Source organism: Nocardia bovistercoris, assembly GCF_015674855.1.
Taxonomy (GTDB): Bacteria; Actinomycetota; Actinomycetes; order Mycobacteriales; family Mycobacteriaceae; genus Nocardia; species Nocardia bovistercoris.
Map to the genome: position 1 here is coordinate 1 of NZ_JADMLG010000017.1, position 113,800 is coordinate 113,800.

General features: G+C 68.4%; 111 protein-coding genes, 2 pseudogenes and 1 riboswitch (1 of these 114 cut by a window edge). Of the genes and pseudogenes, 60 read left to right on the plus strand and 53 right to left on the minus strand.

What is annotated here, in order from left to right:
* The first annotated feature begins 191 nt into the window (after positions 1–191).
* On the plus strand, positions 192–338 hold the full coding sequence (locus tag IT779_RS30685) for a hypothetical protein (RefSeq protein ID WP_196152964.1): 147 nt from the start codon (positions 192–194) through the stop codon (positions 336–338).
* 470 nt (positions 339–808) lie between these two features.
* Here IT779_RS30685 and IT779_RS30690 read toward each other — a convergent pair whose 3' ends face one another.
* The 9 genes from IT779_RS30690 to IT779_RS30730 all read right to left on the minus strand — a co-directional run bounded on the left by IT779_RS30690 (position 809) and on the right by IT779_RS30730 (position 8,741).
* On the minus strand, positions 809–1,765 hold the full coding sequence (locus tag IT779_RS30690) for an MlaD family protein (protein ID WP_196152965.1): 957 nt from the start codon (positions 1,763–1,765) through the stop codon (positions 809–811).
* 163 nt (positions 1,766–1,928) lie between these two features.
* On the minus strand, positions 1,929–2,384 hold the full coding sequence (locus tag IT779_RS30695) for a hypothetical protein (RefSeq protein ID WP_196152966.1): 456 nt from the start codon (positions 2,382–2,384) through the stop codon (positions 1,929–1,931).
* Positions 2,329–2,844, minus strand: coding sequence for an MlaD family protein (locus IT779_RS30700; protein ID WP_196152967.1), 516 nt, complete (start codon positions 2,842–2,844; stop codon positions 2,329–2,331). Before IT779_RS30700 ends, IT779_RS30695 begins: the two co-directional genes overlap by 56 nt.
* Positions 2,841–3,932, minus strand: a complete 1,092-nt coding sequence (locus IT779_RS30705) for an MlaD family protein (protein WP_196152968.1) — start codon at positions 3,930–3,932, stop codon at positions 2,841–2,843. Before IT779_RS30705 ends, IT779_RS30700 begins: the two co-directional genes overlap by 4 nt.
* Positions 3,932–4,969: an MlaD family protein gene (locus IT779_RS30710; protein ID WP_196152969.1), complete on the minus strand. Its 1,038-nt coding sequence runs from the start codon at positions 4,967–4,969 to the stop codon at positions 3,932–3,934. Before IT779_RS30710 ends, IT779_RS30705 begins: the two co-directional genes overlap by 1 nt.
* Positions 4,957–5,961, minus strand: coding sequence for an MlaD family protein (locus tag IT779_RS30715; RefSeq protein WP_196152970.1), 1,005 nt, complete (start codon positions 5,959–5,961; stop codon positions 4,957–4,959). The genes IT779_RS30710 and IT779_RS30715 overlap by 13 nt, the downstream gene beginning before the upstream one ends.
* Entirely contained in the window at positions 5,961–7,019 is a 1,059-nt protein-coding gene (locus IT779_RS30720; RefSeq protein WP_196152971.1) for an MlaD family protein, read from the minus strand. The genes IT779_RS30715 and IT779_RS30720 overlap by 1 nt, the downstream gene beginning before the upstream one ends.
* Before the next feature lie 4 nt (positions 7,020–7,023).
* Entirely contained in the window at positions 7,024–7,887 is an 864-nt protein-coding gene (locus tag IT779_RS30725) for an MlaE family ABC transporter permease (protein ID WP_196152972.1), read from the minus strand.
* Complete coding sequence (locus tag IT779_RS30730) at positions 7,887–8,741, minus strand: MlaE family ABC transporter permease (RefSeq protein ID WP_332839045.1); 855 nt, start codon at positions 8,739–8,741, stop codon at positions 7,887–7,889. The genes IT779_RS30725 and IT779_RS30730 overlap by 1 nt, the downstream gene beginning before the upstream one ends.
* A gap of 219 nt (positions 8,742–8,960) precedes the next feature.
* On the opposite strand from IT779_RS30730, the gene IT779_RS38245 reads away from it, so the two are divergent.
* The 11 genes and pseudogenes from IT779_RS38245 to IT779_RS30775 all read left to right on the plus strand — a co-directional run bounded on the left by IT779_RS38245 (position 8,961) and on the right by IT779_RS30775 (position 19,113).
* Positions 8,961–9,467, plus strand: a complete 507-nt coding sequence (locus IT779_RS38245) for a MarR family winged helix-turn-helix transcriptional regulator (RefSeq protein WP_196152973.1) — start codon at positions 8,961–8,963, stop codon at positions 9,465–9,467.
* A gap of 401 nt (positions 9,468–9,868) precedes the next feature.
* Positions 9,869–10,090, plus strand: a pseudogene (locus IT779_RS39135) (SDR family oxidoreductase); the annotation flags it as partial.
* A gap of 38 nt (positions 10,091–10,128) precedes the next feature.
* Entirely contained in the window at positions 10,129–10,374 is a 246-nt protein-coding gene (locus IT779_RS38925; RefSeq protein WP_332839053.1) for an SDR family oxidoreductase, read from the plus strand.
* Positions 10,375–10,403: 29 nt separating this feature from the next.
* Entirely contained in the window at positions 10,404–11,315 is a 912-nt protein-coding gene (locus IT779_RS30745) for a hypothetical protein (RefSeq protein ID WP_232542276.1), read from the plus strand.
* Between the two features lie 127 nt (positions 11,316–11,442).
* Positions 11,443–12,615, plus strand: coding sequence for a GMC family oxidoreductase (locus tag IT779_RS30750; RefSeq protein WP_232542277.1), 1,173 nt, complete (start codon positions 11,443–11,445; stop codon positions 12,613–12,615).
* A 14-nt stretch (positions 12,616–12,629) separates the two neighbouring features.
* Positions 12,630–13,067 (plus strand): GMC family oxidoreductase, encoded by a 438-nt coding sequence (locus IT779_RS38250; protein ID WP_232542278.1) that lies wholly within the window; start codon positions 12,630–12,632, stop codon positions 13,065–13,067.
* 202 nt (positions 13,068–13,269) lie between these two features.
* Positions 13,270–15,306: a CocE/NonD family hydrolase gene (locus IT779_RS30755; protein WP_196152974.1), complete on the plus strand. Its 2,037-nt coding sequence runs from the start codon at positions 13,270–13,272 to the stop codon at positions 15,304–15,306.
* A 190-nt stretch (positions 15,307–15,496) separates the two neighbouring features.
* Complete coding sequence (locus IT779_RS30760) at positions 15,497–15,757, plus strand: hypothetical protein (RefSeq protein ID WP_196152975.1); 261 nt, start codon at positions 15,497–15,499, stop codon at positions 15,755–15,757.
* 280 nt (positions 15,758–16,037) lie between these two features.
* Positions 16,038–16,175: a hypothetical protein gene (locus tag IT779_RS30765; protein ID WP_196152976.1), complete on the plus strand. Its 138-nt coding sequence runs from the start codon at positions 16,038–16,040 to the stop codon at positions 16,173–16,175.
* 317 nt (positions 16,176–16,492) lie between these two features.
* Entirely contained in the window at positions 16,493–17,866 is a 1,374-nt protein-coding gene (locus IT779_RS30770) for an FAD-dependent oxidoreductase (protein ID WP_196152977.1), read from the plus strand.
* Positions 17,867–17,922: 56 nt separating this feature from the next.
* A complete protein-coding gene (locus tag IT779_RS30775; protein WP_196152978.1) occupies positions 17,923–19,113 on the plus strand; it encodes an AI-2E family transporter in 1,191 nt (396 codons plus the stop codon).
* Between the two features lie 4 nt (positions 19,114–19,117).
* On the opposite strand, the gene IT779_RS30780 is transcribed toward IT779_RS30775, so the two are convergent.
* Positions 19,118–20,476 (minus strand): purine-cytosine permease family protein, encoded by a 1,359-nt coding sequence (locus IT779_RS30780; RefSeq protein ID WP_196152979.1) that lies wholly within the window; start codon positions 20,474–20,476, stop codon positions 19,118–19,120.
* Positions 20,472–20,585: riboswitch (TPP riboswitch) on the minus strand. (Overlaps the previous gene by 5 nt.)
* A 190-nt stretch (positions 20,586–20,775) precedes the next feature.
* Here IT779_RS30780 and IT779_RS30785 point away from each other — a divergent pair.
* Together IT779_RS30785 and IT779_RS30790 are read left to right on the plus strand one after the other, a co-directional pair.
* On the plus strand, positions 20,776–21,774 hold the full coding sequence (locus IT779_RS30785) for an acyl-CoA dehydrogenase family protein (protein ID WP_196152980.1): 999 nt from the start codon (positions 20,776–20,778) through the stop codon (positions 21,772–21,774).
* Complete coding sequence (locus IT779_RS30790) at positions 21,758–22,933, plus strand: acyl-CoA dehydrogenase family protein (RefSeq protein WP_196152981.1); 1,176 nt, start codon at positions 21,758–21,760, stop codon at positions 22,931–22,933. The genes IT779_RS30785 and IT779_RS30790 overlap by 17 nt, the downstream gene beginning before the upstream one ends.
* A gap of 151 nt (positions 22,934–23,084) precedes the next feature.
* On the opposite strand, the gene IT779_RS30795 is transcribed toward IT779_RS30790, so the two are convergent.
* The 5 genes from IT779_RS30795 to IT779_RS30815 are packed head-to-tail and all read right to left on the minus strand — an operon-like array spanning position 23,085 to position 28,102.
* A complete protein-coding gene (locus tag IT779_RS30795) occupies positions 23,085–23,621 on the minus strand; it encodes a carboxymuconolactone decarboxylase family protein (protein WP_196152982.1) in 537 nt (178 codons plus the stop codon).
* 32 nt (positions 23,622–23,653) lie between these two features.
* Positions 23,654–24,334 (minus strand): SRPBCC family protein, encoded by a 681-nt coding sequence (locus IT779_RS30800; RefSeq protein ID WP_196152983.1) that lies wholly within the window; start codon positions 24,332–24,334, stop codon positions 23,654–23,656.
* Positions 24,335–24,358: 24 nt separating this feature from the next.
* A complete protein-coding gene (locus IT779_RS30805) occupies positions 24,359–24,889 on the minus strand; it encodes a (2Fe-2S)-binding protein (protein ID WP_196152984.1) in 531 nt (176 codons plus the stop codon).
* Positions 24,882–25,754, minus strand: a complete 873-nt coding sequence (locus tag IT779_RS30810; protein ID WP_196152985.1) for an FAD binding domain-containing protein — start codon at positions 25,752–25,754, stop codon at positions 24,882–24,884. The genes IT779_RS30805 and IT779_RS30810 overlap by 8 nt, the downstream gene beginning before the upstream one ends.
* Entirely contained in the window at positions 25,751–28,102 is a 2,352-nt protein-coding gene (locus IT779_RS30815; RefSeq protein WP_196152986.1) for a xanthine dehydrogenase family protein molybdopterin-binding subunit, read from the minus strand. Before IT779_RS30815 ends, IT779_RS30810 begins: the two co-directional genes overlap by 4 nt.
* Positions 28,103–28,376: 274 nt before the next feature.
* On the opposite strand from IT779_RS30815, the gene IT779_RS30820 reads away from it, so the two are divergent.
* Entirely contained in the window at positions 28,377–29,480 is a 1,104-nt protein-coding gene (locus IT779_RS30820) for an XdhC family protein (protein ID WP_196152987.1), read from the plus strand.
* A 196-nt stretch (positions 29,481–29,676) separates the two neighbouring features.
* Here IT779_RS30820 and IT779_RS30825 read toward each other — a convergent pair whose 3' ends face one another.
* Positions 29,677–30,510 (minus strand): SDR family oxidoreductase, encoded by an 834-nt coding sequence (locus IT779_RS30825; protein ID WP_196152988.1) that lies wholly within the window; start codon positions 30,508–30,510, stop codon positions 29,677–29,679.
* Between the two features lie 89 nt (positions 30,511–30,599).
* Between IT779_RS30825 and IT779_RS30830 the strand changes: the two genes are divergently transcribed.
* The 4 genes from IT779_RS30830 to IT779_RS30845 are packed head-to-tail and all read left to right on the plus strand — an operon-like array spanning position 30,600 to position 34,611.
* Positions 30,600–32,177 carry a methylmalonyl-CoA mutase family protein gene (locus IT779_RS30830; protein ID WP_196152989.1) on the plus strand — a complete coding sequence of 526 codons (1,578 nt, stop codon included), beginning with the start codon at positions 30,600–30,602 and terminating at the stop codon, positions 32,175–32,177.
* Entirely contained in the window at positions 32,177–32,575 is a 399-nt protein-coding gene (locus tag IT779_RS30835; protein ID WP_196152990.1) for a cobalamin B12-binding domain-containing protein, read from the plus strand. The genes IT779_RS30830 and IT779_RS30835 overlap by 1 nt, the downstream gene beginning before the upstream one ends.
* Before the next feature lie 36 nt (positions 32,576–32,611).
* Positions 32,612–33,568 carry an LLM class F420-dependent oxidoreductase gene (locus tag IT779_RS30840; RefSeq protein ID WP_332839054.1) on the plus strand — a complete coding sequence of 319 codons (957 nt, stop codon included), beginning with the start codon at positions 32,612–32,614 and terminating at the stop codon, positions 33,566–33,568.
* Positions 33,565–34,611 (plus strand): CaiB/BaiF CoA transferase family protein, encoded by a 1,047-nt coding sequence (locus IT779_RS30845; protein ID WP_196152991.1) that lies wholly within the window; start codon positions 33,565–33,567, stop codon positions 34,609–34,611. The genes IT779_RS30840 and IT779_RS30845 overlap by 4 nt, the downstream gene beginning before the upstream one ends.
* A 150-nt stretch (positions 34,612–34,761) precedes the next feature.
* On the opposite strand, the gene IT779_RS30850 is transcribed toward IT779_RS30845, so the two are convergent.
* The 7 genes from IT779_RS30850 to IT779_RS30880 form a co-directional block, all read right to left on the minus strand.
* Complete coding sequence (locus IT779_RS30850; protein ID WP_196152992.1) at positions 34,762–35,961, minus strand: lipid-transfer protein; 1,200 nt, start codon at positions 35,959–35,961, stop codon at positions 34,762–34,764.
* Positions 35,948–36,400: a Zn-ribbon domain-containing OB-fold protein gene (locus tag IT779_RS30855; protein ID WP_408637810.1), complete on the minus strand. Its 453-nt coding sequence runs from the start codon at positions 36,398–36,400 to the stop codon at positions 35,948–35,950. The genes IT779_RS30850 and IT779_RS30855 overlap by 14 nt, the downstream gene beginning before the upstream one ends.
* A 25-nt stretch (positions 36,401–36,425) precedes the next feature.
* Entirely contained in the window at positions 36,426–36,893 is a 468-nt protein-coding gene (locus IT779_RS30860) for a DUF1036 domain-containing protein (protein ID WP_196152993.1), read from the minus strand.
* Between the two features lie 25 nt (positions 36,894–36,918).
* On the minus strand, positions 36,919–37,098 hold the full coding sequence (locus tag IT779_RS30865) for a hypothetical protein (protein ID WP_196152994.1): 180 nt from the start codon (positions 37,096–37,098) through the stop codon (positions 36,919–36,921).
* The gene (locus tag IT779_RS30870) at positions 37,095–37,427 is read right to left on the minus strand and encodes a protealysin inhibitor emfourin (RefSeq protein ID WP_196152995.1); all 333 of its coding nucleotides are present in this window, start codon (positions 37,425–37,427) and stop codon (positions 37,095–37,097) included. The genes IT779_RS30865 and IT779_RS30870 overlap by 4 nt, the downstream gene beginning before the upstream one ends.
* An 80-nt stretch (positions 37,428–37,507) precedes the next feature.
* Positions 37,508–38,683, minus strand: coding sequence for a M4 family metallopeptidase (locus tag IT779_RS30875; RefSeq protein ID WP_196152996.1), 1,176 nt, complete (start codon positions 38,681–38,683; stop codon positions 37,508–37,510).
* A gap of 563 nt (positions 38,684–39,246) precedes the next feature.
* Positions 39,247–40,161: a D-alanyl-D-alanine carboxypeptidase family protein gene (locus tag IT779_RS30880; protein WP_196152997.1), complete on the minus strand. Its 915-nt coding sequence runs from the start codon at positions 40,159–40,161 to the stop codon at positions 39,247–39,249.
* Positions 40,162–40,361: 200 nt separating this feature from the next.
* Between IT779_RS30880 and IT779_RS30885 the strand changes: the two genes are divergently transcribed.
* Together IT779_RS30885 and IT779_RS30890 are read left to right on the plus strand one after the other, a co-directional pair.
* Positions 40,362–40,952 (plus strand): VanZ family protein, encoded by a 591-nt coding sequence (locus tag IT779_RS30885; protein WP_196152998.1) that lies wholly within the window; start codon positions 40,362–40,364, stop codon positions 40,950–40,952.
* Between the two features lie 57 nt (positions 40,953–41,009).
* Positions 41,010–42,332 carry a HupE/UreJ family protein gene (locus IT779_RS30890; protein ID WP_232542286.1) on the plus strand — a complete coding sequence of 441 codons (1,323 nt, stop codon included), beginning with the start codon at positions 41,010–41,012 and terminating at the stop codon, positions 42,330–42,332.
* Here IT779_RS30890 and IT779_RS30895 read toward each other — a convergent pair.
* Positions 42,327–42,875, minus strand: a complete 549-nt coding sequence (locus IT779_RS30895) for a VOC family protein (RefSeq protein ID WP_198429137.1) — start codon at positions 42,873–42,875, stop codon at positions 42,327–42,329. The two genes, IT779_RS30890 and IT779_RS30895, sit on opposite strands and share 6 nt — an antisense overlap.
* A gap of 116 nt (positions 42,876–42,991) precedes the next feature.
* On the opposite strand from IT779_RS30895, the gene IT779_RS30900 reads away from it, so the two are divergent.
* On the plus strand, positions 42,992–43,903 hold the full coding sequence (locus IT779_RS30900) for an AraC family transcriptional regulator (RefSeq protein WP_198429138.1): 912 nt from the start codon (positions 42,992–42,994) through the stop codon (positions 43,901–43,903).
* 27 nt (positions 43,904–43,930) lie between these two features.
* On the opposite strand, the gene IT779_RS30905 is transcribed toward IT779_RS30900, so the two are convergent.
* Positions 43,931–44,791: an alpha/beta fold hydrolase gene (locus IT779_RS30905; RefSeq protein WP_196153001.1), complete on the minus strand. Its 861-nt coding sequence runs from the start codon at positions 44,789–44,791 to the stop codon at positions 43,931–43,933.
* A 559-nt stretch (positions 44,792–45,350) separates the two neighbouring features.
* Here IT779_RS30905 and IT779_RS30910 point away from each other — a divergent pair.
* A complete protein-coding gene (locus tag IT779_RS30910) occupies positions 45,351–46,652 on the plus strand; it encodes a patatin-like phospholipase family protein (RefSeq protein ID WP_196153002.1) in 1,302 nt (433 codons plus the stop codon).
* A gap of 9 nt (positions 46,653–46,661) precedes the next feature.
* Here IT779_RS30910 and IT779_RS30915 read toward each other — a convergent pair whose 3' ends face one another.
* Positions 46,662–47,681, minus strand: coding sequence for an NAD-dependent epimerase/dehydratase family protein (locus IT779_RS30915; RefSeq protein ID WP_196153003.1), 1,020 nt, complete (start codon positions 47,679–47,681; stop codon positions 46,662–46,664).
* 95 nt (positions 47,682–47,776) lie between these two features.
* Here IT779_RS30915 and IT779_RS30920 point away from each other — a divergent pair, with 95 nt between their 5' ends.
* On the plus strand, positions 47,777–48,328 hold the full coding sequence (locus IT779_RS30920; protein ID WP_196153004.1) for a TetR/AcrR family transcriptional regulator: 552 nt from the start codon (positions 47,777–47,779) through the stop codon (positions 48,326–48,328).
* Positions 48,329–48,357: 29 nt separating this feature from the next.
* Here IT779_RS30920 and aat read toward each other — a convergent pair whose 3' ends face one another.
* On the minus strand, positions 48,358–49,095 hold the full coding sequence (gene aat, locus IT779_RS30925) for a leucyl/phenylalanyl-tRNA--protein transferase (protein ID WP_332839046.1): 738 nt from the start codon (positions 49,093–49,095) through the stop codon (positions 48,358–48,360).
* Positions 49,096–49,600: 505 nt separating this feature from the next.
* Between aat and IT779_RS30930 the strand changes: the two genes are divergently transcribed.
* Both IT779_RS30930 and IT779_RS30935 read left to right on the plus strand, forming a co-directional pair.
* Entirely contained in the window at positions 49,601–50,146 is a 546-nt protein-coding gene (locus IT779_RS30930; RefSeq protein ID WP_196153005.1) for a hypothetical protein, read from the plus strand.
* A 242-nt stretch (positions 50,147–50,388) separates the two neighbouring features.
* A complete protein-coding gene (locus IT779_RS30935; protein ID WP_196153006.1) occupies positions 50,389–51,585 on the plus strand; it encodes a cytochrome P450 in 1,197 nt (398 codons plus the stop codon).
* 78 nt (positions 51,586–51,663) lie between these two features.
* On the opposite strand, the gene IT779_RS30940 is transcribed toward IT779_RS30935, so the two are convergent.
* A complete protein-coding gene (locus tag IT779_RS30940; RefSeq protein ID WP_196153086.1) occupies positions 51,664–51,975 on the minus strand; it encodes a DUF222 domain-containing protein in 312 nt (103 codons plus the stop codon).
* 381 nt (positions 51,976–52,356) lie between these two features.
* On the opposite strand from IT779_RS30940, the gene IT779_RS30945 reads away from it, so the two are divergent.
* A complete protein-coding gene (locus IT779_RS30945) occupies positions 52,357–52,794 on the plus strand; it encodes a hypothetical protein (protein ID WP_196153007.1) in 438 nt (145 codons plus the stop codon).
* Between the two features lie 181 nt (positions 52,795–52,975).
* Here IT779_RS30945 and IT779_RS30950 read toward each other — a convergent pair whose 3' ends face one another.
* On the minus strand, positions 52,976–53,776 hold the full coding sequence (locus IT779_RS30950; RefSeq protein ID WP_196153008.1) for an LLM class flavin-dependent oxidoreductase: 801 nt from the start codon (positions 53,774–53,776) through the stop codon (positions 52,976–52,978).
* A 147-nt stretch (positions 53,777–53,923) separates the two neighbouring features.
* Positions 53,924–54,703, minus strand: a complete 780-nt coding sequence (locus tag IT779_RS30955; protein ID WP_196153009.1) for an alpha/beta fold hydrolase — start codon at positions 54,701–54,703, stop codon at positions 53,924–53,926.
* 59 nt (positions 54,704–54,762) lie between these two features.
* Between IT779_RS30955 and IT779_RS30960 the strand changes: the two genes are divergently transcribed.
* Positions 54,763–56,529 carry a GNAT family N-acetyltransferase gene (locus IT779_RS30960; protein WP_196153010.1) on the plus strand — a complete coding sequence of 589 codons (1,767 nt, stop codon included), beginning with the start codon at positions 54,763–54,765 and terminating at the stop codon, positions 56,527–56,529.
* 213 nt (positions 56,530–56,742) lie between these two features.
* Positions 56,743–58,332, plus strand: coding sequence for an HD domain-containing phosphohydrolase (locus IT779_RS30965; RefSeq protein WP_196153011.1), 1,590 nt, complete (start codon positions 56,743–56,745; stop codon positions 58,330–58,332).
* A 15-nt stretch (positions 58,333–58,347) separates the two neighbouring features.
* Here IT779_RS30965 and IT779_RS30970 read toward each other — a convergent pair whose 3' ends face one another.
* The gene (locus tag IT779_RS30970) at positions 58,348–60,045 is read right to left on the minus strand and encodes an ATP-binding cassette domain-containing protein (RefSeq protein WP_196153012.1); all 1,698 of its coding nucleotides are present in this window, start codon (positions 60,043–60,045) and stop codon (positions 58,348–58,350) included.
* 199 nt (positions 60,046–60,244) lie between these two features.
* Between IT779_RS30970 and IT779_RS30975 the strand changes: the two genes are divergently transcribed.
* The gene (locus tag IT779_RS30975) at positions 60,245–60,778 is read left to right on the plus strand and encodes a DM13 domain-containing protein (protein WP_196153013.1); all 534 of its coding nucleotides are present in this window, start codon (positions 60,245–60,247) and stop codon (positions 60,776–60,778) included.
* Positions 60,779–60,785: 7 nt separating this feature from the next.
* Here the strand turns inward: IT779_RS30975 and IT779_RS30980 are convergent, their stop codons facing one another.
* Both IT779_RS30980 and IT779_RS30985 read right to left on the minus strand, forming a co-directional pair.
* On the minus strand, positions 60,786–62,039 hold the full coding sequence (locus IT779_RS30980; protein WP_196153087.1) for an RNA polymerase sigma factor: 1,254 nt from the start codon (positions 62,037–62,039) through the stop codon (positions 60,786–60,788).
* A 31-nt stretch (positions 62,040–62,070) separates the two neighbouring features.
* Positions 62,071–62,445, minus strand: a complete 375-nt coding sequence (locus IT779_RS30985) for a YciI family protein (RefSeq protein ID WP_196153014.1) — start codon at positions 62,443–62,445, stop codon at positions 62,071–62,073.
* A 257-nt stretch (positions 62,446–62,702) separates the two neighbouring features.
* Here IT779_RS30985 and IT779_RS30990 point away from each other — a divergent pair, with 257 nt between their 5' ends.
* Positions 62,703–63,737: a hypothetical protein gene (locus IT779_RS30990; RefSeq protein WP_196153015.1), complete on the plus strand. Its 1,035-nt coding sequence runs from the start codon at positions 62,703–62,705 to the stop codon at positions 63,735–63,737.
* A 219-nt stretch (positions 63,738–63,956) separates the two neighbouring features.
* Here IT779_RS30990 and IT779_RS30995 read toward each other — a convergent pair whose 3' ends face one another.
* On the minus strand, positions 63,957–64,991 hold the full coding sequence (locus IT779_RS30995) for a ferredoxin--NADP reductase (RefSeq protein WP_196153016.1): 1,035 nt from the start codon (positions 64,989–64,991) through the stop codon (positions 63,957–63,959).
* 74 nt (positions 64,992–65,065) lie between these two features.
* On the opposite strand from IT779_RS30995, the gene IT779_RS31000 reads away from it, so the two are divergent.
* From IT779_RS31000 to IT779_RS31015, 4 genes are read left to right on the plus strand one after another with little or no spacing between them, the layout of a single operon-like run.
* Complete coding sequence (locus tag IT779_RS31000) at positions 65,066–66,478, plus strand: class I adenylate-forming enzyme family protein (RefSeq protein ID WP_196153017.1); 1,413 nt, start codon at positions 65,066–65,068, stop codon at positions 66,476–66,478.
* On the plus strand, positions 66,456–67,361 hold the full coding sequence (locus IT779_RS31005; RefSeq protein WP_196153018.1) for an acyl-CoA dehydrogenase family protein: 906 nt from the start codon (positions 66,456–66,458) through the stop codon (positions 67,359–67,361). The genes IT779_RS31000 and IT779_RS31005 overlap by 23 nt, the downstream gene beginning before the upstream one ends.
* Positions 67,348–68,436, plus strand: coding sequence for an acyl-CoA dehydrogenase family protein (locus tag IT779_RS31010; RefSeq protein WP_196153019.1), 1,089 nt, complete (start codon positions 67,348–67,350; stop codon positions 68,434–68,436). The genes IT779_RS31005 and IT779_RS31010 overlap by 14 nt, the downstream gene beginning before the upstream one ends.
* A 2-nt stretch (positions 68,437–68,438) precedes the next feature.
* Positions 68,439–69,206, plus strand: coding sequence for an enoyl-CoA hydratase/isomerase family protein (locus IT779_RS31015; RefSeq protein WP_196153020.1), 768 nt, complete (start codon positions 68,439–68,441; stop codon positions 69,204–69,206).
* 93 nt (positions 69,207–69,299) lie between these two features.
* Here IT779_RS31015 and IT779_RS31020 read toward each other — a convergent pair whose 3' ends face one another.
* A complete protein-coding gene (locus tag IT779_RS31020) occupies positions 69,300–70,064 on the minus strand; it encodes an SDR family NAD(P)-dependent oxidoreductase (protein ID WP_196153021.1) in 765 nt (254 codons plus the stop codon).
* Between the two features lie 85 nt (positions 70,065–70,149).
* On the opposite strand from IT779_RS31020, the gene IT779_RS31025 reads away from it, so the two are divergent.
* Entirely contained in the window at positions 70,150–71,295 is a 1,146-nt protein-coding gene (locus IT779_RS31025; protein ID WP_196153022.1) for a thiolase family protein, read from the plus strand.
* Complete coding sequence (gene meaB, locus IT779_RS31030; RefSeq protein ID WP_196153023.1) at positions 71,292–72,203, plus strand: methylmalonyl Co-A mutase-associated GTPase MeaB; 912 nt, start codon at positions 71,292–71,294, stop codon at positions 72,201–72,203. Before IT779_RS31025 ends, meaB begins: the two co-directional genes overlap by 4 nt.
* Positions 72,204–72,240: 37 nt before the next feature.
* On the opposite strand, the gene IT779_RS31035 is transcribed toward meaB, so the two are convergent.
* Complete coding sequence (locus IT779_RS31035; protein ID WP_196153024.1) at positions 72,241–72,894, minus strand: TetR/AcrR family transcriptional regulator; 654 nt, start codon at positions 72,892–72,894, stop codon at positions 72,241–72,243.
* 189 nt (positions 72,895–73,083) lie between these two features.
* Between IT779_RS31035 and IT779_RS31040 the strand changes: the two genes are divergently transcribed.
* Both IT779_RS31040 and IT779_RS31045 read left to right on the plus strand, forming a co-directional pair.
* Complete coding sequence (locus tag IT779_RS31040) at positions 73,084–73,869, plus strand: enoyl-CoA hydratase (RefSeq protein WP_196153025.1); 786 nt, start codon at positions 73,084–73,086, stop codon at positions 73,867–73,869.
* A gap of 217 nt (positions 73,870–74,086) precedes the next feature.
* Complete coding sequence (locus IT779_RS31045; protein ID WP_196153026.1) at positions 74,087–74,596, plus strand: hypothetical protein; 510 nt, start codon at positions 74,087–74,089, stop codon at positions 74,594–74,596.
* Positions 74,597–74,682: 86 nt separating this feature from the next.
* Here the strand turns inward: IT779_RS31045 and IT779_RS31050 are convergent, their stop codons facing one another.
* The 6 genes from IT779_RS31050 to IT779_RS31075 are packed head-to-tail and all read right to left on the minus strand — an operon-like array spanning position 74,683 to position 79,821.
* The gene (locus IT779_RS31050; RefSeq protein ID WP_408637811.1) at positions 74,683–75,495 is read right to left on the minus strand and encodes an acyl-CoA dehydrogenase family protein; all 813 of its coding nucleotides are present in this window, start codon (positions 75,493–75,495) and stop codon (positions 74,683–74,685) included.
* Positions 75,492–76,595 (minus strand): acyl-CoA dehydrogenase family protein, encoded by a 1,104-nt coding sequence (locus IT779_RS31055; protein WP_196153027.1) that lies wholly within the window; start codon positions 76,593–76,595, stop codon positions 75,492–75,494. Before IT779_RS31055 ends, IT779_RS31050 begins: the two co-directional genes overlap by 4 nt.
* Positions 76,592–77,008, minus strand: a complete 417-nt coding sequence (locus tag IT779_RS31060) for a nuclear transport factor 2 family protein (RefSeq protein ID WP_196153028.1) — start codon at positions 77,006–77,008, stop codon at positions 76,592–76,594. The genes IT779_RS31055 and IT779_RS31060 overlap by 4 nt, the downstream gene beginning before the upstream one ends.
* Entirely contained in the window at positions 76,995–78,212 is a 1,218-nt protein-coding gene (locus IT779_RS31065) for a metal-dependent hydrolase family protein (RefSeq protein WP_196153029.1), read from the minus strand. Before IT779_RS31065 ends, IT779_RS31060 begins: the two co-directional genes overlap by 14 nt.
* A gap of 3 nt (positions 78,213–78,215) precedes the next feature.
* Positions 78,216–78,569 carry a hypothetical protein gene (locus IT779_RS31070; protein ID WP_196153030.1) on the minus strand — a complete coding sequence of 118 codons (354 nt, stop codon included), beginning with the start codon at positions 78,567–78,569 and terminating at the stop codon, positions 78,216–78,218.
* Positions 78,553–79,821, minus strand: coding sequence for an aromatic ring-hydroxylating oxygenase subunit alpha (locus IT779_RS31075; protein ID WP_196153031.1), 1,269 nt, complete (start codon positions 79,819–79,821; stop codon positions 78,553–78,555). The genes IT779_RS31070 and IT779_RS31075 overlap by 17 nt, the downstream gene beginning before the upstream one ends.
* A 390-nt stretch (positions 79,822–80,211) precedes the next feature.
* On the opposite strand from IT779_RS31075, the gene IT779_RS31080 reads away from it, so the two are divergent.
* The 11 genes from IT779_RS31080 to IT779_RS31130 all read left to right on the plus strand — a co-directional run bounded on the left by IT779_RS31080 (position 80,212) and on the right by IT779_RS31130 (position 92,292).
* Positions 80,212–81,597, plus strand: a complete 1,386-nt coding sequence (locus IT779_RS31080; RefSeq protein WP_332839047.1) for an ABC transporter substrate-binding protein — start codon at positions 80,212–80,214, stop codon at positions 81,595–81,597.
* 28 nt (positions 81,598–81,625) lie between these two features.
* Positions 81,626–83,749, plus strand: a complete 2,124-nt coding sequence (locus IT779_RS31085) for a branched-chain amino acid ABC transporter permease (RefSeq protein WP_196153033.1) — start codon at positions 81,626–81,628, stop codon at positions 83,747–83,749.
* Entirely contained in the window at positions 83,727–84,440 is a 714-nt protein-coding gene (locus IT779_RS31090; RefSeq protein WP_196153034.1) for an ABC transporter ATP-binding protein, read from the plus strand. The genes IT779_RS31085 and IT779_RS31090 overlap by 23 nt, the downstream gene beginning before the upstream one ends.
* Positions 84,437–85,189 (plus strand): ABC transporter ATP-binding protein, encoded by a 753-nt coding sequence (locus tag IT779_RS31095; RefSeq protein WP_196153035.1) that lies wholly within the window; start codon positions 84,437–84,439, stop codon positions 85,187–85,189. Before IT779_RS31090 ends, IT779_RS31095 begins: the two co-directional genes overlap by 4 nt.
* Positions 85,186–85,578, plus strand: coding sequence for a hypothetical protein (locus IT779_RS31100; RefSeq protein ID WP_198429141.1), 393 nt, complete (start codon positions 85,186–85,188; stop codon positions 85,576–85,578). The genes IT779_RS31095 and IT779_RS31100 overlap by 4 nt, the downstream gene beginning before the upstream one ends.
* A gap of 277 nt (positions 85,579–85,855) precedes the next feature.
* The gene (locus tag IT779_RS31105; RefSeq protein WP_232542279.1) at positions 85,856–87,049 is read left to right on the plus strand and encodes an acyl-CoA dehydrogenase family protein; all 1,194 of its coding nucleotides are present in this window, start codon (positions 85,856–85,858) and stop codon (positions 87,047–87,049) included.
* The gene (locus tag IT779_RS31110; protein WP_196153036.1) at positions 87,049–87,822 is read left to right on the plus strand and encodes an SDR family NAD(P)-dependent oxidoreductase; all 774 of its coding nucleotides are present in this window, start codon (positions 87,049–87,051) and stop codon (positions 87,820–87,822) included. The genes IT779_RS31105 and IT779_RS31110 overlap by 1 nt, the downstream gene beginning before the upstream one ends.
* Complete coding sequence (locus tag IT779_RS31115) at positions 87,822–89,066, plus strand: CaiB/BaiF CoA transferase family protein (RefSeq protein WP_196153037.1); 1,245 nt, start codon at positions 87,822–87,824, stop codon at positions 89,064–89,066. The genes IT779_RS31110 and IT779_RS31115 overlap by 1 nt, the downstream gene beginning before the upstream one ends.
* On the plus strand, positions 89,063–89,971 hold the full coding sequence (locus tag IT779_RS31120; protein ID WP_332839048.1) for an enoyl-CoA hydratase/isomerase family protein: 909 nt from the start codon (positions 89,063–89,065) through the stop codon (positions 89,969–89,971). Before IT779_RS31115 ends, IT779_RS31120 begins: the two co-directional genes overlap by 4 nt.
* Positions 89,972–89,975: 4 nt before the next feature.
* Entirely contained in the window at positions 89,976–91,121 is a 1,146-nt protein-coding gene (locus IT779_RS31125) for a thiolase family protein (protein WP_196153038.1), read from the plus strand.
* Positions 91,122–91,140: 19 nt separating this feature from the next.
* Positions 91,141–92,292, plus strand: coding sequence for an acyl-CoA dehydrogenase family protein (locus tag IT779_RS31130; RefSeq protein WP_196153039.1), 1,152 nt, complete (start codon positions 91,141–91,143; stop codon positions 92,290–92,292).
* Here IT779_RS31130 and IT779_RS31135 read toward each other — a convergent pair whose 3' ends face one another.
* Positions 92,293–93,039: an SDR family oxidoreductase gene (locus tag IT779_RS31135; protein WP_232542280.1), complete on the minus strand. Its 747-nt coding sequence runs from the start codon at positions 93,037–93,039 to the stop codon at positions 92,293–92,295.
* A 69-nt stretch (positions 93,040–93,108) separates the two neighbouring features.
* Here IT779_RS31135 and IT779_RS31140 point away from each other — a divergent pair, with 69 nt between their 5' ends.
* Positions 93,109–93,537 carry a MarR family winged helix-turn-helix transcriptional regulator gene (locus tag IT779_RS31140; RefSeq protein ID WP_196153040.1) on the plus strand — a complete coding sequence of 143 codons (429 nt, stop codon included), beginning with the start codon at positions 93,109–93,111 and terminating at the stop codon, positions 93,535–93,537.
* A gap of 8 nt (positions 93,538–93,545) precedes the next feature.
* On the opposite strand, the gene IT779_RS31145 is transcribed toward IT779_RS31140, so the two are convergent.
* Positions 93,546–94,115, minus strand: coding sequence for a 3'-5' exonuclease (locus tag IT779_RS31145; protein WP_196153092.1), 570 nt, complete (start codon positions 94,113–94,115; stop codon positions 93,546–93,548).
* A 246-nt stretch (positions 94,116–94,361) separates the two neighbouring features.
* Here IT779_RS31145 and IT779_RS39140 point away from each other — a divergent pair.
* The 3 genes and pseudogenes from IT779_RS39140 to IT779_RS31155 all read left to right on the plus strand — a co-directional run.
* A pseudogene (locus IT779_RS39140) lies at positions 94,362–94,631 on the plus strand (AAA family ATPase); the annotation flags it as partial.
* Between the two features lie 252 nt (positions 94,632–94,883).
* A complete protein-coding gene (locus tag IT779_RS38255; protein ID WP_232542281.1) occupies positions 94,884–95,696 on the plus strand; it encodes an AAA family ATPase in 813 nt (270 codons plus the stop codon).
* Positions 95,693–96,397 carry an HNH endonuclease family protein gene (locus IT779_RS31155; RefSeq protein WP_196153042.1) on the plus strand — a complete coding sequence of 235 codons (705 nt, stop codon included), beginning with the start codon at positions 95,693–95,695 and terminating at the stop codon, positions 96,395–96,397. Before IT779_RS38255 ends, IT779_RS31155 begins: the two co-directional genes overlap by 4 nt.
* A gap of 112 nt (positions 96,398–96,509) precedes the next feature.
* On the opposite strand, the gene IT779_RS31160 is transcribed toward IT779_RS31155, so the two are convergent.
* Positions 96,510–97,112 carry a TetR/AcrR family transcriptional regulator gene (locus IT779_RS31160; RefSeq protein ID WP_196153043.1) on the minus strand — a complete coding sequence of 201 codons (603 nt, stop codon included), beginning with the start codon at positions 97,110–97,112 and terminating at the stop codon, positions 96,510–96,512.
* A 77-nt stretch (positions 97,113–97,189) separates the two neighbouring features.
* On the opposite strand from IT779_RS31160, the gene IT779_RS31165 reads away from it, so the two are divergent.
* On the plus strand, positions 97,190–97,861 hold the full coding sequence (locus tag IT779_RS31165; RefSeq protein WP_196153044.1) for an MspA family porin: 672 nt from the start codon (positions 97,190–97,192) through the stop codon (positions 97,859–97,861).
* 231 nt (positions 97,862–98,092) lie between these two features.
* On the opposite strand, the gene IT779_RS31170 is transcribed toward IT779_RS31165, so the two are convergent.
* The 8 genes from IT779_RS31170 to IT779_RS31205 form a co-directional block, all read right to left on the minus strand.
* On the minus strand, positions 98,093–99,523 hold the full coding sequence (locus IT779_RS31170) for an aldehyde dehydrogenase family protein (RefSeq protein WP_196153045.1): 1,431 nt from the start codon (positions 99,521–99,523) through the stop codon (positions 98,093–98,095).
* Between the two features lie 2 nt (positions 99,524–99,525).
* Positions 99,526–101,232, minus strand: a complete 1,707-nt coding sequence (locus tag IT779_RS31175) for a thiamine pyrophosphate-binding protein (protein WP_196153046.1) — start codon at positions 101,230–101,232, stop codon at positions 99,526–99,528.
* Complete coding sequence (locus IT779_RS31180; protein WP_196153047.1) at positions 101,222–102,154, minus strand: SDR family NAD(P)-dependent oxidoreductase; 933 nt, start codon at positions 102,152–102,154, stop codon at positions 101,222–101,224. The genes IT779_RS31175 and IT779_RS31180 overlap by 11 nt, the downstream gene beginning before the upstream one ends.
* Positions 102,155–102,177: 23 nt before the next feature.
* Entirely contained in the window at positions 102,178–104,001 is a 1,824-nt protein-coding gene (locus tag IT779_RS31185; RefSeq protein ID WP_196153048.1) for a flavin-containing monooxygenase, read from the minus strand.
* 27 nt (positions 104,002–104,028) lie between these two features.
* Positions 104,029–105,411 (minus strand): aromatic ring-hydroxylating oxygenase subunit alpha, encoded by a 1,383-nt coding sequence (locus tag IT779_RS31190; RefSeq protein ID WP_196153049.1) that lies wholly within the window; start codon positions 105,409–105,411, stop codon positions 104,029–104,031.
* 28 nt (positions 105,412–105,439) lie between these two features.
* A complete protein-coding gene (locus IT779_RS31195; RefSeq protein ID WP_196153050.1) occupies positions 105,440–106,285 on the minus strand; it encodes an SDR family NAD(P)-dependent oxidoreductase in 846 nt (281 codons plus the stop codon).
* Positions 106,282–107,880: an SMP-30/gluconolactonase/LRE family protein gene (locus IT779_RS31200; RefSeq protein WP_332839049.1), complete on the minus strand. Its 1,599-nt coding sequence runs from the start codon at positions 107,878–107,880 to the stop codon at positions 106,282–106,284. The genes IT779_RS31195 and IT779_RS31200 overlap by 4 nt, the downstream gene beginning before the upstream one ends.
* A 451-nt stretch (positions 107,881–108,331) precedes the next feature.
* Positions 108,332–109,159 (minus strand): FadR/GntR family transcriptional regulator, encoded by an 828-nt coding sequence (locus tag IT779_RS31205; protein ID WP_196153052.1) that lies wholly within the window; start codon positions 109,157–109,159, stop codon positions 108,332–108,334.
* 96 nt (positions 109,160–109,255) lie between these two features.
* Between IT779_RS31205 and IT779_RS31210 the strand changes: the two genes are divergently transcribed.
* The 5 genes in view from IT779_RS31210 to IT779_RS31230 are tightly spaced (at most 26 nt apart) and all read left to right on the plus strand, a layout consistent with a single transcriptional unit that may run on beyond the window.
* The gene (locus tag IT779_RS31210) at positions 109,256–110,425 is read left to right on the plus strand and encodes an acyl-CoA dehydrogenase family protein (protein WP_196153053.1); all 1,170 of its coding nucleotides are present in this window, start codon (positions 109,256–109,258) and stop codon (positions 110,423–110,425) included.
* Positions 110,426–110,451: 26 nt separating this feature from the next.
* Entirely contained in the window at positions 110,452–111,399 is a 948-nt protein-coding gene (locus tag IT779_RS31215) for an acyl-CoA dehydrogenase family protein (protein ID WP_196153093.1), read from the plus strand.
* The gene (locus IT779_RS31220) at positions 111,396–112,175 is read left to right on the plus strand and encodes an enoyl-CoA hydratase/isomerase family protein (protein WP_196153054.1); all 780 of its coding nucleotides are present in this window, start codon (positions 111,396–111,398) and stop codon (positions 112,173–112,175) included. Before IT779_RS31215 ends, IT779_RS31220 begins: the two co-directional genes overlap by 4 nt.
* Entirely contained in the window at positions 112,172–113,365 is a 1,194-nt protein-coding gene (locus IT779_RS31225) for an acyl-CoA dehydrogenase family protein (RefSeq protein WP_196153055.1), read from the plus strand. Before IT779_RS31220 ends, IT779_RS31225 begins: the two co-directional genes overlap by 4 nt.
* A protein-coding gene (locus IT779_RS31230) for an acyl-CoA dehydrogenase family protein (RefSeq protein WP_196153056.1) crosses the window boundary here: on the plus strand, positions 113,362–113,800 show its start. Its footprint extends 638 nt past the window's final position; 439 of the gene's 1,077 nt are visible here — the first part of the coding sequence; the start codon lies at positions 113,362–113,364; the stop codon falls past the right edge of the window. The genes IT779_RS31225 and IT779_RS31230 overlap by 4 nt, the downstream gene beginning before the upstream one ends.

The window sequence follows — 113,800 nt, forward strand, 5'->3', positions numbered from 1 at the left end:
GTGAAACTTCCTTCTCATGACTTGGTAGGTCTTCTGAAGGATCACGCGGTGACCACCCTCTTCCCGGCTACGACACGCTCAGACATTTGCTGGCGTCCGGTCGTACACCATCCTGCTGGACTCAACCGATTCCCCGGCAACGATTTCGGGAGATGGTGTGCGAGTCGGGAAAATCTGGGAACCCCGGAACCATGACTCTTCCTTTCGATGACCCCAACGAGTTCCCCTTGTTTCCACCTACTGACGCCGACGACACGATCGAAGCGCTCACCGAGGCGATCATCGTGGGCGACGACCACTGGTTCCGAATGCTCGCCATCACCGAGGCCACCGACTGACCAGCGATGGAGCTCTCGGTGTCCGGGCCGGTGAGGAAGCGGACGCGGTCAATCCCGCTTTCCTGTAGGGGGTGAGCAAACTGGCGGCCGAGCAGTTGTGTCTTGGCGCACGCGCGGCACCGCGAGACCGCCCTGACTGTTGTCGCGTTGCGGTACTTCACTGCGTCGACATCACGGCCGGATCGGCCGACGAACTGTTCGCTCGAGCGTGCCGGGCGTTGCTGCGGACCGGCGCCGAGGGGAGTCCGCGGTCGGGTGTCCACGGTCGAGGCGATGGGTGCGCACCTGCACTCGCGCCGAGCGGTGAATCCAGCTCTACGATCCCGAACGCGACACCCGCGGTCGCCGGGATGTGCCGTGTACGTTGAATCAGCGAGGCGTGGGAACGAGATCCCCAGCGTCACGTTGTGGGAGAAGGCGGGGGCCGAGTTCGTGCCGTTCCTGGCCGTGGAGTTAGGCTGCCGCGCTGGTTATTTGAGGGTGATGCGGAAACGTGGTGTGCCGTCGGGGTTGATGCTGTCGAGGGCTTGGTCGAGCAGGGTGTTGATGTCGATGGTGGGTGTGTGGGTGAGGGTTTGGTCGAGCAGGGGTTGCAGGGCGGGCAGGACGGGGGCGATGTCGGGGCCGATCTTGTGCAGGTAGGTGGTGAGGTTGTCGAGGAAGGAGACGATGCCGTCGCCGGTGAAGTAGTCGGAGGTGGGGCGGGCCTCGATGAAGACGGAGGCGGATTCGATGACCGCGGACAGGGCTTGGCCGAAGCGGGCGAATTGGGGTCCGGCGTCGGTGAGTGCGGGGCCGAGCCAGGAGATGTCGGCGCCCATGTGTTGCAGGTCGGTCAGGAGTTGGCGCAGGGTGTCGCGGCGGGTGAGGATGACCGCGGCGAGCAGGGTGGTGGATCGTTGCAGGGTCGCGATGGCGGTGTCGGTGCCTGCGAGTGTGCGGTGGAAGGTGTCGAGGAGTCGGGCGACGGTGTCGGGGTCGATCTGGTCGAGGAGTTCGACCATGCGTGCCGAGAGGGTGGGGATGGTCATGGGTGCTTGGACGCGGCTGGTGGGGACTTGTTGGCCGTCTTGGAGGTAGGGGCCGTCGTCGTTGTCGGGGTCGAATTCGATGTAGGGTTCGCCGAGGGCGGAGAGTTGTTCGATGCGGATGCCGCTGGCGGCGGGGATGCGGTGGCGGCGGTCGATGCGTAGCCGTACCGAGACCGCGCCGGGTGTTCGGTGCACGGTCTCGACGTGCCCGGTTTCGACGCCGTTGACCAGGACGGGTGCGTTGGGTCCGAGTCCGGCGGAGTCGGACAGGCGCAGGTCGAGGGTGATGGTCTCGCGGCGTGGGTCCATTTCGAGCACACCCAGGCTCATGTAAGCGATGCCGAGGGCGAGCACGAGTGCGATCGAGGCGAGTGAGGCGGCGGCGCGCGGGTTCATCGCAGGAGCCCGATCATGCGCAGGGTGTCGATGATGCGCGCGGTCTGCTCGGCGGCGGGTAGGCCCGGTTGTGCTCCGGTGTCGGTGATGTCGGTGATGTCGATCTTCGGGCCGTGTTCGGCGAAGGGGATGAGCTGGTATTGGATGAGGTCGGCCAGGGTGGTCAGGTTGGAGCGGGACGCGGTGTCGAAGGGGTGCGGCCGAACAGCATCGGGACCACGGCGCGGGTGGTCCGGTCCGCCGATACGAGCAGGGGCGCGGTCCAGATGGCGTTGTCGGCTATCGGTTCGAGGGCGGTGAGCAGGTAGATGACGCCGATGGCGGCGTTGACGCCGTCGGTGGTGTGTTGGACACCGTAGGGGGTGAGCAGTTGGTCGAAGGCGGTCATGTTCGTCAGGATCGCGTCTCGGGTCAGGGTGTCCAGGCCCTCGAGGAGGGTGTCGACCGAGTGCAGGTGCGCGCCGAGGTCGGTGAGGTCGGCGCCGAGATCGGCGGCGACGCGGGAGGTTTCGCGGGTGTCGGCGGGCAGGATCGTGTTGAACTGGCGCACGATGTCCTGGATGTCACCGACCGCGCCGCCACTGACGAACCCGGCCAGTCCGGCGAAGATGTCTTCCATCGCGGTCGCGGGGTCGGTGTCGGCCAGCGGAATTGTGGCCTCGGGCGACAGGCATCCCGGTGGCGGCGGGAGGGGTTCGGTGAGGGCGATGTAGACATCGCCGAGGGGGGGTGTCCTGGCGCAGCGCGGCGCGGGTGCCGGTGGCCAGGCGGACGCTGGATTCGATGGCGACTTCGGCCAGGATGTGGCCGGGGCGGGCGGGCCGGTCGGGGGTGGCGGGGGTGGGGTCGGCGGCGGTGAGGTTGGTGAGTCGTCCGATCTGGACGCCGTTGGCGATGACTTTCGCGCCGCGGGGGAGGTTGAGGACGTCGGCGAATTCGATGCGCAGCCGGTAGGTCTCGCCGCTGACGCCGGTGCCGGGCACGGGCAGGGCGGCGGGGTCGAACGCGCAGCCGGTGAGCAGGGCCAGTGTGGTCAGGGCGATCAGTGCCCAGTCGCGCGGCCGTGGGTGAGTCGTCATCGGGTGCTCACCGCCGCGAGGAGAAGGGGCAGGGCGGCGACGTCGAGGGTGCCGTGCTCGGCGGGCTCGCAGGCGCGTGAGCTGACGGTGGCCAGGGCCTGGCACAGGGCGCTGGCGCTGTCGTGCGGGATTCGGAGCGCGGGTGGTGCGTAGTCGATCGAGATCGCGCCGGTGGCCGGGTCGGTGACGGTGGTGAAGGCGGTGAGGATCGCCGGTGTCATGCGCAGTATCTCGGCCAGGGAGCCGATCCTGGCGGCGAACAGGCGTGCGAGGTCGGTGGACTGGTCGAGAGCGCGCAGGCCGGGTGAGCCGAACATCATGATCACGTCGTTGGTTTGTGGGAGGACTTCGGCGAGGTTGTCGACGAGTTGGCGGATCGGGGGGATGGTGTCGTCGTTGATGTCGATGAAGGCTTGCGGGAGCCCGGAGACGGTGGATTCGATCGCGGCCCAGTCGCGGGTAGCCTTGTGCGCCAACTCGGCCAGGGTGTCCAGGAGTGCGCCGAGGTGGGCGACGGCGGCGTCGGGGGCGGCCAGGGCCTGGCTCAGCTGCCAGATGACGGTGTTGAGTTTCTCGGCGGTGCCGTCGGTGGCACGCGCGAGTGCTTCCAGCGCGCCGGGTCCGGTGCGCTGGTCGTCGGCGCGCAGGTGTGCGGCGAGGCTGCCGAGGGCGTCGAAGGTCTGCGAAAGACTCTGGGGTGTCAGTGTTTTGGTGATGCAGCGGTCGGTGTTCCAGCCGGGACCGGGCGGTTGGTTGCCGACGAGCGCGAGTTTGCGGTCGGCGATGAGGGTGTCGCTGAGGGTGACCGCACCGACATCGGCGGGCAGGCGGCGCTCGGCCGGGATGGTGAAGCGCACGTGCGCGGTGGCGCCGGTGGAGCGGATCTCGGTCACTTCGCCGACCGGAACACCCAGGACGGTGACGGCGCTGCCGACGTAGAGGCCGATGCTGTCGGGCATCTCGGCGCAGTAGCCGCGCATCGCCGGGTGCGGGCGGGCGAGCCGGAAGCCGATGACGGTGGCCACGATGAGGGTGAGCACGACCAGCACCGACATGAATCCGCGGGAGGCGAGCAGGCGGCGGGCCATCAGCAGGCTCCGGCCGGGATCGGGATGCAGATGCCGGGGGTACGGATCGCGGTGGCGGACTGGTCGATGGCGATGCCGCCTTCGGGTGCGGCCAGGGGCAGCAGGCGTCGCTGGAAGGATTGTGTGGCGTCGAGCAGTTCACCCAGACGGGTGTCGAGGTCTTGTAGTTGCGGGATGGCCTCGGCCAGGGGGCCTGCCTGTTGTTTCCAGGTGGAGTCCCACGTGCGGCCCAGTGGGGTGAGGTCTGCGACGATGGTGGCGAGATCGCGCAGGGCTTGGCCGACTTGGGCTTTGCTGGTGCGCACGATCGCTTCCAGGGTCGCGAAGGTGTCGAGCAGGTGTCCCAGGATCTCGGAGTTGGCGGCCAGGGCGGTCAGGTATTCGTCGGCGGTGGCCAGTGTGCGGGAGATGTCGGTGTTCTGGGTGTCGAGGATGCCGACCAGTGCGTGCACGGCGTCGACGAGGGCGTCGACCGAGGTCGGGCTGGTGTTGACCGCGGTGGCGAGTGCGTCGAGGTTGGCGCGCACCGCGCCCGCGTCGATCCGGCGGACCGGTTGCACGGCTTCGGCGAAGACGCGGGTGAGGTTGTAGGGCAACTGGACTCGGTCGACGGCAATGGGTTTCGAGCCGAGAGGTTTCGTACCGGCGGGGATCACGGCGAGGTAGTAGCCGCCGACCACGGTGAGCATCCGCACCGACAGTGTGGTCTGCTCGCCGAGGAACACGTCCTGCGCGACACTGAACTCGACGCGGACGCGGTCGTCGCCCAGGTGCAGGGCGGTGATCTTCCCGACGGGGATTCCGGCGATGCGGACGTCGTCGCCGCGGCGCACGAATCCGGCCTCCGACATCTCGGCGGTGTAGGTGTGCTCGCCGGTGCCCGCGCTCGTGCCGATCACGGCGACCGCGGCCAGCAGCGCTACCACGCAGCACAGGCCGATCACACCGCGACGCAGGTCCCGCGCGGCCTCGGGACGAGGACCACGGGCGTGACGGGTTCTGCTTCGCCGCAGTGGGTTTCGGTTCAGGAGTGGCATACGGTGATCCTGTTTCCGGCGATGAACACCTGGAGAGCGGCCGGGACCTCGACGGTGCCGTGCGAGCAGCCGAGATCGGCGCCGGGGCCGGTCGTGGGCAGGGCCGCGGTGGCGGCTTGGAGCATGCCGGGCAGCCGGGACATGATCTCGGCGCCCTGTTGCGGGGAGGGAAACGCGGTGCGCAGCAGGGCGTCGAGGTCGCGGTCGCGTTGCCCGGTGAGGCCGAGGGTGTCGAGCATGTCGCGTAGCGGTGTGAGCACCGGCGGGATGGTGTTGGCGAAGGCGACCAGGCCGGTGAGTTTGTCGGTCAGGGTCACGAACAGCGCGGTCATGTTGGCCAGCAAGGCCACGGCGTTGCCGGAATTTCCGCCGAGGTGTCGCGAGATCTCACCGAGGTTGCCCACCAGCGCCGAGATCAGCCCTTGCCGGTCGGTCACGTGGTGGCTGAGTTTCTCGATCGCCGACAGCGCGGGCCTGAACCCGGTGCCCTCGCCCTGGATGACCGCGAGCATGTTGGTGGCGAACTGGTTGACCTCGCCTGGGGACAGTTGGGCGAGCACGGGCTGGAGCCCGTTGAACAGGGTGGTGATGTCGAAGGCCGGGATCGTCTGCGCGGCCGGGATGAGCACGCCCGGGTCGCGGCGGGCTTGCGGCTGGTCGGGTTGACCGACGGCCAGGTAGCGGAATCCGGTGAGGTCCTGGTAGCGGATGGCCAGGGTGCTGTTGGTGAACAGCGGCCGGTCGCGGGTGAGGGTGAAACGCACCCGCGCCAGCCCCTCGTCGAGGGTGACCGCGTCGATGGTCCCGACCCGTAGCCCGTACATGCGCACGTCGTCTCCGGCGTGCAGGCCGTTGGCGTCGGTGAACTGCGCGGTGTAGGTGGCGGTGTCACCGCCGAGGGGTTGGTCGATCAGCCGGAAGACCCCGGTCAATGCCACGACCGTGAGGCACAGGGCCGCGGCGAGGCGCCACAGCAGCGACGGGGTCGACATCAGCGGCCTGCCTCGGGGTGGGTGCGGTCGAGCAGGGCCGCCAACGGCCCGGCCAGGCCGGGGACGGTATCGAGTTCCACGTGCGTGGCCAGCGTCGGCCCGTTCGGTGTGTCACGGAACGCGGCGCGCAGGCGGTCGAGCAGTTCGGCGAGCTGGTCGTGGGCGCGCTCGGGGTCGGCGACCGAGGCGCTGATCCGGTCCAGTGCCAGGGTGATCACCGGCAGCGAGTCGGCGAAGTACTGCCGGGAGGCGCGCAGGGTGCGGGTGACTGCGGGCAGGAGTTGGTCCTGGATGTCGGACCAGATGCGGCTGTAGCGGGTGATGTGCTCGGGGTCGGCGAAGTAGTCGTTGGTGTAGATGGAATACAGCACGCCCATGCCGCCGGTGATCATCGGCGCCGATCCGGCCAGCGCCGATCCGAACTGTTCGAGCAGTACCGAGGACGGCAGTCGCCGGGTGTCGGTCACCGCGCGGGCGGTGGCGGCGATCGCTTGCAACAGCGGGGTGAACCCGCGCAGATCGCGGGCGGCCATGTCGAGCAATTCGGTCAGTGTCGGGGTCAGGACCTCGTCGGTGAGCACGCCGGTGGAGCGCAGCAGCGAGGACAGCGTGACATCGCGCACCCGCTCGCTCGCGCGACCGGTCAGGTCGATCACCGAACCGTCGGTCAGCGGGCGGCCCGCGGGGGCGGAATGCAGTTGCAGGGCACTGATTCCGAACAGATTCGACGGCGCGTAGTCCACGCTCATGGCATCGGTCAGATCGAACAGTTCGGATCGGGCCACCGTGAAGTCCAGGCGCTGGCGTCCGGGCGCGTCGGTGGTGATGGCGGTGACGGTCCCGACCCGTACCCCGTCCACGCGGACGTCGGTGCCGGTGGTGATGCCCGCCCCGACCTGCTCGGTGATCATCGCGAGCCGGAACTGCTCGGCGCGGCCGCTGTCGGGAAGCAGTCGTGTCGTGGCGGTGAGCGCGACGGCCACCAGAACCGCTGTCGCGCCGATGATCCGGGCGCGGCGTGGTCCGGTTTCGCTGCCGGGCAGAGCGTAGGTCGGCACTGTTTCACCCTGTGAATGTGATCGGGGAACGCAGTCCCCAGAGGACGACGGTGGCGAGCATGTCCAGGGCGATGATCGACACGAAGCTGGCGCGGATGGCGCGACCGGAGCCCACCCCCACGCCCTCGGGACCCCCGTGCACGAAATAGCCTTGGTAGCAATGGATCAGGACCACTGCGACCGCGAAGACAGTGACCTTGACCGTCGCGGCGATCACGTCGAAGCCGACGACGAACTGGTCGAAGTAGTGCCCGTAGGTGCCCGCGGGGGTGTCGTGAACGGTGGTCACGATCACCGCGCACGACAGGTAGCCCAGGATCAGGGCAACGACGAAGGCCGGGGCGACCGCGACGATGCCCGCGATCATCCGCGTGGTCACGACGAACGGAACCGAGCGCAGACCCAGCGATTCCAGGGCGTCGATCTCCTCGGAGATCCGCATCGAGCCGATCTCGGCGGTCATACGACATCCGGCCTGGGCGGCGAACCCGATGCCCGCGGCGATGGGAGCCAGCTCACGAGTGACAGCGATCGCCGAGATCAAGCCGCTGAGCTGCCCCAGCGCCATGAGGTTCAGCGTGGCGTAGGCTTCGATGCCGATCGAGGCGCCGATGGTCGCGCCCAACAGCAACATCAACGGCACCACCCCGCCGCCGACGACGATCGAGCCACGACCCCAGGTCATATCGATGATCGCGGTCAGGGTCTGGCGGCGATAGTGCACAAGGGTGTAGGGCAGCGATGCCAGGACCTGCCAGCAGAAACCCAGCACGAATCCGATCGACTCGACCGCGGCCAACGGCGCGATCCGACCCCGGAAGCGACCCAGGCGGCGCAGCCCTGAGGGCACATGTTTCGAGGCGACCATCAGGCGAGCCTGACCGGGATGAACATCGTGACCACCTGCGTGATCGCGGTGTTGACCACCGCCACCGCGGCCACCGACAGCACCACCGCGGCGTTGACGCCGTCGGCGACCCCGCGCGGACCACCGCGCGCTTCCAGGCCGCGTTGGCAGGCGATGACCACGACCAGCACCCCGAACAGCACCGACTTCACCACCGAGACCCAGATGTCGGTGGCGGTGGTGAACGATCCGAACGACTGCCAGTAGCTGCCGGGCGTCACATCCAGCGCGGCGACGGCCACACCGTAGCCCGAGGCGATACCGACCACGATGGTCAGCACGTTGAGCATCGGCGCGACCAGCATCATCGCCGCGATCCGCGGAACCACCAGCCGCTGTATCGGATCCACGCCCATCACGCGCATCGCGTCGACCTCCTCGCGGATCGTGCGTGCGCCCAGATCCGCCGCGATCGCGGCCGCGCCCGCACCGCCCAGCAGCAGCGCCGTGGCCATCGGCGCACCCTGCTTGACCACACCCAACCCGCCCGCGGCCCCGATCATCGAGTCCGCGCCGAGCTGGGAGACGATATTGCCGACCTGGGTGGAGACGATCACACCGAACGGGATCGCCATCAAGACGCTGGGAACCGCGGTCACCTTGATCAGAAACCATGCCTGGGTGAGGGTTTCGCGCACCGGGAAACGCACGCCGACGATATCGGTGACGCCGATACGCACCGCGCGCAGCACGATGTCGAGCAGCCGACCGAACGTTTGCACGCTCGACACGACCGTGCCGGTGAAATTGTCTCGCAAGATCGCCGTCAGCGCGGGATCGTGTTCATCCGCGGAAGTCAGTTGCGTCGTCGACACCGAACCTCCTTGTTCGACGTGATTCCCGCCGCGCCGGTGGGCCACGCGCAACGGTGAGATCCGGCCTCCGAGGACCGGATTCGAGAAAACGGGGTTTTGTTCATCGAGGGTGCGGGGTTCCCGAACTGTGGTAGCCAGTCCGATGCTGCGCCGGTTAAGTATCTTAATCCAGAAGGTACACTCGACGGCGAGATCCTGTCAACGAATAGCGGAGAGGTCGTGGTGGACTCAGAGGCCGACAGTGTGTCCGGCAGTGACGAGGAGATCGCGTCGCAGGCCACCGAGACCTTGCTGCGGGTGATCAACAAGTTGCAGCAGGGACGACGGATACCGCGCGACTTCGGCGCCGGTCCGCCGATGACGCTGCTCGAGGCAGAGATGTGCCTACTGATCTCGCGGCACGACGGTATCGCGGGCAGCGAATTGTCCGACATGCTCAGCGTGACCCGCGCGGCGATGTCACAGACCATCTCCAAGCTCAAGAAGAAAGGGTTCGTGCGCGATGCCCCCGACAGCGTCAACTACAAACGCAAGACCCTGCACGTGACCCCGCTCGGCAAGCGGGCCGCCGAGGTCGCCGAGGCGTATGCCCGCACGATGACCAGCGAACTGTTCGACATCCCGCGCGAGGAACTGATCGCCAATCTGCGGTTCATCACCAAACTCGAGACCTTCCACGACCGGGCCAACAAAGCCTGGGGCCTCACCGACCAGCCAGGACATTGAGCTTCCGGCGCGGTCGGGCCTTCGGCGAGCGAAAAGCCCACGGCCGTACGACTTGTCGCCACAGCGTCGCCGCGCAGCGTTCCGAGGTGCCCACGCGCGGAGAGTGACAGTGCTCGAATCGCCGCTCGCCTCGACCGACTCGGCGCACGAGCCGATGTCGCACCCCCGGGAGGAGGGACGCTCGTAGTTCACCCGCCGATGCCGATGGCGGCGTCGCTTCGTCGTCGCCAAGGTGGCACCGACCGAAGGCGGGTGATTGACAGGAGCACGCGCGTCCGCCTAACTTGTCGGTTAAGTTACTTAATGCATATCGGTGATCCGGCCCGGCGCCACTCGCGCGCACTCGTCAGGGCTCGATCCGACCCGGTCCGGGATTCTGCCCGCCGGAGGAAAGGGTGCACATGCGCACTGACGTACTCGTCGTGATCGGCCTCGGAGGAATCGGCAGAGCGGTCGCCGGACGCTGCGGGGCGGGCCGCCCGATCGTGCCGGCCGACCGCGATCCCACGGCCTTGCGCAGCCTCGAACGGGAACTCGGCGAGCAAGGCCACGCCGTCACCACCCACCCTGTCGACATCACCGACCGCGCTCAGGTGCGCGAGCCGGCCCGCGCGGCCTCCGAGGTGGGCGCGGTGAGCGCCGTCGTGCACACCGCGGGGGTATCGCCCACCCAGGCCGCACCCGAACAGATCTTCACGGTCGACTCCTCGACCCGGTCAACGGCGCCACCATCGCGGCCATGGTCGAGAGTTCACCGCTGCGACGCGTCGGGACTCCCGCCGATATCGCCGCGGTCACCGACTTCCTGCTCGGCGACGACGCTGGACACCTCACCGGCACAGACCTTCTCGTCGACGGCGGCATCCTCGCCGCCCTGACCACCGGCCACGTCGCCACTCCCGCCTGACCGGCCACCACCTCGAAGGACACACCACGGTGAGCGCACCCGCCGACCCCACAGCCACCCCCGCCCGCAACGACTCTCTCACGGCCGATCCGCCGAAATTCCGCCTCCTCTCGGCCAACCCGGGAAAACGCCGCACCGAACTGATCTACGCGATCTGGTTCCTGCTCACCGTCCCCATCCAGGGATTCGTCGTGCTGAACCTGAGCTACGACAAACCCAACGACCCCGCCCTCGTCGGGCAGGCCGTGGTAATGGGTGCGGGAATGCTGTTGCTGCCCTTGATATTACGCGCACGCGAGGACAAAGGTCTGCCGCTGCGCGAACTCTACGGCTTCCGCATGGGAATCTTCCTGCTGATCTTCGCCTGCCTGGGCGGATTCATCGGCACCGACCCCTGGTACGAGGTCCTGCACGGGCACTTCGCCTTCAACACCGAACTCAACCCCAACGGCGTGCCGCTGTTCATGCTGCCCATGACCATCAGCGTCTTCGGCTTCTACTCGGTGCTTCTGGGCACCCTCTACCGCATCCTCACCCAGCTGCTCGACCGCACGAACACGGTCCTGGCCAGAGACAACCTCATCCGCCACGCGGTGCTGTGCGCGCTGATCGCGCCGATCATGCCCCTGGCCGAGACCTTCGCCTACACCGGCTCGAACTACTGCTTCGACAACGGTGTCGGCATGTGGGGACTCAACGTGCTCATCTACGGTGCCTGGCATTTTTCCTCGCTGCTGTTCTACACCCGCTGGGACACCGCACCCGATCAACGCACACCACTGGCGACGGTGATCCTGTCCGCCTTCGCCACCCTCGGCATTCTCATGGTCCTGATGGCCACCACCAAGACCTTCATCGCCCCGCACTTCGTCGAGGTCTCCCACGGCGTACGCAACCTCAACGACTGGAGCCCCGACAACTGCCTGGGCCCGCGCCCGTGAACCGCCATCGGCGCCCGAAACCGGGCCGAAGTGATCACACCCGCTCCGATCCGATCGATTCCGGTCGCGGAGCGATTTCGAATCGTCAAGTGCTTCCTCATGGGAGCTCGACAGCGGAGGTCGACAGATGAAGCGACGACAGCGGCCCGACGGCCTGCCCTCGGCGGACTACGTGGTCGTGGGCTCGGGCAGCGCCGGCGCGATCCTCGCCCGACGCCTGGCCGACACCGGAGCCTCGGTCACCCTGATCGAATCGGGCAGACAGCTCCGTGGGCCGCTGGTCACGGTTCCCGGAATGTGCGGCGCGATCCACGCGGTGACCACACTGCAACGCCGCGTCACCTGGCCCGCCCACACGATCGCACAGCGACACATGAACGGGCGCAAACTTCCCCAGTCCCACGGGCGCGCCCTCGGCGGCGGCAGTGTGATCAACGGGATGGCGTTCGTGCGAGGCAACCGCCGCAACTACGACGACTGGGCCGCCGACGGCGCCACCGGATGGGGATTCGACGACGTGCTGCCCTCCTTCCGACGGCTCGAGAGCTTCGAGGACGGTCCCAGCGAGTTACGCGGCGGGACCGGACCCATCGCGGTGGAACGGGCCACCGGACTCGCCCCGGTCACCGAAAGTTTCATGGCCGCACTGTCGGCCACGACGGGGCTCGCCGCGAACGACGACTACAACGGCGCGCAGCAGTTCGGCGTCGCCGCGCTACAACAGAGCACTCATGCGGGGCGGCGGGTCGGCACCGATCGCGGATACCTGCACGACGCCCCGCTCAATCTCCAGGTGCTCAGCGGCGTGACCGCGACACGGGTCATCGTGGAGAACGGCCGCGCCGTCGCAGTGGAACTGGCGCGCTCCAAGGACAGGCGCCCGGTCGCGCCAGCACGAGCAACCCGCGAGGTCATCATCAGCGCAGGCTCACTGGGCTCCCCTCGGCTGCTGATGCTGTCGGGCATCGGACACGCACAACACCTGCGCGAGCACGGCATCGATATCGTCGCCGACCTGCCGGTCGGTGACAACCTGCACGACCACCTCTTCGTGCCGATGTCCTACCACGCACGCGGCGGGCGCCGCGCCTCACCGCTGGCTTTCGCCACCGCCATGGCACGGGAATCGGTACGCCCACGCTCGACTCACCTCGCGCACACGCCCTTCGAAGCCGTCGGCTTCCTCGACAGCGGAGCGAGAACCCGCACCCACATCCCCGATCTCCAGATGTTCATCCTCCCCATGGGCTACCCGGAGAACCAGGACTACACCTGGCCGCTGATTCTGCACCGTCACTGACACTGCTGCCCACGATGCTCTACCCCGAAAGTCGAGGAACCGTCCGGCTGGCCTCGACCGACCCCTTCACCGCCCCACTCATCGACCCCAACTACCTTGCAGACCCACAAGATTCGACGACACTGCTCGCCGGGATGAAACTGGTCCGAGAAGCTGTCGGGCACACCGCCGTCGCCTCGGAATTGGGGCGCGAGCTCATGCCCGGCACCGGCCCTGCCTGCGCGGATCTGGCAGACTTCGTGCGACGCAACGCCTCCGGCGTCTACCACCCGGTCGGAACCTGCCGGATGGGCACCGACGAACGCGCCGTTGTAGACCCCGAACTACGAGTACACGGCATCGAAGGACTTCGAGTCGCCGACGCCTCCATCATGCCCTCCATCGTCGGTGGCAATACCAACGCCGCGGCGATGATGATCGGCGAGCGAGCAGCCGAACTCATCGCAGGCTGACTTTCGATCGATGAGCCGCGGTACTGGCGAACACCGCGGACATACCGCTCACGTCGTATTCCCGGTGAACCGTGAAGGTTCACGGAGAATAGTGTCGATGACTATGGTCGATGACTGTTGTCCGTGTTTATGTGCGTCATTACCGTTGACCGAACAGTAGATAGATGTGTGTCGGTGGCGGCACCTGTAGCGAGCGGGACTCATGAACAGACGACGTCGTCTCATCCGCACGGCGGTCACCTTCGTGGTGTCGGTCATCGTGATCGGAGCTGGTGCGGTGTCGGCGCAGTCCGGGCGGGCGCTGCCCGACGGTGGCGCGCTCGGCGCAGGCTGGACCGCCACCCACGATGGGCTGCAACAGTATCCGAACGTCTACATCGAGTGGGACGTACCCGTCACGATGAGCGACGGCACCGTGTTGAAGGGCAACGTCTATCGTCCCGCCGACGCGCTCGGCCGCCCGGTCACCAAGCCGCTGCCCACGATCGTGAACCTCATGCCGTATTCGAAACTGGTGTCGAACGTGGCGGATTCGGCATTGAACGTGCCGGTGCTCGGCGACGCGGTCATGGACCTGCTGACCCGGTTCGACCTGTCCGGGTTCGGTCTCGGTGGTTTGACCGATATCACCAAGGCGTTGCCCGGCGGCTTCGCGCGGACTTTCGCGGTGGACCGGGATCTGGTGCGCAGCGGCTACACCCAGGTCGTGGTCGATGTCCGCGGAACCGGGTTCTCCCAAGGCATCTGGCAGGTGTTCGGCGACCGTGAACAGCAGGACGGCGCGGAGGTCGTGGACTGGGCCGCCGCGCAGCCGTGGTCGAACGGGGCGGTCGGCATGAGCGGGGTCTCCTACTCCGCGATCAACCAGTTGCAGACCGCCGAGCGGCACCCCGAAGCGTTGAAGGCGATCTTCCCGATCGTGCCGGGCAGCGACCTTCTGCGCGATATCGTCGCGACCGGTGGCGGTCTCGGTGTCGGCTTCCTGCCGCTGTGGCTGTTCATGGTGAACAACATCAAGTGGGTGCCCGACCTGCGTTCGGCGCTCACCGGCACCTTCGACTGGAAGTGGCTGGCCGATCGGGTCGCGGACCCGCTGACCTTCTTCGACTACCTGTTCGCCACGCTCACGGTGCCCAGCGTCGAGGACATCCCGCCGAACCTACGCGAGCTGCTCGAGGACGACACGCCGATACGCCAGTCCTGGCTCGGACATCCCGAACGCGTGCAGGTCCCCACCTTCGTCTACGGCGGCTGGCACGACATCTTCGCCTATTCCGCACCGCGCGTATACGACGCGATCGCGGTGCCCGCAGGGCACAAGAAACTGATCATGGGCGACACCTACCACGTGAGTACCGGTAGCGGGCTGGGTCAGGTCGGGGCGCCGCCGCGGTTGGACGTGCTCCAGCGGGCGTGGTTCGACCACTGGCTCAAAGGTATCGACAACGGTATCGACTCCTACGACGACGTGACGCTGTGGCAGCAGGGCGGCGGCTGGACCAGTACGAACGAATTCCCGCGTGCGGGAACGAGTTACCGGCGCATGTACCTGGATCCGGCGATCTCGGGCACCGTGCGCAGCGCCCACGACGGCACGTTGTCGGCCACGGTGGGCGGCGCGGCCCGGCTCACCGCGGCCCCCGGCCTGCTCACCCTGTGTTCGCGCGATTCGGCCACCGGCACGGCCGGGATCACCTCGATCCTCGACGCGTGCGCCGAGGACGCCAGGATCAGCGAGGCCGAGGCGTTGACCTTCACCAGCGCGCCGGTCGCACAACCCACGGTCGTGTCAGGACCGATCGCCGCGCACCTGAACACGGTGCTCGATGCGACGGACGGGTACTGGTCGGTGACGGTCAACGACGTAGCACCCGACGGTCGTTCCACGGTGTGGACCAGTGGTCAACTCCAAGCGTCGCTGCGCGAGGTGGACCAGGACAAGGCGAAGCGTTCGGCCGACGGTGATTACACCGATCCCTATCCGATCCTGACTCTGGCTACTCGGCGCCCGGTGGTCCCCGGCGAGCCGACGATCGTCGATATCGGTCTGACCGCCACCGACGGGATCCTGCAACCCGGCCATCGGTTGCGCGTGGATGTGTTCGCGCTGAATCTGCCCCGCGGTCTCCCGCTGCGGCCACTGCTCAACGAGAGCGGCCTGCGACCGCAGCATCTCGAACTCGACCCGAACCGGCCCAGCTGGATCAATATCCCGGTACTCGGCGATCCAGGATGGTGACCACCGCCCGCACGATCCGAACACCGGGAGCTCATGTTTCCCTGTCGCACGCCACTACCGGCCATGGCGGGGCCTCGCGCCCGATGATGGCTGGCACCGACGCGATCAGCCGGCCCGGAGACCAGGACGAGACGGGCATCGACATGGCGAAACTCCTTCTCGGATAACGCAACAATGTGTCGACGGGCGGTTGGCTGGAATCGGTCGCTCACGCGAGCGTGTGCGCCGACGCCGCGAACGCGACCGCGCGGTGCGCCGCTATCTTGCCGACCGGCAGGCGATCACCGCGTGCGAGACCAAACGCGACACCGAGATCGTCGAACTACGCCGCCGGATCAGCGTCATCGAAGACGAAGCCGCCAACCAGATCGAGGGTCTGCGCGTCGACCAGGGCTTCTCGAGAATGGTACGCGCGCTCCGCCCGCCGCGTGATCGAAGGGACGGGGCGTGAACTGCCCACGCCCGCCGAGCAGATGGCATTGATGGCTCTCGCTCTCGAGCACGGAGTGGTCACGCTCGCGCACACCGACCCCGACGCGATTCCTCGAGACGCCTCCCTCGATGCGGTGCAATTGCTGGGCGCCGCTCCGCTGATGGAGATTGCAGGGTGTGGAGGGTTTCGGCCACCACGGGCCGATCGGCGGGCATGAAGCCCTGCCCTACCTCCGCGAGACTCCGCACAGAGAAAGGCGCTGTGCTATAAATCACAATCGCCTAATTCTGCTGGTCAGGTGAAACTTTCGGGAGTACTTATCGGTCATTTCACCCCTGCTGACGCCGATGACCCGATCGAAGCGCTTACCGAGGCGATCATCGTCGGTGACGACCACTGGTTCCGCATGCTCGCCATCACCGAGGCCACCGACTGAGCCTGCTCGCGGCGCACGAAAAAATCATCGGATAGCGCGAATCCGCCCGTGACACTGCGACGCGGTCGGGACCGGTTCGACCGGCTCGGTTGCCGTGCCGCCCGGTGGCACGCGGATGTGCGTGGCACCGGTTCGATCGACGGACTCGGCCCCCGGTGCGGTGGCCTGCGACTTCGAGCGGGTATCGCGCGAAGTCGCCGTGGCACGGTGGTGACCGTCGATGTGCGCGCTACCAGGCCGATCGAGGCGTGGACGCCGCGTGTGGGCAAGATAACCGCGAGCGCAGGGCGCGGGTGCGGGGACGTAGCGTGATCTCCATGAGCGAGCGACTGGTGATCGTCGGTGCGGATGCCACGGGAATGTCGGCGGCATCGCAGGCGCGGCGGATGCGGAGGGCGGAGGATCTGGAGATCGTCGTGTTCGAGCGGGGGCGGTTCGCCTCGTATTCGGCGTGCGGGATCCCGTATTGGGTGGGTGGTGATGTGGCCGAGCGTGATGAGTTGATCGCGCGCACGCCGGGTGAGCACCGGGAACGTGACATCGATTTGCGGATGCGGTGTGAGGTGGTCGAACTCGATGTCGAGGGGCGTCGGGTGCGGGTGGCGGATCTGGAGTCCGGTGCCCGGTATTGGCAGGATTACGACGATCTTGTGCTCGCGACGGGCGCGGTGCCGATTCGGCCCGATCTGCCCGGTATCGATGCCGACGGCGTGCACGGGGTGCAGACCCTCGATGACGGGCAGGCGCTGCTGGACACGCTCGAGCGCACCGAGGGCAGGCGCGCGGTGGTGGTCGGTGCGGGTTACATCGGTGTGGAGATGGCCGAGGCGATGATCAAGCGCGGCTACCGGGTCACGTTGGTACACAGGGGGACCGAGCCGATGTCGACGCTCGATCCGGATATGGGTGCACTGGTGGCGACCGCCATGAAGGGGATGGGTATCGAACTGGTCTGCGAGGCCGAGGTCACCGGCATCCGTGTCGGGGAAGATGGGCGCGCGTGCGGGGTGATGACCGAGTCGGCGGAGTATCCGGCCGACGTGGTGATCCTCGGCATCGGCGTGCGTCCTGCGACCGAACTGGCTCGCGCCGCCGGACTTCCGCTGGGCGATTCCGGCGGGCTGCGCACCGATCTGGCGATGCGGGTGCGCGGCCACGACAACATCTGGGCCGGCGGTGACTGCGTCGAGGTGCTCGAACTGGTGTCGGGCCGTTTCCGCCACATTCCGCTCGGCACGCACGCGAACAAGCACGGCCAGGTCATCGGCGCGGGTATCGGCGGCGGCTACGCCACGTTCCCGGGTGTGGTCGGCACGGCGGTGAGCAAGGTCTGTGAGCTCGAGGTCGCGCGCACCGGTCTGCGGGAGGACGAAGCGCGCGCGGCGGGGCTGCAATTCGTCACCGTCACCATCGAATCCACGACGCGGGCGGGCTATTACCCCGGCGCGACGCCGATGACCGTGAAGATGATCGCCGAACGCATCACGGGCCGCCTGCTCGGCACACAGATCGTGGGTCGCGAGGGTGCGGCGAAACGCGTGGACATCGCGGCCGTGGCGCTCACCGCGCGCATGACCGTGGAGCAGATGACCGCGCTCGACCTCGGTTACGCGCCGCCGTTCTCCCCGGTCTGGGACCCGGTGCTGGTGGCCGCGCGCAAGGCGACCGCGGCCGTGCGGAACCGCCGGTGACCGAACGCGGGGGCGGGTGGGCGTTTCGATGGCCGCCCGCGTGGAAGACTGGCGGCGTGAGCGGGGCGAACGAAGTGGAAAGCGGAGCGGTCGGGCAGCCGAAACCCGATCGCGGCGATGTCATCGGGCGGGGACTGCTGTGGTTGGCGAAGTGGGCACTGTGCGTGGTCGCCATCGCCGCGGGCGCGTGGGTGCTCGGCTATGTCACGGCGCGGTTGTGGGTGGTGATTCTGCCGGTGGCGTTGGCGATCGTGGTCGCGACGGTGTTGTGGCCGCCGACGCGTTGGCTGACCAGGCGCGGTTTTCCGCCGGGACTGGCGGCCACGATCACGGTGCTCGGCTTCCTCGCGCTGTTCGCGGGCGTGATCGCGCTGATCGTGCCCTCGGTGGTCGACCAGTCCCCGGAACTGGCCGACAAGGCGGGCGCGGGCGTGACGCAGGTGCGCGACTGGTTGCAGGGCCCGCCGCTGCGCATCCGCGACGAACAGCTCGACTCCGCGGTGGACGCGATCGTGTCGCGGTTGCAGTCCAGCGCCGACCAGATCGCCACCGGCGTGTTCAGCGGGGTGAGCACCGCCACCTCCATGCTGGTGACGTTGTTCCTGGTGCTGGTGATCGCGTTCTTCTTCGTGAAGGACGGCCCGCGTTTCCTGCCGTGGCTGCACCAGACCCTCGGCAGCCGCAACGGCAGGCATATCGAAGAGGTCCTGACCCGCGTCTGGGTCACCCTGGGCGGTTTCATCCGCACGCAGGCGCTGGTGAGCCTGATCGATGCCGTCTTCATCGGCGCGGGCCTGGTGATCCTCGGCGTGCCGTTGGCCGCGGTGCTCGCGGTGATCACCTTCCTCGGCGGATTCGTGCCGATGGTCGGCGCGGTGGTGGCGGGCGCGCTCGCGGTGCTGGTGGCGTTGGTCGGCAACGGGCTCACCACGGCGCTGATCGTGCTCGGCATCGTGATCGCCGTGCAGCAGTTGGAAGGCAATGTGCTGCAACCGGTGCTGCAGAGCCGCAGCATGAAACTGCACGCGGTGGTTGTGCTGTTGGCCGTGACGGCGGGCGGGTCGCTGTATGGGATCGTCGGCGCGTTCCTCGCGGTGCCGGTGGTGGCGATGGTCGCGGTGGTGGTCCGCTACGTCGGTGAACAGATCGATCTGGTGACCGCGCCGGATTCGGTTGCCGCCGAAGAGGATTCGCCCAAAGACGAGGACGATTCGCCGACCGAGGACGCCGCTGCCGCGAAGGAGTGACCGATCAGACCCGTGCACGCCGGTCGGTGACGGCCCCGATGAGCCGGGCGGCGGCCACCGCGACGAGGAACGACAGCAGCGACGCGCTCATCCACGGTTGCGCGGTGAAGTGCAGCCGGTCGCGCATCCCTTCCCAGAAGTCGGTCCACACACCCGCGTCACCGGGATTGATCAGCTGGTAGACCGAAAGCCCGAGCACCCAGGCCACGATCATGCCCCAGCGTGACGGCGCGTCGGCGGCGGTGTTCCACGCGCCGCGCCGCCGCAGGAAGAAGTCGGCGACCAGCACCCCGAGCAGCGGCACGAATACCGACCCGATGAGGCCGAGGAATCCGAAGTAGTCGTCCATGTGCAGCCACAGCGCCAGCACCGTGATGAGTGCGCCGAGCGCGACGGACAGGATGCGGCGGTCGACGCGCGGGGCGAGGTTCTGGATGGAGATGGCGGTGGAGTAGACGTTGGCGAAGGACTGGTCAGCTTCGCGCACGACGAGGATCAGGAAGAACGCCGCGCCGAGGGTTACGGACAGGAACGGCCCGTACGTGCCGTCGCCGGTGGCCAGCGCCAGTGCGAACAGGCCGAGGATGTAGGCGACGATCTGCGTGAGTCCGTAGGCGCCGCCCGCCGCGGTGAACGCGGTGCGGGTGCCGCGTGAGTGCCGGGTGTAGTCGGCGGCGACCGGCACCCAGGAGATGGACACGGCCAGCGCGGCGTCGCAGGCGATCCAGAACAGATTCCAGTCCGATCCGAACGGGCCGGAACCGGACGGCCCGGGGTTCGCGGTCAGATCGGGCAGGCCCGCGCGGAAGAACTGGATGTAGAACCAGAGCAGCGCGACGGCGACGCCGATGGTCACGAACCGACGCAGCACCCGCACCGAACCCAGCGGCCAGATCGTGAGCACGGTGGTGAGCGCGCCCGCGAGCACCACGTACAGCCAGTGCGGCCCGCCGCCGAACAGTTCCTCGGCGGCGTCGGCGATGACGATGAGTTCGAAGGTGCCCCAGCCGATGAGCTGCGCGATATTGAGCACGGTCGGCACGTAGCTCGGTTTCGCCCCGAACAGCCCGCGCAGCAACATCATCGCGGGTTTGCCGGTGCGCGCGCCCGGCACCGCGGCGAGGCCGAGCATGAATCCGCCGATGACGGTGCCGACGACCATGGCGAGGATCCCCGCCGCGATCGACAGCCGCGCGGCGCCGCCCTCGTCGGGCGCGAGCACGGTGTAAGCGCCGGAGAAGGCGAAGAGGCTGACGCCCAGATTCGCCCAGAACGCGCTCTGGTCCCAGAAGGACAGCACCCGCGGTGCGGGCTGATCCAGGGTCAGTGGCGCCTCGTTGGCATGGACGCTCGATGCGGACATGACGCTGCTCGCTCCCTACGCCGGCATTACCCGGACAGGTTCATGCGGTCGGCGATCTGGGGTTCGCCCTCTCAGCCCGGCCGTTGTCCGAGCTCCCGCGGTTGTGCTGTGTCGCGCGCCGTCACGGGATGACGGCGGGCTCATCACCATACCGCTCGTCGTGTGTCCGCGCCGATCGAAGGGGCGGGCCGATCGCGATGTTCGGCGATGGCCCGCCGTGAATAAGATCGGTACTTTCCGAATTGAGAATGCTATTCTCATACCGGTGCTAACGATTTCCGGAGAGGAGGGAGGCCGAGATGCTGTTCGAGTTCGACGCCGACCAGCGGCTGTTGCGCGAGACGGTGCGAGAGGTGACCGCGCGGGAATGTCCGCCCGCGCTCATCCGTGACATCGTCGACAAGGATGTCGAGCCCGGCACGCTCTGGCAGACCTACGTCGACCTCGGCTGGACCGAGCTGACCGACCCGGCCCTCGCCGTCGAGCTCGCGATCGTGTGCGAAGGACTCGGCCGCGCCACCGACCCCACCCCCTTCCTCGCCTCGCTCACCCAGTTCGCGCCGTTGGTCCCCGGCGAGGAACAGGTCGAGAAGCCGGGCGCCGCCGTGTATTCCGACGTGGTCGTCGCCCAGGACGGGGCGGGCTGGCGGCTCAGCGGCACCGCGCGCCACGTCCTGGACGGCGATCGCGCCGAACGCCTCGCGGTGGTCACCCCCGCGGGCGTCTTCGTGGTCGACGCCGAGGCCGTGCGCACCACCCGCACCGCGGTCTTCGACCCGGTCCTGCACATCGCGGAGGTGAGTTTCGACGGCGTGTGGGTGAGCGCGAGCGACCGCAGCGACGTCGACGCCGAACGCGCCCGCCAGCACGCGCTGACCGGGCTCGCTCTCACCACCGTCGGCGCCTGCCAACGGATCCTGGACCTGGTGCTCGACCATGTCCGCACGCGCAAGCAGTTCGACGCCGCCATCGGCTCCTTCCAGGCCGTGCAGCACAAGGCCGCCGACATGCACATCGCGATCGAAAGGGCGCGCGCACTCGGCTATTTCGCCGCGCTCTGCCTGGCCTCCGACGATCCGCGCAGGCGCCTGGCCGCCTCCATGGCGAAGGCGTCGGCGGGCGAATGCCAAGCGATCGTGTTCAAACACGGTCTGCAACTGTTCGGAGCCATGGGGTTCACCTGGGAAAACGACCTACAGTTCGCGCTCAAGCGGGCCAAGGCCGGTGAGCTGTTGCTCGGCGGCGCGGCGCAGCACCGGGCGCTGATCACCGAGGAGTACCGTGCAGCTCTCGTTTGACGCCGACGTCGAGGCGTTCCGCGCCGAATTCGTCGCCTTCCTGACCGAACACCTGCCGAGCGCCGACGTCGCCGTCGAATACTCGCGCTCGAGCGCGGACGTGCCGGAATGGGCGCGGCAATGGCAGCGGCTGCTGTTCGACAACGGCTGGCTGCTGCCCGCGAACCCGCCCGAATTCGGCGGGCGCAACGCCTCGGTCATCCAGCAGTACGTGCACCTCGAGGAACTGTCCAAGCGCCGGATCTACCACAGCTTCAACCCGCAGGGGCTCGGCATCGTGGCGGCCTCGCTGCTGTCGTTCGGCAGCGAGGAGCAGAAACACAAGTGGGCGGTGCGCATCCTGCGCGCCGAGATCACCGCGGCGCTCGGCATGAGCGAACCGGGCGCGGGCTCGGACCTGGCCTCGCTGCGCACCCGCGCGGTGCGTGACGGCGACGAATTCGTGGTCGACGGACAGAAGGTGTGGACCTCCGGCGCGCACGACGCCGACGTGCTGCTGACCTTCGTGCGCACCGATCCCACCGCGCCCAAGCACAAGGGCATCAGCGTGCTGCTGATCCCCACGGACCTGCCCGGCGTCACCCGCCGCCCGTTCCCCTCGGTGTGTTCGCCCGACGACCTCGACTTCAACGAGGTCTACTTCGAAGGGGTTCGGGTGCCCGCCGAGAACCTGGTCGGCGAACTGAATCGCGGCTGGTCGGTGGCCACCGGGTCGCTCGGCCACGAACGCACGCTGCTGTGGCTCGGCTACGCCGACCGGCTCGAGGACCTGCTCACCGACTTCGAGCCGAGCAGCCCGGCCGATGTCGACGCCTACGCCAAACTCGTCATGGACACCCAGGCGCTGCGTCTGCTCGGTTCGGCGGCGCTGTCGCGGGAGGCGCGCGGGGAGCAGGACGTGGCCTCGCTGTCGATTCTGAAGGTGCTCGGCTCCGAGGCCGTGCAGGCGGGCGCCGAACAGGCGCTCTACTCGGCGGGACTCGACGCTCTCGCCCATCCCGCCGTCAGCTCGCGGCCGAATCCGATGAACCTGAACAACTTCTCGTCGGGCTGGTTCGAGCGCTACACCCGCAGTTTCGCGGGCACCATCGCGGGCGGCACCTCCGAGATCCAGCGCACGATCATCGCCGAGCGGGTGCTCGGCCTGCCGCGCGCCTGATCCGCGAAAGAGACGGGGGGGGGGGGGGGGGGGGGGCCCCCCCCCGGTCGCGGGGCGGGCCCGAGTGCGGGGGGGGGGCCGCGCCCCTCACCCGCAAATGAGCGGGGGGGGGTTACTCATGCGCCCCCCCCCCCGTTTCGCGTCGCGGCCGCTAGTGCCGGTCTGCCTCGACCTCGACACCGAAGGTGTTGAACGCCAACGCCAACGTGGTGTAGGCGCCGACGGTGAACAGGAAATCCATGCGCTGGCGTTCGTCGAACTGCTCCGACAGCGCCGCCCAGGTCTCGTCGGACAGCATCGACTTCTCGTCGAGTTCGTCCACCGCGCCGATCACGACGCGGTCGAAATCCGAACCGGGCGCGTGCCCGCCGCGCGCGGCCTCCACGTCGTTCTCGGTGAGTCCGGCCTCGAGGCCCATCTCCACGTGATGGTGCCATTCGTAGGCGCAGGAACGCCGGTGGGCCACCCGCAGGATCGCCAACTCGCGCAGTCGCGGCGGCAGCGTCGACCCGAATAGCAGGTGCACGTTGAAGCCGAGGAACGATTTCGTCAGCGCCGGATGGCGAACCATGGTCGCCAGCGCGTTGCCCGCGCCGACGGGATTGCGGCGTTCGGCGGGCAGCATCCGCGACAGCGCCGCGATCACCTGCTCGTCCCATTCTGCCTCGGGTAGTGGGGGAACCCTCATGACGTCCTCCAGAGATGTTGTGCGAGAAGGGACTACGCCGATCGCGGCGAACGCTTGCGCAGCACGATCGCGAGCAGCGCGACAAGCGCGCTCGCCACCGCGAGACCGCCGAGCTTCACCGAATTGCTCGAACCGGCCGCGGCCAGCAGGTCGATCGGCTCGGCGGGCTTGCGCGGGGCCACCGGGGGCGCGGGTACGGCGGCGTCCTCGGCCGGTGCGGCGACCGCCGTCAGGGTGGCCTGCGCGGGTTCGGGCGCGGTGGCGCGGGTGGAGGCGGTGATCTCGTCGGCGAGATTGGCCGCGAACTGCCCGATCAGCGTGCCCGCGACATCGGCGAGCGCGCCGCGGCCGAACTGGGCGGGCTTACCGGTGATGGACAGGTCCGTATCGACGAAAACCTCGGTGACGCCGTCGGATTCGACCAGCCTGCAGGTGATGGTCGCGGCCGCGGTGCCGTTGCCCCTGGTCTCGCGACCGCGACCCTCAAGCACCGCGATGCCGTTGGCCTCGTCCTGCGATACCACCTTGATGATGCCGTTGTAGCTCAGACCGACCGGGCCGAGCTTGACCTTGATCTTGCCGTGGTAGTCCTCGCCGTCCTTGGAGGTGATGGTGGCGCCGGGCACGCACGGGGCGATGCGCTCCAGATCCAGCAGGACCGGGAACGCCTGTGCCGCGGGCACGGGAATGCTGAAGGTGTTGTCGAGTTTCATTGCTGTCCTTCGGGATACGCCGGTTCACGCCTGCTGGGCGGCGGGTTCCTCGGCGTCGGTGGCGGTGGTGTCGCCTGAGGTGTCGGCGATCGTGTCGGCGGCGGTGCGCACGGCGCGCACGATGCCCTGATAGCCGGTGCAGCGGCACAGATTCCCCGAGATCGCCTCGCGGATCTCGGCTTCGGACGGGTCGGGGTTCTCGCGCAGGAACGCCGTCGCGGTCACGATGAAACCCGGTGTGCAGAAACCGCATTGGAGTCCGTGCTCGGCGCGGAAGGCGGACTGCACCGGCGACAGCGTGCCGTCGGCGGCGGCGATGCCCTCGACGGTGGTGACTTCGGCCCCGTCGGCCTGCACCGCGAAGATCAGGCAGGCGCGCACCGCGGCGCCGTCCAGCATCACCGTGCAGGCGCCGCACACGCCGTGTTCGCAGCCGAGGTGGGTGCCGGTCAGGCCGCAGCGTTCGCGCAGGTAGTCGGCCAGGGTCAGCCGGGGCGGAACCCGGTCGCGACGGCGCGCGCCGTTGATCCGCACCTCGATGTCGATATCAGTCATTGCTCGCCTCCGCGATCGCGCGCTGCCAGGCGCGTGCCACCATCACTGCACCGACCCGCCGTCGGTATTCCGCGCTGCCGTGCACGTCCGAGGACGGCTCGAGGCTCGCCGTCGCCGCGGTACCGATCTCGCGCGCGGAGATCTCGGCGGCCGGGCGCCCGAGCAGGTCCTTTTCCACGGCCCGCGCGCGCACCGGCGTCGCGGCGAGCCCGAACAGTCCGATCGCGCACCGGTCGATGCGCGAGTCGGCGTCGAGACGGACCGCGATGGCGGCGCCCGCCATCGCGAAATCACCGCTTCGCCTGGTGAATTCCTCGATGGCGTAACCGCAGCGCCCGTGCCAGACGGGGAATTCGATGCCGGTGACGATCTCGTCGGCCTCGAGGTCGGTGCTCCACATCCCGGTGAAGAAGTCCGAGGCCGCGATGGTGCGCGCCCCGCGCGGGGACAGCGTCTCGATCGCGGCGTCCAGCGTCAGGGCGACCACCGGATACTCCGCGGCCGCGTCGGCGTGCGCGATGGCGCCGCCGATGGTGCCGCGATTGCGGATCTGGAAGTGACCGATGTGCGGGGTCGCGCGCGAGAGCAGCGGCACCGCTCGGCGCACCTGCTCGGAGCCGCCGACGCTCGCGTGGGTGTTGCCCGCCCCGATGCGCACCGACTCGGCGCGCACCTCGATGCCGCGCAGTTCGCTCGGCTTGCGCAGGTCGACCAGATGGTCGAAGACCGCGAGGCGCAGCGCCAGCATCGGCACCAGACTCTGCCCGCCCGCGATGACCTTGGCCTCCTCGCCCAGTTCGGCGAGCAGGGTCACGGCCTCGGTCGCGGTGGACGGCGCGTGATATTCGAAAGCCGCGGGTTTCATTCGGCACCCCTTCCGGCGGCGCGGGCCTGTTCGACCAGGTCGACGATGGCCGAGGGGGACAGCGGCAGTTTCGAGATCTCCACGCCGAACGGTGCGAGCGCGTCCGCGACGGCGTTGAGCACCGCGGGCGCCGATCCGATGGCGCCGCCCTCGCCGACGCCCTTGAAACCGCCGGGACCGGGGCTCGGGGTGTCGATGTGGCCGATCTCGATGGTCGGCGCCTCGCTCGCGGTCGGCATCAGATAGTCGAGGAAGGTGGTGGCCACCGGGTTGCCCGCCTCGTCGTAGGCGAGGTGTTCGAAGAGCGCGCCGCCGATGCCCTGCACCGTGCCGCCGTAGATCTGGCCCTCGACCACCGCCGGGTTGATCATCGGGCCGACGTCCTCGCTGACGATGTAGCGCAGCAGCGTCACCGCGCCGGTGTCGATGTCGACCTCGCAGGTGCACAGGTGGGTGGCATTGGCCCAGATGGCCATCTGCGTGGTCTTGTGCCTGCCCGAGGATTCCAACCCGAGCGGCGTGCCAGGCGGCAGCGAATCGGTCTGGAAGTAGGCGATGTCGGCGATCTCGGCGAAGCTGAGCGACTTGTCGCCGCCGCGCACGCTCGCCCGACTGGCCGCGATCTCGATCTCGTCCACGCTCGCGCCGAGCCGGTGCGCGGCGATGGCCGTGATCCGCTCGCGCAGCGACACGGCCGCGGCGGCGATCGCGCCCGCGGTCATCGACCCCGACCGGCTGCCCTGGGTGCCGCCGCCGAACGGCGCGACGGCGGTGTCGCCCTGCACCGTGCGCACATCCGACATCAGCGCGCCGATCGCGTCGGCGGCCAGCTGCACGACGGTGGTCTCGATGCTGTTGCCCGCCGACCCGCCGGTCACGAACACGTCGACCTTGCCGCTGGGTTCGATGCGGATGGTGGCGCCCTCGGTGGACAGGAACGCGCTGGCGCCGGTGGTCGGCTCCACATAGGTGCAGGTACCGACACCGAGGTAGCGGCCCTCCGCACGAGCCGCGCGTTGGCGGGCGCGGAACGCGTCGTAGTCGAGCATCTGCACGGCCTGCTCCAAGGTCTCGAGCGGCGAGACGCTGTCGTAGACCATGCCGTTCGGGTTCGCGAACGGGAATTCGTCGCGGCGCAGCATGTTGCGGCGGCGCAACTCGATCGGGTCGATGCCGATCTGCCGCGCCGCGTGGTCGAGGAGCAGCTCGCGGGTCACCGATTCGAACTGCCACGGCCCGCGATAGGCCAGCCGCCCCACGGTGTTCGAGTACACGAATTTCGAACTGAACGACGCCTCGGTGATCCGATACGGGCCGGGGAACAGGATCCCGACCACGACGCCGCCGGTGATCGGCGACGGCGTCGGATAGGCGCCGACGTTCTGCACGTGGTCGATGGAGGCGGCCAGGATCGTGCCGTCCGCGTCGAAGGCCATGCCGACCGAGGCGTGCTCGTGTCGCGACATGCCCGCCGACATCAGGTTCTCCTGGCGGTCCTCGATCCACTTGACCGCGCAGCCGAGGGTCCGCGCGGCCAACTGCACGCACATCTCCTCGCGCAGCGGCGCGACCTTGAGTCCGAAACCGCCGCCGGTGTCGCGGGCGATGACGCGCACCTGGTGGGCGTCGATGCCGAGCAGGCGCGCGCAGAAGCCGCGCACCTCGTGCGGCGACTGGGTGGAGATCCAGATCGTCATCTCTGCGGTCGGCGCCGACCATTCCGCGACGATGCCGCGCGTCTCCATCGGTACCGGCGCGTAGGCCTGCTGGTAGATCTCCTGACGCACCACGTGCGCGGCGGCGTCGAAGATCGGGGCCAGGTCCGCGGCGGGCCGTCCGCCCATCTCACCCGCGGAGTTGCCCGCGAATCCGGCGTGCACGAGGTCCGGCGACTGCGCGGCGGTGGTGTAGTCGACCACCGGCTCCAGCGGTTCGTAGTCGACGATCACCAGTTCGGCGGCGTCCTCGGCGATGTAGCGGTCGGCGGCGATCACCAGCGCGACCGGGTCGCCGACGAAGCGGACCTCCTCCTCGGCCAGCGGCGGGCGCGGCACCGGTGGGAAGCCGACGATGTCGAGGGCATAGGTGATCTCGTGGACGCCGGGATTCAGGTCGGCGGCGGTGTAGACGGCAAGGACGCCGTCCAGCTCCAGCGCGGCGGAGACGTCTATCTCGCCGATGCGGGCGCGCGGCATGGGGCTGCGTACGAAGCAGGCGTGGGCCATGCCGGGGCGGGTCACGTCGTCGACGAAGGTGCCCGCGCCGGTCACCAGGCGGGCGTCCTCGACGCGGGGCGCCCGCGTGCCGACGACGCCGGTGGTCGCCGGGGGCGACTGGGTGCTCGTCATCGGCGGGTGCGCCGATCCCGCACGCCCGCCTCGTCGCGGGGTGGTCTGATCGATGTCATCCGGCGGATCCTCCGTTCACGCCCGTCCACGGGTATTGATCGTCCGGCGCGCGGGCCAGGGCGCACGCCGGTTCATAGCCTATGTCGAAAAAGAATATGGCGCTACAATCCAGCGAGAATTAGATTCTCATCGGCGGCGGGTCCTCCCGCCGCACGAAACCCGCTCGGCGCGCGGCACATCCGGCCTCGCACGATCGATCGTCGAAAGGGTTGCCATGCGCGAACTCGGCGGACATCTGCTGCGCTGGCACGCCGCGGGACAGTCCTACGCGCTGGCCACCATCGTGGGGATCAAGGGCAGCGCGCCGCGACCGCCCGGCGCGACCATGGCCGTGGACGCCGAAGGGAACGTGCGCGGCAGCCTGTCCGGGGGGTGCGTGGAGGGCGCGGTCGTCGAACTGTGCCTGACCGTGCTGGAAACCGGCGAACCGGTCCGCGAGACCTTCGGCTACAGCGACGCCGACGCCTTCGCGGTCGGCCTCACCTGCGGCGGCGAACTCGACATCTTCGTGCACCGCGTCACCCCGCCGCGCTACCCGCCCGTCGAGGCGGCGCTGCGCACCGGCGCACCCGTCGCGCTGGTCCGCGACCTCGATTCGGCCGCGCTGGCCGCGGTCGGCCTCGACGCCGAGGTCGGCGCGCCGATGGACCCCGCCGTGATCGGGCAGGCCAGGGCGATGCTGGATACCGGCGGCGCCGCGGTGCGCGTGGTCGGCTGCGCCGATCGCGAACGCACCGTGTTCATCGAATCCTTCGTCCCGCCGCCGCGCATGCTGATCTTCGGCGCGACCGACTTCACCGCCGCGCTGTGCCGGGTCGGCGCCCTGCTCGGCTATCGCGTCACCGTCTGCGAGGCGCGCCCGGTCTTCGCCGACAGCGCCCGCGTGCCCGAGGCCGATGAGGTGGTCAGGGACTGGCCCGACCGCTACCTGCGCGGCACCGAAGTCGACGCGCGCACCGTGATCTGCGTGCTCACCCACGACCCGAAATTCGACATACCGGTGCTCACCGAGGCGCTGCGTCTGCCGGTGGCCTACGTCGGCGCCATGGGTTCGCGGCGCGCCGACCGGGAACGCCGCGAGCGCCTGCGCGCGGCCGGACTCACCGATGCCGACCTGCGCGCCCTGCATTCCCCGATCGGCCTCGAACTCGGCGGACTGACGCCGGAGGAGACGGCGCTGGCGATCGGCGCCGAGATCGTGGCCGTGCGCCGCGGCGGTTCGGCCCGTCCGCTCTCGGACACCGACCGCCCGATCCACCCCTTCGGCCTGGTCGACCCGGTGGACCCGGCACCGATCGCACGGCTCGCGGCAGGGTAGAGCGATGCCGCGCTGCTCTCGATGCGGCCTTCGGAACGGATTCTCGCGTGCGGCGTCCGTTCGCCGCCTGCCGCACCTGGTCGCCGCCTGCCGCGAGTTCGGTGAGAAGCGCCGTTCGTGTCGGGACGCCGGTGGCGCGGCGGCTCGCGCGCGCGTGGGCGACGGTGGATCGCCCACCGCCGCCCGACACCCGGTGTCAGTCCAGGAACAGGTCCAAGGTCGGGTTGTCGCCGCCGCCGTAGCGCGACAGGTCATCGATGCCCGCGTACCGCGACACCGCGTCCACGTCGAGGAAGCAGGTGCCGGTGACCTCGCGCGCGGGCTGCGACATGATCGCCACGGCCGCGTCGGCCATGATCCGCGGGCTGCGCGCGGCGGCGAGCTGTTCGTCGCCGTCGGCGAGGTTGGCCACCGCCGAGGTGGCGATGTAGGTCTGCGGCCACAGGCAGGTGAATCCGATTCCGGCTTCGGCGTATTCGGCCGCCCAGCCCTGCGAGAGCAACGTCATGCCGTATTTGGACAGCGTGTAGGCCGGGTGCGCGCCGAGCCAGCGCGGGTTCATGTTCACCGGCGGCGCGATGGTCACCACGTGCGGATTGGCCGATTCGCGCAAGTGCGGCAGGCATGCTTTGGTGAGCAGGAAGGTGCCGCGGATGTTGATGTCCTGCATGAGGTCGAACTTCTTGGCCGAGAGCTGTTCGGTCGGCTCGACGGCGATGGCGCTGGCATTGTTCACCACCAGGTCGACGCCGCCGAAGCGTTCCACCGCGGTCTCCACCAGGCGCGCCACGTCGGCTTCCTCGCGGACGTCGCCGACCACGGCCGCTGCCTTTCCGCCCGCGGCCTCCACTTCGGCCGCGGCCGTGTGCACGGTGCCCGGCAGCCGCGGATGCGGTTGCGCCGTCTTGGCCAGCAGCACCACGTTCGCGCCCTGTTCGGCGGCCGCGAGCGCGATCGCCAATCCGATGCCGCGGCTGGCGCCTGACACCACAAGGGTGCGATCGGCCAGTGCTCGGTTCTGCTCCGACATCGTTCTCCTCGATCCCCGCGAGCCTGCGACGCGCTCGTTTCCGTAATCGGTATTGGCATTCTCTTTTTTCGAAAGTATCGTACTCAACGATGAACAACCAAGTGCAGACCTCGTCGGGAATCCCGCTCGAGCCGATCTACGGACCGGCCGATCGGCGTGCGGACCCGCCCGCGCCGGGCGAGTATCCCTTCACCCGTGGCAACTTCGCGACCGGGTACCGCGGTCGGCTGTGGACCTTCCGGCAGTACTCCGGCTTCGGCACCGCCGAGGAATCCAACCGGCGCTACCGCTACCTGCTCGAACAGGGCGGCACCGGACTCTCGGTTGCCCTCGATCTGCCGACCCAGTGCGGTTACGACTCCGACGATCCCGAGGTCAGCGAGGAGGTCGGCCGCGTCGGCGTCGCGGTGGACACCCTCGCCGACGCCGAGATCCTGTTCGACGGCATCGCGCTGGACACGATCAGCACGAGTTTCACCATCAACGGCACCGCCGCGATCCTGCTTGCCCTCTACGTGGCGGCCGCGGAGAAGAAGGGCGTGCCGCGCGCGAAACTCACCGGCACCATCCAGAACGACATCCTCAAGGAATACGCCTCGCGCGGCACCTGGATCTGGCCGCCGGAACCCTCGCTGCGCCTGATCGCCGACACCATCGAGTTCTGCGCCGCCGAAGTGCCGCGCTTCAACGCGATCTCGGTGGCGGGCGCGCACTTCCGCGACGCGGGCGCCACCGCCGTGCAGGAGATGGCCTTCACCCTCGCCGACGGCGTCACCTACTGTGACACCGTCGTCGAACGCGGCCGCATGACCATCGACCAGTTCGCGCCGCAGATCTCGTTCTTCTTCTACACCCACGGCGACTTCTTCGAGGAGATCGCCAAATACCGCGCAGGCCGCCGCCGCTGGGCCACCCTGGTGCGCGAACGCTACGGCGCGAGCACCGACAAGGCGTCGATGTTCCGCTTCGGCTGCGTCGCGGGCGGCGCCTCTCTCTATGCCCCGCAGGCCCAGAACAACACGGTCCGCGTCGCCTACGAGGCACTGGCCTCGGTACTCGGCGGCGTGCAGTCGATGTTCACCGCGGCCTGGGACGAACCCTTCGCCCTGCCCAGCGAGGAGTCGACCACCCTGGCGCTGCGCACCCAGCAGGTGCTCGCCTACGAGACCGGCGTCACCAGGGTCGCCGACCCGCTCGGCGGCTCCTACTTCGTCGAAGCCCTCACCGACGCCACCGAGGACAAGATCATCGAGATCATGCGCGACCTCGACGAGCACGGCGGCATGGTGCGCTGCATCGAGGACGGCTATCTGCAGGGCCTCATCGCCGATGAGGCGTACTCGCTGCACCAGGCCGTGGAATCCGGCGAGCGGCCCGTGGTCGGGGTCAACCGGTTCGTCTCCGAGGAGCCCGCACCCGATATCGGCACCTACGAACTCGACGCGCAGGGCCGCGAACGCCAGCTCGAACGACTGGCCAAGGTCAAAGCCGAACGCGACCCCGCGGCGGTGCGCGACACCCTGGCCGCCCTCGCGCGCGGCGCGGAAGGAGACGACAACCTCATGCATCGCCTGATCGATTGCGCCAACGCCTACTGCACGGTGGGGGAGATGACCGCCGCGCTGAAGTCGGTGTGGGGCGAATTCCAGCAGCCGGTGGTGTTCTGATGCCCGCCCGCGTGCTGGTCGCCAAACCGGGGCTGGACGGACACGACCGCGGCGCCAAGATCGTCGCCCGCACCCTGCGCGACGCCGGATTCGAGGTCATCTACACCGGAATCCGCCAGCGCGTCGAGGACATCGTCTCGATCGCGCTGCAGGAGGACGTGGCCGTGGTCGGCCTGAGCATCCTGTCCGGCGCGCACCTCGCGCTGACCACCCGCGTCGTCACGGCGCTGCGCGCGGCCGACGCGGGCGACATCGCCGTGGTCGTCGGCGGCACCATCCCGCAGGCCGACGTGCCGAAACTACTGGAAGCCGGTGCGGCCGCGGTCTTTCCGACGAGCACTCCGCTGGAGACCCTCGTCACCGAGATCCGCGCCCTGACCGGCACACCCGCGCCGTGACGGCGTCGTAGACCCCCGAGAAAGCAGGCAGACATGGTGCGCATCGGCGTGATGATCGGACCCGAGAAGGGTGATTCCGGGCGCAAGCTCGAACGGATGCTGCGCGATATCGAGTGGGCCGAATCCGCGGGCATGGACACCGCGTGGATTCCGCAGATCCCCACCGACTTCGACGCTCTCATCACCATCGCCGCGATGGGCTTGAAGACCTCGCGTATCGAATTGGGCACCGCCGTGGTGCCGTTGCAGGCTCAGCACCCGATCGCTCTTGCCCGCCAAGCGCTTTCGGCGCACGCCGCGGCGGGCGGGCGGCTCGCGCTCGGCGTCGGGCCATCGCACCACTGGATCGTCAGCGACATGCTCGGCCTGCCCTACGACAAACCCGCCGCCTACAGCCGCGACTACCTCGAGGTGCTGAACGCCGGACTCGCGGGCACCGGCTCGGTGGACGTCGAGAACGACAGCTTCACCGTGCACAACCCGCTCGACCTCGGCCCCGTGGCGCCCGTCCCGGTGCTGATCGCCGCGCTCGGCCCGGTCATGCTGCGCATCGCGGGCGAACTCACCGACGGCACCGTGCTGTGGATGGCCGACGAGCGCGCCATCTCCGACCATGTGGTCCCCAAGATCACCAAGGCCGCCGCCGACGCGGGCCGCCCCGCCCCGCGCGTGGTCGCCGGGCTCCCGGTGTGCCTGTGTCCCGCAGACCGGGTCGACGAGGCTCGTGCGCGCGCCAACCGGATCCTCGGCGAGGCCGAGGTATCGCCGAATTACCAACGGCTGCTGGAGAAAGGCAGCGCGCGCGATATCGGCGACCTGTGCGTCGCGGGCTCCGAGGAGCAGATCGCGGCGGGCCTGCGCCGTTACGCCGAAGCGGGCGCGACCGATATCTCCGTTCGCCTGCTGCCGATCGGCGACACCAGGGACGAACTGGTCGCCTCCAAACAGCGCACCAGGGAGATGATCGCGGCCATCGCCGGTGACCTGCGGTGAGTTCGACGTCCGCGGGCCCGCTCGCCGGGATCCGCGTACTCGAGGTCGGCACCATGCTGGCGGGACCGTACGCCACCATGATGCTGGCCGATCTCGGCGCCGAGGTCACCAAACTGGAACCGACCGGCGGCGACATCTCCAGACAGGTGAGCGACAACTATTTCGCGAGCCTGAACCGTGGCAAGCGCAGCATCCGCATCGAACTGGGCAGCGATGCGGGTCGCGCTCGCCTCGGCGAACTCGTCGCCGATTCCCATGCGCTGCTGGTGAACCTGAAACCGTCGGCGATCGAGCGACTCGGGCTCACCTACGACGCGCTGCGTGCATACAACGAGCGCATCGTCTGCGTCGCGATCACCGGCTACGGCCTGCACGGCGGCGACGATCCGGCCTTCGACTACGTGATCCAGGCCGCCGCCGGGATCGCCGCGCTCACCGGCGATCCCGAAGGACCGCCAACCCTGCCCGGCTACTCGTCGGCCGACAACTCCACCGGCCTCACCGCCGCACTCGGCCTGGTCTCCCAGATCCTGTCCGGCCGCGGCGGGCAGATCGACGTCTCGCTCTACGAAGTCATGCTCTCCCAGCTCAACTACCACGCCTCCGCCTACCTCAACAGCGGCGTGATCCCGCAACGCCGCCCCCACGGCGCCCACTCCTATTACGTTCCCGCCCAGATCTTCCCGACCGCCGAAGGCCACCTCGCCCTGTTCGTCACCCACGACGGCTTCTGGAAGACCTTCGCCGCCGAAGCGGGCATCGACGGCTTCGAACGCATGGCCGACCGCGCCGCCCGCCGCCCCGAAGTCCTCGAGGTGGTCACCGCGGCCCTGTCCACCGACACCGCCGCAGGCTGGGAATCCCGCCTGCGCCCCTTGGGAATTCCCGCCGCCGCCGTCCGCGACCTACCGACCGCCCTCGAGGCCAGCCCCGAAGCGATCGTGCACGCGGGGGAGTACCGCCTGGTCGGAAGCCCGATCCGGGTCCAGGGCTACACCCCCACCTACACACCCCCGCCCGTGCTCGGAGAACACGGCCCGTAACCGTCGCGGCCCGCCGCCATCGCTTGTCGCACCCCACCTGATCACGTTCGGACCGATCCGGCAGGCGCATGCGCGCGCGGCTCGACTCGACTCGAACACCGACAGCACTGTCCCGCAATCATTTTCGGATCGCGAGACAGTGCCGTCGGGTCAGTTGGTGGCGATGATGGCCGAGCCGTGGCCGAACAACCCCTGGTTCACGGCGATGCCCGCGCGCGCGTTCTGCACCTGACGGCCGTCGGCTCGACCGCGCAACTGCCAGGTGAGTTCGCAGATCTGGGCGATGGCCTGCGCGGGAATCGCCTCGCCGAAGCAGGCCAGACCGCCGCTGGGATTCACGGGAATGCGCCCGCCGAGCGTGGTCGCGCCGCTGCGCAGCAGTTCCTCCGCGCCGCCCGTCTCGCAGAGCCCGATGTCCTCGTACCAGTCCAGTTCCAGGGCAGTGGACAGGTCATAGACCTCGGCGAAGGACAGTTCGGACGGACCGAGTCCGGCTTCCTCGTACGCGGCGTGCGCGATGGCGGAGCGGAAGGTGTGCGGCGGCGGTTCTACGGCCGATGCCGAGTCGGTCGCGAAATCCGGCAGGTCGAGCACGGTTTTCGGGAAGGTCGGCGTGACCGTCGACAGCGCGCGGATGCGGACCGGCGTCGGGTTGCCGTGGCGGCGGGCGTACTCCATCGAGGTCAGGACGAGGGCCGCGCCGCCGTCGCTGGTCGCGCAGATGTCGAGCAGCCGCAGCGGGTCGGAGACGATCGCCGAGGCCGCGACCTCCTCGGCCGACACCTCTTTGCGGTAGCGGGCGTACGGGTTGTGCAGGCCGTGCTTGGCGTTCTTCACCTTGACGGCGGCGAAATCCTCGAGCGTCGCGCCGTGCAGCGCCATCCGGCGGCGGGCGTAGAGCGCGAAGTAGATGGGGTTGGTGGCGCCGAGCAGGTGGAAACGCAACCAGTCCGGGTCGTCGCGACGTTCACCGCCGACCGGCTGGAAGAAGCCCTTTGGCGTGGCGTCCGCGCCGACCACCAGCGCCACATCCGTCAGACCGGCCAGGATCTGGGCGCGCGCGTTGGCGATGGCCTGCGCACCGGACGCGCACGCGGCGTAACTGCTCGAGATCCGCGCCCCCGACCACCCGAGGGCCTGGGCGAAGGTCGCGCCGGAGACGAACCCCGGGTATCCGTTGCGAATCGTGTCCGCACCCGCGATATAGCCGACGTCGCGGTGGTCGACCCCGGCGTCGGCCAGCGCCGCACGAGCCGCGACCAGCCCGTATTCGACGAAGTTGCGCCCCCATTTGCCCCACTCGTGCATGCCCGCGCCGAGGACGGCGATATCGCGATCATTCTCGGTCATCGACCGGCCTCCACATCCACACCGTGTGCTCGGCTTCCTCGTCGGTGTACAGCACGCCGACGGTGAGTTCGACCGGCATCCCGACGGCCAGGTCGTCCACGGTCAGGCCGCGCACGACCTGCCCGAGGATCACCATCTGCTCGACCTCGAGTTCCACCGCCGCGACGACGTAGGGCTCGAAGGGGTCGGGGGAGACGTAGGGCGGCGGCGGTTTGTATCGGGCGTCCGCGTACGACCAGATCCGGCCTCGTGTCGAGAACAGGTACTCGACCAGTTCGGAGCCGTCCTTCGAACTCGCGCACCCCGGGTTCCGGCAGGCGAGCGTGTTCTGCGGGAAATACGGTGTGCCGCAGACCTCGCAGCGGGTTCCCACCAGGCGCGGTGCGCCGTCGTCGGCGGTGAACCAGCCCGATATCGCGGGGCGTTGTTCCTTCTGCACAGTCCCGACACTATAGGAACACGTTCTATTTCTCGACCGGATCCAGATCCGCCCGCGCTGTGATCCCGTGATCGATGAGGACCGAACCGATCGTTCTGATCTGGCCGGGCGCCGGGCCGAGCGTCACCGTCAGACCGAAGAAGGGGTGATGGCCGTTGTCGGCCTGCTGGAAATCGAGTCCGATGAAGTTGGGTTGCTGGTTGCAGTTGGTGTTGTCGTCGTAGCACTGATCGAATGCGACGTCGCGGATCCGATGCCAGTGGTTGCCGGTGCCGTCCCAGGTCGCGCCCCCGGAATTCTTGAACTCCTGGGCGTAGAAGGACGCGAACCTGTTGACGCGCTGCAGGTTCACATCCCAGAGGCTGCGGGTCTGGCCGGGCGCGACCGACCACCAGCCCTTCTTTCGGAATCGTGTCGGTCCGCAGCCCTTGTCGCCGTAGACCAAAGCGATCCAGAGCGTGTTTCGGTAGGCGTTGTGGAATTCCAGAGGCATGATGCCGTCCTTTTTCGTGCCGCGATCAGTTCGGTCGCTGCGAGTTGTCGTCAGGCGCCGCCGAGGGCAGGCTCTCGGGCACCCTGTCTTCCCCGCCCGCGCCGTCGAAGTCGGCCAGAGCGGGTGAACGAGTAAACGTCCTTTCGGCTTGCGTCGGGTCTTCGGTCGGATCGCCGTCGGCCGCGATGGGGTGGGGTATTGTCATCTTTTGTCTCCGTTCAGTTCTGATTCATCGGAATGGTCTCGCAGCCAATCACGCAACCGCGCGAACTCCTCGGAGACATTTCCGTCGACAGCCGACAGCACGACGGTTTCGGCATCGGCGGCATCGATGGTTATCTCGTATGTCTGCGCGTCACGACTCCGGTCGGAATCCGCTTCCGGTGCGGGTCGGTGACGCGTCGCCACCGCCGCACGGATCAGCCGGTCCAGCTCGGCGCGGGCGTGCCCGTCGAGCCGGTCGGTCACGACGACCACCGAGGGGTTGCCGAAACCGCCGGTCAGTCCGCCGTAGGTGTCGAGGGAAATTCTCATGAATCACGCTCCAGTACAGTCGTTGTGCTGGAAGTATCCCCTTGAATCGCGCTCGGGCCCGGACCGTGGCCGGTTCGGCGCTATTGCGACTCCTGCACCGCCGCGGTCAGTGCTTTCACCTCGGCGGACAGCCGCTCGAGCGTCTCGCCGATCGTGTCGAGTGACACCGTCGACGCCGAAACCAGATCGTCGGCGCTCGCCCCGATGCTCGCCACCCGAATGCCGACCTGTGCCCAGGCGTCGTCGACCGCCTGCTGCTCGGTGCTGCCGACACCGAAGAGCTGCGCCGCTTTGACCGAGGTCGTCTCGGCGAACTCCTGGAATTCGGTGGTCCGCGTCGAGGCTTTCAACGCTTCGTACCAGATCTGCCCCGGCGCCTTCCACGCGTGTCCGCCGATCCCGACGGCGGTGAGGTAGAACGCCTTGTTCGGGATGCCCGAATTGAGGTGTACGCCGCCGTTGTCCCCCCTCGGGGTGTCCGGCAGCACCACGAAATCCTTCATGTGCGCGGGTTGGCGATCCCGGCCCATGTCGGGGTTGTTGTAGGCCTGTCCCGGCGCCTTCAACGATCTCAACGCGTCCCCGGCGAAGCGCGGGGTGAACACCTCGGCGCCGATCAGCCAGTCGGCTTCCGCGGCGGTCTCGTCGCGTGAGAATTGTTTGACCAAGGAACCGAAGACATCCGAAATCGACTCGTTCAACGCCCCGGACTGCTTGTGATAGACCAGACCGGCGGTCGTCTCGGTGACTCCGTGGGTGAGTTCGTGGGTGATGACGTCCTGTGCTCCGGTGAGGTCGCTGAAAATAATGCCGTCACCGTCGCCGAACACCATCCTTCGGCCATCCCAGAAAGCGTTGTTGAACGCTCGCCCGTAGTGCACGTAGCCGTCCAGGCGCATACCGAATCCGTCGATCGAGTCACGGCCGAAGACTTCGGCGTAGAAGCGCCGTGTCAGCCCGAAACCGTCGAATGCCCGGTCGACCGATCCGTCCTGCGACGGTTCCGATGTCTCGCTCCTGGCCAATACGGCCGACGAAAGCGACGCCTCGTGCCTGGCGTCGAAGATGGTCCGCCGACCACCGGCCGATGCGGCCATGCCCGCGAGCGACGGCATTCCTTCGCGTCCACCCCGCAATTCCGAACTCGCCAGCAGAGTGTTCAGAGCCGCTTCGCGGACCGCCGCGTCATCGGATTCCAGTAGTTTCTCCAGCAGATGTGGAGGTGTGATGCAGTGGTGTCGATCATGAGACCACATGGTTTACTCCGACCGTTGATTCGCCGATAACTTTCGCAGTGATCATTCTGTCGCTCGTCAGGTTCCGACAGCACGCGTAGCGCACTACTCCATTCCACGGTCGAAACCGATCGAGCGGTTCTATACATCGCGGAGATCGAATCCTGTCGGCACCGCGTACCGGTCGTGGCGGAGCGCGAATGCCGTTGGCCAGTAGATGATCTCGTGACGCGAACGTATCCCTCGATCACGTAGTGGAGGTTTCCCGTTGAATGTATCCGGAATGAAGCCCACGATCCGACTGATTCCTGGTACCCATTTCGGAGGCGCATCGTGGGAATCATCGGAGCGGTGAGGTTCACCTGGCATCGGTATCGGAAAGCAGACCGGGCCCGGTTTCTGTGACGAGTTGAGAGATCGTGCCGCTTCATGAGGTGGAGGTGACCGGACCGATGGTGATGAATGTGGTCGACGCGCCTGCGTTGTCTCGGTCGAAACCGGTCGCCGCGGTCACGCGCACGGCGAACGCGGCGCGCGTGCGCACACCTGGCCCCAACTGCCAACGGCCCTCGGTCGATCGAGCACTATCCGATCGGCAACGCCGTCAGGATCGGGTTGTAGGCCCAGTTCAACATGCGCTCGGCATCGGCCTGGGCGACATCGGCGCTGTAGTCCGAACTGTGCAGAACCACCCCGATCATCGGAATTCCGGCCCTGACCGTCTCGAACAGCAGGCAGGTTCCGGCGGCGTCGGTATTGCCCGTCTTGATCCCGACGGCGCCGGGATAGTCGCCGAGCATGCCGTTGGTGGTCTCCCAGAGGTGCGCGCGGTTGCCGGGACCCGCGGGCACGCCGTAGCTGCGCGACCCGACGATCTCGCGGAACACCGGCAAGCTCATCGCGCGCAGACCGAGAGTGACCAGATCCGCGGGGGTGGAGTACGTGGAGTGGTCGGTGGGGTTGGGCAACCCGCTCGGGTCGGTGAAATTCGTTCCGCCCAAACCCATTCGGCGCGCTGTCTCGTTCATGGCGGCGATGAACCCGCCTTGTCCCGGCCCGTACGCCTCGGCGAGAGCGTAGGCGGCATCGCAACCCGACGGAAGCAGCAGCGCGTACAGGAGTTGCCGCCCGGTGAGCACCTCGCCGGGAACAAGGCCCGCAGTGCTCCCGTCGTGCTCGGCGCAGTAGCCGACCACCTCGCCCGGCACGGTGACGGCCCGGTCGAGTGCGCCCGAGTTGATCACGACCAGCGCGGTCATCACCTTGGTGATGCTGGCGATCGGCAGCGAGGTGTTCAACTCTCGCGACCACAGCACCGTGCCGGTGAGCCCATCCGCCAGCGCCGCCCCCGACGCGTGCACTCCTTCCGGACCGCGAGTCACCCACGGCAGCGGAAGATGGGTGTCGCTCGCGGCGGGAGCGGCCGCGAGACCGTGGCCGGCGACCGCGATCAGCGCTCCGAGCACAACAGTCTGCAACAATCTGGCAAATTTGCGCATGGGCGGTATTCTGCCGTGTCCCTTAAGTGGTCAGCGGGATTTTCGCGCGCGAATCGCTAGCCGAATTCGGTGATAGCTTGCGATCGGCAAATCTGGAACGCCGCTGATTCGCTCGTTGTCCCGCGCGGATACGGTGGAGATCGTGTGGACGGTTCTCGGAGCCCGCCGTGGACGCGGCTGATTCGGGTGACACTTGCGGCGTGGAGAGAACATGGGAGACGTGGGGTGCGGTGGTGATCGCCGCTGTGGCCGTGCTGCCGGTCGCCGCGCTCGCGGCTTGGTGGCTGGGTCGGCGACGCGGATGGCGCCCGGCGCTGTGCGAGGTCGGGATCGTCGTCGGCACCGCGCCGTGGCTTTGGATGATTCTCACCCCGACCGGGACCGGTCGTTCGCTGAACCTCGTCCCACTGCGCGATCTGACCGAAGTGCTCGCAGAAAATCGGACAGTTGAGCAACTAGGTGGCAACCTCCTGGTTTTCGCCGCTCTGGGGTTCCTGCTGCCGGTCCGCCACCCGTGGTTCGCTCACTCGCACCGCATCCTGCTGACGGGAGCGGCGGCATCGATCGCGGTGGAGACCGCGCAATTCGCCCTCGCCATCGGCCGACACACCTCCGTGGACGACGTGCTCTTGAACGCCGTGGGCGCGTGGTCGGCCTGCCAACTCTCCCGACCGCTGTGGGCCCCGTCTCCCGAGCGTGATCGACCACCGCCCGTGAAACGGGTGGCCGTAGGTGAGGTGAGCCACCCGCGAGAACTCGAAGTCCCGACCGTCCCGAAACCGCGCGAATAGGTAGATCGACCGATTCGGAGCCACCCGGGGAACCCCCATCATTGCCTCGTGACACGAATGCTGCGAAGAGTAATAGTCGCGCTGGGTTGTGCGCTCATCGTGTTGCTGCACAACCCGATCGCCGCCCCCGCGCATCCGATGCGAGCCACCTCGGTCGTGCTCGACGTGGGTGAAACGGTGATCGCCGCCGAATTCTCGATTCCCGCCGCCGATTTCGCGGAGGCGAGCGGTATCGACGTCGACCTGCGTCCGCGGCTGTCGTCCGAAAACTCCGTCGCGATAACGAATTACATGCGCGACCATCTCCGCCCCGCCACGCCCGACGGCGTCCCGTGGACCGTCCACATCGATGATCCGCGCCTGGACTACACGAACCGAGCGGCCACCGGCTCGTACAAGGAACTCGTCGTGCCCGCGGTGCTGACCCCACCCGCGAACGTCGACATGCGTCGATTCGTCCTGGGTTACGACGCCGTGGTCCGCGAGGTCGCCACGCACATCGCCATCGTGTCGGTCCGGCAGGACTGGCGCGCCGGGCGGGTCGGCGCCGACGAGGCGAAGCAGGTCGGCGTCATCCGCATGGACGCCGATTCGATGACCGTGCCATCCTTGCTGGTCGACCTGACCGAAGGCGGCGCGTGGCGGGGATTCCTCGCGATGGTCGAACTCGGCGGCCACCACATTCTCGAGGGCGCCGACCACCTGCTGTTCCTGTTCACCCTGCTCCTGCCCGCCGTGTTGATCGCCCGATCCGGCCGATGGCATCCCGACAATCGCGGACGGCGGGCCGTGCGCCACATCCTCGCGGTCACCATTGCTTTCACCGTCGGGCATTCCGTCGCGCTGGTGGTCAGCGCGCTGAGTCGGGTGGAGCTACCCGCGCGCCCGATCGAAACACTCATCGCCGTGACGATTCTGATCGGTGGAGCGCACGCCATCCGGCCGCTGTTCCCCGGGCGCGAAGCTCTTGTCGCCGGGCTGTTCGGACTCGTGCACGGTATGGCGTTCTCGTTCACCCTCGCCGAATTGAATCTGTCCACAGGGCAATTGGCGCTCAGCGTCCTCGGATTCAACCTCGGCATCGAGGCCGTCCAACTGCTGCTGGTAGCGCTCGCCCTGCCGCCGCTGCTGGTCCTGGCCACGACCCGAGCGCAGCCGTTCCTCCGCGTCGGCGGCGCCTTGCTGGTGATCGTCGCAGCTCTCGGATGGGCCTGCGATAGAATTGGTTTCGCGAATCCGATCGCCGTGGCCGCCGATCAGGTCGGCGCCGTGATCCTTCCGATCGTCATCACCTCGAGCATCCTGGCGGTCACCCTGTCAGTGGTCAGGGCACTGCGACAACGGATTTCGATCACCGCCGTCGGTGTCGCCGACTCATGAGCCGTCCCCTCGGGCACCGGTCGTGGAAGGCGCCCACCGTGCGTCGATGGTCGGCGTCGTGTAAGAACCTGTTTCCGCGCCATCGGTGAACTCGACCCCGAAGAATGTGTCCGTCGGGGCGGAGAAGTAATAGAAGCGCAGCACGGTGCCATCGGGATCCGGCACATCGATGCGCGGTCCGGCGGCGGTCTCGACCACGTCGCCGCATGCGATGCCCATCTGTTCGCATCGACGCATTATCTCGTCCAGTGTGTGACGGCCCTCGGGGCGGAATGCGATCACGTCGAAACCGGCGAGATCCGGGGCGCCCGCACACACCGACCGCTCCCGCAGCGCGATGCTGTACGTTCCCGAAGGATCGATCAGACCGGCTCCCCGAACGACACCGTCTTCGGCGAATTCGGTCCACAGACGCAGATCGAGCAGACGGCAATACCAGCGGACGCTGTGCGCGAGGTCGGTCACCGGCAATTTGACCTGCGCGATGCGCGTCAATCGGACGGTCACGGCCTGCTCCCGCCGCGAGCGTATTCCTGCTTCCACATCCCCACTCCTTTGCATATCCGAACAATCCGGGATCACGATTGACGGTATGGCCCGGATCTCGGACAATCCATATGTGAAAGTCTGGGCTATCACAGTGATCGTCCGAGATCGGCGTGGATGATCTCCTGAGCCGGGTGTTGAGCGAGATCCGATTCCACAGCGCCGGATATCGCCGACTGCGGCTGGGCGCGCCGTTCGAAATCACCTTCACCCAGTCCGGCCTGCGCGGAATCCACATCGTCCTGCACGGGGAATGCGATCTCGTCCTCACCGGAGACATCCGACACCGCCTGCGCGCGGGCGATCTGGCGATCCTGCCGCGAGCCGACCCGCACGCCCTGTGCTCGATCGGCCCGCCACCGCTGCGGCCCACCTCCGCCGCGCAACTCGCCGCCCTGCCGGACAAGTCGATCCACTTCGGCGGTTCCGGAGCCGAAACCTCGATACTGTGTGGCGCTTTCGCGGTCGGCGAACCGCAACACCCCGCCTTGCAGGGGCTCCCGTCGGTGCTCCACGTTCGCGGCGAGCGCGGCGCCGTGCCACCCTGGCTCCACCCCTACATCGATATCGTGACCGCCGAGGTCGCCGAGCAAGCGGCAGGCAGCGACCTGGTCATGGCCCGCCTCTCCGACGCCATCGTCATCCGCGCCATGCGCCATCACGGCGCCGTCACCGACCAACCGGGATGGCTTGCGGGCCTTGCCGATCCAGCGCTCGCCCGCGCGCTCGCCGCCATCCACGACGATCCGGCGCACCCGTGGCGGATCGACACACTCGCGCACCTGACCGGCATGTCCCGCGCGACATTCGCGGCGAAATTCACCGACCGCGTCGGCCAACCCGCCATCACCTACATCACAGCCCTGCGAATGCAGAAGGCACGCACCCTACTTCGTGACGATCGCCTGACCGTCGCCGCCATCGCCCGCCAGGTCGGGTATCGGTCCGACGTGGCATTCGCCGCCGCCTTCAAACGAGCACACCGTATGTCGCCCGGCCGATTCCGTGCACACGAACAGCACTGATCAGCCCTTCCGGATCGAGCCGAACGGTCAGAGCGCGAGCACCGCGGCGGCGACCCGGTCCGTCGCGGTGTCCGGCAGGGCCGTACCCATGTCGTCCAGGACGAGCAGTCGCGCCGCGCGAATTTCGGCGGCGAGGACTTCGCCGTTGCCGACCGGGAAGAACGGATCGGCGCGGCCGTGCACCACGAGAGTCGGCACGTCGAGTTCACCGAGTCGCTCCCGCCATCGCGGGGCGCAGTCGATCCGGGAGAACACCATCCCGAGCTGATTCGCCTGGTGCACAGCGGGATCGCGGGACGGCGTGCGATCCCAGATCCGGGCAGCACTCGCCCGCGCCTGCTCCGGATCGTCTCCCAGCAACTCGGCTCCCGCCGCCGCGAACGCCGCCACCGCGGCCCGGTCGCTCCAGTCCGGCATCGGATGGGAGAACAGCGCGCCCATCACCGCGGGGTCGTGATCCGGCAGGTCCTCGTCCACCGGCCCCGGCGCGACCGGCCGGGTGCCGACGAGAGTCAACGCGCAGAACGCATCCGAGTGATCCAGAGCTGCGACCTGAGCGACCATCCCGCCGACCCCCACACCACCGAGATGCGCGGTCTCGGCGCCGAGCACCCCGACCAGCGCCGCCGCATCGGCAGCGAGATCCCGCAGGTCATAACTTGGATTCTCGGGGTCGAGCGTCGTCGAGGCACCGGAGTCACGCAGGTCGTAACGCACCACCCGCCGCCCGCCCGCCGCGACCCGCTCGCACAATCCGTCGGGCCAGGACAACATCGTCGTGCCGCCCACCAGCAGCACGAGCGGATCATCCTCGCGGCCGAAGCTCTCGATACCGATATCCACCCCGTTCGCCCGTACGGTCGTCCCGTACCGAACCGGACTCGTCATGCCTGGACTCCTGTCTGTGAAAGCATTCGGCGGTATAGACGACGGATGTTGCCGAAAGTCATCGGCGCAACCGACATCATTACCACCCCGGCAATGGACGCGACCTCGACCGTAGCGTCGATCACCGACAACTCGGCGAACACCGGTCGAATGCGTCCGGGCGCGGGACGTCGGCTCGGCTGCTTCGCGAGAATGCCGAGCGTGCGGTCGGCGCGGAAGCTGTGCGAGAAGGCAGCGTCGAATGATTCCGATATCCGAAACTTCCGGTGAACCGCCGAACAGTCGCGTCGCGGTTTCCTATGATTTCTCGTGTCCGACCGGACAGTGTGAGCCGACCGCGGAAGCGAGGTAGGCGGCATGCGATCGCGGATGTCGATGTCCGGAGCATATTCGGTTGCGGAACGATAACAGATTCAACTTTTGAATTCCCGGTTTCGAAAACGACGCGACAGCACACAACTGATATAGACGCGGCGCCGGCATCTGTGCCGCTCGAGCGACCCGGATCAGGCGAGCATCGGCGGGGGAATTCACTCTTACTCGACGAAGGAATTCTGCGATGAACCAAGGAACTCGCGAAGTGGTGTACTGGTCCGGACCCGCGCCGCGCCGAGTGAGCGTCGTCGTGGCGGGCGCGGGAGCCCGCGGTGGCTATGAGGCGGGTGTCTTGTCCGTGTTGGTGCCGCGGCTGCGCGGCGCGGGTGTGGAGGTGGTGGACTTCGTCGGCACCAGTGCGGGCGCCATCAATGCGACGATCTTCGCGGCGCTGGCACACCTACCTGCCGAGCAGCAGGCTCGCCGAGCCTTGCGGGTGTGGCGTGGGATCACCGTCTCCGACGTGTTCAGGTCCCCGAGTATCGGGCTGCCTCGGCTGGCGGGCAGTGCCGCCGGGCAGTTCCTGCACATCCCCGGTGTGCAGCTGACCCACCTGCTGGACACCGCGCCGCTGCGCCGCACCGCCGAACGGGTCGTCGACTGGAAGTCGTTGCGCGCCAATATCGACTCGGGAATCACGACGCTCGCTGTGGTCGCGACCTCCGGTGCCGACAACCGCACCGTCGTCTTCGTCGACCGCGCCGATCGCACGTCGTTGCCGCAGACCGACGACGAACGGCCGATCGACTACGTGTCCGCCGAGATCACCGCCGAACATGTGCTCGCGTCGGCGGCGATTCCGATCGCGTTCCCGCCCGTGCATGTGAGTGACCCGCGGCGAGCGGGCTGGTATCTCGACGGTGGTATACGACTGAACGCGCCACTCAAGCCCGCGATCGCGCTGGGTACCGACGCGATCGCCATGGTGGCGACGCATCCGGTGGTCGACGCCACGACATCGGCGCCCGCCGACGAACGGCCGATCGACGTGGACGATGTCGTCGTGCGGCTGATGGACGCCGCGCTGGTCGACCGGATGATCGAAGACATGCGCACCCTCGACAAAGTCAACATGCTGGTCGACGGCACCGAATCCACCACCGCGACCGGACGGCCGCGACAGGTCATCCCGTTCTTTCCCATCACGCCACCCGCACGAAAGACGCTGGGTGATCTCGCCGAAAAGGTATTCGCCGCAAGGCATCATCGACGCGGCGGCATCCTGCCCGCACTGCGTCAGGCGGAGTTGCGAATGCTGGGTCGAGTGCTGGGCGGTGACGGCCCGCGCCGCGGCGACCTGTTCAGCTACCTGTACTTCGACAACGAATTCATCGAAGCGTCAATAGAACTCGGCCGGCGTGACGCTCACGCCGCACTCGACGCCTCGCCGTCACATCACCTTCCGTGGCAGATCGGTACGCGGATTCGCTCGACGGAGGATCGCGGAATCGTCGTGTCCGATGATCACGCGGCCGAACCCGTATGATGGCGGCGTTCAGACGATGGCGTGCGCGAAAAGGCTTCGTGCGCAGTCGGTGACGGTTTCGCGGGCCGGGCGTGGTCGCCAGTCGAGTAGTTCGTGCGCTTTCGCCGTGCTGTGTCGGTTCTTTCGGCCCAGGGCGGGGATCAGCTCGGCGAGCGCGGTGTCGCGGCGGGCGGCCAGGCGGACCAGGAGGTCCGGGGCGGGTCGGGTGGAGACCTTCGCCGCGTCGGTTCCGAGATCGGCGCGCAGTGTGCGTGCGATGTCGCGCATCCAGAGGAATTCTCCGGTGCCGAGGAAGCGTTGGCCCGCGGCGGCGGGGGATTCCAGTGCGCGGATGTGTAGGTCGACGAGGTCGCGCACGTCCACGACCTCGAGTCCGATCCGGGGAATCCAGGGCATCCGCCCCGCGAGCATTCGCGCGATGATCGACACCGACCCGACCGTCTCGGCGCGGAGTACGGGGCCGAATACCGCACCGGGCAGCACCGTTGTGAGTTCCGGTGCGCCGGAGGTGGTTTCGACGAATTCCCAGGCCGATTTCTCGGCCAGGGTCTTGGCTCGGCGGTAGGGGATCAACGCGGGATCGTCGGGGTCGGTCCACAGGGTCTCGTCGCTGATGTCGTCGACGGTGTAGGAGGAATGGCTGGCCGCGTTGGCCGCGGAGGTCATCACCACGCGCCGGATCCCGGCTCGGGTGGCCGCGTCGAGGACCCGCTGGGAGCCGCCGCGGGCGACGTCGATCAGTCGTCGCGCATCCTGGTCACCCGTCAGACCCATCTGTGCCGCGATGTGCATGACCGAATCCACCCCATCCATCGCCTCGGACCATCCGGTATCGGAGAGCAGGTCGAGTTGGACGAAGTCGAGTCGTTCGGTGGATTCGGCGACGGGCGCGACCGCGGCGCGCACTGTGTCCGCTCCGGTGAGATCGCGGACAGCGGCGCGAACCCGGTAGCCGCGGCGCAGGAGTTCGGCGACGGCCCAGCCGCCGACAAATCCCGTTCCGCCGGTAACGAGTACATGTTCGGACATGGCAGGGCCTTCCTGTATCGTGGCCGGAAACGGAGAGGTCTCCGATAACCGCCGACTGTACCGGAGAACTCTCCGTTTTGCTGGAAAGGGCCGCGATGGGATCCACGCCACACAGATCCGACGCACGCCGCAACCGCGAACACCTGCTCGACGTGGCCCGCGAGGCGCTGGCCGCCGACGCCGCAACCTCCATGAACGCGATCGCCAAACGCGCGGGCGTCGGCCCCGGAACGCTGTATCGCCACTTCCCCTCCCGCGAAGCCCTGATCATGGAGCTCTACCGCACCGAACTCACCGCGCTCATCGACCTCGTTCCCCGGCTCCTCGACGAACATCGGCCATTGGACGCCCTGCGCGCGTGGTTCGACGAGATACGCCGCTACGCGGGTCTGAAATACGGTCTGGCCGGGGTGATCCACGCCGCCACCGACAACGACCGCCCCGACCCCGCCTACGCGCTGTTCGTCGCCGCCATCGCTCTGCTGCTCGAAGCCGGAGCCCGTTCGGGCGATCTCAAACCGGACATCGACCCCGAAGATGTTCTGCTGCAACTGAGTGTCCTGTGGCGCGTCGACCCGGCCGTCGATCCCGGCAGGGCCGACCGGCTGGTGAACCTCATCATCGACGGGCTACTGGCGAAGCCTTGAACGAAACACCCTGTGGTATCGGCGATCATTCACGCAGGCAGGTGGTCGGTGGAGTCGGGCACCGGGATCTCGAACCGCCACCTGCCGGGCAGGCCGGGGCGGGCGGCGGCTCGGGTGTGCAGATGCAGGTAGTCCGCGCGGGGGAGTTCGACGGCGCCGAGTGAGGTGAGGTGGTCGGAGGTGACCTGACAGTCGACGAGGGCGAAATCCCAGGCGGTGAGTTGGGCGCACAGCCAATACAGTGCGATCTTGGAGGTGTCGCGGGCTCGGGAGAACATGGATTCACCGGCGAAGGAGCGGCCGCACGCGACGCCGTAGAGACCACCGACGAGATCGCCGTCGCGCCATACCTCGACCGAGTGCGCGTGACCGAGGTGGTGCAGCCGCAGATAGGCCGCCATCATGTCGGAACCGATCCAGGTTCCGGTTTCCTTGGCGCGCGGTCCGGCGCAATGCGACATCACCTCGGCGAAGGCGCGATCCATGGTCACCGCGTAGTCGGCGTTGGTGACGGATCGTCGATAGGACTTGGTCACTCGCAGGTCCGTCGGCACCAGAATGCAGCGCGGGTCCGGGCAGTACCACTGGATCGTTTCGCCGGGGTTGTACCAGGGAAAGATCCCCGTCGAATAGGCGTTCAGCAGCCGTTGCGGGGTCAGGTCCCCGCCGAATGCGACCAGGCCGGACGGATCCGCGAAATCGACAGGTGGGAAGGGCTGGTCCGGATCGACCAGATACATCCGCAGCAGGTCGGCAGGGTCGGTCACCGGACAAACATTACCGACCCGAGCCGACAACTCCACGCCCCGGCGACCGCTGTTCGAGAGGTCCGGTCGAATCGATGTGGTACGGCTATCACCCGCATTTGTCCGTCGAGATCGACGCCGCCGCTGTTGACAAGTGGAGGCACAGTGAACAGAGTGATGTCGGCTGCCGCGCCTGCGGCACGACAAGATCGGGGGGCTACCAACTATGACCATGCCTGAATGGCGATCCGGGACTCGCTGGGGTCGGGTGCTGTGACAGCGGGGTATTTCAATCACTACGACGATCCGGATGCCGATTGAGGCGACGAGCCATCGGTGAACAGGCCTATATAGCGGCTTCGTTCTTTCAAACGTTGACAACCGCGCTTCGGAAGCAATTCGAGGTCATCGGGGATGTGAGTTCGGCCACGGCGAGTCCGAGGGGTTTCGTCGGCAACAAGTGGCTGCGGAGTGCGTCGACGGATTACAACATCAGCGTGCCCGACAAGTCCGAATGGGAGGCCAGGTGAAGCTCGGGAAGGTGCTGGTGGCCGCGTTGGCGGCGGCTCTGCTTTCCGGGTGCGAAGCGCCCTCGGATACGCCATCCGAGGGCGCGGCGCCGACGGCGAGTCCGCGTTCGGTCCGGGAGCTGTGTGAATTCCCGAAGTCGTTCTTCGCGACCTACCTCGGTCTCACCGGTCTCGAAGGGACGCCGATATTCGTCAGATCCGAGGCCGAGAAAGCGGGGCCGATCGGCACCGGCAAGACCTGTGGATTCACCGCAGGTAGTCCCGCGCCGGTCGCGACGATCACCCTCGAATATCAGCGGGCGGACAGATCCAGCGCTTCGACTGGTTCCGAACCCGCTCGGGTCCTGGTGGTGAACGGTGTTTCGGTCTCCCGCGTACTGGAACCTGCTCCGTCCTACGAGAACTCCGGTGCCAGGGTGCGGATGAGCGCGACCGTCGACGGCTGGTACGGCGAACTCTCCTACAAGGGGGGCGACGAGCGCGCCTTGCAGGCGGGCGCGGCGATGCTCGTCGACATGATTCGCACCTTGAAGCCTGCGTGAGGCTCGGTCGCCGCAGTTCTCCGGTGGCGCATGGCTCTCGCCGAAGTAATTGCCTCGGCGCGGGTTTCGGTACTCGCAATACCTTCGAGTGATGTCCCCCAGGCGGTAAACTGGCGACGCCGGTCGGCGGTCCGACGAAGTCGCATGCCGTGCAGTCGAATTGGTGGTCGCCCACGCGTCCGCGATGGCTGCGCGCAGGTCGGCTGGGGCGGTTGTCCGCACCAACCGCGGAAGGGATGAATATGAGCGGCACCGAGCCGACGAATGCCTGTCCGGTCTACGATTTCAACCACTGTGCCGAGAAGCCGTTCGGCGAGAAGATCGCATTCTACGACAAGCTCCGCGCCGAGGCCCCCATCGTGCGCAACACTTTCGCCAACGACCACTACATCGTGACGCGGTACGAGGACATACTCGCCGTTTATCAGAACCATCAGCTGTTCTCCAACAGCGCCGTCACCGTCTTCGATCCCGACCCGGCCTATCGCTGGATTCCCGAGATGCTCGACGGCGAGGAACACCGGCAGTGGCGTAAGCAGTTGGGGCCGTTGTTCTCGCCCGCGGCCGCTGCGGCGCTCGAGGACAAGGTGCGCGGCCGCGCGGTCGAGTTGATCATGACCATTGCCGCGCGCGGCAGGTGCGATTTCATGCGTGACTTCGCCGACCGGTACCCGTCGTTCATCTTCCTCGAACTGATGGGCCTGCCGTTCGAGGATTTCGAGACTTTCATGCACTGGGAGCACGAGATCCTGCACCTGTCCGCGAGGCTCGAGGAGGCAGCGCGGCGTCGCGCGGCCGCCATGCTCGCGGTCACCGAATATTTCCGCGAGATCATCGCGCGGCGGCGGACCGTTCCCGAGGACGATCTCATCAGCAAAGCTATCGGATTCCGGATCGACGGAAAGCCGGTGAGCGACGCGGATCTGGAATCGTTCTGCCTACTCATGTTCATGGCCGGACTCGACACCGTGACGGCCACCCTCGGCACGGCCTTCCTGCACTTGGCGCAGCATCCGCGGGACCGGCGTCGGCTCGTCGAGAATCCCGAACTCGTGCCAACCGCGGTCGAGGAGATTCTGCGCGTGCATTCGATCGTCATCCCGTCGCGGAAAGCCACCGCGGACACCGAAATAGCGGGCTGCCCCATCCACAAAGGCGACATGATCTCGGTGCCGCTGAACTGCGCCAACCGCGACGAATCACTTTTCGACGACCCTGCCGAGGTCGAGCTGGACCGCAGGCCCAACAATCACATCGCGTTCGGGGCGGGCCCGCACCGTTGCCTCGGCTCCCACCTCGCTCGGCGTGAGCTGCGCATCGCGTTGGAGGAGTGGCACAAGGTCATCCCGGAGTATCGCCTGTCCGACGATTCCGCACCGATCGAATCGGGCGGTCAGCTCGGTCCGGTCGGCAACATATTTCTCGAATGGGATCTTTGACACCGGGCGGCCTGCGCTTGCCGGGGTAACGAAGAGGCGACTCCCCGAACAAGGGGCGAGGCGCGCCCGGGCTCGGCGTCAACTCGCCGCCGCCAACACCCTCCACACCTTTCTGGAACGCGGGCGGGCCTGCGGAGCCGCGTAGTCGATTCGCCTGCGCGCCTCGTCGGCGCTGATCCGCAACAGGTCGGTCAACAGCTCCGCGGTGTCGCGGTAGCCGGTGTCCGCGGCGAGGCCGCGACGCTCGGCCTCCGCGACGGCCGCGCGCATGGCGGCATCGAGTCGCCTGCGGCGGCGTTCGGTTTCGACGAGGGTGCGCAGCAGGTCGACATCGGCCAGGTCCGGCCATCCCGCTGCTGGGGCATTCGGCGCCGGCGCGGTCGAATTCATGGTCACCCGAGGCAGCCTACACCAGGATAGAACATATGTTCGATAACTCCGCTGGGAATGTCCGAGCCTCCGAAGCCCTCCCCATGTCCGGCGGTCGTGAAGGCGATCTCGATCGTGACCGGTTCGGTGAGGTCGTGGGCGAGTGCTCGCCGTTGCCTGTCCCGTTCCGGGATGCAGTAGTGCACTACGCACGACGTACCCCACCGACTGCCGCACACTGACGGTGGCTGTTCACAACGGTCCGCGCGTCCGCACCGCCCGATCGTGAGTTTGCGCTCGCCGCGGCGACCTCGCGCGTTCCGCGTGACCACGCCACTGAGACCACCTGCCTGATGGGTGCGCTGCCGCTTCCATGACCGAACCCGGTGAGAGGTGTGAATCATGCTGTATCCGATCGAGATCAAGGTGAACCTCGAGGACGGGGTCGGCGCCGTCATGGACCGACTGGGCGATCCGCCACCCAGCGGCAAACGCCAGATCTGGTTCGCCGAAGACCGCGACGGCCTCGATTCCCACGAGCTACGACTACTCGCCGCGGGGATCGTTCTCCGGCTCCGCAGCGGCGACGGGGACGACGACGCGACCGCGAAACTGCGCCCCGCGCCCGTCGAGCGACTCATCGCCCCGTGGGATCGACCGTTCACGACCGGCAGGCTGGAATATCGCGTCGAGGGAGACCGGTCCGGCGCCCGGCAGGTGTTGTCCGCGTCCGCTGTCACCAAGGAGACGCAGGGCTCACTGGCCGCGGCGGTGACGGGCGGCCGCGCGGATCCGGCGCTGTGGTCCTATCACGCGCGGTTTGTCACCGTCGGCGCCTGACCCGGGGCTGGACCCATGTCGATACTTCGTTCCCGGATACCACCTCCTCGTTCTCCGGCACGGTGACAACCGTCGCCGACGTGTTTTCCGCGGTGGTTTTCGTGACCGGGACTTCGCGACTCCGCGTGAACCCGCATCGACCGCGGTACCGAGGCCGGCGCCGCGGCGGCGGCCCGCTCGCCTATCGTCCCGCGAGTTCGGCGACCATCGGGGCGAGCTCCTCGGCGACGTGAGCGCCGAAGATGAAGTAGGAGAAGCCCATTTCGTCGCGGCGGCGCTGGATCTCCTCGGCGGCGGCCGCGGGGTCGTCGGGGAGCACGGTGAGGGCGTCGGCGGCGCGCAGGGCGGTGGGGTCGGTGTCGGGTGGCGCCATGTGCGGGGCGACGGTGTCGCCGACGACCGGCACGGCGAGGGCGAGTTCGACAGCGGTGGAGTGGAATTCGCGGGCGAGGTGGGCGACTTCGGTGCGGGGCTGGTCGCCGAGGGCGAAGGTGACGGTGTCGGCGAGTTCGGCGGCGAGAGCTCTGGCTCGCCTGCCGAGCACGGCCATCGCGACGGGAGTGTGGCGGTCGAGGCCGTCGAGTTCGCGCAGTGTGGTCACGGTTTCGCGGATTCGGGTGAGCCGCTCGTTCGGGGGGACGTCGGGTTGTCCTTTGTCGCGGAGTTCGTGTTCGATTCCGGGTCTGCCTGTGCCGATGCCCATTTCGAAGCGGCCGTCGGTCATCAAGGTCAGGGAGTGGGCCTCCCATGCGGTCGTCCAGGCCGGGCGGAACGGTGTGGCGTATACCCAGGTGCCGACGCGCAGGTCGGTGTGGGCCGCCGCGGTGGCGAGCATGGGTCCCGGGGCCGGTTGGGTCTGGGGGAAGTCGGGGACGAGCAGTGTCGAATAGCCGAGGTCGGCGATGCGGCGCGCTCGGTCCCGCCAGGTCGCCACGTCGGTGGTGAGTGGGGCGACGACTCCGAATCGGAATGGTTTCGGCATGTGCGGTCTCCTGTTCGTCGGCGGCTTCGAAAGCATCGACGGGGGAGTCGGCCGAAACTCGTCGGTGCGGGCGAGATTTTCTGGAACCGAGGAAGTCGAAAGGCGGGAGGAGAATCCGAATGTGTTCCGGCGCAGACGAATCGGTGCTTACCCGTGTCGTGCCACGTCTTCGCAGAGGATGCTCGGCCAGCGGGCGAGGTCGGCGGGGGTGTGTGCGACTTCCAGTGTGGCTTTCGGCATCAGGTCCAGCAGTGCTTCGGCCGTCGACACCGGGTGAGCGGGGTCGTCGATCCAGGCCAATATCGTGGTGGGCACCCGGATCTCGGCGATGGCCTCGGGGGCGGGGAGGTCGCTGAGGGCGGCGCCGCGGAACAGGGATGGCAGTAGGTGTTCGGTGACGTCGGGGCCGGTTTCGGGGGTTCCGGCGGTGGCGGGCGGGCGGGGGGCGGCGAGGTCGGCGCTCAGGAAGGCATCGAGGCCCTGTTCCTCGATCAGGCGGGCGTTCTTGCGGTAGATGTCGGCCTTCGCCGCGCGGGTGCGCCAAGCGGTGGCGGGCACGAGCAGGGTGAGGCCCGCGAACCGGTCGGGGGCGCGCACGGCGGCGTGCAGCAGGGTTCCGGTGCCCATCGACGGGCCGACGCCGTGCACCTTTTCGCCCGGGAACCAGTGGTCGAGCAGCTTCAGCAGGTCGTCGGCCAGTGCGGGCCACCGGTAGTCCTCGGGGACGGCGCGGCCCGTCGACTGGCCGTGGCCGCGCGCGTCGTAGCGCAACAGGCGGGTTCCGCTGAGTCCGCGGCCGAGGTCGAGGTCCATCAGGCGGTCGCGGTGGCGGCTGGAGGTGAGGCCGTGGAGTTGGACGACGGGGTGGCCACCCTCGTCGCTCAGTTCCACGTCGAGGTCGGCGCCGGGAACGCGGAAGGTCGGCACGGTGGCTCCAGGGTATGGGCAAGAAGGGGATCGCTGGACAAGGAGCATAGGATACCGGCATGCGGCTGACCAATGTGGCGCACCTGCGCCTGCCGTTCGGCCGACTGCTCGGCTTCGACGTCACCGCGGGGCGGGTGGGATGTGCGCTTCCCGTGTCCTTCGACCAGCGTCGTCACGTCGGGGCGGGCGACCGTGCGGGTTCGTGGATGGCGTTGTCCTTCAGGCTTTCCACGCCGGTGCCGCTCGACGATCTCGCGGCCGCCTGGCTGGCCGTGATCGAGCGGCACGGCACGCTGCGGTCGGTGTTCGAGCCGGGCGAGGACGGCGAGCCGCGACTGCACGAGGTCGATATCCGCCCCGGCGACTGGGTGGAGCACGTGATCGCGCCGGGGCAGGCGGTCAACGACGCGCTGCGCGCCGTGCTCGATCGCGCCTGTTCGCCGTATGGTCGTCCGTCGCACCGGCTCTGCGTGCTCGAGACCGCCGTGGGGCCGACGGTGGTGGTCGCCGCCGACCATTCGCACGTCGACATGTGGTCGATGCTGGTGATCGCGCGCGATCTGCTCGCCGCGCTGGCCGCGGTGCGGAAGGGGAGCGCGCCGTCGTTGTCGCCCGCGCCCGCCTTCGCCGAGCACACCCGCGCGCTGCGCAACCGCCCGCCCGCGCCCGCCGAGGTGCACCGCCGGTGGGCGGAAGTGCTCGCGAACAGCGGTGACGTGATGCCGCGGTTCCCGCTGTCGCTGGGGGAGGCGACGTTGCAGGAGGAACGCGTCGAGGTGCGCGATGTGCTCGACGTCGACGACAGCGCCGCGTTCTCGGCGCAGGCCCGCGACGACGGCGTCTCCACCCTGGCGCTGGTGGTGGGTGCGATGACCGAGGTCACCCTGGAGTTGGCGGGCACCGCGCTGCGGGCCGTGTTCCCGGTGCACAGCCGCTACGACACCACCTGGCACGACTCGGTGGGATGGTTCATCACCAACTCGGTGCTCGAATCGGCCGACCCCGACCCCCGCGCCAGCGCGGAAGCGGTGAAGGAGGCCGTTCGAATGGGGTCGTGGCCGCTGGAGGACATCCTGCGGCCGTGGGGCGGTATGCCCGAGGCGCCGGGGATGTTCGCGATCTCGTGGCTCGACCTGCGTCGGCTGCCGGTGCGGGTGGACGCGACCGGACTGGAGGCGCAGTACGTCGGCGCGACGATCAGGACCGACGGCGTCATGCTGTGGTTCGTCCTCGACGAGGCGGGACTGCACCTGCGCTGCCGGTATCCGGACACCCCGGAGGCCCGCCTGCATGTCGGCGCCTGGCTCGACACGCTGATCGCCCGGCTGCGGTCGCGGGCGCGGGCCTCGGTGGGCGGTCTGCTTCGCCTCGGCGACCGGAGCTATCGGGTGCAGCGGGCCGAGCGCACCGACGTGCCCGCATTGGTCGAATTGCTCTCCGACGACGAGATAAGCCGTGCGCGTGAGGGTTCCGAGATCGCGCGCTACGAGGAGGCATACGACGCGATCACCAGGGACGCCTCGCATTATCTCGCGGTGGTCAGGGACGAGGGCGACCGGATCGTCGGCACCATGCAACTCACCATCATTCCCGGGCTGTCCCGCGGCGGCGCCACCCGCCTGCAGATCGAAGGGGTCAGGGTCGCCGCCTCGGAACGTTCGCGCGGTATCGGCACGGCGATGCTCGAGTGGGCGCACGAGCACGGCAGGCACCGGGGCGCGGTGCTCGCACAGGTCACCACGGACCGGGTTCGGGAGCGGGCGCACGCGTTCTATGCGCGGCTCGGGTACGACAACAGTCACGTCGGGCTGAAGCGGGCGCTCTGACGGGTCGCCTGGTCCGACACACCGGCTCGGTGTGCTCGGGACCGCGGTGGGGTAGCCGATCATCGGCACGTCGACATGCGGTCGACGCCGACGACCGCGCGAACGGGGTCGCCTCGTCCGACACAGCCCGCGGCGATCGAACCGCCGTGGCGGCGTGCGCGTCGAGTCCGGACCGTGTCGGTGGCCGTTCCCGCTCGGGTGGAGAATGGGCGGATGCAGCCGCACGGGACCGCGCTCGGTTCGGGAGAGGGGTTGAGCAGAGCTGAACTGCTCGCCGCGATATCGCTCGCGATCGACCTCGGGCTGGGGCAGCCGATGGAGCACATGCTGCGGTCGTCGCTGATCGCGACGCGGATCGCCGAGCGGATGGAACTCGAGCCGCGTCAGCGGGCGACCGTGTATTACGCGAATCTGGTGGGGTGGATCGGTTGTCACGCCGATTCCCACGAACTCGCCGCGCTCTTCGGTGACGACATCGCTTTCCGGGCCGACACCTACACGGTCGATATGGTCGGCCTGCCGTTCCTGCGGCTGATGATGAGCCATGTCGGACGCGGATCGCCGGGATGGGAACGCGCCGTCCGCGCCACCGCCTTCCTGGTGACGGCCCGCAGCCGGGTCGCCACGCTGATCCAGTCGCATTGCGGTTCGGCCGGGGTGCTCTCGGATCGGATGGGGTTGGACGAGCAGGTCGGCAAGGCGTTGGCGCACGTCTTCGAACGGTGGGACGGTCGTGGGCTGCCCAACGGTTCGCGCGGTGACGACATTCCGGTCGAGATCCACATCGCGCATGTCTCGGATGTCGTCGAGGTGCAGCTGCGCACGGGTGGGCTCGCGCGGGCGAAGGATGTGGTGCGTTCGCGGGCGGGCGGGCGGTTCAGTCCGGCGGTGGCCGCGGTGTTCGACCGGGACGCGGCGGCGATCGTGGACGGATTGCTGGATGTCGATGTCTGGACGGCGGCATTGGCGCGCGCACCGGATCGCGACCGGACCCTCACACCCGAGGAGAGCGACGAATTGCTCGGCGCCATGGCCGATTTCGCCGATCTCAAATCGCCTTTCGCCCTTGGACATTCGCGCGGCGTGGCGAAGCTGGCGGGCGCGGCGGCTCGGCATCTCGGCATGCCGTCGGCCGAGATCACGCATCTCTACCGCGCCGGTCTGGTGCACGGGCTCGGCAAATTGGGTGTGTCCAACCGGATCTGGGAGAAGAAGGGGCCGCTCACCACCGCCGAACGGGAGCGGGTTCGGATGTATCCGGATCTGACCGGGCGGATATTGCGGCGGGTCGGCGGTTTGGAGTCGGTGGTGCCGCTCGCGATGAAGCATCGGGAGCGGATCGACGGGTCGGGATTCCCGAGGGGGATCGGCGGAGCGGAGTTGACCGCGGGTGATCGGTTGCTGGCCGCGGCCGACGCGTATCAGCGACTGCTCGAGCCGCGCTCCTACCGGCCGCCGTTCGATCCGTCCGACGCGGCCGATCGGTTGCGTGAGCAGGCGCACGCGGGACGCCTCGACGCCGAGTCCGTCGCCGCCGTGCTCGCGGTGGTCGCGCCGCGCGCGTCCCGGCGGACGCCGTGGCCCGCCGGGCTGACCGACCGTGAGGTCGAGATCCTGCGGCTCGTCGCGCAGGGCCGGTCGAACAAGGAGATCGCCGCCGAACTCTTCATCGCCGAGAAGACCGCGCGCAATCACGTCGAACGCGTCTACACGAAACTCGGGGTCAACAACCGCACGCAGGCCGGTCTCGCGGCGATCGACCGGGGACTCGCGGTGTCCCCGGTCAAATCGGTCGGAAGCTGACCCTCGGAACTCGGCTCAGCGGCTCGCGCCGGGCCGGGACCGCCGGTCGAGGACCCAGATCGTGGCCAGTACGAGAGCGACGGTGAACGAGACGAGCACGAGCAGACTGCCGCCGGCGCCGCCGTGGAAGGTGTCACCGTAGACGGACACGGCGGCGGTTTGCCGCTCGAGGTCCAGGTCGCGACCCAGCGCTTCGAACGCGAAGCGGTTGGACAGGCCGAGGCTCATCACACGTCCGGGCAGGGTCATGCCGTCGACGGGGACGATCGCGCCACCGAACAGCACCTGCGGGAAGCAGAGCATCGGCAGGGCGAGCGCGGCCTGCGCGGCGTTGGAGACCGCGGCCGAGGCGAGCAGTCCGAGGGCGAGCGCCGAGGTCGCCTCGATCACGATCGTCACGAACAGCAGCGCGAACACGTCCCATCCCAGGCCGGGGAGCCTGCCGAGCGCCCACAGCACACCGAGCAGCAGCGCGCTCACACCCGCAAGCACCGGAAGCAGCGCGGCGACCTTCGAGGCCACGTAGGCGCTCACGCTCAGCCCCGCGAGGCGTTCGCGCCGGAAGACCGCCATCTCCCCGACGATCTGGAGCAGGCCGTAGGTGAGGCCGAAGAAGAAGCCCGCGAACGCGATCCAGAACACGATCTGGACCGGGCCGAGGTCGGCGTCGCTGCGGGGAACCAACGCGTCGCGCTGGAACAGGGTCGCCATCATGGCGGTGACCAGCACCGGTGAGCCGAGCAGGACCGCCAGGGTCAACCGGTTGCGAAGCAGGACATCGACATTGCGGCGGGTCAGCAGCCACCATTGCCGGACCGCGCCCGCGCGGCGGATCTCCGGGGTGGCCTGCTGCGCGGAGGTGGGCCGTGGCTTCGACATCCGGCCGCTGTCGGCGAATCGCCGCGCCCAGGTCTGCGGGGAGTCCTCACGAGCCAGTCGGTCGTAGACGTCCTCGAGGTTCTCGACGCCGAAGTAGTGGCGAGCCTCGGTCGGGCTGCCGGTGAAAGCCAGGTGGCCGTCGCGGGCCAGGAAGACCACCCGGTCACAGCGGTCGATGCCGGTCGGCTCGTGGGTCGTGAGTACCACGGTGACGCCGCGTTCGGTGAGTCGGCGCAGCAGTCGCATCACGTCGGCCGCGGTGGACGGGTCGAGTCCCGAGGTGGGTTCGTCGAGGAAGAACAGACGCGGCCGGGTCAGCAGTTCGACGGCGATGCTCGCCCGCTTGCGTTGGCCGCCGGACAGCGATCGGACCGGCACCTCGGCGCGGTCGGCCAGATCGAGGTCGCGCATGGTCTCCTCGACCACCCGGTCCGCCTCGGCCGCCGAGGTGCCCTCCGGCAGCCGCAGGCGTGCCGCGTAGCGCAGCGTGCGGCGCAGCGACATCTCGAGGTGGATGATGTCCTCCTGCGGCACGTATCCGATGCGGGAATCGGTGCGGGTCCCGCGCACGACGCCGTCGTGCCGGACCTCCCCGGTTGTCGGTGGTCGCAGTCCCGCCAGGATCTCGAGCAACGTGCTCTTCCCGGCCCCGCTGCCGCCCGCGATCGCGACCAGTTCGCCCGGTTCCACCGCCAGCGACAGCTCCCGCAGAATCCGCCGCTCACCGACCTGTCGGCTCACCTCGACCGCGTCGACCCGCCCGCCGGGCACGTGATCGGTTGTGCGCGTGGCGAATCGGTCGGCGGTCCGTGTTTCGAAAGTTGCCTCGGTCATGACCGGTGACCTCCTGATTCCTGAACTCGCTTCGTCATATCCCGATCATCGGCCGGTCACCCCCGCGCCCACATGGGGCGTTTGCCTCAAATCACCGCGGACGACATCTGACGAATCCCTGACGAGTGGCGCGTTCGGGTCGCGTTCGGGCGGCGAGCGTAGTTGAGTCGGGGGTGATACTTCAGCTTCGGAGGGCATGATGTCGTCTGTTCGTCGGATCGTTCGCGCGCCCCTCACCTGGGTGCTGATCGTGGTTGTCGCCGCCGCGCTCGGGGTCGGGGCCGCGCTGTTCCAACCGTGGCGGTTGTTCACCGATACCGTGGTGAACGAGGCGGCGCCCACTGTCGCGGCCGCCCCGGGGGATGGACCACGGCGGGAACCGCGGACCTTGTCGCGCGGTGAGTTCGTCTCGCACGAGCACGACACCACCGGTAGTGCGGTTGTGCTCGAATTGCCGGATGGGACAAGGGTTCTGCGTTTGGAGAACTTGGATACCTCCAATGGGCCCGACCTGCGGGTGTGGCTCACTGACGCGCCGGTTCTGGATGGCCGTTCGGGCTGGTTCGTCTTCGACGACGGTGCGCGGGTCGATCTGGGTGCGCTGGAGGGCAACAAGGGCAGTCAGAACTACGCCATACCGTCCGATGCGGACTTGAGCGCACTCACCAGCGTCACCGTGTGGTGCCAGCGGTTCCACGTGTCATTCGGTGCGGCTCGTCTCATCTTGTCGTAGCGGTGATTCATTGAGCCCGAACGTGTTCGGTGGATTCGGTGCGGCAGGACGCGGCCCGGTCCAGTAGCAGGGTTCGTTCGACTTCGTTGCCGGTCATGGCCGCCGCCCGCTGGAACTCCGCGCGCGCTTCATCGCGGCGTTCGAGTTTGAGCAGCAGATCGCCTCGGACGGCGGGCAGCAGGTGGTAGTCGCGCAGGGCCGAAACCTCGGACAGTTCGTCGACGATGGACAGTGCGGCCGTTGGGCTTTCGGCCATCGACACCGCGACTGCCCGGTTCAGCTCGACCACGGGTGAGCCGGTGCGCGCGCTCAGTTCACGGTAGAGCTCGGCGATGCGTGGCCAGTCGGTGGCCTCGGCGTTCACGGCTCGGGCGTGGCAGGCGGCGAGGGCGGCTTGCAGCAGGTAGGAGCCGCGTCCGCCGAGGTGTTCGGCGCGGCGCATGGCGCCTTCGGCGTGGGTGATGAGCAGCCGGTCCCAGCGGGTGCGGTCCTGGCGGTCGAGCGGCACCGGGCTGCCGTCGGCGGCGGTTCGGGCGCGCAGCCGCGAGGCTTGGAACTCCATCAGTGCGACCAGCGCGTGCGGTTCCGGCTCGTCGGGGGCGAGGGCGGCCAGCATCCGTCCCAGGCGCATGGCCTCGGCGCACAGGTCGGCGCGCGTCCAGGAATCGCCGCTGGTGGCGGCGTAACCCTCGTTGAAGACGAGGTAGACGACCTCGAGCACCGAGGCGAGGCGTGCGGTGAGTTCGTCGCCGACGGGGACCTCGAAGGCGATGCCCGAGGTCGACAGGGTCTTCTTCGCTCGTGAGATCCGTTGGCCGAGTGTGGAAGAGGGGACGAGGAAGGCGCGGGCGATCTCGTCGGTGGACAGGCCTGCCACCGTCTTGAGGGTGAGTGCCACCCGTGCGTCGCGGCCGATCAGCGGGTGGCATGCGGTGAACATCAGCCGAAGGACGTCGTCGTCGACGTGGCGGTCGAATTCGAGGGCGTCGATCGGGTCCTCGCCATCGGGAGTCTCGTGGGCGAGCAGTGCGAGCTTGCGTTCCAGATTCGCCCTGCGGCGGACGGTGTCGACCGCGCGCCGCCGGGCGACCGCCCACAACCAGGCGCTCGGCTTGTCCGGGACACCCGTGCGCGGCCACTGCTCGAGCGCCGCGATCAGCGCGTCCTGGGCGAGGTCCTCGGCCGAAGCGAGGTCGTTCACCGTGCGCGCCAAGGCGGCGGTCAAGCGCGCCGACTCGATCCGCCAGACCGCCTCGACCATCCGCCGACTCGCACTGCTCACCCGCTCGGTCCTAGCTGCCGGACTCGGCCACGTCGGCGAAATCCTCGGGACCGTAGAAGGGGCGGATCTCGACGATGCCGCCGCGGATCGGCGCGCGGCGGACCCACTCGAGCGCCTCCTCGAGCGAGGACACCTCCCAGATCTGGTAGCCCGCGACGAGTTCCTTGGTCTCGGCGAACGGACCGTCCAGCACGGACGAGCCGCCCTTGTCGTCGAATGCCACCCGCTTGCCCGCCGAACTGGGCTTCAGGCCGTCACCCGCCAGCACCACGCCCGCCTTGGCGAGTTCGTCGTTGTAGGCCTCCATCGCGGTGAACTCCTCGACGGTCGGCATGACACCGTTCTCGGTGGCCTCGGTCGCCTTCCCCAGAACCATGACTCGCATGAGATTGCTCCTTCGTCGCCGGGCCGATCCGCGTGCCGCGGACCGTGTCAACCCTGACTCACCTCTATGTCGATCGGCAACCCGCGGTTTCGACATCGACGGCGAGAATTTCGGGCGAACGGTGTCGCGGCATGCGGTGGCGCCTGTCACAATCCGGGGCGCATCGGCGTGCCGAAACGTCGAGAGCACGAAAGTAGAATCGGCGGAGGCGTTTCCGCTGCGGTTGTGGCAGCGGATCTTATGGAGGAAGGACCCCGATGACGACTGGGACCACCGAAGACACCCCGAAGGCGGAACCCACGCAGGCGCCGCCGACGCGGGCCGAGCAGTTGCGGGCGGTGGTGACACTGATCAAGTCGGGTGGCCTCAAGCCGCTGGCGGTCTACACCTACGGTCAGCAGAAGACGGCCGCGAAGAACGCCACGTTGAAATACGTCGGCAAGGGTGTCGTGGCCGGTACGGCCGCGCTGTATCGCGTGCTGCTGCCCGCAGTGCCGACACCGGGCGAAGGGGAGTTGCGCGACAAGCTGATCGAGCTGGTCGACCGGCACGCGGAGGTCGTCCAGACGGCGCCGCTGCGCAGGGTGGCCCTGACCTGGATCACGGCGGGCGCACCGGCCGAGGCGAGTCAGGAGCTGACCAAGGCCGCGATGTTCCGCATGGGGTTGCACTACCACTACCGCCAGCCGTTCGAGGAACTGTTCGCCACCGAAGAGGGCCGCGCCGTGCTCGGTGACAGCACTGTCCCCGCCGCGGTCGCGCAGCTGGTGGGTCCGGTGGCCTACGGTCGCCTCGTCGGCGCGGCCCGCACCACCCACGCCGACCACGTCCGCATCGTCGACGAGTTCCTCGCCTCGCGGCGGGTGGAGGCGGCCGAGCCCATCGCCGAGGCGAGCGATGCTCCGGCCGTGGCCGGGTCGGAGGATGCGCCGGCTGTCGTCGAGGCGGCGGACGCTTCGGCTGTGGTCGAGTCGGGCGATGCTTCGGCCGTCATCGACTCGAGTGATTCGACGGCCGCGGAGTCGGGCGGCAGTTCGACTGTTGCCGACGCGAGCGATGCTCCGGTAGCCGCGGCGTCCGGCGATGCTCCGGCTGTCGCCGAGTCGGAGGATGCTTCGGTCGTCATCGAGGCGAGTGATGCTTCGGCCGTCGCCGAGGCGAGCGATTCGACTGCGGCGGAATCGGGCGAGGTTTCGACCGTCGCCGAATCGAGCGACACGTCGACTGCCGTGGAGTCGGCCGGGGTGTCTACCGCCAAGTCGAGCGGCACCCCGACCGCCGCCGAGTCCTGACGCAGGCCCGATTGCCATGAGCGGCCGGTGCTGCCGTGCCGCTCATGGCGATCGCGCGCCCACCGACCGCACGGTGCACGCCGGATCGGAACCCGACCGCTGCGTCTGGCGTGAGCGCGATCGTCACGCGGCGGACCCATGGGAGCGCTCCAACCCGCCTGCTCCGAGTAGCCGAGCCTGTCGGCGCCCCTGGTCGCCGACAGCCGACGAGACCGCGGCCTACTCGTAGTCGACGGTGATGGTTTCGGAGTCGGGGACCGCCTGGCAGGTGAGGACGTATCCGTCGGCTAGTTCGTCGTCGGAGAGCGCGTCGTTCTGGCGCAGGTAGGCGTGTCCCTCGGTGACGCGGGCGATGCAGGTCGCGCAGTTGCCCGATTCGCAGGAGAAGGGTGGGGTGAGGCCCGCGCGGCGGGCGCTTTCCAGGAGGGTGTCGCCCGCGCGATAAGGCACCTTCTTCTTTCTGCGCTTGAGGATCACCGTGACGGTCTCGGGGATCGGTGTCGCGGGTGCGGTCGACACCTCGTCGGCGGCTTCCTCGACCGCGTCCGCGTCTTCCAGCGCGGGGGCGGGGGCGCCGAAGCGTTCGCTGAAGACCAGTCCCGGGCCGGGTGCGGCTTTCTCGATCATCTCCATGAAGGGTTCGGGGCCGCAGATGTAGTAGTCGCCGTGTCCGTCGGGGCCGACGAAGTCGCGGATGGCGGCGGGGTCGAGGAAGCCGCTCGCGGAGTCGAGGTGGCGCACGACTTCGAGGCGGCCGGGGTGGCGCCGGACGAGGTCGGTGAGGGCGGCCTCGAAGATCACCGATTCGGCGTCGCGATCCGCGCAGAGTAGACGGACCGTCCGGTTCGTGGTGGCGAGCGCGGACTTGGCCAGCGACAGGATCGGGGTGATGCCGCTGCCGCCGCTGAATCCGAGCAGCGGCACGTCGGTTTCGCGCAGGCAGAAGCGGCCGGCGGCGCGGCTCATCTCGATTTCGTCGCCTTCGGCGAGGTTGTCGTGCAGCCAGTTCGACACCGCGCCGCCGGGGACCCGTTTGACCGTGGTCATCAGTTCACCGTCGGTCTCGGGCGCGCTGGACATGGAGTACGAGCGGAAGAGCTCGGCGCCGTCGATGGTGACCTTGACGTTGCAGAACTGTCCCGCGCGGTAGGTGATCGGTCCCTCGTGCGGCGCGAGGACGAACGTGCGGGCGTCGACACTCTCCTTCACGATTCGGGTCACCGTCGCGCGCTGGAACAAAGAGGGTCTCGCCATGAACCGCATCCTCCTGGTATTAAGGTTCTACTGTATGAGAATCATATTCTCTCTTACGAGACGGGATCTCTCAAATGTCGCCGAAGAGCAAACCGGCCGCCCTCGAGTTCGAAGGGCGCGCGGTCACGCGTGCCGAACTCGACGCGCGCGCGGCCGGGCTGGCGGCTGAGCTGTCCGGGACGGGCGTGCGCACCGGCGACCGGGTCGCGCTCATGTCGTCGAACCGGCCCGAATTCGTGGTCGCGGTGCTCGCGATCTGGCGACTCGGCGCGGCGGCGGTCCTGATCAGCCCGGCGTGGAAACACGCCGAGGTGCGACACGCGCTCGCGGTGACCGCGCCGGTGCACGGCCTCGGCGACCAATCGGTCCTGGCCGAACTGCTGCCGACCCGCCACCTCGACGCACCCGTCGAACCGCGCGCCGACCCGCCGCCCGACCTCGACCCGGACGCCGACGCGGTCCTGGTCTTCAGCTCCGGCACCACCGGCATGCCCAAGGCGGTGCGCCACACCCACGCGTCCTTCGCGCACGCGGTCCGGCAGTGGCGCGAGGTGCTCGGACTCACCGCCGCCGACCGGATCCAGATCGCCACGCCACCGTCCCATATCCTGGGACTGCTGAATATCGTGACCGCCCTGGACGCCGGCGCGTGGATGCGGCTGCACCGGCGCTTCGACCTCGAAACCATGCTCTCGTGCATCCAGGAGGACCGCATCACCGTCGAGATGGCAGTCGCGCCGATCGCGCTGGCCATCGCCGCGCACCCGGACCTGGAACGCTACGACCTGAGCTCGCTGCGCTACATCATGTGGGGCGCGACACCCATCACCGAATCGGTCGCCGAACAGGTCACCGCGCGCACCGGCGTGGCCTGGCTGCCCGCTTACGGCGCGAGCGAACTGCCCGTGATCGCGTGCAGTCCGCTCGGCTCATCCCGGCTGGACACCGTCGGCAAGGCCGCGCCCGGCGTCGAGATCCGCGTGGTGTCGCTGGACACCGGAGAAACCTTGTCCCACGGTCGAATCGGTGAGATACAGTGCCGCGCCGCGTCGGTCATGGCCGGATACCTGCCCGAGGAAGCGAACGGGTCCGCCTTCGCCGAGGGCTGGTACCGCACCGGCGATGTCGGCTTCGTCGACGCCGACGGCTGGATCGCGCTCACCGACCGGGCCAAGGAAATGATCAAGGTGCGCGGATTCCAGGTCGCGCCCGCCGAGGTCGAGGCCGTGCTGCACGCGCACCCGCTGGTCGAGGACTGCGCGGTCTTCGGCGTGCCGCACGAGGGCGACGGCGAGGCCGTGATCGCGGCGGTGTGCGGCCACCACGCGCTCACCGAGGCCGAGTTGATCGAATCGGTCGGCGCGACGCTGGCCGGTTACAAGAGGCCGCGACATATCGTCTTCGTCCCCGAAATCCCCCGCTTGCCCTCGGGCAAGGTACTGCGTCGAGTCCTCAAGGAGCGCTATGGACGTCAGACTCAACGGTGAACAGCGGCAATTGCGCGACGCCGCCGCCAAATTGGCCGATGACCTCGGTCCGGGGTCGGTCGCCGACCTCAACGACGGCAACCGCCGCGCGCGGCTGGAACGCGCGATCGACACCGCGGGCTGGCGCACGCTGCGCACCGACGGCGCCTCCGGCGTCGAGGTCGCGATCGTGGCCGAGGAATTCGGCCGCGGCCTGATCGATGTCGCCTTCCTCGGCCCGGTGCTGGCCGACGACCTGTTCGGCAAGGCCACCGCGGACGGCGGCGCGTGGACTCTTGCCGTCGGTGACCGTGCGATCGACGCGCGCGGCCGCGACCGGGTGCTGACCCTGGAGGAGCACCGGATATTCGCCGCCCAGGTCGGCGATCCGCGACCGGGCGCGGATCTGACCCGCGACGCCGCCCACGTGACCGGCGCGCGCGAGCAGGTCGGCGAACTGTCCGCCGACGAACTCACCAAGTGGCAGGCGCTCGCCGTCACCGTGACGACCGCCGATCTACTCGGAATCGCGCGCGGCGCACAGCGTTTGGCCGTCGACTACGCCGCCATCCGCGAGCAGTACGGCAAGACCATCGGCTCGTATCAGGCGGTGGCCCATCTGCTCGCGGAGAACCAGGCGCTGATCGAGGGCTCGATCAGCGTGCTGCGCCACGCCGCATGGGCGGTGGACGAACTCGACCCGGACGCGGCGCTGCGGGCCGCGCGCATCGCCAAGGTCTACACCGCGCGCGCCACCCGCACGGTCTGCGAGACCTCCATCCAGGTGCACGGCGGCATCGGCAACACCTGGGACTGCCTCGCGCACGTCTATCTGCGGCGCGCGCTGACCTCGACCGAACTGTTCCCCGTCCGTCTGGAGGAGATCGACCTTGGACTTTCGTGATTCACCGCAGGAGGCCGAATTCCGGGAACGGCTGCGCGCCTGGCTCGCCGACGTGGCCGGCCAGTTCCCGTCCTCGGGTGACGAGTACTGGGCGCGCCAGGGCGAATGGCATCGCGCACTGTACGCGGCGGGATTCTTCGGGCTTTCGTGGCCGAAACACCTCGGCGGCCACGACCTTCCGCCGGTCTACGACGTCATCGTTGACGAGGAACTGGCCGTCGCGGGCGCGCCGCCGCGCCCGAGTCTGGGCTATCTGGTGCAGGGGCTGGGCCATCACGGCAGCACCGAACTACAGCAGCGGTTCCTGCCCGGCATGATCGACGGCACCCAGCGGTGGTGTCAGGGCTTCAGCGAACCGGAGGCAGGCTCGGATCTGGCGTCGCTGCGCACCACCGCCACCCGCGACGGCGACAACTACATCATCCACGGCCACAAGATCTGGACCAGCTACTCCGATGTCGCGGACTGGTGCCTGCTGCTGGCGCGCACCGACCAGGATGTGCCGAGGCACAAGGGCATTTCCGCGTTCGTCGTCGCGATGAAGCAGCCCGGCATCGAACAGCGTCCGCTGACCATGATCAGCGGCGTCACCAAGGAATTCGGCCAGGTGCTCTTCGACGGCGCCGTCGTGCCCGCCGACCAGATGGTCGGCGCGCCGGGCGACGGCTGGAAATTGGCGATGACGGTCGTCGGCCACGAACGCGAACCCTCCACCCTCGGCTATGCCGCGCGCTACGGAAAGCTGGTGCGCCAGTTGGCCGCTCGCGTGGACGGCGCGCCGCCGGAGGAACTGGTGCTTGCCGCCGTGCAGACCGAGATGCTGCGCCTGCACGTGCGGCGGCGGCTGTCCGAACAGCTCGACGGCGTGGTCCACGGACCCGACGGTTCCCTCGACAAACTGCTCATGACCTGGGTCGACCAGGCGGTCGGACACGCGGCCGTCGCGGTCGGCGGCGCCGACGATCCCGACGCGCTCGGCGCCTATTTCTACAGCCGCGCGCAGAGCGTCATGGGCGGCACCTCGCAGATCCAGAAGAACATCATCGCCTCGCGCATCCTCGGACTAGGAGTCTGACCATGTACGATCTGCCCGACGAAATCCAGGTCGAGGCCGACGGCCCGATCCGGATCATCACCCTGAACCGGCCCGACGCGCTGAACGCGGTCAACGACGCCCTGCACACCGGCCTCGCGGGCTTGTGGTCGAAGCTGAACGACGACCGGCAGGCCCGCGTCGCGGTGCTCACCGGTGCGGGCAAGGCGTTCTCCGCGGGCGGCGATTTCGCCTATCTCGACGAGCTCGGCAAGGACGCGGAACTGCGCACGAAGACCATCGCGCACGGTCGCGACATCGTGCTCGGCATGGCGCGGTGCCGGATTCCGGTGATCGCCGCGATCAACGGCCCCGCCGTCGGTCTCGGCTGCAGCCTGGTCTCGCTCAGCGACGTGGCCTACATCGCCGAGACCGCGTACCTGAAGGATCCGCACGTGCAGGTCGGCCTGGTCGCCGCCGACGGCGGCCCGCTCACCTGGCCGCTGCACACGAGTCTGCTGCTTGCCAAGGAGTACGCCCTGACCGGCGCGAAGATCCCGGCCGAGCGGGCGCGAGAGATGGGTCTGGTCAATCACGTCGTCGCCGATCCGCTGTCGGAGGCGTTGGCCTGCGCCAAGCGGATTCTGGAGCTGCCGAGGCAGGCGGTGGAGAGCACCAAACGCCTGCTGAACCTGCATCTGGAGCGCGCCGTGCTCGCGACCCTCGACTACGCGACGACCGCCGAGGACCTGTCCTTCCAGACCGAGGAGTTCCGCACCGTGATCGCGGCGCTCACCCGCGGCCGCGACTGACCGACCCGCGGCGGCGAAATGCCCCGGAAACCGTGGGTTTCCGGGGCACTTCGCGAGAGCGGACCGAACTACTCGGCGCGAGAGCGGAGCGGCCTACTTGGGCGGGAAGCGCAGCGCTCCGTCGAGTCGGATGACCTCGCCGTTGAGGTAGTCGTTGTCGATGATCGACAGGGCGAGTTTGGCGTATTCGTCGGAGCGGCCCATCCGCTTGGGGAAGGGCACCTGCGGTCCCCAGTACTGCTCGAGCTGATCGCCCGCCTTGCCGTAGGCGGGGGTGTTCACGGTGCCGGGGGCGATGCTGACCACCCGGATGCCGGACGGGGACAGGTCGCGCGCGGCGACCAGGGTCATGCCGACCACGCCGCCCTTGGCCGCGGCGTAGGACAGCTGGCCGATCTGGCCTTCGAAGGCGGCGATGGAGGCGGTGTTGATGATCACACCGCGCGACCCCTCGGCGTCGGGTTCGGTCTTGGACATGGCCGCGGCGGTCAGGCGAAGCACGTTGAACACCGCGGTGAGATAGAACTCGATGGTGGTGCGGAAGCCGTCGAGATCCAGCGGCGTGCCGTCGCGGCCGACCACGCGTCCGCCCTTGGCGGGCCCGCCGTGGGTGTCCACCGAAATGCGCAGCGGTCCCAGCGATTCGGCTTCGGCGATGGCCGCGAGCACCGAGTTCTCGTCGGTGGCGTCGGTGTGCACGTATCGGATGCCGAGTTCGGCCGCGAGTTCCTTGCCCTTGTCGTCGGCCACGTCGGCGACGACGACTTTGGCGCCCGCGGCGTGCAGGCGGCGCACGGTCGCCTCCCCGAGACCACCGGTCCCGCCTACGACCAGTGCGGAGCTTCCACTGATTTGCATGTCATATTCCAATCTTGCAACTCGTACTCTCGTACTGAGAAAATAGCATTCTCATAAGTGTTGTCGTTCGAAATGGAGGCCGCCAATGCCCGAAGCCGTGATCGTGTCCGCGCTGCGGACGCCCATCGGGACCGCGCGCAAGGGGACCCTGCGCGACACCAACGCCTTCGACCTCGCCGCGCACGTCGTCGGCGCGGCCGCCGAAGGGCTCGAACGCTCCGCCATCGATGACGTGGTGCTCGGCGAGGGCCGCTACGGTGGCGGCGTACTCGCCAGGCACGCCGCGGTCGTCACCGGCCTCACCGGCGCGCCCGGCGTCGCGCAGAACCGCCACTGCGCGGCGGGCATGGCCGCGGTCCAGTCCGCGGCGGGCAGCATCCGCGCGGGTATGGACGAACTCGTCATCGCGGGCGGCGTGAACTCCGACTCCACCGCGCCGCGCGTACGTTTCCGGGTCGGCGAGGACGAGTGGATCGACCCCTGGGTGTCCCCGAGCCACCCCGACCGCCCCGACGCCCCCGCCATGGACATGTCCATCACCGTCGGCTGGAACGCCGCGGTGCGCGCCGGTCTCACGCGCGCGGACCTCGACGCGTGGGCGCTGCGCTCGCACCGCAACGCCATCGCCGCCATCGACGAGGGCCGCTTCAAGGAGGAGATCCTGCCGATCCAGACGCCGCACGGGCTGTTCGACACCGACGAGCACCCGCGCCGCGACACCAGCCTGGAGAAGCTCGGCTCGCTCAAGGTGCTGCACCCGGAGATCGAGGGCTTCTCCATCACCGCGGGCAATGCCTCCGGCGCCAACGACGGCGCGGCTGCCCTCGCCATCGCCAGCGACCGGCTCGGCCTGCCCGCGCTCGGCTACATCCGCGCCTGGGCCTCGGTGGGCGTCGACCCCGCCGAGACCGGTCTCGCGCCGATCGAGGCGATCACCAAGGTCGTTCGGCGGGCGGGCATTTCGCTGTCGCAGGTGTCGGTGATCGAGATCAACGAGGCGTTCGCGTCGGTGCCGATCGCCACCATCCGCGCGCTCGACATCGACGAGGCGAAGGTGAACGTCAGCGGCAGCGGCTGCTCGCTCGGGCATCCGGTGGCGGCGACCGGTGCACGCATGATCGTCACCTTGGTCCACGAATTGCGTCGTCGCGGCGGCGGTTTCGGTATCGCGGCGCTGTGCGCGGGCGGCGGCATGGGTTCGGCGACCGTCATCGAGGTCCCCGCTCCGTGACCCGATCCGACACCGGTGCGCGGGTCGGCGTCGCGGCGGATCTCGCCGATCTGCTGACCCGCGCGCGCTCGGGTTCCATCAGGGCCGCGGGCAAACTGCTGACCCTGATCGAGGGCCAGCGCCGCGACGAGGTGCTCGCCGCGGTGTCACCGGCCCCGATCCGGGTCGTCGGCGTGACCGGACCGCCAGGCGCGGGCAAGTCGACCACGATCGCCGCGCTGGTCGCGGCCTACCGCGAGCGCGGCGCGCGGGTCGCGGTGCTCGCGGTGGATCCGTCCTCGCCTTACAGCGGCGGCGCCCTGCTCGGCGACCGGATCCGCATGGCGCGCCACATCGATGATCCCGACGTGCTCATCCGATCGCTGGCCACCCGTGGCCATCTCGGCGGGCTCACCGCCGCAGTGCCCGCCGCGCTGCGGCTGCTCGCGTCGCTCGGCTTCGATCTCGCCATGGTGGAGACGGTCGGTGTCGGGCAGTCCGAGATCGAGATCGCGGCGCTGGCCGATCCGACCGTGGTGATCCTGAATCCCGGTGCGGGAGACGCGGTTCAGGCCGCGAAGGCGGGTCTGCTCGAGGTCGCCGACCTGCTGGTGGTGAACAAGGCCGACCGCGAGGGCGCCGAGGCGACGGTGCGCGACCTGCGCGCCGAATCCGACGTGCCGATTCTGACATTGGTCGCCGCGCGCGGCGAGCGGATCGCGGAGCTGGTCGAGGCCATCGAGGCGCATCACCGCGCCGATACGCCCGAACGCCGGACCGCGCGGGCGCGTTCGCAGATCCTGTCGCTCGCCTACAGCAGGCTACGCGCGCACAGCGACCTGGATCGGTTGGCGGCCGCGGTGGCGGCGGGGGAGCGCGACCCCTACGGCGCGGCCGCGGAATTGCTGAATCCGGGCGGGCGCGGCTGAACGCACGGGTGTGGTCCGGCGCGTTCGGCGCGCCGGACTAGCCGCGCGCGAAGCCGTGGGCGCAGAAGTTCCAGACCTCGGCCGCCGAGATGGCGTTGTGGGTCTCGTCTTCGGTGACCGCGGAGGACTGCGCGGTGAACATGACCGTCTGCATGACCATTGCCGCCATCCGGCGCGGACTGGCGTCGGCGTGCAGCTGCTTGGCCTGCTGCGCGAGCTCCATCAGTTCGGTGAACAGGTTGAGCATCGGCGAATGCGCGACCTTGACCTGGCCGGGGTGGGTGACCAGCAGCTGGGGCGCGAAGTCGGTGAACAGCGGTCGCTGGGCGGCCGGATCGGGGCGGCACAGTTCGAACAGCAACTCGACAGCGACCTGGAGCTTGTCCAGCGGATCGGTGGGTCCGTCGGCGGCGGCGCGCAATTGTTCGGCGATGCGGCTGACGGCGTCCTCGAACAGGGCGAGCAGTAGTTCGTGCTTACCGTCGAATTGCAGGTAGAAACTGCGCAGCGACTGCCGTGAGCGGTCGACGACCTCCTGCACGGTGAAATCCGTCGTGCCCTTCTCGGTGATGATCGCCTGGGCCGCGTCGAGGAAGCGCTGCACGCGCTCCTCCGCGCGCAATTTGGCACTGCGCAGCGAGCGCTCGACGGCGCGTTCCTTCCAGGCCGGTTTCTCGCTCAGGCTTGTCACCGGCGCCTCGACCCTAAGTCGTCCGAAGAGAACATGGATGCACTGTACCGGAAATCAGCGAATTCATGGGTTTCACCACCTGGTCGCGGGGTTTGTGAGACTATCCTTTCCGGTTGTGAGAATGTTATTCTCCATCGGTCGAGGCACCGCCGCCCGGTGCTCGGTGTCAACAGAGCTGAGGAGTACGACTTGTACATTCGATACGACGTCGCCGATCGGATCGCCACGATCACCCTCGACCGGCCGGAAGCGGCCAACGCCCAGAACCGCGCTCTGCTCGATGAACTCGACGAAGCGTGGCGACGTGCCGCCGAGGACGAAGACGTCGCCGTGATCGTGCTGCGTGCGGAGGGTAAACACTTCTCCGCGGGCCACGATCTGAAGGACAGGTCGGGCCCGATCCCGGACAAGATCACCCTCGAACTCATCTACCAGAACGAGTCGCGCCGCTACCTGGAGTACTCGCTACGGTGGCGCAACATCCCGAAGCCGTCCATCGCCGCGGTCCAGGGCCGCTGCATCGCGGGCGGGCTGCTGCTGTGCTGGCCCTGCGATCTCATCGTCGCCGCCGAGGACGCGCTGTTCTCCGACCCGGTCGTGATGATGGGCATCGGCGGTGTCGAATATCACGGCCACACCTGGGAGCTCGGCCCGCGCAAGGCCAAGGAGATCCTGTTCACCGGCCGCCCGGTCACCGCCGACGAGGCGGCCCAGGTCGGCATGGTCAACGCCGTCGTGCCGCGCGCCGAACTCGACGAGCACGTCAGGGCGCTGGCCACACGCATCGCGGCCATGCCGCCGTTCGGCCTGCGCCAGGCCAAGCGCGCGGTCAACCAGACGCTGGACGTGCAGGGCTTCTACGCCGCGATCCAGTCGGTGTTCGACGTGCACCAGACCGGGCACGGCAACGCGCTCAGCGTCAGCGGCTACCCGATCCTGGCCCAGTTCGACGAGATGAAAGCGGGCATCGAGTAGTCCCGACCCGCGCCGGGACCGGACATCCACCATGGACACAGTTCCTTCCCTCAGCATTACCGAGTCGCCTGCCACCGCGCGGCGACCGGTACGCCGGTATCGAGACCTTCGAGACGGCAGCCGGATCCGCCGCACACGCGTCGCCGGCGACGGCAGGTCGGACGACCCGACAGCCGTCTTCACTTTCGGTAATCCCCTTTTCGAAACGAGGAAATCCATGCGTATCTCATTCCATCGCACCGCCGCGGTGTGTTGCGGACTCGCACTCGCCGCCGCCGTCACGCTGACCGGCTGCTCCGACGACGACGATTCGAGCGCCGCCGCGACGACCACCAAGGCCACCGCCGCCGCCACCACGACCGCCGCCGCTGCCGCCGCCGACGAGGCGACCACCAAGGCCGTCACCGACACCTTCACCAACTTCTTCGCGGGCTCCAACCCGCCGGAGCAGCGCGCGGCGCTGGTGCAGAAGGGCGACGTCTTCCTGCCGGTGCTGCAGGCCCAGGCGGGCAACCCGCAGGCCGCGGGCGTCTCGGTGTCGGTCTCCGCGGTCAAGCTGACCGACCCGAACAACGCCGACGTCACCTACTCGCTGCTGATGGGCGGCAACCCGGTACTGCCGAACCAGACCGGTCAGGCCGTCAAGGAAGGCGGCACCTGGAAGGTCTCGACCACGACCTTCTGCGCGCTGATGGCGCTGCAGGGTGGCTCCTCGCCCGCCTGCTGAGCGGCGCGAGCACGGCTCGCAGCGAACGCGAACGAAACGCCCGGCCGGACCACGAGTCCGAGCCGGGCGTTCACGTTCGAGGGGGACTACAGGTTCGCCAAGCGGGGCGCGGCGCCGTTCGCGCGCACGAAGGCGCCTGCCTCGCGGGTGAGTTCGCGTGCGCTGCCGAGCAGTCCGTCCAGCACGAGGGTGCGGCGCACATGCCGTTGCAGATCGTGTTCGGCGGTGAAACCGATGCCGCCGAGCACCTGCTGGCAGTGCCGCGCCGCGGTGAGCGCCGCCTGTCCGGCCGCGGCCTTGCCGAGCAGCGCGCCGAGTTCGCCCTCGGTGTGGCGCAGGGCGGCCTCGGCCCCGTCGAGCGCGACGAAGGTTTCGGCCAAGCGGTGCCGCACCGCCTGGAACGAGGAGAGCGGTCGCCCGAACTGACTGCGCTGGGTCACGTGCTCGCGGGCGAGCGTGAGCATGGTGCGCCCGGTGCCGAGCAGCCACCAGGCCAGCGCGCGCCGCCCCTGCGCCAGCGCGGGCGCGGACAGCGCCGTGCCCGTCGATGTCTCGCGCAGCGGCAGTTCCTCGTCCACGCTGCCGCCCGCCGTGCCGTCGCGCTCCCACAGCACCCACTTGCCGCCCGCGAAGGGCAGCGCCCTCGGCGCGGAGCCCGCGCCGCCGTCGGCGTGGTCGAGCACGTCGAGCAGGACGCAGGCGTGCGCGCCGGTCTCGCCGAGCAGCCGGAACAGCAGGGGCACAGCGTGTTCGGGCAGATCATCGAGCAGGTCCGGCCAACCGAGACCGCGCAGGGCGGCGTCGAGTTCGGCTCCGGTGGCCGAGTTCAGCGTCTTGCGCATGGTGTCGGTGAGCAGATCCAGTTCCGCCGCGTCGGCATCGGATTCGGCCACGGTCAGTCCTTCCCCAGATCGAGCAGGCGGCGCGCGATGATGTTGCGCTGGATCTCGGCGGTGCCGCCGTAGATGGTGGCCGCGCGCGAATACAGGAATTCGGTGCGCCACGGCGAATCGCCCAGCTCCACCGTGCCGGGCAGCAAGTCGCGCGCGGTGTCGAACAGGCGCTGTTCGGCGGTGGCGAGCAGCACCTTGTCCACCGAGGTCTCCGCGCCGAGCCGTTCGCCCGCGCCGAGCCTGCGCTGGGTCGCCGCCGAACGGCAGCGCACGGTGTGCAGCGCGAGATAGGCCGCGCCGAGTTCGGCGTCGTCGGCCTCGACGGCCGGTCCCGCGACCCGGTCGAGCCGGGTGAACAGGTAGGCGATGCGGTGCCAGAAACACGAAGAGCGTTCGTGCGGAAGCAGATCCATCGCGACGCCCCAGCCGTCGCCGGGCTGCCCGAGCATGCGCTCGCCCGGGACGACGACATCGTCGAAGAAGACCTCGGCGAACTCGTCGACGCCGTGCATGGTGCGCAGCGGGCGCACGGTGATGCCGGGGGAGTCCATGTCGACGAAGAACGCGGTGATGCCGTCGTGGCCGGGACCGGTGCGGGTCAGCAGGACGCAGCGCGCGGAGTACTGCGCCAGGCTCGTCCACACCTTCTGGCCGCTGATCACCCAGTCCGTGCCGCGCCGGGTCGCCTTGGTGCTCAGCGAGGCGAGGTCGCTGCCCGAACCGGGTTCGGAGAAGCCCTGGCACCACTGTTCGCGGCCCGACAGCAGCCGCGGCACCATCTCCGCGGCCAACTCCGGGCGCGCGTAGGAGATCATGGTCGGCGCGAGCACCTCGATCATCGAGTAGATGCCCGGCTCGGCCAGGTCGCGGTTTGCGACCTCCTCGCCGAGCACCGCGCGCAGCACGGCCGGCCCGCCGAGGCCGTTCACCTCGGCGGGCCAGCCGTAGCGCATCCAGTCCGCGTCGTAGAGCGCGCGCCGTACCCGCGCCAACTGCTCGACCTGCCCGTCGAGCGAGTGGTCGGGGCCCGGCGTCAGGTCGTTGGCGTCGAGCCAGGCGCGCACGTCGGCGCGGAATCCGGCGATGTCGGTGTGCGCGACCGTCATGTCCGCGAACGTTCGAAGGCGTGCGGGATGCCGGAGTCGTGGTCGCCGCTGCGGCGGATGAAGGTCATCCGGCGGGTGCGCAGCCGCCAGCCGTCCTCGGTGCGGACGATGGTGTCGGTGTAGTAGCCGATCCGCATGTCGTGGGTGCTGTGGTCGATGAAGCACAGCGGCTGGGTGCCGGTCGCGGTGTCGCCGTCGAGTTCGAGAACCGGTGTGCCGGTGAGGAACAGGCCCTTCGGCGCGGCCGCGACCAGGTCCGGGAACAGGTCGAGGGTGTAGGTGTCGCCGAAGGCGCTGTAGGTGCCGTCGGGGGTGAACACCTTCAGCAGGCCATCGATGTCGCCCTGGGTGATGGTCACCGCGTAGCGGGCGAGCAACTGCTGGATATCCAGCAGGTCGTCATTTCTGGACATGAATTCTTCCGCCTTTCATCACGAACCGCACATCCCTGGTGACGGTGATGTCCTGGACCGGGTCGCCCGGCACGCCGATCACGTCGGCGAGCAGTCCTTCGGCGAGACGGCCTCGGTCCTGCACGCCGATGAGTTCGGCGGCGTTGGTGGTCGCCGCCTTCAGCACGTCCAGCGGCGGCAGCCCGCGCTCGACCAGCGCGACCAGTTCGTCGGCATTGCGTCCGTGCGGGATCGCGGGCGCGTCGGTGCCGACCGCGATCTTGACGCCCGCCTTGTAGGCGGCGAGTACCGAAGTCCTTGCCTTGGGGAACATCTCGGCGGCCTTGGCCTGCAGGGCTGGGTCGGCCTTCGAGACGTCCATGGCGTCGGCCAGGCGCGTGGTCGGCACCAGCCATGTGCCGTTTTCGACCATGAGGTCGATGGCCTCGTCGTCGATGAGGAAACCGTGCTCGATGCAATCGATTCCGGCGGCCACCGCGTGCTTGACCGCGTCGGCGCCGTGCGTGTGCGCGGCCACCTTGAGTCCGCGCCGATGCGCCTCGTCGACGATGGCGCGCAGTTCCTCGTCCGAATAGTGCTGTGCGCCGGGCGCTCCGGTGAGCGACATGACCCCGCCGGAGACGCAGATCTTGATCAGCTGCGCGCCGTGCTTGATCTGGTAGCGCACCGCCTTGCGCACCTCGTCCACGCCGTTGGCGATGCCCTCCTCGAGCGTGAGGTGCAGCACGTCCGGCGCGAACGCCGCGAACATGGTCGGATCGAGGTGACCGCCGGTCGGGGTGATCGCGTGACCGGCGGGCACGATGCGCGGACCGTCGATCCAGCCCGCGTCGATGGCCTTGCCGAGCGCGACGTCGAGCAGGTAGCCGCCGGTCTTCACGAACAGCCCGAGGTTGCGCACGGTGGTGAAGCCCGCCCGCAGCGTGCGGCGGGCGTTGCCGACCGCGCGCAACATGCGAAGGGCCGGGTCGTCCTTGACCGAGGAGGCGAGCCCGGTTTCCCCGCGCCCGCCCATCAGGAGGTTGACCTCCATGTCCATCAGTCCCGGGACCAGGACGAGATCGCCGAGGTCGACCACCTCGCCCGAGGGCGCGCCGCCGACACCGACGATCCGATCGTCCTCGATCCGCAAGATGCCCGGCCGGACGATCTCACCGGTGTCGATGTCGAGCAGTCCGGCCGCCTTCAGTGTCAGCGCCGCCATGGGTCAGACCACCGGCTCGTGGATGATGTCCAGGTAGGCCGCGCCGGAGTCCGGCACCCGCGGCTGCTTCCACACCTCGACGGGGAAGGACACCATCACCAGCGACTGCAACAGGTGGAACAGGTTGCGCGCGTCGTCGGGCAGGTCGTCCCAGTCGTACTTCTCGATGTGGTCCAGCGCGGTCTGCATGCGCGGGAAGATCGTGTCGTAGACGTGCTGCATCTCGTCCATGGTCGAGGCGAGGCGCTTGGCGTAGCGCTCGGGCTCGGTCGCCAGCACCCAGTCCGAGAACTGTTCGAGGTCGGCGAATTCCGCGGGCAGGACCGCGGTGGTGGTCTGGTCAGTTGGTGTTGCCATTGCGGTACTCCTCGACGATGCGCTGGGCGGTCTTGTGCAGGTGGCGGAGCAGGACTTCCTGATCGTTGAGCGGGAAGTCGGTGACCTCGCGGGTGGCGATCATGGTCTGGGTGGCCTCGAGGGTGTTCGCGTCCTGGAGCGCGTACTCCTTGAAGGTCACCGCGGCCAGTTCCTGGGCCAGGCGCTGGCGGGCGTTCTTGGCCGGCACGAAGTACAGGCTCGCCTCGAAGATGTGCTTGTCCACCGCGGTGGGCCAGTAGTGGTAGGTGAGGTACCAGCCCGGCGCCCAGAACAGCAGGGACATGTTCGGGAAGAACTCGAACTCGTCCACGCCCCAGGCGCGGTGGCGCGCCGGGTTGATGCCCTCGGGCAGCGGGTCGAGGCCATCGATGTCGGGCCGGTCCCACGGGCCGAACAGGCCGCTGCGCAGTTCCCGTTCGATCGGCTTGACGATCGATGGGTCCTTCGGCGGCGCCATGCCGCCCCAGGAGGAGATCATCGAGTGCGGGGCCTCGATGTCGTAGTGCAGCGCCTCGTAGCCGACCTCGACGAGCTTGTCGGCCTCGTCCTTGACCGCCTGCTTCTGGTGCAGCACCGGCGCGTGGTAGAACTCGGCGAAGGCGTCGATGAACAGCTTCCAGTTGCTGCCGACCTCGGCCTTGTAGCTGTAGACCTCGGTCATCTCGTGGAACGGGTAGCCGGTCAGGCCCTTGGCCAGCGGGCCGAGGTATTCGTCGAGCGGCTTCGCGTTCGGGTCGAGGTTGACGAAGATGAACCCTTCCCACACCTCGCAGCGCACCGACTTGAGGCCGAACTTCGACTTGTCGAGGTCGAAGAACTCCTTCTCCTGCTGCACGAAGGTCAGCTCACCGTCGAGTTGGTAGCGCCACGCGTGGTACTTGCAGGTGAACTGGCGGCAGCTGCCCGAGGTCTCCTCGTTCGGGAAGTCGTCCCACACCAGCTTGTTGCCGCGGTGGCGGCAGATGTTGTGGAACGCGCGGACCACGTTGTCGTTGTCCTTGACGATGATCAGGGAAGTTCCGACGCAGGACAGTTCCTTGGTGAAGTAGCTGCCGACGCGGGGCAGCCGGTTGACCCGGCCGACGTTGAGCCAGCTCTTGCGGAAGATCGCCTGGCGCTCGTCCTCGTAGAAGGCGGGGTCGATGGAGTCGGTGTAGTCCACCGGCTCGGTGCCGAGTTCGGGGTAGTGCTGCGTCCAGCTGCCCGCAGCCGGCTTGGTGAATTTTGCCAAGGGATTACCTTTCGTGATCCAGCGTGTCCGCCGGAGTGTGGACGCCGTGGCCGGTGGGCGGTACGGCCACGACCGTCGGTGATCGCGCTAGTCGGCTCTCTCATAGGAGAATAGCATTCTCAAAAACCGCCACCAGATTTTCACGCGGGCACATCCCTGTCAATCGCCAGATCTGTCTCAGTCGGCGCCACGCCCGCACGCGGGGGCGGAACCATGGGCGGCGAGCTGTGTAGATGGCGCTCTCCCAAAATCTGATATTGATTATCCAAATCTGAGAAGATAGTTTCCCTGAAGACGAAAAGCGCAGGCACGGGCCGTGGGATGACAGAAGTTCGCCCAACCGCTCCCGACGTCGCGTACGGGCGCTGGAGCCCACGGAGGAGGAAACACGTGAGACCGCAGCGAATAGTCGTTGCCCTGATGGCGATCGCCCTGCTGGTCGCCGGTTGTGGACGCGACAGCGGATCGACCGGCACCGAGGAGACCGGTGGCGGCGGATCGACCCCCGCCGCCTCGGGCAACTTCGGAGACCTGACCGGCGTCTGCAAGCCGGGCAACGCCAAGAGCGCGTCGGCCCAAGGCGTCACCGGCAGCGAGATCGAGGTCGGGCTGGTCTCCGACATCGGATTCACCAAGAACCCGGACTTCGTCGACGCGGCGAAGGTGTTCACCTCGTGGTGCAACGCCGCGGGCGGGATCAACGGCCGCAAGATCGTCACCAACCTGCGCGACACCAAGCTCACCGAGGTGCGCCAGCGCATGCTCGAGTCATGCCGTGAGGACTTCTTCCTGGTCGGCGGCGGCGCCGCGCTGGACGGACTCGGGGTCAAGGACCGGCTCGGCTGCCTGCTGCCGGAGTTCCCGGCCCAGGTCGCCCAGACCGCGAACACCGGGTCGGACCTGCAGCTGTCCTACGGCTCATCGGCCGCCGAGGGCGTGAATCCCTACAGCGGATTCCAGGACTGGCTGATCAACGAGGCGTACCCGGGATCCAAGGGCTCGGTGGGCATGATCACCGGCGACTCCCCGATCACGAAGGTGATGGGGGACAAGATGACCGAATCCCTCACCGCCGCGGGCGCGACCATCTCCTACAGCGACCTCTACCCGATCGCGGGCGTGTCGGACTGGACCCCGTACGCGCAGGCGATCAAGGCCAAGGGCGTGAAGGGTCTCATCTACTTCGGCGACTTCCGCTACCTCGCGAAGCTCGAGGACACCCTGACCAGCATGAACTACAAGCTGGACTGGATCGACGCGAACGCCAACTCCTACAACCAGACCTTCCTCGACGGCGCCAAGTCCTCGCTGGGCACCCAGAACAACGTGCTCGACATGAGCGGCACCGCACCGCTGGACGCCGCGAACGTGCCCGCGATCAAGCAGTTGAAGGATCTGTTCGGGCAGTACGCCCCCGGCTCGCCGATCACCTTCCAGGTGCTGCGCGCGTTCCAGTCCTGGCTGCTGTTCGCCAAGTCCGCGACCAGCTGCGGCGACGACCTGACCCGCGCGTGCGTCTACAACGCGGCCAAGAAGGAGACCGCGTGGACCGGCGGCGGCCTGCAGGCCCCGCTGGATCTGTCGCGGCCGCAGTCCGAGCAGACCCGGTGCTTCAACGTGCAGCAGGCGACCCCGGCCGGGTGGCAGACCACGAACTTCACACCGAACACCAACGGCATCTTCCGGTGCGGGTTCACCGCCTACAAGTACACCCAGGACTTCGGCAAGGCGACGACTCTGGCCGATGTCGGCAAGAGCATCGATGATCTGAAATGAGTGTTGATGTGAGGGAGCTTTCGCGCTGATGGAGCAGTTCATCGCCTTCGGAGTCGTCGGTCTGAGCACCGCCGCGATCTACGCGATCATCGGCAGTGGCCTGGTGTTGACCTACACCACGACCGGCGTCTTCAACTTCGCGCACGGCGCGGCGGGAATGGTCTCGGCGTTCGTGTACTGGCAGATGACCATCGGGTGGGGCTGGCCGGTGCCGTTGGCGCTGGCCGCGGTGTTGCTGGTGTTCGCGCCGCTGTTCGGCGTGCTGTTCGCCAAGGCGCTCGCGCCGACGCAGGGGTTGGGCGACGCCGAGAAACTCGTGATGACCGTGGCGCTGCTCAGCGGTCTGATCGTGCTGGCCCGGTGGGTGTGGAACCCGAACGAGGGACGCACCCTGCCTCGGTTCTTCGCCGAGCAGAAGCCGATCGACCTTGGCCCGGTGACCATCACCTGGCACCAGGCGTTGACGATGATCGTCGCGGTCGCGGTGGCGGTCGGGTTGCGGATCCTGTTGTTCCGCACCCGAACCGGCGCGGAGATGCGGGCGACGGTGGACGACCGGGCGCTGGTCGGGCTGACCGGCGCCGATCCCCGCCGCGCCAACCGGATCGCCTGGATCCTCGGCATCGAACTCGCCGCGATCGGCGGCATCCTGATCGCCCCCATGGTCGCGCTGGACGCGGCGCAACTGTCGCTGTTGATCGTGAGCGCCTACACGGCGGCGATCTTCGGCAGGTTGCGGAATCTGCCGATGGTGTTCGTCGGCGCGATTGTGGTCGGCCTGCTGGAGAGCTATCTGACCGGCTACCTGCCGCAGAACGACTACCTGCCCGGTTTGCGGCTCGCCGCGCCCGCGCTGCTGTTGTTCCTGGCGCTGTTGGTGTTCCCGCACGGGCGCCTGCGCGGCCGGGACCGCAAGCTGAGTCCGGTGCCGCTGCCGACGGTGAACGGTTCCATCGCCTTCGCGGTCGTGATCGTGGTGGCGGGCCTGATGTTGGCGACCATGCTGACCGAGTCGGATCTGATCACCTACGGTGCGATGTTCGCCTGGGGCGTGATCGCGCTGTCCTATGTGCCGCTGCTGGGGTTCGCGGGCCAGATCTCGTTGTGCCAGTTGAGTTTGGCGGGCATCGGCGCCATCGCCTACGGTCATCTCGGCCCCAACGGCGAATGGTGGGCGCTGTTCGCGGCGATGGGCATCGCGGGCCTGGTCGGCATCGTGATCGCGGTACCGGCGCTGCGCCTGTCCGGCGTCTACATGGCGCTGGCGACAGCGGCGTTCGCGGTGATCCTGGATCGCTGGATCTTCACCCTGCCCTCGTTCGAGGTCGGCGGCGCCACGATCAAACTGTTCGACCAGGGCTCGGTGTCGATCGTCGGTCCCGATCTGTTCGGCTGGAAGATCGAAACCACCGCGGGCGTCACCGTTTTCGCGGCCGTCTGCCTGGCGCTGGCCGGACTGGCGGTGGCGGCGTTGCGGCGCAGCAAGTACGGACGCAGGCTCATCGCGTTGCGTGACAGCGAGGCCGCCTACGCCACGCTCGGCGGCAACCTGCTGGTCGCGAGGGTCTCGGTGTTCGCGCTGTCGGCGGCCATCGCCGGACTCGGCGGCGCGCTCTACGGCATGCAGGTCCAAGCCGTGGCCCCCGAACAGTTCAATCTCGTCGCGGGTCTGCCGATCTTCCTGATCGTGACCATCGCCGGGTTGGGCGCGGTGGGCGCGGGCATGTTCACCGGTGCGGTGTTCGCGGGCCCGTTGAACGTGATCCCGGTCCTGTGGCCGGGGTTGTCGAACCTGGCGCAGGTGTTGCCCGCGCTCGGCGGTGTCGCCTTCGGTGGCGGCGTGCTCAAGGAAGGCGCCATCGCCGCCATGCGCAAGGACTGGATCGCCACCTTCCGCGACCGTCTCGTGGCGCCGGTGCTCGTGCTCGTCGTGCTCGGACTGTGGGGTCTGCGCCTGATCGACGCGATCGACGGTTGGGCGTTCACCGGTGGCGCGGTGCTGGCCGCGATAGGCGCGCGGGTCTGGCACGGCTACCGCACCCGTCCCGAACCGGACCCGTCGGTGGTGCCGGTGGAGTGGATGGGCGTGCGACAGCCGTGGAAATCCGAGGACAAGGAGGTGCTCGACCGTGCCGTCACTACTGGAAGTTGACGACGTCACCGTCGTGTTCGGCGGCAACCGGGCGCTGGACGGCGCCGGGCTGCGCGCCGAAGCGGGCGCGGTGACCGGGCTCATCGGACCCAACGGTGCGGGCAAGAGCACCTTCTTCGACGTCGTGTGCGGTCTGCGCAAACCGACGACGGGCCGGGTCCACATCGGCGGCTCGGACGTCACCCGCCACGGTCCCGCGCGCCGCGCCAGGCACGGGTTGGCCCGCACGTTCCAGCGGCTGGAACTGTTCGGCAGGCTCTCGGTGCGTGACAACCTGCTGGTCGCGGCGGAGTTGGGACCGCATCGGCGCAAGGCGGCCGGTGTCGTCACCGACATCATCGACCGCCTCGAATTGCACCACGTCGCCGACCACTCCGCCGACGAACTGCCCACCGGCACAGCGCGTCTGGTCGAGGTGGGCCGGGCCATCGCGGCCAAGCCGAGCCTGATCCTGCTCGACGAGCCCGCGGCCGGTCTCGATCACACCGAGACCGAGCGTTTCGCGGCACTGCTGCGATCGCTGGCCGCCGACGGCGCCGCGGTACTGCTGGTCGAACACGACATGGGCCTGGTGATGAACGTCTGCGATCAGTTGTTCGTGCTGGATCTGGGCAAGATGATCGCCTCGGGTCCGCCCGAGGTGATCCGCCGCGACCAAGCCGTACTCGCCGCGTACCTGGGGGAAGTATGACGAGCTCGGTCGAAACGAACACGCGGGCAACGGCTTCGGATACCGCGCCGCTGCTGGCGCTGCGCGGGATCCGCGCCGCGTACGACGCCATCACCGTCCTGCACGGTGTCGACCTCGAGGTCGGCGCCGGTCAGGTGGTGGCGTTGCTCGGCCCCAACGGCGCGGGCAAGACCACCGCGTTGCAGGTGATCGCGGGCAACCACCCGGTGACCTCGGGACATCTGCTGCTCGGCGGCCGCGATGTCACCGGCGCCGACCCGCGCGACCTGGCACGGGCGGGAGTCTGTCTGATCCCCGAAGGTCGCGGGGTGTTCCCGAACCTGACCGTGCGCGACAACCTGCTGATGATGACCTTCACCGGCCGCACGCGCGCCGAGATCGAGGAGATCGCGTTCTCCCGGTTCCCGATTCTCGGCAAGCGCGCCAACCAGGTCGCGGGCACCATGTCCGGCGGTGAACAGCAGATGCTCGCGCTGGCCCGCGGGCTGGCCACCGATCCGGCGGTGCTGTTGCTCGACGAATTGTCGATGGGCTTGGCGCCGTTGATCGTCGGGCAGCTCTACGACGAGGTCGCCGAGATCGCCCGCCACGGCGTCGCGGTGCTGGTGGTCGAGCAGTTCGCCGCGGCGGTCCTCGACATCGCCCACCACGCGGCGGTGTTGGTACGCGGGCGGGTGGTGCGCGACGGGCATCCCGACAGCGGTATCCGAAACGAATTGGCAGCACTCTATCTAGGAAGTTCCACATGAGCGACACTCGCGCGGACCGGTTCGTCCGCGAACTGCAAGCACTCAAGATCCCCGATCCCGCGGCGGGCCGCTCCGGCCTGTGGCTGCGGACCGGCATCGTGCTCATGGTCGGCGGCCTGGTCGTGGCGATCCTGGCCTACTTCATGTCGCACGGCACCACCAACCCGCTGACCCAGCGCGACGCCATCACCCTCGCCCTCGGCGGCGTCGCCGCCAGCATCGTCGGCTCGGCGCTGTTCCTGCGCTACTCGCTGACCAACTTCCTGCGGTTCTGGCTGGCGCGCCAGTCCTTCGACCTCGACGCGCTCGGCGCGCGCGTGGCAGGAGAGGAGAACGGCGGGGTGGAGACCAACGGCAGCTACGACGGTGTGGCCGCCGCCGCTCGATGAGATATTCCCGCGACACGACGTGACGCGGGCTCGATGAGATGACCCCCGGCCCGCGAGGGCGGGCGGTGACCGCGCTCCGGCGGCGAACTTCGCCGGAGTGTCATGACCCCCGGTGCGATGCCGCACCAGTGCGCGGCAGCGGCATGCGCTTCGCCTCGACTGGGGAGGCGCACGCGTGCCCGGACACCGGGCGGACGCGGTGCGTGCGGAACATCGGCCGCACGCACCGATGTCCGCCCCGGCACGGGGCGACACGAGACGAACTGGAGGTGCGGATATGTCCGGCGAGGCAAATATCGACGGTATGAATTTCGAGCTGTCCGAGGATCAGGAGCTGATCCGCACATCGGTGGCGGAACTCTGCCGCAAATTCGACGACCAGTACTGGATGGAGAAGGACCGGGCGCACGAATTCCCGACCGAGTTCTACGAGGCCGTCGCGAGCGGCGGTTGGCTCGGCATCACGATTCCCGAGGAATACGGCGGGCACGGACTCGGCATCACCGAGGCCACCCTGCTGGCCGAGGAGGTCTCGCGCTCCGGCGGCGGCATGAACGCCGCGAGTTCGATCCACATGTCCATCTTCGGCATGCACCCGGTGGTCGTGCACGGTTCCGAGGAACTCAAGCAACGCACCCTGCCCCGCGTCGCGAACGGCGACCTGCACGTCTGCTTCGGCGTCACCGAACCCGGTGCGGGACTCGACACTCCGCGCATCACCACCTTCGCCCGCCGCGACGGCGACCACTACGTGGTGAACGGCCGCAAGGTGTGGATCTCCAAAGCGCTGGAGTCGGAGAAGATCCTGCTGCTCACCAGGACCACGCCCTACGACCAGGTCACCAAGAAGACCGACGGTATGACGCTGTTCCTCACCGACCTGAACCGCGACCACGTCGACATCAGGCCGATCGCGAAGATGGGTCGCAATGCCGTCAGTTCCAACGAGGTGTTCATCGACGATCTGCGCGTACCGGTGGCCGATCGCGTCGGCGAAGAAGGCCAGGGCTTCAAATACCTGCTCGACGGCCTGAATCCGGAACGCATGCTGATCGCCGCCGAAGCCCTCGGCCTCGGCCGGGTGTCGCTGGACCGCGCGGTGCGCTACGCCAAGGAGCGGGTCGTCTTCGACCGCCCGATCGGCATGAACCAGGGCATCCAGTTCCCGCTGGCGGACTCGCTGGCCCGCCTCGACGCCGCCGAACTGATGCTGCGCAAGGCGACCTGGCGCTACGACAACGGGAAACCCTGTGGGCGCGAGGCCAATACGGCCAAGTACCTGTGCGCCGACGCGGGCTTCGACGCCGCCGACCGGGCACTCCAGACCCACGGCGGGATGGGGTATTCCGAGGAATACCACGTCTCCCGCTACTTCCGGGAGGCGCGCGTCATGCGCATCGCCCCGGTCAGCCAGGAAATGATTCTGAACTACCTGGGTTCGCACGCATTGGGATTGCCGAGGAGCTACTGATGGCAGGGTTCGATAGCAAAGGCTTGTTCGACCTCACCGGGCGTTCCGCCCTCGTCACCGGCGCCGCGGGCGGCATCGGCTCGGCCGTCGCGCAGGCGCTGGCGACGGCGGGCGCGGGCGTGCTGGTCAGCGATGTGAACGGGGACGCGGCCGCGGCGGTCGCGGAGAAGATCGTCGGCAACGGCGGGGTCGCGGCGAGTATCGCGCTCGACGTGTCCGACCGCGAGGCAGCGGGTGTCGCGGCGGCCAAGGCTGCCGAACTCGCCGGTGGCGCACTGCATATCGTGGTGAACAACGCAGGCGTGACCGCGCCCGCGATGTTCGCCGACACCACCGCCGAGTCGGTGCGCAAGCTGATGGACATCCACGTCATGGGCACCATCAACTGCACGCAGGCCGCGCTGGAGTTCATGCCGACCGACGGCACCGGGCGCGTCGTCAACGTGACGTCGGCGGCGGGCATCGTCGGCACCCTCGGCCAGGTGAACTACTCGGCCGCCAAGGCCGCGATCATCGGCATCACCAAATCGCTGGCCAAGGAACTGGCCCGCAAGAACATCCTGGTGAACGCGCTGGCCCCGCTCGCGGCGACCCCGATGACCGAGACCATCCGCACCAACGAGCGTTTCGCCGAACAGATGCTCAACCGCATCCTGCTGCGCCGCTGGGCCGAACCCGAGGAGGTCGCGGGCGCGTTCGTCTTCCTCGCCTCCGACGCGGCGTCCTTCATCACCGGCCAGGTTCTTCCGGTGGACGGCGGCACGGTCATCTGATGGTCGAATCCGTACCGGACGACAGCACCGCCGTCGGCGTCGGCCCGCTGGCAGGCATCACCGTGATCGCCCTCGAACAGGCCGTATCGGCGCCCATGTGCACCCGCACCCTCGCCGATTTCGGCGCGCGGGTCATCAAAGTGGAGAATCCGGACGGCGGCGACTTCGCGCGCTACTACGACGATGTGGTCAACGGGCAGGCCGCCCATTTCGTGTGGGTCAACCGGGGCAAGGAATCGATCACCCTCGACCTGAAATCCGAAGCGGGCGTGGAGATCCTGCACCGGCTGCTGGCCCGCGCCGACGTCCTGGTGTCCAATCTGGCGCCGGGGGCGACCGCGCGTCTGCGACTGCGGCCCGAGGATCTGGCGCTGCGGCATCCGGATCTGATCTCGGTGGAGATCGACGGCTTCGGCGCGGGCGGCCCGCTGTCGCACAAACGCGCCTACGACCTGCTCGTGCAGGCCGAATCCGGGGTGTGCGCGGTCACCGGCACCGCCGACGCGCCCGCGAAACCCGGACCGCCGGTCGCCGACGTCACCACCGGGCTGTACGCGGCGCTGTCGATTCTGGCGCGGCTGACCGGGCGGCTGCGCGGTCGCGACGACGCTGGCAACGCCATCGCGGTCAGCCTGTTCGACACCATGGCCGAGATGATGGGCTACCACCTCACCTACGCCAGGCATTCCGGCGTCGACCTGCTCCCGCTCGGCATGAGCTCGCCCGCGGTCGCGCCCTACGGCGCCTACCGCACCGCCGACGGGCACACCGTCGTGCTCGGCACCACCAACGACCGCGAATGGCAGCGACTGGCCACCGACATCATCGGTCGCCCCGACCTGGCCGCCGACGAGCGTTTCCGCACCAATCCGGGGCGGGTGCGCCATCGCGCCGAACTCGACGCGGCCATCGGCGCGTGGTGTCTGAGCCACGAGCTGGCCGAGATCCAGAAGATCGCCGACGACGCGGGCATCGGCAACTCCCGCTACAACCGGCCGAGCGAGGTCGTCGACCATCCGCAGTTGGTCGAGCGCGACCGGTGGCGCACCATCGAGACCCCGAACGGGCCGATTCCGTCGCTGCTGCCGCCCGCGGTGATCGACGGCTTCGAACCACCCATGGGCGCGGTGCCGGGCCTCGGCGCGCACACCGACGCCATCTTGGCCGAAATCGGTTGCGACGCGGAAGAAATCGCGGAACTGCGGGAGCAGCGGGTGCTCGGGCGGACCGGGGCGCGGCCGTGACCGCCGAACCGGTGCTGCTCACCCGCGACGAGGACGGGGTGCGCACCCTCACCCTGAATCGTCCGCACCGCAAGAACGCCATCGACGCCGAACTGTGGGCGGCGCTTGCCGACGCGCTGCGGGAAGTTGCCACCGATCGTTCCGTGCGTGCGCTGGTCATCACCGGCGCGGGCGGGGCGTTCTGTTCGGGCGCGGATATCTCCGTGCCCGACAATGCCCATCCGATCTATCGGATGCGGGCGCTCACCGACGTGGCCGCGCTGCTCTACGAACTGCCGCTGCCGACCATCGCCTCGGTCACCGGGGTCGCGGTGGGCGCGGGCTGGAATCTGGCGCTCGGCTGCGATCTTGTGGTCGCCGCGGCCGAGGCGAGCTTCTCGCAGATCTTCGCCAAACGCGGACTGTCCATGGATCTCGGCGGATCGTGGCTGCTGCCGAGGCTCGTCGGCTTGCAGCAGGCCAAGCGGCTGGCCATGCTCGCCGAAACCCTCGACGCCGCACAGGCGCACGCGCTCGGCCTGGTGACCTGGGTGGTGCCCGGCGCCGAAATCGACGCGTTCACCGCCGATCTGGCCGCCCGATTGGCCGCGGGCCCGCCGGTCGCGCTGGCTCAGATCAAGGCGCTGCTCAACGACGGCTCCGCCTCGACCCACCGGGAAGCTCTCGCCGCCGAAGCCAGGGCGCAGGGCCTGAATTTCGCCACCGCGGACGCCAAGGAGGCGTTCGCGGCCTTCGCCGCGCGGCGCGAACCCACCTACACCGGGCGCTGGCTGATCGAACGCCCGCCCATCCGGTCCGCCGACGGTCGACGTGCGGGCGACGCACCTTCGACCGCGAGCGCGACGTCGGGCCACGACGGCGCGCTGTCGGGCGGCAACGCTGTTTCGAACGACACAGGGAGATGAATCCATGCGCGAGGTAGTCATCGCAGGCGCGGTCCGCACCGCGGTCGGCAAGCGCAACGGCGGTCTGGCAGGTGTGCATCCGGCCGATCTGTCGGCGCTGGTGTTGCAGGCACTGGCCGAGCGCACCGGCATCGATCCGGTGATCGTGGACGACGTCATCTGGGGATGCGTCTCGCAGGTCGGCGATCAGTCCAGCAATATCGGCCGCTATTCGGTGCTGGCCGCGGGCTGGCCGGAGAGCATTCCCGGCACCACCGTGAACCGCGCGTGCGGATCCAGCCAGCAGGCCCTGGATTTCGCGGCGCAGGCGGTGCTGTCCGGTCAGCAGGACGTGGTCGTCGCGGGCGGTGTCGAGGTGATGAGCCGCGTCCCGCTGGGCGCGGCCCGCGCCTCCGGCGCGCCCTACGGCCCGAAAGCCTTGGCACGCTACGACGATTTCGCCTTCAACCAGGGCATCTCCGCCGAATTGATCGCCGAGAAATGGGGATTCGACCGCGCGGTGCTCGACGAGTACTCGGCGCGCTCGCACGAACGCGCCGCCGCCGCGCAGGACGCGGGCGCGTTCACCGACCAGATCGTGCCCGTCGTCACCGAATCCGGGGTGGTCGACGCCGACGAAGGCATACGCCGCGGCACCACCGTCGAGAAGCTGGCCGGACTCAAGACCGCGTTCCGCGAGGACGGAGTCATCCACGCGGGCAACAGCTCCCAGATCTCCGACGGAGCGGCAGCGCTGCTGCTGACCACGCCGGAGAAGGCGCGCGAACTCGGACTGACCCCGCTGGCGCGCTATCGAGCGGGTGCGGTCGCCGGATCCGATCCGGTGCTCATGCTCACCGGACCCATCCCGGCGACGGAGAAGGCGCTCGCGAAAGCCGGTCTGGCGCTGTCGGATATCGGCGTCTTCGAGGTCAACGAGGCGTTCGCGCCGGTGCCGCTGGCGTGGCTGGCCGAAACCGGCGCCGACCCGGCGCTGACCAACCCGCTCGGCGGCGCCATCGCACTCGGTCACCCGCTCGGCGGATCCGGTGCGGTGCTCATGACCCGGATGATCCACCACATGCGCGACAACGGGATTCGCTACGGATTGCAGACCATGTGCGAGGGCGGCGGCACCGCCAACGCGACGGTCGTCGAACTGATCTCCTGAGCCGATCGGAGGAACGGCCGTGCGCCGAGAGCTCTTCACCGCCGACCACGAGGCATTCCGCCGACTGGTCCGCGATTTCATCGACAAACAGATCGCGCCGAACTACGCCGCCTGGGAAAAGGATGGGCGGATGCCGCGCGAGACCTTCGCCGAGATGGGCGAACTCGGCATTCTCGGGTTCGCGCTGCCCGAGGAATACGGCGGCGCCGGGCTGCGGGACTACCGCTACAACGTGGTGCTCCAGGAGGAAGCCGCGCGCGCCATGGTCACGCTGGGCACCGTGCGCACCCAACTCGACGTGATCCTGCCCTACTTTCTGGAATACGCCGACCAGAAACAGCGCGAGCGGTGGTTTCCCGGCATGGTGCGCGGCGAACTGCTCACCGCGGTCGCCATGACCGAACCCGGCACCGGCTCGGATCTCGCGGGCATGCGCACCAGCGCGGTTCGCGACGGCGACCACTACATCCTCAATGGCGCGAAGACTTTCATCACCGGCGGTCTGCTCGCGGATCTGGTGATCGTGGTCGCCCGCACCTCCAGCGATCCCGACAACCGGCGCGCGGGCCTGACCCTGCTCGTGGTCGAGGACGGCATGCCCGGATTCACCCGAGGCCGGATGCTGGACAAGATGGGCTGCAAGGTGCAGGACACCATGGAGTTGTCCTTCCAGGATGTCCGTGTGCCCGCGGAGAATCGGCTCGGCGAGGAGGGCGCCGCCTTCGGGTATCTCGGCCACAATCTGCCGCAGGAGCGGATGACGGTGGCGGTCGGGTCGGTGGCCCAGGCCCGCGCGGCCATCGCCGCCACCATCGAATATACAAGGGAGCGTAAGGCTTTCGGCACGCCGGTGTCCTCGTTCCAGAACACCAAATTCGAGTTGGCTGCCATGTCCGCCGAGGTCGAGGCCGCGCAGACGATGATCGACCGTGCGGTGGCCGATCTGGTCGACGGCGTGCTGTCGGGTGCGGACGCCGCGCGCACCAAACTGTTCTGCACAGAGGTCCAGGCCCGCGTGGTCGACCGCTGCCTGCAACTGTTCGGTGGCTACGGCTACATGATGGAATATCCCATCGCCCGCCTCTACACCGACGCCCGCGTCGCGCGCATCTACGCGGGCACCAGCGAGGTCATGAAGATGATCATCGCTCGCGACCTCGGCGTCTCCTGATCAGAACAACCCGCCGCCCGCGCCGACGGTCTGCCCGGTGACCCACCGGGCAGCGTCGGACACCAGGAACCCGACGATGTCGGCGATGTCGTCGGGTTCGGCGAGGCGGCGCAGGGGAGTGGCGGAGGCGGCGTCGGCAGTGGATTTCGGGTCCGCCGTCGCCGCCAGCGCCTCGGTGCGCACCGCCCCCGGCGTGACGCTGTTGACCGTGATTCCGCGCGGGCCGAGTTCCCTGGCGAGCACCCGCACGAGCTGTTCGCCCGCCGCCTTGCTCGCGCCGTAGAGCCCGGTGCCGACGCGGTGCGTTGCGGTGACCCCCGAGGAGACGACGACGATTCTGCCGTTGTCGCGCAACCGATTCGCGGCTTCACGCAACCCGACGAAGGTGGCTTTCGCGTTCGTCTCGAACATCAGGTCGTAATCCTCGTCGGTGGCCTGCGCGAGGGTTCCGAAACGGGTCGCGCCGACATTGTTCACGAACGCGTCGACTCCGCCGAAGCGTTCCTCGGCGAGGTCGAACAGTCCGCGCAGCTTCGTGGCGTCGGTGACATCGCCCTCGGCGGCGACCGCTCGACCGCCCGTCTCCTCGATCCGCGCGACGACCCGTCGGGCGGAGGCTCGGTCGGACCGGTAGTTGACCACGACCGTCGCCCCGTCGGCCCCCAGCCGTTCGGCGATCGCCCGCCCGATCCCGCGCGAACCCCCGGTGACGATCGCTACCGGCATCTCCGACCTCCAATAGTCCATGAACTCGATAGTCGATATGCTCGACCAATTGGGCGATAGTGTCAACAGTCGATTCCCTAGACTTGCGGTATGGCGACGGAGAATCCCGGTCTGGTAGCGGTGTTCGGACATCTGTATCGCGAGGTGCACGCGCTCTACCAGCTCGTGGCGCGCCGATTCGACCTCACCGTGCAACAGGTCGAACTCCTGTGCCTACTCCACGGCGACCCGCCGTCCCTCGGTGCGCTCGCGACCGCCCTCGACTGCGACAAGACCAACGTCACCGGCCTGGTCGACCGCCTCCAACGCCGCGGCTACCTCACCAGATCCACCGACCCCGTCGACCGCCGCATCACCCGAATCCAGCTCACCGATGACGGCATCACCCTCGGCGACCGACTCCGCGCCGCCATCGCCCACGAACTGACCACCCGCCTACCGCAACCCGACCGCCCCCACCTCGTCACCGCCCTGCGTACCGCCGCCACGGCCCTGTCGGACAGCCGCCCACCCGCCTGACCCGCCGCTCACGCCGTGGCAGGCGTCGTCACCCGCCACGGAATTCTCCCCGCGATATCCAACACCAGCGCACCGATATTCCACGCATCATCGGCCCCACTGTGATGCCGCCCCTCCAGCGGAATTCCCGCGATCCGCAACGCCCCCGCCATTCCGTACCTTCGTCCGGTCCCGCGAGCCTCGGAGAACAGCGCTTTCGCATTCGTGTGCAGCGCCCGGAACGGATAAGTCACTCCCGTTGCCGCACACTGCCGCTCGAATTGCTTGCGATCGTAATCCCCCCACGAAGCCCACGGCCGACTCCCGGACTCGTACTCGACCGCGAGCACCCGGCAGGCCTGCGCGAAACGCACCCCGGCGTCGACCTCCGCCTGCGTCAACCCGGTGAGCTCGGTACAGAACTCACTCACCGTCGACCGTTCCGGCCGAACTACGATCCGATGCTTCGAAATCCGTTCCCTCACACCGAGATCAACAACGGTCAACCCGATCTCGATGATCTCACTCACCGCCCCCTCCGGCACCGCCCCCGACCAACAGGTCGCCTCGACATCCACCACATTCAACAACTCGTTCATTTCCCCGACCGTAGCCCCCACCCCAAACCCGCCACAATTCCTTATTTCCGCCACCGACCTGCCCCGAAACAGATGCCCGCCGGCCCCGTGATCGCCACGCTGCCGCTATCCGATGCTGGATGGAGCCTCGGCGGTGCCGGACATCCGGGCAGGCGTCCGCTGCCTGGACGTGCTGTGCACGGCAGGAGTCTCGTAGCGCCACGCCCGTGGCGCAAAGTTCCGCACTTGGGCTAGTAGGCTCTGCGGGTGCATATCGTCGAGATACGGCTAGAGGGTATTCGTGGATTTCCCTCCGGTGACCGCGCGGTCTCATTGGCTTTCGCGCGGAAGGACGGTTCGCTGCCGCGTTGGATCGTGATCGCGGGGCGCAACGGCGCGGGGAAATCGACGTTCTTGCAGGCGTTGGCGTTGGCGATCGCGGGCCCGTCTGTCGCTCGGCTCCTGGCGGAAACGTTCCGGGGCTGGATTCGGGACGGTGAAACGCAAGCCCGTGGTGCGGTGAAACTCCGGTTCAGTGACGAGGATGGGTTCACCGCAGGCCGCAAACCCACCTTCGAGCCGTGGGCGGCGATGGAGTGGGAGCGTGCGGGCGGACCTGAGCCGACGGTGGGCAGAGCTGCGGTCGGGGGGAACTGGACGCCCCGTCGCGGCCCATGGGCGGAGAATCCTCGCGGTTGGTTCACCGCTGGATACGGGCCTTTCCGGCGGTTGTCGCCCGCACCGACCGAGGCGCAGCGACTGATGATGTCACCGGGGCGGCCCGCCGCGTTGGCCAGTCTGTTCCGTGAGGACGCTTCCCTGTCGGAATCGGTGGTGTGGCTTCAACAGATCTATTTGCGTCGCCTCGAAGGTCGTCCGGAAGCCGAGGCGATCGAAGAACTTGTCCTGCGACTGCTCGACGACGGACTGCTCCCCGAGGGCATGCGGGTCGAGAAGGTCGATTCGGAGGGTTTGTGGGTGCGAACCCCGGAGGGACGCACCCTGGCGTTGGCGTCACTGAGCGACGGCTATCGGACAGTCGCAGGGCTCGTCCTCGATCTCATCAAACAGTTGGTGTCGGCCTTCGATTCGGTAGCGATAGATCAGGGTTCGGACGGCCGCGTTCGAGTTCTGCACCAGGGTGTCGTACTCATCGACGAAATCGACGTCCATCTACATATCGAATGGCAGAAACGCATCGGGTTCTGGCTCAAGGATCATTTTCCGAACATGCAGTTCTTGGTAACCACGCATAGTCCGTTCATCTGTCAGGCCGCCGATGAGGGCGGGCTGATTCGGCTGTCGCCCGCATGGGAGCAGGATGCGGGCGCCGAGATACTGATGGGTGAGGAATTCAACCGCGTGGTCAACGGTAGCGTCGATGAAGCCGTGATGACCGAACTGTTCGGGCTCGACTCCGTATTGTCGGAGTCCGCGCGTGACTCGCGCCTGCGGCTGGCGGTGATCGAGGCCACGGCGCTGAAGCGTGAACTGACCGCCGCAGAGCGGGAAAGTCTGGCGGAGTTGCGGTCCAAAGTGCCGACGAGTCAGGCCGACCGCGCCGTGCAACTGCTGATGATGCACGAACGCAGCGATCAGTGATCCCCATTGCCCGCGATGAGCTGTCGTCGCGGACCATGCGCACGCTGCGTGCCAGGCAGGGGCGCGTCGATTCCGCCGCCGACCCCACGACGAAGGCGGCCGCGTCGTGGCGGACCTTCTCGGGAAATGCTCGCGACGAAGTCCTGAATGTCCTGCGTGGGATGTGTTCAGGTCTGGAGCGTTGCATGTACTGCGAGGACAGCCAGGGGACCGATATCGACCATTTCCGTCCGAAGACGAGCTATCCGGAGTGGGCCTTCGCGTGGGAGAACTATCTGCTGGCGTGCTCGCGATGCAACAGCAATCACAAGCGGGATCGCTTTCCCCTGCGCCGCGGTCGAGCGCTGCTGATCGATCCCACCGGCGCCGATCCGTTCGCACACCTGGCGTTATCGCTGAGCACCGGGCTTTACGTGGGTCTCGACGATATCGGCGAGACATCCATAGATGTCTACGGGCTCAATCGCGAGATCTGCGTGGGCGGTCGTCGCACCGCGTGGATAGCTCTGTGTGCGTTGATCCGTGACTACGAGAAGTCGTCTGTGGGGTCTCGTCGGGACATCCTGGAGACCTGTACGCGATTCCCGTTTCAGGGTGTCCGCTACTGGCTGGCCAGAGTGCTGGCTGAAGGTGATCAGACCGGAGCGGTGCCCGAAGATGTGCGGGACATCGTCGCCAGGTTCGGTGAGCTCTTGCCGTAATGCTCGCGGTGCGATGGGTGTCCGGCTCGGAGTCGGGCCACGATCCGAATCGATGGTGTCTCGTTGACGGGGTGGCAGACCGAAATATGTTCCCGACCAATAGAAATTCCGGCTAAGTGTGTTGTTCGTGCTCGGGAGCTTCGGGTTCGAGGCGGTCGAGGAGGGATTCTATGAAGGTGATGGTTTCGGGGTGGGCCAGGGTGGCGCCGTAGGCGCGTTCCATGTGCAGCATGTGGGGGATGGCGGTGAGGGTGAAGACGAGGGCGGCGGGGGTGAGGGGGAGGTCGGGGAGGGGAGCGTCGGGCCAGGAGCGTTCGACCATGGTGATGAGGGCGGCGCGGACTCGTTGGCCGCCGCGGGCGAGGGCTTCGCCGACGGTGGGGCGGTGGGCGGCCAGTTCCATGAGTTGTCCGAACAGTGCGGTGCTCGCGGGGTCTGTGGAGTGGCGCCACAGGGAGTGCAGGGGGCGGGTCTGTTCGGCCAGTTCGGATAGTCGCGCGATGGCCTGTTCGGTGCCCGCGTCGATGACCGCGGCGAGTAGCGCGTCGAGGTCGGAGAAGTGGTATTGCACCAAACCCGGTGCGCACCCGGCCTTTCCGGCGACAGCTCGGTAGGTGATCGCGCCACAGCCGCGTTCGGCCATGACCGCGCGGGCGGCGACCACGATCTGCTCGCGGGTGCCCGCGCTGCGGGCGCCGACCCTTCGGACCGTCATCGCCACCCCTCCTCGCAGGAGCCGTTCGACTATGGATATACCATTCTTGTACGTATCACCAATGAAGGTAGGTAGTCATGCTCGGTCGCGCCAAGGCACCGGTTGTCGGGGCTGTCGCGGCGGTCGCGATCGGCATGCTGTCCGTCGGCGCCGCCCACGCCGACACCTTCACCGCGCTGCCGGGCGGGTGGGTCGAGCAGACGCTGGCCGACGGCAGTGTGGTCACGGTGCGGCTCGAGGGGGAATCGGTCGACGTCAGTCCGTCCCTGGGTGCCACTCCGCTGCATCGCAACGCCTGGGTGTCCGGGAGCGCCCGCGTCGAGATAGCCGGTCCCGCGGCGGGTTTCCTCACCAAGATGGTGCCGGGCTACAAGGTCGGCTGCCAGGTCGACATCTCGGGCGGCGGCACGGGAGCCGGACTGTCCGGCGCGGCATTCGGCGACGGTGCGGGCGGTCTGCACGGCATCGTGCGCGGTGACGGCGGCGCGAACCTGCGGCTCGGCCCCGGCGAAACCAGGATGTTCTTCATCCTCGACCGGGAATTGCCCGGCCGTTACGGCGACGAATCCCACCTGCCGCTGCACTACTTCAAAGGTGAAAGCGGCTCGGTGACCTGGAGCGATTCCACGATCGCACTGAACGGCTGCGCGGGCGCCGCCCAAGCCCGCGCTTTCGTCACCGTCCTGGTCGACTCCGAAACCGCCAACTCCCGAATCACCCTCTGGGGCCAACCTTTCAGCCTCGGCTGAACAGCGGGCCGTCTCCGGTCAGTGCGGGGTGTCGCCTTCGTAGTCGGAGTTTGTACTCGGTCCTGATCGGGCGGCCGGTGGACGAACAACGGCCCCGACTTCCGCGATGGCAGGTGAAGTCGGGGCCGTCGTTGGGCGGTGAGCCCGAGACCGTGCCGCCCGCTCGGAATCGGACTCACCGCGCGATACCCGCCGTCGCCGGGAACTCGGACCGGCGACGGCGGGTACGGATCACGCGCCGTCGGGGGCGTAGCCGAGGATGCCTTTGATCTCCAGGTAGTCGTGGAAGCCGAATTCGCCCCATTCCCGGCCGTTTCCGCTCTTGCGGTAGCCGCCGAACGGGCAGTGGAAATCGAAGGCGTCGTTGATGGAGACCCAGCCCGCGCGGATCCGGCGCGCCACCGAGCGGGCGAGTTCCAAGTCGGTGCCCGCGACATTGCCCGCGAGTCCGTACTCGGTGTCGTTGGCGATCTCGACGGCATGGTCGATGCTGTCGTAGGCGAGGATCGTCAGCACCGGGCCGAAGATCTCCTCGCGCGCGATCGTCATGTCGTTGGTCACGTCGGCGAACACGGTCGGGCGCACGTAGAAGCCCTTGCTCAGCCCGTCCGGCCTGCCGACGCCGCCCGCGACCAGGGTCGCGCCTTCGTCGATGCCCTTCTGGATGAGCGCCTGGATCTTGTCGAACTGCGCTCCCGACACGACCGGACCGAGCGCGACGTCCGCGCCGGGATCGCCGACGGTGAGCGCGTCCGCCGCGGCGCGCGCCGCCTCGACGGCCTCGTCCATCCGCGCGCGCGGAATCAGCATGCGCGACAGGGCGCTACAGGTCTGACCCGAGTTGTTCATCAGGGTGGCGACCGCGATGCCGACATTGGCGGCGAGGTCGGCGTCGTCGAGCACGATGTTGGGGCTCTTGCCGCCGAGTTCCTGGATGACGCGCTTCACGCTCGGCGCCGCGTTGCGGGCGATCTCGATGCCCGCGCGGGTCGAACCGGTGAAGGAGACCAGGTCCACGTCGGGATGCGAGGACAGCGGCACACCCACCGAAGGACCGTCGCCCTGCAGCAGGTTGAACACGCCCGACGGCACGCCCGCGGCGTCGAAGATCTCGGCGAAGATCTGGCCGGTGGTCGGCGACTGCTCGGAGGGTTTGAGCACCACGGTGCAGCCCGCGCCCAACGCGGGGAAGACCTTCACCGCGATCTGGTTCAGCGGCCAGTTCCACGGGGTGATGAGCCCGCACACACCGATGGGTTCCTTGACGACGAGGGTCGCGCCGCGCTGCTCTTCGAAGGCGAAGCCGTCGAGGATCTCGATCACGGTATTGAGGTGTCCCGCACCGAGATCCACCTGGAATCCGTTGGCGAGCGCGGCGGGCGCGCCCATCTCCTCGGTGAGCGCGGCGGCGAGATCGCCCGCGCGCTTGCCGTATTCGTCACCGATCGCGCGCAGCACCTCGATGCGTTCGGCGACCGTGGTGGCCGACCACGCGGGGAAGGCGGCGCGCGCGGCGGCGACCGCGCGGTCGACGTCATCGCCCGAGCCGTTGGCGTAGCGGGCGCAGACCTCTTCGGTGGCCGGGTTCACCACGTCGAATTTGGCCGCACCCGCGGCCTCCGTCCACGCGCCGCCGATGTAGAACTTGGAGTACTCGCGCATGATTACTGTGTCCCCTCCGCGTACCAGGTGCGGAATTCGTCGTAGCTCGGCATTTCTTCGGAATTGGCCTTCGGGTCGACCACGACGTGGATGACGCCGGGTCGGCCGCTGGCGTAGGCCCGTTTGATCGCGGGCGCGATGTCTTCGTCGCGTTCGACGTATTCGCCGTAGCAGCCGAAACCTTCGGCGACCTTGTCGAAGCGGGTTTCGGTGCTCCAGTGCGTTCCGGTCTCGAGCGAACCCTGCCCGAAGGTGCGCTTGTAGACGCCGACCTCGAGGCCCCACGCGTAGTCGACGGCGACCACGCACACCAGCGGAAGGTTCAGGCGGGCAGCGGTTTCCAGTTCGGCGATCTGGAACTGGAACGAGGAGTCGCCGGTGACGAGCATGACGGGGCGCTTGCGGCCCTCGGCCACCGATGCGCCGACCGCGTAGGGCAGGCCGGTGCCGAGGTGTCCGAAGTTCTGGTTCCAGATCACATCGTGCGGTTTGGCCTGGGAATAGGTCCAGCCGAAGATGGTGGTGGCGCCGCCGTCGCGGACCATGATGCCGTCGGCGGGAAATGCCTTGGTCGCCTCGACGATCAGGCGCGCCGGATGCACCGGTGACTGTCCCGTCGGGGCGGTCTCGGCGAGTTCGGCGAGGCGGGCGGCGTCGTTCTCGATCCACTTCGCGAGTTCCGGCGTCGCGGTGCGCGGGGTGTCGCGCAGGGCATCGACCAGCTGCGGGACGACCGCGCGCAGGTCACCGACGAGCGGTACGTCGATCGGGCGGTTCACGCCGATGGCGCCGGGATCCTGTTCGATCAGAATCCATTTCCGGTTCGCCTCGTTGGCGAGCCAGTGCCTGCCGCGACCGTAGTGCACGGGTTCGCCGAGTTCGGTGCCGATGGCAAGGCACAGGTCCGACTGCACAACGGCTTCCACCGCGGACGGGGAGAAGCCGTAGGGGAAGGTGCGGTCCTCCAGCCCCTCGATATACGAAGTGCCGCCGGAGGTCTGGATCACCGGGCAGGCCATGGCCTCGGCCAGCGCCCGCACCGCCGCGCCCGCGCGGGTGGTGTGCACGCCGTGCCCGGCCAACAGGATCGGCTGCTTCGCCGACCGGATCAGTTCGGCCGCTTCGGCGATGCGGTCGGCGCCCGCGGTCTGGTCGACCAGGCGGTAGCGCGCGGGCGGCAGCGCGGCGGGGACGTCGAGTTCCTCGAGGATGACGTGCGAGGGGTATTCGATGTAGACCGGTCCCGGTGTGCCGCCGAGCGCCTTGCGCAGGCCCTCGCGGATGATCTCGTCGGTCTGGTCGGCGTATTCGATGCTCGCGTTGTATTTCACCGAAGGGTCGAAAAGCGCGGCCTGCTTGACGAATTGGATGCGTCCGCGGCGCACCCGCTGTTCGGTGATCCTGGCGCGCTGGCCGCCGAGGAAGATCACCGGCGAATTCTCCACCTTGGCGCACATCATGGCGCCCGCGAGGTTGGCCACGCCGGGGCCGAGGGTGCCGATGCAGACCGCGGCCTTGCCGGTCATGCGCGATACCGCCTCGGCCATGAAGCCCGCGGATTCCTCGTGGTGCGGCGCGACCACGTTCCAGCCGCGTTCCTCGGCGAGATGGAACATGTGCACGAAATTCGGGTCGGGAATGCCGAATATCGTGTTGATACCCTCGGCCTCGAATAGGTCGAGAATTCGTTCGTAAACCTTAACCGACATGCTGGGCCGCCTCCGTGGCTAGCGCGAAACTCTTCCTCAGGTGTTCTGTGTGCCCGTCAGGAACGCTGGGCAGGATCCAGGAATCCGTCGTGTCGCGGATCGCCTCGATCTGCTCGCCGACCTCTTCGATCGACCACGAGGGCCGGTAGACCCCCGGTGTCTCGGCGATATAGGCCCGCGCCACCCGTCCCGCGACGGCCACCAGCGTTTCGCCGGTGATCGAGCAGGATTCGTGCGCGAGCCAGCCGACGGCGGGCGCCGTCAGCTCGGGGCCCATCGGGGGATAGGCCGAGGTGTCGAGACCGTCCGCCAGGCGGGTCACGGCCGCGGGCACGATGACATTGCTGCGCACCCCGGCCTCGGCGCCCTCGAGGGCGACGACATTGGACAGACCGATGATGCCCGCCTTGGCCGCCGCGTAGTTGGCGACGCCCTTGTTGCCGTAGAGCCCGCCTATCGACGAGGTGAGCACGACGCGGCCGTAGCCCGCGTCGGCCAGCACCGGGAAGGCCGGGCGCACGACGTGGAACGCGCCGCGCAGGTGGACGTCGAGCACGGCGTCGAAATCCGCGTAGCTCAGCTCGCGCAGCGAACCGTAGCGGACATTGCCTGCGTTGTGCACGAGGATGTCGAGCCTGCCGAAGGCGTCCAGCGCGGATTCGACGATCGCGCGTCCGCCTTCGGCGGTGGCCACCGATTCCGTGCAGGCGACCGCGGCGCCACCGGCCGCCTCGATCTCGGCGACCACGGCGGCGGCCGCGCCAACGTCGGGACCGGCGCCGTCGCCGCGCACGTTCACGCCAGGATCGTTGACCACCACCTTGGCGCCGCGCGCGGCGAGCAGCAGAGCGTACTCACGCCCGAGCCCGCGCCCGGCGCCGGTGACCACCGCGACGCGATCGTCGAATCTAAGCTCCTGCAAGGGAATTCCTCCGTCCGCTGTCCTCACTTGGTCAGGTCGAGGCCGGGCAGGTCGCCTGCGTCGCGCCAGGCCTGCAGCACGTCCTCCATGGCGTAGAAGCCCGGCCAGTAGGGATCGCCGAGGTGTGATCTCCTGGTCTTCTCGCCCTCGTTGTTGTAGTAACCGGGCGTGCACTCGCGCTCGAAGTTCGTGTTGTCGACCGCGGTCTCCTTGACCGTGGTGCACCACTGCGCGACCGCCGCCTCGGTGGGTTCCAGTGCGGTGACGCCGGATTCGAATGTCTTGGCCAGGATGTAGGCGATGTGGTTGGCCTGCTGGTCGAACATGTCGGTGGTGCTCGCGGTGACGCCGCCCTGGATGAACCCGGTGAAGAAGACGTTCGGGAATCCGCGGGTGGTGAGGCCGTGCAGGGTCTTGTAGCCCTCGGCCCAGTGGTCGTAGAGCGACAGGCCCGCCTTGCCGGTGAACGGCGCGATGCCGAGGCGGCGGTCCAGATCGGTGGTGATCTCGAAACCGCTGGCGAAGATGATGCAGTCCACCTCGTGCTCGACGCCGTCGGCGATGATCCCCTTCGCCGTGATCCGTTCCACGCCTTTGGTTTTCGATACGTCGACCAGGGTGACGTTGTCGCGGTTGAAGGTCGGCAGGTAGTCGTCGTTGAAACACGGCCGCTTGCACAGGAATCGGTAGTACGGCTTCAGCGCGGCGGCGGTCTCGGGATCTTTCACGATCTCGTCGACGCGCTGCCGGACGCGCTCCATCGCCTTGTAGTCCTCGATCTCGCGCAACTCCATGAACTTCTCCGGAGTCAGCGTCGCCCAGCCGCCGGTGGCGCTCAGGTGCGCCTCCAGGTTGCGGCTGACCTCGGTCCAGCCGTCGCAGATCAGGTCGGGCTGGCCCGGCGCGAAGGCTTCGAAGGCGGCGGTGTGGAAGTTGCGCTTGCGCTCGCGGGTCCAGCCCGGCTGCAGGCTCGCGGCCCAGTCCTGATCGGTCGGCACGTCGCCGCGCTCGTAGATGTAGGAGGGGGTGCGCTGGAACACGTAGAGGTGTTCGGCGGATCGCGCGATGTGCGGCACGATCTGGATTCCGCTGGCGCCGGTGCCGATGACCGCGACCTTCTTACCCGCGAGGCCGTCGAGTCCGCCCTTCATCCCGCCGCCGGTGTACTCGTAGTCCCACCGGGCGCTGTGGAAGGTGTGGCCCTCGAATTCGGTGATGCCGGGAATGCCGGGCAGTTTGGGCTTGTTGAACGGCCCCTGCGCCATGATCACGTACCGCGCGCGGATGTCGTCGCCGCGGTTGGTGCCGACCTTCCAGTGACCGCTCGGCTCGTCCCACTCCAGCGAGGTCGTCAACGTGCTGAAGATCGCGCGCTCGTAGAGGTTGTAGTGCTTACCGATGCGCTGCGCGTGCTCGAAGCACTCGTCGCCGCGCGCGTACTTCTCGATCGGCATGTAGCCGGTTTCTTCGAGCAGCGGCAGATAGGCGTAGCTGTCGGTGTCGCACTGGATGCCCGGATAGCGGTTCCAGTACCACGCGCCGCCGAAATCACCAGCGAGCTCGATGATCCTGAAGTCGGTGACGCCCGCCTCCTCGAGCCGGGCGGCCGCGATCAGGCCTGCCCAGCCACCGCCGAGGATCGCCACGCCGATCTCCTCGGTGATCGGTTCGCGTGGCACGACCGCGGTGTACGGATCACCCTCGTAGAACGAGTCGAACCCGTCTTCGGTGACGCGGTACTGGCCCTGTCCCTCGGTGCGCAGTCGCTTGTCGCGTTCGGCCAGGTACCTGTCCCTGAGTGCGGACAGGTCGACCTCGGGGGTCTGCGTGGGTGCGCAGTCGTGCATTCGTATGTCCTTGCTGGATCGGGGTTTTCAGACCAGGTCGTGCGGGTCGCCGGTACCCATGTACTTGGCGAGGTTGTGGTGCAGGTTGACCACGGTGCGTTCGCGGTAGGGGTTGGGCTTGGGGCCGGAGAAGCCTCGGCTCTTCATGCCCTGCTGGACCGCGGCCATGTTGTCGAAGTCCTGCGGCAGTACGGTGCGCCAGTCCGGGTCGCCGACCGGCGTGTAGATCCACTCGGTCTCGGGTTCCTCACCGGGCGGGAACAATTCGAAGACCGCGGCCTCGAAGATGCACTTGTCCGGATCGTGGCCCGCGGGCCGGAACCGGTAGCACAGCATGTTGTTCAGCGCGTGCCCGATCTGGAAGTTCGGGAAGATCTGCCACGCGGTGCCCGCCTGCGCGACGATCGCCGGATCGATCTTGGGCCACACCACCCCGCGCCGCTCGTCCTCCGAGCGCGCGGTGTCGAGCCAGTAGCGCAGCACCTCGGGAGCCGGTGTGCCCTCGGGCAATTCGTCCACCAGCCGGTTGGCGACGTCGACCAGGGTGCGGGTGGTGTTGGTGTTGGCGTTCTCCCAGGTGAAGTTCTGCAGCGCGGCGGTGGAGACGCGGGCGTCGGGTCCGGCGCCGAGGCGGACCTTGGCCTGGTTCTCCTCCATGCCCTTCGGCGCGTCGTAGCCGATGTTGCTGTGCTTGCCCTGCGCGCGCGCCCACCCGAGGAACTGGCCGAAGTTCATGAACTCCGGGTGGGTGTACGGCACGTGGTAGGTCTCCATGAACGCCTCGAAGGCGACCTTCCAGTTGCAGTCGAAGGTCAGCCAGCGCCGCCAGCGGTAGCGCATCTTCTCCAACTCGAAGTGTTCGAGCAGATCGGCCGCGGGCGAGAGGTATTCGCGCAGCGACTCGCACTCGGGATCCATGTTGACGAAGACCCAGCCGCCCCAGGTGTCCACGTTGACGTGGTTCAGTCCGTCGTTGCGCTCGGTCAGCCCGCACGGCCAGTCCTCGCGCTCGGCCACGAAGGTGTTGCGGCCCTCGAGGTCGTAGCGCCAGCCGTGGAAGCGGCACACGAACTGGCGGGCGGTGCCGCGCGCGTCGTGGGCGCCGGGCGGGGTGTCGACGAGCCTGCGGCCGCGGTGCGCGCACACGTTGTGGTAGGCGACGATGGTGTCGGGCGCGGTGCGGGTCACGATGATCGAGTCGGCCATGATCTCGTAGGTCAGGTAGTCGCCGACCTTCGGGATCTCCTCGACGCGGCACACCTGCTGCCACACCTTGGCCCACAGCCGGTCGCCCTCGGCCCGCGCGTATTCCGGGGAGATGTAGGCCTCGACGCCGATCGTCATCGGCGTCGACAGCGGATCCGCCTGCGCGGCGGGACTTTCGGTGATGTTCTCGGCGGTTTCGGTCATGACATCCTCCTGGGTGAAACCGTTGGCGTCAGCGGGTGAGTGCCGCGCGGAAGTCGTCGTTCTCGAGGAACAGCGAGGTGTTGTCGGCGCCCAGGTGACTCCATTTGAGGTTCAGGCCGCCGTCGACGAGCAGGGTCTGGCCGGTGACGTAAGTGGACAGATCCGAGAGCAGGAACAGGATCGGCCCGGCCTGTTCCTCGGGGGTGCCGCGCCTGCCCATGGCGATGGCGGTGCGGTCGCGTTCGGGATCCTCGCCGACGTAGGCGGTGGAGGCGGGGGTCGCGGTGACGCCGGGGGCGACCGCGTTCACCCTGATGCCCGACGACGCCAGTTCCACCGCGAGCGTGCGGGTCGCCGCGACCAGCGCGGCCTTGGCGGTGCCGTAGCCGATGTGGAAGGGCGCGGTGTTCATCCCGCTGATCGAGGACAGGGAGACCAGCGATCCCGGCCTGCCCTGTGCCTTCAGCTCGGCGGCGACCGCCTGGCTCATGAAGAACATGGTCTCCAGGTTCTGGGTGAACAGCTCGCGCCAGTCCGACCTGGTGACCTTGGTCGCGGCCATCCACGTCGAGGTCGCCGCCCCGCCCGCGATGTTGACCAGCCCGTGCAGGTCGCCCTGCGCGTTGCGGGCCTGCTCCAGGATCTCGGCGACGCCCTCGTCGGTGCTCGCGTCGGCGGCCACCGGGATCACCGGAAGACCTTCGGCGGCAAGCGGTTCCACGTGTGTCGCGAGGTTCTCCTTGCCGCGGCTCACCGCGATCACGGTGGCGCCCGCGGTAGCGATCTGCCGGGTTACCGCGGTGCCGATGCCACCGCCGCCCGCCCCGGCCACGATCACCACGCGGCCGCCGAGTCCGAGGTCGATACCGCTCATGCCGCGATCCGGACCGCGAGGACGCTGCCCTCGGCGTCGGCCGAGACGTAGACGGTGCCGTCCTGCCCCGCGGTGATGCCCGCGAACGGTCCCATCGGTCCGGAGAACGGCGGCGTGCCCTTGAGCGGCTTGGCCACCACGCCTTCCGGCACGCCGACCGGCAGCTCGGAGGCCAGCGTCTGGCGCGCCTTGGTGACGAGGTCGACCGCGATCAGCGCCTTGAGCCCTACGTCGACGATCAGCAACTGGTTGCCGCGCACCAGGATTCCGTGCGGGGTCTCCAGGCCGTCGACCACGGTGTCGACGCCGCCCGCGCCAACCGAGACGATACGTCCGGCGCCGGATTCGGAGATCAGGACCGCGTTGTCGGGGCTGAAGGCGACGCCGATCGGGCGTTGCAGCCCGGAGGCGAGCACCTCGGTCTGCCCGCCGCGCACCGACAGCGCCCGCCCGGTGCCCGCGTCGACGGTGACGATGCTGCCGTCGGAGGCCACCGCGATCCCGTAGAGCTGGTCGAAGCCGTCGGCGATGAGCCCGGTCTCCGGTTCGGGGCCGTGCTTGTAGGTGACGACCTGTCCGGTGGAGGTGGCGCCGACGAACTCGTTGACGCCGGTCGCGACGACGCCGCGCACGTAGCCGGGGGAGTTCAGGCTGAACAGCGACGCGACCACCTCGAGCTCGCCGCCGCCGCGGTACTGGTAGAAGAAGGTGCCGTCGGCGACGTAGAGGGTGCCGTCGGGGCCGACGGTGAGGTCGAGCGGCCACAGCAGCCCGCCCGGCAGCACCGACTTGCTGTCGCCGCCGCCGAGCACCTCGGTGATGGCGCCGTCGAAGCTGGAGACGAAGAGCCTGCCGTCGACGAAGGTGCAGTTGTCCAGTCCGGGCGCGAGCTGGGCGAGCACCTCGCGGTTGCCGGTGCGCGGATCGATGCGCAGCACCTGTCCCGAGCCCGCCTGGGTGGAGACGATGAACCCGGCGGCGTCGAACTTCACCGAGTCCGGGCCCGCGAGGTCTCCGACGACCCGCTCCGGCGTGCCGCCGTTGGGGTCGATGCGCCAGATGTCGTTGGTGCCCATCACGGGGTAGTAGAGGAGCCCGTCGGGGCCGACCTCCATGGCATTGGGCATCGGCAGGTTGTCCTGGAGCACCACCGGAGCGCTGCCGTCCAGCGGCAGTTCCATGAGCCTGCCGCCGATCCGGCACTCGTTGACGAAGAGCCTGCCGTTGTGGACGGTGATGCCGTTGGCGCCGGGCAAGTCGTCGCGCAGCACGCGGCTGGTTCCGTCGGGGCTGCGCACGCTGACGCGCGCGTCCATGTACTCGGTGGCGATGAGGTTGCCATCGACGTCGAAGGCGATGTCGTCGGGCGCGATGATGTCGCTGCCCTTGGCGCTGATGGTCTCGATATCGCCGGTGGTGATGTCGAGCGCGCTGATCGTGCTGCCCGCGACCTGGGCCACGTAGATGCGTTTGTCCGGACCGGTGCGCAGTCCGTTGGCGCCGAACAGCCTGCTCGGCGGCGTGACCCGCTCGACGCTGACGCCTTCGGCGACGGTGATGGGTGTGGTGCTGCTGTAACGCGCCCCTCGAGTCACAGTGAGGGCCCTCCGATGCGGTGAGAAGTCGATATTCGCGTGGCGGCACGGTCCGGACCCGGCGGTGCCGTGGAAACGGGAATCCGATCGGGGCATTGCCCTGGCCGCGTGTCGTAGGTCACGCTACTTCAATCCTCACAAGGATAGCAATACTTGAAGGATGGTTTACCGGAGAGTAGTAGCTCGAGCGGGGTGCGATGCGGCCGGAGCTTGCCCTTGCGTGCGGTGCGGGCCGATCGTGGTAGCTCTATGAAATATGTTGCGTTCCAGCCAGTTTGCGCGCATTCGCAGGTCGCGGACACGCGTCGGCGCGGTCCGCGAGTGGGTGAAGTCTCGCGCGATCATCCGATAGCGCCGTACCACACTGGATGAGAACGCCATTATCGTATGCGGTTCTGCCCGCGCCGCCAAGGGGAAATATGCGGGTCGGAGTGTTATTCGGGTGCGTCGCTCAGAGGCGGGAGCGGTGGATCGACTGCATGGACAGTCGGGCGCCCGCGGACGAGGCGTTGACCACGCCGTCGTCGAAACGGTCGAGCACAAGGGCCTGGGTGGCGGCGAGATGGGTGCGGTAGAGCCGCTCCGCCTCGGCGGGACGGCCCGCCTCGATCTCGGTGGCGATCCTGCGGTGCGTGCGCACCACCGCCTCGGCCTCGACCTCCGAGGGGTATTCCCCGCGCTGGGTGAGTGCCTCCGCCCAGGCCTCCTCCTGTGCCGACCACAGCGTGACCAGCGTGCTCACCACGTAGCGGACGGTGAGATTCGGCGTGTGCGCGACGATCAGGTCGTGGAACTCGCGGGCCGTGTGGGTGAAGGCGACGCCGTCGGTGACCAGTTCGGCCGAGCGTTCGACGTTCTCGATGAGCGCGGGCACGACCGTGGCGGCGCGGTCCCGGCGCTCGGCGCATTCGGCGGCGCACAGCGGTTCCAGCATGCGCAGGCCCGCGGCCAGGTCGCCGAGGGTGACGCGGGCGCCCTGTAGGGCCAGGCCCAGGTGATAGGCTGCCGACGCCTCGTCGGGGCGATGGACCTCGGCGCCGCCGACATTGCCGCGGCGCACCGTGACCAGGCCCTCGGTCTCCAGGATGCGCAGCGCCTCTCGGATCGAGGGATAGCTGACGCCGAAGTCCTGCACCAGCTGGTCCTGGGTGGGGAGGCGGTAGTCCTCGTCGCCCGCGAGGATGCGGGTGCGCAGTTCGGCGGCGACGGTCTCGGCGATCCGACGTTGCGGGACCCGCCCGCGTCTGGCGGCGCTCTGGCCGCGCTCCGCGGCGGTCACGCTGGTCGCCTGTCGGTCATGTCGGCAGTTTAATCGGTCGACCAGTGTGCATACAAATATTGCTATCCTTATGAGGATTGAAGTACGGTGCGACACATGGACTTCACGATGGGTGAGTCCGCCGCGAGACTCCGAGGCGAGCTGCGGCGGCTGATTGCCGAGGAGGTCCCCGCCGACTATCTCGGCGCGTTCACCGACGATCCCGCGGATCTCGCTGTCGCCCAGCGGTTCTGCCGCGTACTGGCGCAACGGGGACTGCTCTGCGCGGCTTGGCCGCGCGAATTCGGTGGTGCGGGCGCCTCGGTGTGGGAACAGACCGTGGTCCGCGAGGAGATGTGGGCACATCACGAACCGCGGGGCGCGCAGTACATGGGCGTCAACTGGGTCGGGCCGACTCTCATGCGGCACGGGACGCCCGAACAGCAGGGCAAGCACCTGCCCTCGATCGCGCGCGGCGAGGTCATCTGGTGCCAGGGCTTCAGCGAACCCGACGCGGGCTCGGATCTGGCGTCCCTGCGCACCGCGGCGCGCCCCGACGGCGACGGCTGGCGGATCAGCGGCCAGAAGATCTGGACCTCCTACGCCACCATGGCGCAATGGTGCTTCCTGCTGGCCCGCACCTCGAACGAGGGACGCAAGCAGCAGGGGCTCACGGTGTTCCTGGTGCCGATGTCCGCCCCGGGCATCGAGGTCAGGCCGATCCGCTCCATGCTCGGGCCGCACCACCTCAACGAGGTCTTCTTCGACGAGGTGCGGGTGACCCCGGCCGACGTGCTCGGCACGGTGGGCGATGGCTGGGCCGTGGTGCAGGAGGTGCTTGCCTTCGAACGGGTCGGCATCGCCCGCTACGCCCGCTGCGAGAAGTTGCTCGCGGCCGCGCCCGAGGTGCTCGGGACGCGCTGGGACGAGGTGCCCGAAGCGCTTCGGGCTCGCTGGGCGCGGATGCTCGTGCGCGCTCGGCGCGCGAGATTGCTTGCCTACCAGGTGGTTTCCATGCAGAGCAGCGGCCGGGTCGAACCCGGCGACGCCGCCGCCTACCGCATCGCGGTGACCCGCCTCGATCAGGAGAGCGCGGCCGTACTGACCGAACTGGCGGCCTATGTCACCGGTGAGGACAAGCAGCGACGGCAATACCGGCGCGCGGTCGAGGACCACTGGCGTTACGCGAACGCCGCGACGGTGGCCTCGGGCAGTATCGAGATGCAGAAGATCCTGCTGGCCCGCGCCCTGCTCGGCGACCGCCGTCGTGCCGGGGAGGCGGCATGACCGCCGCGGCCCCTGGCGGGGCATCGATGGACATCCACCTGTGCGCGGAGGCGACCGAATTCGGCAAGCAGGCCGTGCGCGCGCTCGGCGCGGCGGGCGGTGACGAACTGATCCAGCGGGCCGAGGCCGCGCCCGCGCGGCGCACCGAACTGGTGGAACCGGTGCTGGAGGCGCTCGGCGCGTGGGAACTGCGCCCGCGCCGCGACGCGGTGGAATCCGAGGCCGCGGCGGCCCTGTGCCGAGCGGCGGGCTACTGGGCGGCGCCGTATCCGGTGGCCGAACGCCTCGCCCGCCCCGAGGACCTCGACGTCGACGGGCTGGTCGTGATCGCGGGCGAGGAGCCGAGCGCCGCCATCTCGAACATCGACATCCGTTGGGGTGCTGTTACTTTCGACGGTGTGCGCGGTGCGGTCACGGTCGGCCCGCCGGACGGGACCGCGCGCGAAACCGCGTTCGTGGCGCCGCTCGAGGTGCGCCCGCTCGACTCCGACGGCGCGCAGGATCTCGCCCTCGCGCTGGTCCTGCCCTGCTGGACGTTGCTCGGCATGCTCGATCGCGCCGTGGAACTGGCGCGTGAACACGTGTTGGTGCGCGAACAGTTCGGTCGGGCGCTCTCGGAGTTCCAGTCGGTGCAGTTCCAGCTCACCGACGCCGAGGTCGACCGGCGCGGCGCGGACATCCTCGCCCGCTACGCGCTCTGGAGCATCCAGACCGGGAGCGACGACGCGCTCGTCGACGCCCTTTCGCTGCGTTCGGCCGTGTTGGAGGCCGCCGACTCCGTCTTCCGTGTCGCGCACCAACTGCACGGCGCCACCGGCTTCTGCGACGAATCGACGCTGTCCTGGCTGTCGCGCCACAGCCTGCCGCTGCGCAGGCTGCCGCTGGCCGCGGGCGCCACCGACGACCACCTGACCCGACTGGTCGGCCGCCGAGGGCCGACCGGACTGTTCTCCGACCCGGGGGAGTACCGGTGACCTACGACGCGCTGCCGTCCGGACTGACGGTGACCGGCGACGGACCGGTCCGCACAGTCGTCCTGGACCGTCCCGACGAGCTCAATGCCGTGAACGCCGACCTGCATCGCGCGCTCGCCGAGGTGTGGCGGCATCTGGCCGCCGACACCGAGGCGAAGGTGGTGATCCTGACCGGATCGGGCCGCGCGTTCAGCGGGGGCGGTGACCTGGACTGGATCACCTCCTTCCTCGATGATCCGGTCGCCCGTGACGAGAGCATCCGCGAGGGCGCGCAGATCATCGAGGAGATGTTGCGGTTCCCGCTGCCGGTGATCGCGGCGGTCAACGGCGCGGCCGTCGGGCTCGGTGCGAGTATCGCGGTGCTCTGCGATGTGGTGTTGATGTCGGAGCGGGCCTATCTGGCCGACCCGCACGTCGCGGTCGGACTCGTGGCCGGTGACGGTGGCGCGGCCTTCTGGCCGCTGCTCACCCCGATCCTGCGGACCCGCGAATACCTCTACACCGGCGATCGTATCGATGCGGCCACCGCCGTCGAGGTGGGACTCGCCTCGCGGGTGGTCGCGGCCGCCGATCTGCTCGGCGAGGCCGAGAAATTGGCTCAGCGGCTCGCGGCTCAGCCGCAGGAGGCGCTGCGCGGCACCAAACGCGTGGTGAACATGTATCTTTCGCAGGCGCTCGGCGGACCCATGCAGGCCGGATTCGCGGCCGAGGTGGTCAGCATGCAGACACCGGAACACCGGGAACGACTACTGGCGCTGCGGAATCGGTCCCGATGAGCGATCTCGACGCGTTCCGGGCCGAGGTCCGCGATTGGTGCCGCGCGAATATCCCCGCCGACTGGCGGCGGACTCAGACCGGGCCGTCGGAGGCGGAATTCGTGCGTTTCCAACAGGATTGGTTCTGCGGTCTGCGCGATGCCGGGTACGCGGTGCCGCACTGGCCGCGTGAATACGGCGGCGGCATGTCGGTGGAGCGGCAGATGGTGCTGTATCAGGAATTGGCCGCGGCCGACGCGCCGCGACTGGTGCTGGCTTTCGTCGGTATCCACCACGCCGCGGCGACTCTGCTCGGCGCGGGGACCGATGAGCAGCGTGCCCGTCACCTGCCCGCGATCCTCGACGGTGAGATCTGGGCGCAGGGGTTCTCCGAACCCGGTGCGGGCTCGGATCTGGCCGCGCTGCGCACCTCGGCGCGTCGTGACGGCGACGGCTATCGGGTCACCGGTCAGAAGGTGTGGGCCAGTGGCGCGCAGTACGCGGACTGGTGCCTGCTGTTGGCCCGCACCGATCCGGATGCGCCCAAACGTAAGGGCATCTCGTATTTCTTGATGGATATGCGTGCCCCCGGAATCGAGGTGCGGCCGATTCGCCAGGCCACCGGGGAATCGCATTTCTGCGAGATCTTCCTGGACGACGTGTGGATTCCGGCCGACTGCCTTGTCGGGGCGCAGAACGCGGGATGGCAAGTGGCGCAACGAACGTTGGGCGCCGAACGTGGGCTGACCATGCTCGAACTCGCCGAACGGCTCGGCAACGCGGGCTTCCGGTGGTTGGCGCGCACCTGCACCGAACCCGGACGCGACGGCCGCAGGCCGATCGAGGACGCCGCGGTGGCGGATCGGCTGATCGCGCTCGAGATCGAGATCACCGCGCTGCGGTCGATGTGCGCGGACCTGGTGCGCCGCCACGACACCGGTGCGGCCGGACCCGCGGACGCCTCCGTCGTGAAGCTGTACTACAGCGAACTGCTCCAGCGCATGACCGATTTCGCCGTGGAGGTCGGCGGCCTGTCCGCGCAGACCGACGTGCGCAAACCCATGTCGGGCGGATGGGAGTCCGGCGCGTGGGCGCTTGACTTCGTCGGCTCCTGGGAATGGACCATTCCGGGCGGCGCCAGCGAGATCCAGCGCACCATCATCGGTGAGCGCGGGCTCGGACTGCCCCGAGAACCCGCAGGAGCATCGTGAGCGAGGAATTCACCGAACTGCACGACGAATTGCGATCGGTCGCCAGAGATCTGCTCGGCAAATGCGACCGCGACACCGCGCCGGATCAGGCCCTGCTCGCCGGATCCGGGTGGCTCGGGCTCGCGGTTCCCGCCGAATTAGACGGTGCGGGCGCGACATTCGCGGAAGTGGCGGTGCTGCTCGACGAGGTCGGGCGCGCTGCCGCGCACGGCCCGTTCGCCTCGATGGTGTCGCTCGGTCTCGGCGCGCTCGACCTGGTGATCCCGAACCCGGCGCGTGACGAACTGATCCGCGCCACCGTCGCGGGCGCGGCCACTCCGATCCTCGTGCTTTCCGCCGAGTGGGACCCCGCGCTCCCGTCGGAGCCCGGCTTCCGGCTCGAATCGACCGCCGACGGCCTACGTCTCTACGGCAGTGCGGATTTCGTCCTCGACG

Bases quoted from the DNA above. Each gene is read 5' to 3' on its own strand.
- IT779_RS30685 (WP_196152964.1), top strand. From the start codon at position 192: ATGACTCTTCCTTTCGATGACCCCAACGAGTTCCCCTTGTTTCCACCT.
- IT779_RS30690 (WP_196152965.1), bottom strand. From the start codon at position 1,765: ATGAACCCGCGCGCCGCCGCCTCACTCGCCTCGATCGCACTCGTGCTC.
- IT779_RS30695 (WP_196152966.1), bottom strand. From the start codon at position 2,384: ATGGAAGACATCTTCGCCGGACTGGCCGGGTTCGTCAGTGGCGGCGCG.
- IT779_RS30700 (WP_196152967.1), bottom strand. From the start codon at position 2,844: ATGACGACTCACCCACGGCCGCGCGACTGGGCACTGATCGCCCTGACC.
- IT779_RS30705 (WP_196152968.1), bottom strand. From the start codon at position 3,932: ATGGCCCGCCGCCTGCTCGCCTCCCGCGGATTCATGTCGGTGCTGGTC.
- IT779_RS30710 (WP_196152969.1), bottom strand. From the start codon at position 4,969: ATGCCACTCCTGAACCGAAACCCACTGCGGCGAAGCAGAACCCGTCAC.
- IT779_RS30715 (WP_196152970.1), bottom strand. From the start codon at position 5,961: ATGTCGACCCCGTCGCTGCTGTGGCGCCTCGCCGCGGCCCTGTGCCTC.
- IT779_RS30725 (WP_196152972.1), bottom strand. From the start codon at position 7,887: ATGGTCGCCTCGAAACATGTGCCCTCAGGGCTGCGCCGCCTGGGTCGC.
- IT779_RS30750 (WP_232542277.1), top strand. From the start codon at position 11,443: ATGAAGCGACGACAGCGGCCCGACGGCCTGCCCTCGGCGGACTACGTG.
- IT779_RS38250 (WP_232542278.1), top strand. From the start codon at position 12,630: ATGCTCTACCCCGAAAGTCGAGGAACCGTCCGGCTGGCCTCGACCGAC.
- IT779_RS30755 (WP_196152974.1), top strand. From the start codon at position 13,270: ATGAACAGACGACGTCGTCTCATCCGCACGGCGGTCACCTTCGTGGTG.
- IT779_RS30770 (WP_196152977.1), top strand. From the start codon at position 16,493: ATGAGCGAGCGACTGGTGATCGTCGGTGCGGATGCCACGGGAATGTCG.
- IT779_RS30780 (WP_196152979.1), bottom strand. From the start codon at position 20,476: ATGTCCGCATCGAGCGTCCATGCCAACGAGGCGCCACTGACCCTGGAT.
- IT779_RS30785 (WP_196152980.1), top strand. From the start codon at position 20,776: ATGCTGTTCGAGTTCGACGCCGACCAGCGGCTGTTGCGCGAGACGGTG.
- IT779_RS30795 (WP_196152982.1), bottom strand. From the start codon at position 23,621: ATGAGGGTTCCCCCACTACCCGAGGCAGAATGGGACGAGCAGGTGATC.
- IT779_RS30800 (WP_196152983.1), bottom strand. From the start codon at position 24,334: ATGAAACTCGACAACACCTTCAGCATTCCCGTGCCCGCGGCACAGGCG.
- IT779_RS30805 (WP_196152984.1), bottom strand. From the start codon at position 24,889: ATGACTGATATCGACATCGAGGTGCGGATCAACGGCGCGCGCCGTCGC.
- IT779_RS30810 (WP_196152985.1), bottom strand. From the start codon at position 25,754: ATGAAACCCGCGGCTTTCGAATATCACGCGCCGTCCACCGCGACCGAG.
- IT779_RS30815 (WP_196152986.1), bottom strand. From the start codon at position 28,102: ATGACGAGCACCCAGTCGCCCCCGGCGACCACCGGCGTCGTCGGCACG.
- IT779_RS30820 (WP_196152987.1), top strand. From the start codon at position 28,377: ATGCGCGAACTCGGCGGACATCTGCTGCGCTGGCACGCCGCGGGACAG.
- IT779_RS30825 (WP_196152988.1), bottom strand. From the start codon at position 30,510: ATGTCGGAGCAGAACCGAGCACTGGCCGATCGCACCCTTGTGGTGTCA.
- IT779_RS30830 (WP_196152989.1), top strand. From the start codon at position 30,600: ATGAACAACCAAGTGCAGACCTCGTCGGGAATCCCGCTCGAGCCGATC.
- IT779_RS30835 (WP_196152990.1), top strand. From the start codon at position 32,177: ATGCCCGCCCGCGTGCTGGTCGCCAAACCGGGGCTGGACGGACACGAC.
- IT779_RS30850 (WP_196152992.1), bottom strand. From the start codon at position 35,961: ATGACCGAGAATGATCGCGATATCGCCGTCCTCGGCGCGGGCATGCAC.
- IT779_RS30860 (WP_196152993.1), bottom strand. From the start codon at position 36,893: ATGCCTCTGGAATTCCACAACGCCTACCGAAACACGCTCTGGATCGCT.
- IT779_RS30865 (WP_196152994.1), bottom strand. From the start codon at position 37,098: ATGACAATACCCCACCCCATCGCGGCCGACGGCGATCCGACCGAAGAC.
- IT779_RS30870 (WP_196152995.1), bottom strand. From the start codon at position 37,427: ATGAGAATTTCCCTCGACACCTACGGCGGACTGACCGGCGGTTTCGGC.
- IT779_RS30875 (WP_196152996.1), bottom strand. From the start codon at position 38,683: ATGTGGTCTCATGATCGACACCACTGCATCACACCTCCACATCTGCTG.
- IT779_RS30880 (WP_196152997.1), bottom strand. From the start codon at position 40,161: ATGCGCAAATTTGCCAGATTGTTGCAGACTGTTGTGCTCGGAGCGCTG.
- IT779_RS30890 (WP_232542286.1), top strand. From the start codon at position 41,010: ATGCTGCGAAGAGTAATAGTCGCGCTGGGTTGTGCGCTCATCGTGTTG.
- IT779_RS30905 (WP_196153001.1), bottom strand. From the start codon at position 44,791: ATGACGAGTCCGGTTCGGTACGGGACGACCGTACGGGCGAACGGGGTG.
- IT779_RS30910 (WP_196153002.1), top strand. From the start codon at position 45,351: ATGAACCAAGGAACTCGCGAAGTGGTGTACTGGTCCGGACCCGCGCCG.
- IT779_RS30915 (WP_196153003.1), bottom strand. From the start codon at position 47,681: ATGTCCGAACATGTACTCGTTACCGGCGGAACGGGATTTGTCGGCGGC.
- IT779_RS30920 (WP_196153004.1), top strand. From the start codon at position 47,777: ATGGGATCCACGCCACACAGATCCGACGCACGCCGCAACCGCGAACAC.
- IT779_RS30935 (WP_196153006.1), top strand. From the start codon at position 50,389: ATGAGCGGCACCGAGCCGACGAATGCCTGTCCGGTCTACGATTTCAAC.
- IT779_RS30940 (WP_196153086.1), bottom strand. From the start codon at position 51,975: ATGAATTCGACCGCGCCGGCGCCGAATGCCCCAGCAGCGGGATGGCCG.
- IT779_RS30945 (WP_196153007.1), top strand. From the start codon at position 52,357: ATGCTGTATCCGATCGAGATCAAGGTGAACCTCGAGGACGGGGTCGGC.
- IT779_RS30950 (WP_196153008.1), bottom strand. From the start codon at position 53,776: ATGCCGAAACCATTCCGATTCGGAGTCGTCGCCCCACTCACCACCGAC.
- IT779_RS30960 (WP_196153010.1), top strand. From the start codon at position 54,763: ATGCGGCTGACCAATGTGGCGCACCTGCGCCTGCCGTTCGGCCGACTG.
- IT779_RS30965 (WP_196153011.1), top strand. From the start codon at position 56,743: ATGCAGCCGCACGGGACCGCGCTCGGTTCGGGAGAGGGGTTGAGCAGA.
- IT779_RS30970 (WP_196153012.1), bottom strand. From the start codon at position 60,045: ATGACCGAGGCAACTTTCGAAACACGGACCGCCGACCGATTCGCCACG.
- IT779_RS30975 (WP_196153013.1), top strand. From the start codon at position 60,245: ATGTCGTCTGTTCGTCGGATCGTTCGCGCGCCCCTCACCTGGGTGCTG.
- IT779_RS30980 (WP_196153087.1), bottom strand. From the start codon at position 62,039: ATGGTCGAGGCGGTCTGGCGGATCGAGTCGGCGCGCTTGACCGCCGCC.
- IT779_RS30985 (WP_196153014.1), bottom strand. From the start codon at position 62,445: ATGCGAGTCATGGTTCTGGGGAAGGCGACCGAGGCCACCGAGAACGGT.
- IT779_RS30990 (WP_196153015.1), top strand. From the start codon at position 62,703: ATGACGACTGGGACCACCGAAGACACCCCGAAGGCGGAACCCACGCAG.
- IT779_RS30995 (WP_196153016.1), bottom strand. From the start codon at position 64,991: ATGGCGAGACCCTCTTTGTTCCAGCGCGCGACGGTGACCCGAATCGTG.
- IT779_RS31000 (WP_196153017.1), top strand. From the start codon at position 65,066: ATGTCGCCGAAGAGCAAACCGGCCGCCCTCGAGTTCGAAGGGCGCGCG.
- IT779_RS31005 (WP_196153018.1), top strand. From the start codon at position 66,456: ATGGACGTCAGACTCAACGGTGAACAGCGGCAATTGCGCGACGCCGCC.
- IT779_RS31015 (WP_196153020.1), top strand. From the start codon at position 68,439: ATGTACGATCTGCCCGACGAAATCCAGGTCGAGGCCGACGGCCCGATC.
- IT779_RS31020 (WP_196153021.1), bottom strand. From the start codon at position 70,064: ATGCAAATCAGTGGAAGCTCCGCACTGGTCGTAGGCGGGACCGGTGGT.
- IT779_RS31025 (WP_196153022.1), top strand. From the start codon at position 70,150: ATGCCCGAAGCCGTGATCGTGTCCGCGCTGCGGACGCCCATCGGGACC.
- IT779_RS31045 (WP_196153026.1), top strand. From the start codon at position 74,087: ATGCGTATCTCATTCCATCGCACCGCCGCGGTGTGTTGCGGACTCGCA.
- IT779_RS31055 (WP_196153027.1), bottom strand. From the start codon at position 76,595: ATGACGGTCGCGCACACCGACATCGCCGGATTCCGCGCCGACGTGCGC.
- IT779_RS31060 (WP_196153028.1), bottom strand. From the start codon at position 77,008: ATGTCCAGAAATGACGACCTGCTGGATATCCAGCAGTTGCTCGCCCGC.
- IT779_RS31065 (WP_196153029.1), bottom strand. From the start codon at position 78,212: ATGGCGGCGCTGACACTGAAGGCGGCCGGACTGCTCGACATCGACACC.
- IT779_RS31070 (WP_196153030.1), bottom strand. From the start codon at position 78,569: ATGGCAACACCAACTGACCAGACCACCACCGCGGTCCTGCCCGCGGAA.
- IT779_RS31085 (WP_196153033.1), top strand. From the start codon at position 81,626: ATGGAGCAGTTCATCGCCTTCGGAGTCGTCGGTCTGAGCACCGCCGCG.
- IT779_RS31095 (WP_196153035.1), top strand. From the start codon at position 84,437: ATGACGAGCTCGGTCGAAACGAACACGCGGGCAACGGCTTCGGATACC.
- IT779_RS31100 (WP_198429141.1), top strand. From the start codon at position 85,186: ATGAGCGACACTCGCGCGGACCGGTTCGTCCGCGAACTGCAAGCACTC.
- IT779_RS31105 (WP_232542279.1), top strand. From the start codon at position 85,856: ATGTCCGGCGAGGCAAATATCGACGGTATGAATTTCGAGCTGTCCGAG.
- IT779_RS31110 (WP_196153036.1), top strand. From the start codon at position 87,049: ATGGCAGGGTTCGATAGCAAAGGCTTGTTCGACCTCACCGGGCGTTCC.
- IT779_RS31115 (WP_196153037.1), top strand. From the start codon at position 87,822: ATGGTCGAATCCGTACCGGACGACAGCACCGCCGTCGGCGTCGGCCCG.
- IT779_RS31125 (WP_196153038.1), top strand. From the start codon at position 89,976: ATGCGCGAGGTAGTCATCGCAGGCGCGGTCCGCACCGCGGTCGGCAAG.
- IT779_RS31135 (WP_232542280.1), bottom strand. From the start codon at position 93,039: ATGGACTATTGGAGGTCGGAGATGCCGGTAGCGATCGTCACCGGGGGT.
- IT779_RS31140 (WP_196153040.1), top strand. From the start codon at position 93,109: ATGGCGACGGAGAATCCCGGTCTGGTAGCGGTGTTCGGACATCTGTAT.
- IT779_RS31145 (WP_196153092.1), bottom strand. From the start codon at position 94,115: ATGAACGAGTTGTTGAATGTGGTGGATGTCGAGGCGACCTGTTGGTCG.
- IT779_RS31160 (WP_196153043.1), bottom strand. From the start codon at position 97,112: ATGACGGTCCGAAGGGTCGGCGCCCGCAGCGCGGGCACCCGCGAGCAG.
- IT779_RS31165 (WP_196153044.1), top strand. From the start codon at position 97,190: ATGCTCGGTCGCGCCAAGGCACCGGTTGTCGGGGCTGTCGCGGCGGTC.
- IT779_RS31170 (WP_196153045.1), bottom strand. From the start codon at position 99,523: ATGCGCGAGTACTCCAAGTTCTACATCGGCGGCGCGTGGACGGAGGCC.
- IT779_RS31175 (WP_196153046.1), bottom strand. From the start codon at position 101,232: ATGTCGGTTAAGGTTTACGAACGAATTCTCGACCTATTCGAGGCCGAG.
- IT779_RS31185 (WP_196153048.1), bottom strand. From the start codon at position 104,001: ATGCACGACTGCGCACCCACGCAGACCCCCGAGGTCGACCTGTCCGCA.
- IT779_RS31190 (WP_196153049.1), bottom strand. From the start codon at position 105,411: ATGACCGAAACCGCCGAGAACATCACCGAAAGTCCCGCCGCGCAGGCG.
- IT779_RS31195 (WP_196153050.1), bottom strand. From the start codon at position 106,285: ATGAGCGGTATCGACCTCGGACTCGGCGGCCGCGTGGTGATCGTGGCC.
- IT779_RS31210 (WP_196153053.1), top strand. From the start codon at position 109,256: ATGGACTTCACGATGGGTGAGTCCGCCGCGAGACTCCGAGGCGAGCTG.
- IT779_RS31215 (WP_196153093.1), top strand. From the start codon at position 110,452: ATGGACATCCACCTGTGCGCGGAGGCGACCGAATTCGGCAAGCAGGCC.
- IT779_RS31225 (WP_196153055.1), top strand. From the start codon at position 112,172: ATGAGCGATCTCGACGCGTTCCGGGCCGAGGTCCGCGATTGGTGCCGC.